The 115,343-nt window shown below is 44.3% G+C and carries 101 protein-coding genes, 19 tRNA genes, 9 rRNA genes, 13 pseudogenes and 2 other annotated features (2 of these 144 running past the window's edge); of the genes and pseudogenes, 7 read left to right on the forward strand and 135 right to left on the reverse strand.

What is annotated here, in order from left to right:
* The 11 genes and pseudogenes from M5V91_RS21255 to M5V91_RS21305 form a co-directional block, all read right to left on the reverse strand.
* A pseudogene (locus tag M5V91_RS21255) lies at positions 1-126 on the reverse strand (ABC transporter ATP-binding protein) (it extends 884 nt beyond the left edge of the window).
* A gap of 2 nt (positions 127-128) precedes the next feature.
* Entirely contained in the window at positions 129-1,058 is a 930-nt protein-coding gene (locus tag M5V91_RS21260) for a C40 family peptidase (protein WP_009336356.1), read from the reverse strand.
* A 26-nt stretch (positions 1,059-1,084) separates the two neighbouring features.
* A pseudogene (locus tag M5V91_RS21265) lies at positions 1,085-2,190 on the reverse strand (dipeptide epimerase).
* Between the two features lie 13 nt (positions 2,191-2,203).
* Positions 2,204-3,124 carry a S66 peptidase family protein gene (locus M5V91_RS21270; RefSeq protein ID WP_251175617.1) on the reverse strand — a complete coding sequence of 307 codons (921 nt, stop codon included), beginning with the start codon at positions 3,122-3,124 and terminating at the stop codon, positions 2,204-2,206.
* Positions 3,125-3,510: 386 nt separating this feature from the next.
* Positions 3,511-5,139: a peptide ABC transporter substrate-binding protein gene (locus M5V91_RS21275; RefSeq protein ID WP_251175616.1), complete on the reverse strand. Its 1,629-nt coding sequence runs from the start codon at positions 5,137-5,139 to the stop codon at positions 3,511-3,513.
* Positions 5,140-5,247: 108 nt separating this feature from the next.
* A complete protein-coding gene (locus M5V91_RS21280) occupies positions 5,248-6,246 on the reverse strand; it encodes an ABC transporter ATP-binding protein (RefSeq protein ID WP_009336361.1) in 999 nt (332 codons plus the stop codon).
* Positions 6,247-6,250: 4 nt separating this feature from the next.
* On the reverse strand, positions 6,251-7,207 hold the full coding sequence (locus M5V91_RS21285) for an ABC transporter permease (RefSeq protein WP_009336362.1): 957 nt from the start codon (positions 7,205-7,207) through the stop codon (positions 6,251-6,253).
* A complete protein-coding gene (locus M5V91_RS21290) occupies positions 7,207-8,139 on the reverse strand; it encodes an ABC transporter permease (RefSeq protein WP_009336363.1) in 933 nt (310 codons plus the stop codon). The genes M5V91_RS21285 and M5V91_RS21290 overlap by 1 nt, the downstream gene beginning before the upstream one ends.
* Positions 8,140-8,152: 13 nt before the next feature.
* Positions 8,153-8,976, reverse strand: a pseudogene (gene dppA, locus M5V91_RS21295) (D-aminopeptidase DppA).
* A gap of 181 nt (positions 8,977-9,157) precedes the next feature.
* Complete coding sequence (locus M5V91_RS21300) at positions 9,158-9,475, reverse strand: DUF3870 domain-containing protein (RefSeq protein WP_009336365.1); 318 nt, start codon at positions 9,473-9,475, stop codon at positions 9,158-9,160.
* Positions 9,476-9,655: 180 nt separating this feature from the next.
* Positions 9,656-10,857: pseudogene (locus M5V91_RS21305) on the reverse strand (alanyl-tRNA editing protein).
* Between the two features lie 180 nt (positions 10,858-11,037).
* Between M5V91_RS21305 and M5V91_RS21310 the strand changes: the two are divergent.
* Positions 11,038-11,811: a general stress protein gene (locus M5V91_RS21310; protein WP_009336367.1), complete on the forward strand. Its 774-nt coding sequence runs from the start codon at positions 11,038-11,040 to the stop codon at positions 11,809-11,811.
* Between the two features lie 398 nt (positions 11,812-12,209).
* A complete protein-coding gene (locus M5V91_RS21315; RefSeq protein ID WP_157380295.1) occupies positions 12,210-12,698 on the forward strand; it encodes a DUF4145 domain-containing protein in 489 nt (162 codons plus the stop codon).
* A gap of 48 nt (positions 12,699-12,746) precedes the next feature.
* Here the strand turns inward: M5V91_RS21315 and M5V91_RS21320 are convergent, their stop codons facing one another.
* Together M5V91_RS21320 and M5V91_RS21325 are read right to left on the reverse strand one after the other, a co-directional pair.
* The gene (locus tag M5V91_RS21320; RefSeq protein ID WP_217027339.1) at positions 12,747-12,881 is read right to left on the reverse strand and encodes a BA3454 family stress response protein; all 135 of its coding nucleotides are present in this window, start codon (positions 12,879-12,881) and stop codon (positions 12,747-12,749) included.
* Between the two features lie 302 nt (positions 12,882-13,183).
* Positions 13,184-13,750: a hypothetical protein gene (locus tag M5V91_RS21325; protein WP_217027336.1), complete on the reverse strand. Its 567-nt coding sequence runs from the start codon at positions 13,748-13,750 to the stop codon at positions 13,184-13,186.
* Between the two features lie 151 nt (positions 13,751-13,901).
* On the opposite strand from M5V91_RS21325, the gene M5V91_RS21330 reads away from it, so the two are divergent.
* Positions 13,902-15,125, forward strand: a complete 1,224-nt coding sequence (locus M5V91_RS21330; protein ID WP_217027332.1) for an MFS transporter — start codon at positions 13,902-13,904, stop codon at positions 15,123-15,125.
* Between the two features lie 252 nt (positions 15,126-15,377).
* Here the strand turns inward: M5V91_RS21330 and M5V91_RS21335 are convergent, their stop codons facing one another.
* The gene (locus M5V91_RS21335) at positions 15,378-18,461 is read right to left on the reverse strand and encodes an efflux RND transporter permease subunit (RefSeq protein ID WP_217027329.1); all 3,084 of its coding nucleotides are present in this window, start codon (positions 18,459-18,461) and stop codon (positions 15,378-15,380) included.
* Positions 18,462-18,555: 94 nt separating this feature from the next.
* Here M5V91_RS21335 and M5V91_RS21340 point away from each other — a divergent pair, with 94 nt between their 5' ends.
* Positions 18,556-19,392 carry a TetR/AcrR family transcriptional regulator gene (locus tag M5V91_RS21340; protein ID WP_009336376.1) on the forward strand — a complete coding sequence of 279 codons (837 nt, stop codon included), beginning with the start codon at positions 18,556-18,558 and terminating at the stop codon, positions 19,390-19,392.
* Between the two features lie 85 nt (positions 19,393-19,477).
* Here M5V91_RS21340 and M5V91_RS21345 read toward each other — a convergent pair.
* The 14 genes and pseudogenes from M5V91_RS21345 to sigW form a co-directional block, all read right to left on the reverse strand.
* A pseudogene (locus tag M5V91_RS21345) lies at positions 19,478-20,115 on the reverse strand (O-methyltransferase).
* Positions 20,116-20,130: 15 nt separating this feature from the next.
* Complete coding sequence (locus M5V91_RS21350; protein ID WP_009336380.1) at positions 20,131-20,457, reverse strand: hypothetical protein; 327 nt, start codon at positions 20,455-20,457, stop codon at positions 20,131-20,133.
* A gap of 138 nt (positions 20,458-20,595) precedes the next feature.
* Positions 20,596-21,621 carry a siderophore ABC transporter substrate-binding protein gene (locus tag M5V91_RS21355; RefSeq protein WP_026041659.1) on the reverse strand — a complete coding sequence of 342 codons (1,026 nt, stop codon included), beginning with the start codon at positions 21,619-21,621 and terminating at the stop codon, positions 20,596-20,598.
* A 208-nt stretch (positions 21,622-21,829) separates the two neighbouring features.
* Entirely contained in the window at positions 21,830-22,597 is a 768-nt protein-coding gene (locus tag M5V91_RS21360) for an iron ABC transporter ATP-binding protein (protein WP_009336384.1), read from the reverse strand.
* The gene (locus M5V91_RS21365; RefSeq protein WP_009336386.1) at positions 22,594-23,547 is read right to left on the reverse strand and encodes an iron chelate uptake ABC transporter family permease subunit; all 954 of its coding nucleotides are present in this window, start codon (positions 23,545-23,547) and stop codon (positions 22,594-22,596) included. Before M5V91_RS21365 ends, M5V91_RS21360 begins: the two co-directional genes overlap by 4 nt.
* A pseudogene (locus tag M5V91_RS21370) lies at positions 23,537-24,489 on the reverse strand (ABC transporter permease). The gene M5V91_RS21365 and the pseudogene M5V91_RS21370 overlap by 11 nt, the downstream one beginning before the upstream one ends.
* A 340-nt stretch (positions 24,490-24,829) precedes the next feature.
* Positions 24,830-25,219 carry a ribbon-helix-helix protein, CopG family gene (locus M5V91_RS21375; RefSeq protein WP_009336391.1) on the reverse strand — a complete coding sequence of 130 codons (390 nt, stop codon included), beginning with the start codon at positions 25,217-25,219 and terminating at the stop codon, positions 24,830-24,832.
* A 299-nt stretch (positions 25,220-25,518) separates the two neighbouring features.
* Entirely contained in the window at positions 25,519-27,321 is a 1,803-nt protein-coding gene (glmS, locus tag M5V91_RS21380; RefSeq protein WP_009336393.1) for a glutamine--fructose-6-phosphate transaminase (isomerizing), read from the reverse strand.
* A gap of 95 nt (positions 27,322-27,416) precedes the next feature.
* Positions 27,417-27,542: a hypothetical protein gene (locus M5V91_RS21385; protein ID WP_019381148.1), complete on the reverse strand. Its 126-nt coding sequence runs from the start codon at positions 27,540-27,542 to the stop codon at positions 27,417-27,419.
* Between the two features lie 279 nt (positions 27,543-27,821).
* Entirely contained in the window at positions 27,822-29,171 is a 1,350-nt protein-coding gene (gene glmM, locus M5V91_RS21390; protein ID WP_009336396.1) for a phosphoglucosamine mutase, read from the reverse strand.
* 34 nt (positions 29,172-29,205) lie between these two features.
* Positions 29,206-30,537: a CdaR family protein gene (locus M5V91_RS21395; RefSeq protein ID WP_009336398.1), complete on the reverse strand. Its 1,332-nt coding sequence runs from the start codon at positions 30,535-30,537 to the stop codon at positions 29,206-29,208.
* The gene (cdaA, locus tag M5V91_RS21400; protein ID WP_009336400.1) at positions 30,530-31,357 is read right to left on the reverse strand and encodes a diadenylate cyclase CdaA; all 828 of its coding nucleotides are present in this window, start codon (positions 31,355-31,357) and stop codon (positions 30,530-30,532) included. Before cdaA ends, M5V91_RS21395 begins: the two co-directional genes overlap by 8 nt.
* A 177-nt stretch (positions 31,358-31,534) precedes the next feature.
* Positions 31,535-32,170, reverse strand: a complete 636-nt coding sequence (locus M5V91_RS21405) for an anti-sigma factor family protein (RefSeq protein ID WP_019381151.1) — start codon at positions 32,168-32,170, stop codon at positions 31,535-31,537.
* A 17-nt stretch (positions 32,171-32,187) separates the two neighbouring features.
* Positions 32,188-32,750, reverse strand: a pseudogene (gene sigW / locus M5V91_RS21410) (RNA polymerase sigma factor SigW).
* A gap of 174 nt (positions 32,751-32,924) precedes the next feature.
* Between sigW and M5V91_RS21415 the strand changes: the two are divergent.
* Positions 32,925-33,083, forward strand: a complete 159-nt coding sequence (locus tag M5V91_RS21415) for an aspartyl-phosphate phosphatase Spo0E family protein (RefSeq protein ID WP_019381152.1) — start codon at positions 32,925-32,927, stop codon at positions 33,081-33,083.
* A 41-nt stretch (positions 33,084-33,124) separates the two neighbouring features.
* Here the strand turns inward: M5V91_RS21415 and rocF are convergent, their stop codons facing one another.
* The 15 genes from rocF to M5V91_RS21490 form a co-directional block, all read right to left on the reverse strand.
* Positions 33,125-34,030: an arginase gene (gene rocF, locus M5V91_RS21420; RefSeq protein ID WP_009336405.1), complete on the reverse strand. Its 906-nt coding sequence runs from the start codon at positions 34,028-34,030 to the stop codon at positions 33,125-33,127.
* Positions 34,031-34,245: 215 nt separating this feature from the next.
* Positions 34,246-34,321, reverse strand: a tRNA-Ala gene (locus M5V91_RS21425).
* Between the two features lie 7 nt (positions 34,322-34,328).
* Positions 34,329-34,403 (reverse strand) — tRNA-Gly (locus M5V91_RS21430).
* Between the two features lie 68 nt (positions 34,404-34,471).
* Positions 34,472-34,544 (reverse strand) — tRNA-Lys (locus M5V91_RS21435).
* A 154-nt stretch (positions 34,545-34,698) separates the two neighbouring features.
* Positions 34,699-34,773 (reverse strand) — tRNA-Gln (locus M5V91_RS21440).
* A gap of 65 nt (positions 34,774-34,838) precedes the next feature.
* A tRNA-Tyr gene (locus tag M5V91_RS21445) sits at positions 34,839-34,922 on the reverse strand.
* A gap of 14 nt (positions 34,923-34,936) precedes the next feature.
* A tRNA-Thr gene (locus tag M5V91_RS21450) sits at positions 34,937-35,012 on the reverse strand.
* A 5-nt stretch (positions 35,013-35,017) separates the two neighbouring features.
* Positions 35,018-35,093 (reverse strand) — tRNA-Val (locus M5V91_RS21455).
* Positions 35,094-35,097: 4 nt separating this feature from the next.
* A tRNA-Glu gene (locus tag M5V91_RS21460) sits at positions 35,098-35,172 on the reverse strand.
* A 27-nt stretch (positions 35,173-35,199) separates the two neighbouring features.
* Positions 35,200-35,272, reverse strand: a tRNA-Thr gene (locus M5V91_RS21465).
* A 35-nt stretch (positions 35,273-35,307) separates the two neighbouring features.
* A tRNA-Asn gene (locus M5V91_RS21470) sits at positions 35,308-35,382 on the reverse strand.
* 19 nt (positions 35,383-35,401) lie between these two features.
* A 5S ribosomal RNA gene (rrf, locus tag M5V91_RS21475) occupies positions 35,402-35,518 on the reverse strand.
* A 252-nt stretch (positions 35,519-35,770) separates the two neighbouring features.
* A 23S ribosomal RNA gene (locus tag M5V91_RS21480) occupies positions 35,771-38,704 on the reverse strand.
* Between the two features lie 306 nt (positions 38,705-39,010).
* Positions 39,011-40,560 (reverse strand): 16S ribosomal RNA (locus tag M5V91_RS21485).
* Together the 16S, 23S and 5S rRNA genes with 10 tRNA genes alongside form the textbook arrangement of a ribosomal RNA operon.
* Positions 40,561-40,824: 264 nt before the next feature.
* Entirely contained in the window at positions 40,825-41,055 is a 231-nt protein-coding gene (locus tag M5V91_RS21490) for a hypothetical protein (RefSeq protein WP_019382796.1), read from the reverse strand.
* Positions 41,056-41,215: 160 nt separating this feature from the next.
* Between M5V91_RS21490 and pdaB the strand changes: the two genes are divergently transcribed.
* Complete coding sequence (gene pdaB, locus M5V91_RS21495; RefSeq protein WP_284521494.1) at positions 41,216-41,950, forward strand: polysaccharide deacetylase family sporulation protein PdaB; 735 nt, start codon at positions 41,216-41,218, stop codon at positions 41,948-41,950.
* A gap of 111 nt (positions 41,951-42,061) precedes the next feature.
* Here the strand turns inward: pdaB and M5V91_RS21500 are convergent.
* Positions 42,062-42,693 (reverse strand): annotated as a pseudogene (locus M5V91_RS21500) (KinB-signaling pathway activation protein).
* 147 nt (positions 42,694-42,840) lie between these two features.
* On the opposite strand from M5V91_RS21500, the gene gerD reads away from it, so the two are divergent.
* Entirely contained in the window at positions 42,841-43,482 is a 642-nt protein-coding gene (gerD, locus tag M5V91_RS21505; RefSeq protein WP_217027636.1) for a spore germination lipoprotein GerD, read from the forward strand.
* A 50-nt stretch (positions 43,483-43,532) separates the two neighbouring features.
* On the opposite strand, the gene salA is transcribed toward gerD, so the two are convergent.
* The 91 genes and pseudogenes from salA to M5V91_RS21960 all read right to left on the reverse strand — a co-directional run.
* Positions 43,533-44,591: an iron-sulfur carrier protein/transcriptional regulator SalA gene (gene salA, locus M5V91_RS21510; protein WP_071157941.1), complete on the reverse strand. Its 1,059-nt coding sequence runs from the start codon at positions 44,589-44,591 to the stop codon at positions 43,533-43,535.
* Between the two features lie 138 nt (positions 44,592-44,729).
* The gene (gene cwlD / locus M5V91_RS21515; protein ID WP_071157975.1) at positions 44,730-45,452 is read right to left on the reverse strand and encodes an N-acetylmuramoyl-L-alanine amidase CwlD; all 723 of its coding nucleotides are present in this window, start codon (positions 45,450-45,452) and stop codon (positions 44,730-44,732) included.
* A 99-nt stretch (positions 45,453-45,551) separates the two neighbouring features.
* Positions 45,552-45,994: pseudogene (locus M5V91_RS21520) on the reverse strand (YbaK family protein).
* A gap of 227 nt (positions 45,995-46,221) precedes the next feature.
* Positions 46,222-47,490: a glutamate-5-semialdehyde dehydrogenase gene (locus tag M5V91_RS21525; protein WP_019382789.1), complete on the reverse strand. Its 1,269-nt coding sequence runs from the start codon at positions 47,488-47,490 to the stop codon at positions 46,222-46,224.
* Between the two features lie 18 nt (positions 47,491-47,508).
* Complete coding sequence (gene proB, locus M5V91_RS21530; protein WP_009336616.1) at positions 47,509-48,627, reverse strand: glutamate 5-kinase; 1,119 nt, start codon at positions 48,625-48,627, stop codon at positions 47,509-47,511.
* A 36-nt stretch (positions 48,628-48,663) separates the two neighbouring features.
* Complete coding sequence (gene proC / locus M5V91_RS21535) at positions 48,664-49,506, reverse strand: pyrroline-5-carboxylate reductase (RefSeq protein ID WP_019382788.1); 843 nt, start codon at positions 49,504-49,506, stop codon at positions 48,664-48,666.
* A 361-nt stretch (positions 49,507-49,867) separates the two neighbouring features.
* A complete protein-coding gene (rpsI, locus tag M5V91_RS21540) occupies positions 49,868-50,260 on the reverse strand; it encodes a 30S ribosomal protein S9 (RefSeq protein WP_009336614.1) in 393 nt (130 codons plus the stop codon).
* Positions 50,261-50,280: 20 nt separating this feature from the next.
* Positions 50,281-50,718, reverse strand: a complete 438-nt coding sequence (gene rplM, locus M5V91_RS21545) for a 50S ribosomal protein L13 (protein WP_009336613.1) — start codon at positions 50,716-50,718, stop codon at positions 50,281-50,283.
* A 234-nt stretch (positions 50,719-50,952) separates the two neighbouring features.
* On the reverse strand, positions 50,953-51,690 hold the full coding sequence (gene truA, locus M5V91_RS21550; protein ID WP_019382786.1) for a tRNA pseudouridine(38-40) synthase TruA: 738 nt from the start codon (positions 51,688-51,690) through the stop codon (positions 50,953-50,955).
* Between the two features lie 12 nt (positions 51,691-51,702).
* Positions 51,703-52,500 carry an energy-coupling factor transporter transmembrane component T family protein gene (locus tag M5V91_RS21555; RefSeq protein WP_009336611.1) on the reverse strand — a complete coding sequence of 266 codons (798 nt, stop codon included), beginning with the start codon at positions 52,498-52,500 and terminating at the stop codon, positions 51,703-51,705.
* A pseudogene (locus tag M5V91_RS21560) lies at positions 52,497-53,365 on the reverse strand (energy-coupling factor ABC transporter ATP-binding protein). The gene M5V91_RS21555 and the pseudogene M5V91_RS21560 overlap by 4 nt, the downstream one beginning before the upstream one ends.
* Positions 53,341-54,180 (reverse strand): energy-coupling factor ABC transporter ATP-binding protein, encoded by an 840-nt coding sequence (locus tag M5V91_RS21565; protein WP_071157961.1) that lies wholly within the window; start codon positions 54,178-54,180, stop codon positions 53,341-53,343. The pseudogene M5V91_RS21560 and the gene M5V91_RS21565 overlap by 25 nt, the downstream one beginning before the upstream one ends.
* A gap of 593 nt (positions 54,181-54,773) precedes the next feature.
* Positions 54,774-55,136 (reverse strand): 50S ribosomal protein L17, encoded by a 363-nt coding sequence (gene rplQ / locus M5V91_RS21570; RefSeq protein ID WP_009336608.1) that lies wholly within the window; start codon positions 55,134-55,136, stop codon positions 54,774-54,776.
* 78 nt (positions 55,137-55,214) lie between these two features.
* Complete coding sequence (locus M5V91_RS21575; protein ID WP_009336607.1) at positions 55,215-56,159, reverse strand: DNA-directed RNA polymerase subunit alpha; 945 nt, start codon at positions 56,157-56,159, stop codon at positions 55,215-55,217.
* Between the two features lie 173 nt (positions 56,160-56,332).
* Complete coding sequence (gene rpsK / locus M5V91_RS21580; RefSeq protein ID WP_009336606.1) at positions 56,333-56,722, reverse strand: 30S ribosomal protein S11; 390 nt, start codon at positions 56,720-56,722, stop codon at positions 56,333-56,335.
* A gap of 21 nt (positions 56,723-56,743) precedes the next feature.
* Positions 56,744-57,109, reverse strand: coding sequence for a 30S ribosomal protein S13 (gene rpsM, locus M5V91_RS21585; RefSeq protein WP_009336605.1), 366 nt, complete (start codon positions 57,107-57,109; stop codon positions 56,744-56,746).
* A 23-nt stretch (positions 57,110-57,132) separates the two neighbouring features.
* Positions 57,133-57,246 carry a 50S ribosomal protein L36 gene (gene rpmJ / locus M5V91_RS21590; protein ID WP_000868344.1) on the reverse strand — a complete coding sequence of 38 codons (114 nt, stop codon included), beginning with the start codon at positions 57,244-57,246 and terminating at the stop codon, positions 57,133-57,135.
* A 35-nt stretch (positions 57,247-57,281) separates the two neighbouring features.
* Positions 57,282-57,500 (reverse strand): translation initiation factor IF-1, encoded by a 219-nt coding sequence (gene infA, locus M5V91_RS21595; protein WP_009336604.1) that lies wholly within the window; start codon positions 57,498-57,500, stop codon positions 57,282-57,284.
* A complete protein-coding gene (locus M5V91_RS21600; protein WP_009336603.1) occupies positions 57,478-57,813 on the reverse strand; it encodes a KOW domain-containing RNA-binding protein in 336 nt (111 codons plus the stop codon). The genes infA and M5V91_RS21600 overlap by 23 nt, the downstream gene beginning before the upstream one ends.
* 16 nt (positions 57,814-57,829) lie before the next feature.
* Positions 57,830-58,576, reverse strand: coding sequence for a type I methionyl aminopeptidase (map, locus tag M5V91_RS21605; protein WP_009336602.1), 747 nt, complete (start codon positions 58,574-58,576; stop codon positions 57,830-57,832).
* Complete coding sequence (locus M5V91_RS21610; RefSeq protein WP_009336601.1) at positions 58,573-59,223, reverse strand: adenylate kinase; 651 nt, start codon at positions 59,221-59,223, stop codon at positions 58,573-58,575. Before M5V91_RS21610 ends, map begins: the two co-directional genes overlap by 4 nt.
* 59 nt (positions 59,224-59,282) lie before the next feature.
* Entirely contained in the window at positions 59,283-60,578 is a 1,296-nt protein-coding gene (gene secY, locus M5V91_RS21615; RefSeq protein ID WP_009336600.1) for a preprotein translocase subunit SecY, read from the reverse strand.
* Positions 60,578-61,018, reverse strand: coding sequence for a 50S ribosomal protein L15 (rplO, locus tag M5V91_RS21620; RefSeq protein ID WP_284521495.1), 441 nt, complete (start codon positions 61,016-61,018; stop codon positions 60,578-60,580). Before rplO ends, secY begins: the two co-directional genes overlap by 1 nt.
* A 32-nt stretch (positions 61,019-61,050) precedes the next feature.
* Positions 61,051-61,233, reverse strand: coding sequence for a 50S ribosomal protein L30 (gene rpmD / locus M5V91_RS21625; protein ID WP_009336598.1), 183 nt, complete (start codon positions 61,231-61,233; stop codon positions 61,051-61,053).
* A gap of 13 nt (positions 61,234-61,246) precedes the next feature.
* On the reverse strand, positions 61,247-61,747 hold the full coding sequence (gene rpsE, locus M5V91_RS21630) for a 30S ribosomal protein S5 (protein WP_009336597.1): 501 nt from the start codon (positions 61,745-61,747) through the stop codon (positions 61,247-61,249).
* A gap of 24 nt (positions 61,748-61,771) precedes the next feature.
* The gene (gene rplR / locus M5V91_RS21635) at positions 61,772-62,134 is read right to left on the reverse strand and encodes a 50S ribosomal protein L18 (RefSeq protein WP_009336596.1); all 363 of its coding nucleotides are present in this window, start codon (positions 62,132-62,134) and stop codon (positions 61,772-61,774) included.
* A 32-nt stretch (positions 62,135-62,166) separates the two neighbouring features.
* Entirely contained in the window at positions 62,167-62,703 is a 537-nt protein-coding gene (gene rplF / locus M5V91_RS21640) for a 50S ribosomal protein L6 (protein ID WP_009336595.1), read from the reverse strand.
* Positions 62,704-62,734: 31 nt separating this feature from the next.
* The gene (gene rpsH / locus M5V91_RS21645) at positions 62,735-63,133 is read right to left on the reverse strand and encodes a 30S ribosomal protein S8 (RefSeq protein WP_009336594.1); all 399 of its coding nucleotides are present in this window, start codon (positions 63,131-63,133) and stop codon (positions 62,735-62,737) included.
* 29 nt (positions 63,134-63,162) lie between these two features.
* The gene (gene rpsN, locus M5V91_RS21650) at positions 63,163-63,348 is read right to left on the reverse strand and encodes a 30S ribosomal protein S14 (protein ID WP_009336593.1); all 186 of its coding nucleotides are present in this window, start codon (positions 63,346-63,348) and stop codon (positions 63,163-63,165) included.
* 25 nt (positions 63,349-63,373) lie between these two features.
* Positions 63,374-63,913 carry a 50S ribosomal protein L5 gene (gene rplE / locus M5V91_RS21655; RefSeq protein ID WP_009336592.1) on the reverse strand — a complete coding sequence of 180 codons (540 nt, stop codon included), beginning with the start codon at positions 63,911-63,913 and terminating at the stop codon, positions 63,374-63,376.
* A 26-nt stretch (positions 63,914-63,939) separates the two neighbouring features.
* On the reverse strand, positions 63,940-64,251 hold the full coding sequence (gene rplX, locus M5V91_RS21660) for a 50S ribosomal protein L24 (protein WP_009336591.1): 312 nt from the start codon (positions 64,249-64,251) through the stop codon (positions 63,940-63,942).
* A 37-nt stretch (positions 64,252-64,288) separates the two neighbouring features.
* Positions 64,289-64,657 (reverse strand): 50S ribosomal protein L14, encoded by a 369-nt coding sequence (gene rplN / locus M5V91_RS21665; protein ID WP_009336590.1) that lies wholly within the window; start codon positions 64,655-64,657, stop codon positions 64,289-64,291.
* 40 nt (positions 64,658-64,697) lie between these two features.
* A complete protein-coding gene (gene rpsQ, locus M5V91_RS21670; protein ID WP_009336589.1) occupies positions 64,698-64,961 on the reverse strand; it encodes a 30S ribosomal protein S17 in 264 nt (87 codons plus the stop codon).
* Between the two features lie 21 nt (positions 64,962-64,982).
* The gene (gene rpmC / locus M5V91_RS21675; RefSeq protein ID WP_009336588.1) at positions 64,983-65,183 is read right to left on the reverse strand and encodes a 50S ribosomal protein L29; all 201 of its coding nucleotides are present in this window, start codon (positions 65,181-65,183) and stop codon (positions 64,983-64,985) included.
* The gene (rplP, locus tag M5V91_RS21680; protein ID WP_009336587.1) at positions 65,173-65,607 is read right to left on the reverse strand and encodes a 50S ribosomal protein L16; all 435 of its coding nucleotides are present in this window, start codon (positions 65,605-65,607) and stop codon (positions 65,173-65,175) included. The genes rpmC and rplP overlap by 11 nt, the downstream gene beginning before the upstream one ends.
* Before the next feature lies 1 nt (position 65,608).
* The gene (gene rpsC, locus M5V91_RS21685) at positions 65,609-66,265 is read right to left on the reverse strand and encodes a 30S ribosomal protein S3 (protein ID WP_009336585.1); all 657 of its coding nucleotides are present in this window, start codon (positions 66,263-66,265) and stop codon (positions 65,609-65,611) included.
* Between the two features lie 3 nt (positions 66,266-66,268).
* Positions 66,269-66,610, reverse strand: a complete 342-nt coding sequence (rplV, locus tag M5V91_RS21690; protein WP_009336582.1) for a 50S ribosomal protein L22 — start codon at positions 66,608-66,610, stop codon at positions 66,269-66,271.
* 18 nt (positions 66,611-66,628) lie between these two features.
* On the reverse strand, positions 66,629-66,907 hold the full coding sequence (rpsS, locus tag M5V91_RS21695) for a 30S ribosomal protein S19 (protein ID WP_009336580.1): 279 nt from the start codon (positions 66,905-66,907) through the stop codon (positions 66,629-66,631).
* Positions 66,908-66,966: 59 nt separating this feature from the next.
* Positions 66,967-67,797, reverse strand: a complete 831-nt coding sequence (gene rplB, locus M5V91_RS21700) for a 50S ribosomal protein L2 (RefSeq protein ID WP_009336578.1) — start codon at positions 67,795-67,797, stop codon at positions 66,967-66,969.
* 32 nt (positions 67,798-67,829) lie between these two features.
* Positions 67,830-68,114, reverse strand: a complete 285-nt coding sequence (gene rplW / locus M5V91_RS21705; protein ID WP_009336576.1) for a 50S ribosomal protein L23 — start codon at positions 68,112-68,114, stop codon at positions 67,830-67,832.
* Entirely contained in the window at positions 68,114-68,737 is a 624-nt protein-coding gene (gene rplD / locus M5V91_RS21710) for a 50S ribosomal protein L4 (RefSeq protein WP_009336574.1), read from the reverse strand. The genes rplW and rplD overlap by 1 nt, the downstream gene beginning before the upstream one ends.
* A 28-nt stretch (positions 68,738-68,765) precedes the next feature.
* Positions 68,766-69,392, reverse strand: a complete 627-nt coding sequence (gene rplC / locus M5V91_RS21715) for a 50S ribosomal protein L3 (protein ID WP_009336573.1) — start codon at positions 69,390-69,392, stop codon at positions 68,766-68,768.
* Between the two features lie 40 nt (positions 69,393-69,432).
* Entirely contained in the window at positions 69,433-69,741 is a 309-nt protein-coding gene (gene rpsJ, locus M5V91_RS21720; protein ID WP_009336571.1) for a 30S ribosomal protein S10, read from the reverse strand.
* 532 nt (positions 69,742-70,273) lie between these two features.
* Positions 70,274-71,461: an elongation factor Tu gene (gene tuf, locus M5V91_RS21725; protein WP_009336569.1), complete on the reverse strand. Its 1,188-nt coding sequence runs from the start codon at positions 71,459-71,461 to the stop codon at positions 70,274-70,276.
* Positions 71,462-71,576: 115 nt separating this feature from the next.
* Positions 71,577-73,658: an elongation factor G gene (gene fusA / locus M5V91_RS21730; protein WP_284521496.1), complete on the reverse strand. Its 2,082-nt coding sequence runs from the start codon at positions 73,656-73,658 to the stop codon at positions 71,577-71,579.
* Between the two features lie 51 nt (positions 73,659-73,709).
* Positions 73,710-74,180, reverse strand: a complete 471-nt coding sequence (rpsG, locus tag M5V91_RS21735) for a 30S ribosomal protein S7 (RefSeq protein ID WP_009336565.1) — start codon at positions 74,178-74,180, stop codon at positions 73,710-73,712.
* Positions 74,181-74,222: 42 nt separating this feature from the next.
* Entirely contained in the window at positions 74,223-74,645 is a 423-nt protein-coding gene (gene rpsL, locus M5V91_RS21740; protein WP_009336562.1) for a 30S ribosomal protein S12, read from the reverse strand.
* Positions 74,646-74,748: 103 nt separating this feature from the next.
* Positions 74,749-74,997, reverse strand: coding sequence for a 50S ribosomal protein L7ae-like protein (locus tag M5V91_RS21745; RefSeq protein ID WP_009336559.1), 249 nt, complete (start codon positions 74,995-74,997; stop codon positions 74,749-74,751).
* Positions 74,998-75,153: 156 nt separating this feature from the next.
* Positions 75,154-78,753, reverse strand: a complete 3,600-nt coding sequence (rpoC, locus tag M5V91_RS21750; protein ID WP_019382782.1) for a DNA-directed RNA polymerase subunit beta' — start codon at positions 78,751-78,753, stop codon at positions 75,154-75,156.
* Between the two features lie 130 nt (positions 78,754-78,883).
* On the reverse strand, positions 78,884-82,438 hold the full coding sequence (gene rpoB / locus M5V91_RS21755) for a DNA-directed RNA polymerase subunit beta (RefSeq protein ID WP_026041789.1): 3,555 nt from the start codon (positions 82,436-82,438) through the stop codon (positions 78,884-78,886).
* A 372-nt stretch (positions 82,439-82,810) separates the two neighbouring features.
* Positions 82,811-83,413 carry a class I SAM-dependent methyltransferase gene (locus M5V91_RS21760; protein WP_009336553.1) on the reverse strand — a complete coding sequence of 201 codons (603 nt, stop codon included), beginning with the start codon at positions 83,411-83,413 and terminating at the stop codon, positions 82,811-82,813.
* 301 nt (positions 83,414-83,714) lie between these two features.
* Complete coding sequence (gene rplL, locus M5V91_RS21765) at positions 83,715-84,080, reverse strand: 50S ribosomal protein L7/L12 (protein WP_009336551.1); 366 nt, start codon at positions 84,078-84,080, stop codon at positions 83,715-83,717.
* A gap of 57 nt (positions 84,081-84,137) precedes the next feature.
* On the reverse strand, positions 84,138-84,638 hold the full coding sequence (gene rplJ / locus M5V91_RS21770; protein ID WP_009336549.1) for a 50S ribosomal protein L10: 501 nt from the start codon (positions 84,636-84,638) through the stop codon (positions 84,138-84,140).
* Positions 84,639-84,671: 33 nt separating this feature from the next.
* Positions 84,672-84,811 (reverse strand) — a sequence feature (ribosomal protein L10 leader region).
* Positions 84,812-84,861: 50 nt separating this feature from the next.
* Positions 84,862-85,605 carry a 50S ribosomal protein L1 gene (gene rplA, locus M5V91_RS21775; protein WP_026041788.1) on the reverse strand — a complete coding sequence of 248 codons (744 nt, stop codon included), beginning with the start codon at positions 85,603-85,605 and terminating at the stop codon, positions 84,862-84,864.
* Positions 85,606-85,841: 236 nt separating this feature from the next.
* A complete protein-coding gene (gene rplK / locus M5V91_RS21780) occupies positions 85,842-86,267 on the reverse strand; it encodes a 50S ribosomal protein L11 (protein WP_009336545.1) in 426 nt (141 codons plus the stop codon).
* Positions 86,268-86,476: 209 nt separating this feature from the next.
* Complete coding sequence (gene nusG, locus M5V91_RS21785; RefSeq protein WP_009336543.1) at positions 86,477-87,010, reverse strand: transcription termination/antitermination protein NusG; 534 nt, start codon at positions 87,008-87,010, stop codon at positions 86,477-86,479.
* 132 nt (positions 87,011-87,142) lie between these two features.
* Positions 87,143-87,325: a preprotein translocase subunit SecE gene (gene secE / locus M5V91_RS21790; protein WP_009336541.1), complete on the reverse strand. Its 183-nt coding sequence runs from the start codon at positions 87,323-87,325 to the stop codon at positions 87,143-87,145.
* Positions 87,326-87,460: 135 nt separating this feature from the next.
* On the reverse strand, positions 87,461-87,604 hold the full coding sequence (rpmG, locus tag M5V91_RS21795; protein WP_009336538.1) for a 50S ribosomal protein L33: 144 nt from the start codon (positions 87,602-87,604) through the stop codon (positions 87,461-87,463).
* A gap of 99 nt (positions 87,605-87,703) precedes the next feature.
* A complete protein-coding gene (gene sigH / locus M5V91_RS21800; protein WP_009336536.1) occupies positions 87,704-88,360 on the reverse strand; it encodes an RNA polymerase sporulation sigma factor SigH in 657 nt (218 codons plus the stop codon).
* Between the two features lie 69 nt (positions 88,361-88,429).
* Positions 88,430-88,935 (reverse strand): annotated as a pseudogene (locus tag M5V91_RS21805) (NYN domain-containing protein).
* Positions 88,936-88,937: 2 nt separating this feature from the next.
* A pseudogene (rlmB, locus tag M5V91_RS21810) lies at positions 88,938-89,680 on the reverse strand (23S rRNA (guanosine(2251)-2'-O)-methyltransferase RlmB).
* Positions 89,677-90,102, reverse strand: coding sequence for a Mini-ribonuclease 3 (locus M5V91_RS21815; RefSeq protein ID WP_019382778.1), 426 nt, complete (start codon positions 90,100-90,102; stop codon positions 89,677-89,679). Before M5V91_RS21815 ends, rlmB begins: the two are co-directional and overlap by 4 nt.
* Positions 90,103-90,105: 3 nt before the next feature.
* The gene (cysS, locus tag M5V91_RS21820) at positions 90,106-91,509 is read right to left on the reverse strand and encodes a cysteine--tRNA ligase (protein ID WP_009336528.1); all 1,404 of its coding nucleotides are present in this window, start codon (positions 91,507-91,509) and stop codon (positions 90,106-90,108) included.
* Complete coding sequence (gene cysE / locus M5V91_RS21825) at positions 91,490-92,158, reverse strand: serine O-acetyltransferase (protein ID WP_009336526.1); 669 nt, start codon at positions 92,156-92,158, stop codon at positions 91,490-91,492. Before cysE ends, cysS begins: the two co-directional genes overlap by 20 nt.
* Positions 92,159-92,285: 127 nt before the next feature.
* Positions 92,286-92,514, reverse strand: a binding site (T-box leader).
* A 43-nt stretch (positions 92,515-92,557) separates the two neighbouring features.
* Complete coding sequence (gene gltX / locus M5V91_RS21830) at positions 92,558-94,015, reverse strand: glutamate--tRNA ligase (protein ID WP_251175673.1); 1,458 nt, start codon at positions 94,013-94,015, stop codon at positions 92,558-92,560.
* 278 nt (positions 94,016-94,293) lie between these two features.
* Positions 94,294-94,778, reverse strand: a pseudogene (ispF, locus tag M5V91_RS21835) (2-C-methyl-D-erythritol 2,4-cyclodiphosphate synthase).
* 13 nt (positions 94,779-94,791) lie between these two features.
* Complete coding sequence (gene ispD / locus M5V91_RS21840; RefSeq protein WP_192908015.1) at positions 94,792-95,478, reverse strand: 2-C-methyl-D-erythritol 4-phosphate cytidylyltransferase; 687 nt, start codon at positions 95,476-95,478, stop codon at positions 94,792-94,794.
* An 85-nt stretch (positions 95,479-95,563) separates the two neighbouring features.
* Positions 95,564-96,652, reverse strand: a complete 1,089-nt coding sequence (locus M5V91_RS21845) for a PIN/TRAM domain-containing protein (protein ID WP_019382775.1) — start codon at positions 96,650-96,652, stop codon at positions 95,564-95,566.
* 225 nt (positions 96,653-96,877) lie between these two features.
* Positions 96,878-97,951 carry a DNA integrity scanning diadenylate cyclase DisA gene (disA, locus tag M5V91_RS21850; RefSeq protein ID WP_009336517.1) on the reverse strand — a complete coding sequence of 358 codons (1,074 nt, stop codon included), beginning with the start codon at positions 97,949-97,951 and terminating at the stop codon, positions 96,878-96,880.
* A gap of 2 nt (positions 97,952-97,953) precedes the next feature.
* A complete protein-coding gene (gene radA, locus M5V91_RS21855) occupies positions 97,954-99,333 on the reverse strand; it encodes a DNA repair protein RadA (protein WP_192908014.1) in 1,380 nt (459 codons plus the stop codon).
* 313 nt (positions 99,334-99,646) lie between these two features.
* Positions 99,647-102,097, reverse strand: a complete 2,451-nt coding sequence (gene clpC / locus M5V91_RS21860) for an ATP-dependent protease ATP-binding subunit ClpC (RefSeq protein ID WP_009336514.1) — start codon at positions 102,095-102,097, stop codon at positions 99,647-99,649.
* A 4-nt stretch (positions 102,098-102,101) separates the two neighbouring features.
* Positions 102,102-103,181 (reverse strand): protein-arginine kinase McsB, encoded by a 1,080-nt coding sequence (mcsB, locus tag M5V91_RS21865; protein WP_009336512.1) that lies wholly within the window; start codon positions 103,179-103,181, stop codon positions 102,102-102,104.
* 2 nt (positions 103,182-103,183) lie between these two features.
* Positions 103,184-103,732, reverse strand: a complete 549-nt coding sequence (mcsA, locus tag M5V91_RS21870; RefSeq protein ID WP_009336510.1) for a protein-arginine kinase activator protein McsA — start codon at positions 103,730-103,732, stop codon at positions 103,184-103,186.
* A 23-nt stretch (positions 103,733-103,755) separates the two neighbouring features.
* Positions 103,756-104,217 (reverse strand): CtsR family transcriptional regulator, encoded by a 462-nt coding sequence (locus M5V91_RS21875; RefSeq protein ID WP_009336509.1) that lies wholly within the window; start codon positions 104,215-104,217, stop codon positions 103,756-103,758.
* Between the two features lie 509 nt (positions 104,218-104,726).
* Positions 104,727-104,843: ribosomal RNA gene (gene rrf, locus M5V91_RS21880) — 5S ribosomal RNA — on the reverse strand.
* Between the two features lie 203 nt (positions 104,844-105,046).
* A 23S ribosomal RNA gene (locus M5V91_RS21885) occupies positions 105,047-107,980 on the reverse strand.
* Positions 107,975-108,106, reverse strand: a complete 132-nt coding sequence (locus tag M5V91_RS21890; RefSeq protein WP_258760818.1) for a hypothetical protein — start codon at positions 108,104-108,106, stop codon at positions 107,975-107,977. Before M5V91_RS21890 ends, M5V91_RS21885 begins: the two co-directional genes overlap by 6 nt.
* 180 nt (positions 108,107-108,286) lie before the next feature.
* Positions 108,287-109,836 (reverse strand): 16S ribosomal RNA (locus tag M5V91_RS21895).
* A 162-nt stretch (positions 109,837-109,998) separates the two neighbouring features.
* Positions 109,999-110,074 (reverse strand) — tRNA-Ala (locus tag M5V91_RS21900).
* An 8-nt stretch (positions 110,075-110,082) separates the two neighbouring features.
* Positions 110,083-110,159 (reverse strand) — tRNA-Pro (locus M5V91_RS21905).
* Positions 110,160-110,164: 5 nt separating this feature from the next.
* A tRNA-Arg gene (locus tag M5V91_RS21910) sits at positions 110,165-110,241 on the reverse strand.
* 15 nt (positions 110,242-110,256) lie between these two features.
* Positions 110,257-110,345 (reverse strand) — tRNA-Leu (locus M5V91_RS21915).
* Between the two features lie 7 nt (positions 110,346-110,352).
* Positions 110,353-110,427 (reverse strand) — tRNA-Gly (locus tag M5V91_RS21920).
* An 8-nt stretch (positions 110,428-110,435) separates the two neighbouring features.
* A tRNA-Leu gene (locus tag M5V91_RS21925) sits at positions 110,436-110,520 on the reverse strand.
* A gap of 15 nt (positions 110,521-110,535) precedes the next feature.
* Positions 110,536-110,611: transfer RNA gene (locus M5V91_RS21930), tRNA-Lys, on the reverse strand.
* A 143-nt stretch (positions 110,612-110,754) separates the two neighbouring features.
* Positions 110,755-110,830 (reverse strand) — tRNA-Thr (locus M5V91_RS21935).
* Positions 110,831-110,838: 8 nt separating this feature from the next.
* Positions 110,839-110,914: transfer RNA gene (locus tag M5V91_RS21940), tRNA-Val, on the reverse strand.
* 9 nt (positions 110,915-110,923) lie between these two features.
* Positions 110,924-111,040: ribosomal RNA gene (gene rrf / locus M5V91_RS21945) — 5S ribosomal RNA — on the reverse strand.
* 203 nt (positions 111,041-111,243) lie between these two features.
* Positions 111,244-114,178: ribosomal RNA gene (locus M5V91_RS21950) — 23S ribosomal RNA — on the reverse strand.
* On the reverse strand, positions 114,173-114,304 hold the full coding sequence (locus tag M5V91_RS21955) for a hypothetical protein (protein ID WP_258760818.1): 132 nt from the start codon (positions 114,302-114,304) through the stop codon (positions 114,173-114,175). The genes M5V91_RS21950 and M5V91_RS21955 overlap by 6 nt, the downstream gene beginning before the upstream one ends.
* Before the next feature lie 180 nt (positions 114,305-114,484).
* Positions 114,485-115,343 (reverse strand): 16S ribosomal RNA (locus M5V91_RS21960); it runs 691 nt beyond the window's last position.

Raw genomic sequence — 115,343 nt, forward strand, 5'->3', positions numbered from 1 at the left:
AATCCCGAAGGTTTCTCCTTGTTTGATATGAAAGGAGACATCATCAACGGCCTTCAGAGTCTGTCCTTTCCCCATTGAAAAATGCTTCTTCAAATTATTGACCTTTAACAGTGCTTCTTTTGACATATTTATTCCCCCGTCTCTTGCCAGTAACGTCTAGCTGCACATAATTCCTTTTCATAGATGGTGTCTTTCAAGTCGATAATTTCGATGGTTTTACCGGTATTAGGAGAATGAAGCAGCTTCCCATCACCATAATAGATGCCAACATGATGGAGTTTGCCTTTTCCTTCTTCATAAGCAAAAAATAATAAGTCCCCGGGTTCAATGGCGTCAAGTTCAACCGGATCCCCTGCTTCCGCCTGATCATGGGCATCACGGGGGATGATAAATCCATTTGCTTTGCACATAGAATAGCTGAATCCTGAGCAGTCATACCCAAAGCTGCTCATGCCGCCCCATAGATATGGCAGGCCTATAAATTGTTCCCCCGCATCGATGATGTCTTTTCCGCTGCCTTTCCGTATAGCCCCGATTGTTTCATACACCTGCACATCTTCAGGTTTTAGATATCCTGCTCCCTCAGGTGTCTGCACCTGAATCCACTCAGCTTCTTCTCTTAACACCGGGAGTATGGTTTGATAGCTTAGTATAAGTTCCGGCTCTCTGTCATTAGAATAGAGGGTTGCCTTTTTCTTCTGAATGACCGCAGCCTTTCTGCTACCAAGCTTCCAATCTTCATTTTTAGTCAGCTGGGCTTTCGGCACCCATCCGGGATATCCTCTCTCGTCCTTAGAAGAAGGCTGGCCCGGGACAACAACATGAACCCACCCATCCTTCTCCTCCAATACAATCACTTCTTCTCCGTACAGAACTTGTGATTGAACAAGATTCCCTTCGCAAAGTTCAAGCCGGGGCTCATATGTGAGCTTTCCAAGCCAGGAATCCAGATTAACTGGATTGGTGATCGCTTCAAAGTCAATTTCTCTTGATGAATCGCTTGATGTCCACAAGGTTGCTACAGGAACCGATACCAGCCATTTTTGCTGAATTGCCAAAACAAATTCCTCCTTTTCATGATTTATCAGGAAGTCAGTTCCTGCTTGTTCACTATTAACGATACATTCCTGATGCCCAGACCATGTTCCGACGGCAGGGTGATTTTACGGCCGGAATAATGGATTCCGCCTTCCACAATTTCTTTTGCCATCATCAATGGAGCGTCAAAATCAAAACGGGTTATATTCTTTTTGCTTGCGGCAAAATGGGCTGCTGCCGTAATGCCGATCTTGGTCTCAATCATGCTGCCCACCATGCACTCCATCCCGCAGACTTCAGCGAGCTGATTGATGATCTGCGCCTGATAAATGCCGCCTGATTTCATCAGCTTAATATTGATTAAATCAGCACTTCGCGTTTTAATGACTTCAAAAGCCTGCTTCGGGGAAAAGACACTTTCGTCTGCCATAATCGGTGTATCAACCGCATCGGTAACCTGCTTAAGGCCCTCTATATCCCAGGCCTTCACAGGCTGTTCGACAAGCTCAATATTCAAGTCCAAAGCTTCCATTTTTCGGATGGCATAGATAGCATCCTTTGATTTCCAGCCCTGATTGGCATCCAGCCGGATTTTAATCTTTGATCCGACTCGTGTGCGGATTTCTCTAATTCTCTCAATATCTGTTAAAATATCATCCTTGCCAACCTTCACCTTAAGGACATTAAAGCCCTGCTGAACATAGGAAACAGCATCTTCTCCCATTTCCTCCGGGCCATTGACGCTTACCGTATAATCCGTTTCCACCTCATTTTTATGTCCGCCTAAAAACTGATATAGGGGCAGTTTGCACTGCTGTGCAAGACAATCATACAATGCCATATCCACTGCAGCCTTTGCACTTGAATTTCCTATTAAAGCAGACTGAATTCCCTGGAAGATATCCTCATAGTTTAGGAGACTCTTATTGACCAGCATCGGCTTTAATACCTGATGAATGGCGGATTCGATGCTTGATAGGCTGTCTCCTGTGATCACCACAGTTGGAGGGGCCTCCCCCAGCCGGCAATACCGTTATCGCAAGTTACTTTTACAACAATCGTTTCTGCTGTCTCAACCGTTCTCAAAGCTGTTTTAAATGGTTTTTTCAGTGGTACCGCAGCTCTAAATGTTTCGATCGTGTTTATTTTCATCTATACCACCCTTTTACTTAACGCCGCTTTCGATTATCAGATTTTTACCGGCAGCATCCAATTCTGCCATTACACCTAAAGGCACAGAAATATGCGGAGAGCAATGGCCGATATTAAAGCCTTTTACAGCCGGCTTATTCACCCTTTTTATATAAGTATCCAGTACTTCATCCAGTTCTAAGGAAAGTTCTCTTTCAGGGACGCAATTATTAAAGTCCCCGATGATAAAGCCGGCGGCATCCTCAAGCTTCCCGGCCATATGCAGCTGGTTTAGCATGCGGTCGACCGCACGGGGCTCTTCATTGATGTCTTCAATAAGAACAAGCTTATCTTTTGTATCTATTTCATAGGGTGTCCCTATCGTACTGGCCAGGAGAGACAAATTGCCGCCCGTTAAGACTCCCGAAGCCCTGCCGCTTACCATTGTCTCCAGATTTGAAATCCCTTCTGGATAGTCAAGCGTTACAGGCTCAAATAACTGGTTAAAATATTGCTTTGATAGCGGATCCGCATCCTCCTTGCCAATATCGGATGCCAGCATCGGGCCATGGAAGGTGACTAATCCCGTCTGCTGGCGGATTGCGGTGTGCAGGAATGTAATATCACTGTAGCCCCAGAAAATTTTCGGGTTTTCTTTAATCAGGCTGTATTCAATTTGGGACGCAATTCTCCCTGTGCCATAGCCGCCGCCTGCGCAAATGATGGCTTTGACTTCCTTATCCAAAAACATTTTATGTAAATCTGCCAGCCGGTCCTCGTCATTTCCGGCAAGGTATCCATATTGATCAGTCACATGATCGCCCATTTTTACTTTTACGCCAAGCTCATCCAAAAAGGCCAGGGATCGCTTCAGGTTTTCCTGATTGGGCGGACTTGCCGGTGCTATAATTCCAATCGCATCGCCTTTTTCCAGGCGCTGAGGTTTCATTGCCATGCTGCCACATCCTTTTAGTTGTTTATTAGCATTATATGCTCCTTCAGCAAAAGCATTGTTTGGGAAATGAATTAATTGTCGAGGATATAAGCTAAAATTCGAGAAAATGTATTATTTTTCGGGAAATAATTTGAAAAGCGCAGAGCGGCGACAAGCTTAAGACAAGCGCTAGGCAGAAAGCGTTTTTTGCCTTCAGAAGTGATTGCCCGAAAAATGAAGGCGACTGCTTAGGGAGCCGCATTTAGCCAAGCTTCAGACCTTGAGCCGATGGCGCTCGGAGCTAGACAGTTATCAAAGTTCAAAGATCCAAATTCTCAAAAGTTTATATTTCGAAAAAAGGGATGTTCGCACGAACACCCCTTTTTTCAAATCAAGCAGAAGAAGCATTACTTCTTATCTGCCCATTTAAGCTCCATGTATCCAACCGGATGGCGGACGATTCCTGAAACAGCATCATTATAGAGATAAACCTGGTTGTAGAAATGGATAGGGATAATCGGCATTTCTCCAAATAAGATTTTTTCTGCTTCATACATTAGTTCAAAGCGTTTGGCTTCATCAGCTTCATTCTTTGCATCTTTAATCAGCTGATCGTATTTCTCATTGCTCCAGCCGGTGCGGTTCATGGAATGTCCTGTCTGGAAGTTTTCAAGGAAGTTGATAGGATCTGCGTAGTCAGCAAGGAACGAGCTTCGTGATAATTGGAATTTAAGCGCTTTTTGTTCTTCAGCGAATACATTCCATTCCATGTTGGCAAGCTTTACTTCCACGCCAAGGTTTTCTTTGAACATTTGCTGAAGTGCTTCAGCTATTTTCTTGTGTGTATCATCCGTGCTGTATGTTAAGGTAACTTCTGGAAGCTTATCATATCCTTCTTCTTCCATGCCTTTTTCAAGCAATGCCTTCGCTTCTTCTGCATTTGTTTTTACAAGATCTCCCGACACTTCACGGAAATCTTTTCCTGAAGGATCAGTAAAACCATATGAAACAAATCCATATGCTGGCTTTTCACCATTCTTTGTGACGAAATCAACAATTTGCTGCTGGTCCACTGCCATCGCAAATGCTTTACGGATGTTTAGATTTTGGAATGGCTCCATGTTTACATTAAATCGATAGAAATAATCTCCAGCCTGGTCTTCAACTTTTGCTTCTCCCAGCAGCTGCTCGCTTAGCTCAGAAGGTACATCCGATACATCCAGTTCTCCCGATTGATACATTTGATATTCAGTATTTGTATCATCAATGATTGCCCAGTGAATTTTATCAAGCTTTACAGTCTCAGCATCCCAATATTGATCGTTTTTCTCCATCACAAAATGGCTGTCATGCTCCCATTCCGTTAAGTTGAAAGGACCATTTCCGACAAAAGATTCAGCTTCAGCAAACCACTTCGGGTTTTCTGTTGCAACTTTTTCGTTAATTGGGAAAAATGCAGGGTTAGTGATTACACTTAAGAAGTAAGCTTGCGGACTAACTAAAGTAACTTCAAATGTTTTGTCATCAACTGCTTTTACTTTTACATCATCAGCTGATCCTTCCCCATTGTTATAAGCTTCTCCGCCTTCAATGAAGTAACCAAGGAAAGCGGCTGAAGAACCTGTATCAGGATTTAAAAGGCGCTTCCATGCAAATTCGAAGTCACCTGCAGTTACAGGATCACCATTTGACCATTTTGCATCCTCACGGATATGAAAGGTATAAACCTTTCCATCTTCTGAGATATCCCATTTTTCAGCAATTGCTGCTTCTGGTTCATGATCTTGCCCCAGACGGGTCAAACCTTCCATCAAGTTATTCAGTGCGCTCCAGGAAACAGAGTCAAAGCCGATAGGAGGATCAAACGAAGTCGGCTCCTGGCCATTGTTCAAATAAAGCACTTTTTCAGCACTTTCTTCTTCTTTCTTGCCATCATCCTTGCTGTCTGTTTCTTTGCCGGCATTTTCATTTGCCGTACAGGCTGCCATGACAAACAGCAATACACCTGCCAGCAGCAGTGATAAAAACTTTTTCATTCTTTTTCCCCCTCTTAAAATATATTTCTTTATCTATCAGCTGCCTGTTTGACAGCTGATAGAATCATAACTTTCACTGTGCTGATCCAGCACTGTGAAAGGAAAAACCTATTTTACGGATGCAAGCATTTTCTGTGCCCGTTCATCCTGGAGCCAGCAATCTACATGATGATCACGGCTTATATGAGTTTTATATGGATAAACCCGGTCACATACTTCCATTGCGAAGCCGCATCGGGCAGCAAACGGGCAGCCGGCCGGCGGAGCGAATAAATCCGGCGGGGATCCGCCAATGGGAACTAGATCGGCTCCGTCAAGATCAAGACGCGGAACTGAATTCAGCAGGCCTTTCGTATAGGGATGCTGTGGATTGTAGAAGATTTCCCTTCGTTCTCCGGCTTCCACTATTTTTCCTGCGTACATGACGGCAATGCGGTCCGCTACTTGAGCGACAACGCCAAGGTCATGGGTAATGATGATAATGGATACTCCAGTTTTCTTCTGGATATCTTTAAACAAATCCAATATTTGTGCTTGTATGGTCACATCAAGTGCGGTTGTAGGTTCATCGGCAATTAGTACTTCGGGCGCACAGACAAGGGCCATGGCAATCACAATCCGCTGCCTCATCCCTCCGCTGAACTGGTGGGGATAATGCTTCAATCTTTCGGACGGATTTGGAATCCCAACTAAATTAAGCATTTCCAGGGCCTTTTTACGGGCATCCTGCCGGGAAATGGGTTCATGCTGCATAATTCCTTCTATAATTTGCTCCCCAATGGTAATAGTAGGGTTCAAAGCCGTCATTGGATCCTGAAAGATCATCGAAATGTCTGCACCGCGAATATTCCGCATTTCAGACTCTTTTAATTTGGTCAGATCCTTCCCTTTAAAAAGGACAGCGCCATCAGCTATTCTCCCGGGCGGGGAGGGAATCAGCCGCATGATGCTCTGGGAAGTCACGCTTTTCCCGCAGCCGGATTCACCGACAATTGCAAGGGTTTCCCCCTTATACAGATCAAATGTTACTCCCCTTACAGCCTGGACTTCACCGCCATAAGTGGTAAATGTGACATGCAGGTCTTTTACTTCCAGTACTTTCTCCATGCTGCTACCTCCTTAACTTTGGATCAAGGGCATCCTGCAATCCGTCTCCCAGCACATTAAACGAAAACATGGTCAGGGAGATGAAAAAGGCAGGGAAGAACAGGCGCCACCAGTGACCTGATAGAATTGTAGACAGCCCATCATTGGCCATGGATCCCCAGCTGGCAAAAGGAGGCTGAATGCCTAATCCCAGAAAGCTCAGGAAAGCCTCTGCAAAGATGGCTGAAGGAACGGTAAGTGTCATCTGTACAATAATAGGGCCCATCGTATTCGGAAGCAGGTTTTTCTTAATAATCCTCGAAGTTTTTGTCCCAAAAGTCTTTGATGCCAGTACAAATTCATAGTTCTTAATCTGCAGAACCTGCCCGCGGACAATCCGGGCCATCCCAACCCAGCCCGTCACAGAAAGGGCAAATATAATAGTGAACAAACCAGGTCCCATTACGACGCTGATTAAAATAACAACAAGCAAATAAGGAAGTCCATAAAGAATTTCCACAACCCTCATCATGGCATTATCTGTTCTGCCGCCTTTATAGCCGGCAATCCCGCCATAGATGACTCCGATTGCAAAATCAATCATGGCAGCAACGATTCCCACGAATAAGGAAATTCTTGCACCATACCATGTTCTGGCGAATACATCTCTGCCCAGCTCGTCAGTGCCGAACCAATACTTCGATGATGGCGGAAGGTTCTGATTAGTCAGAGACTGCTCAGATACACTATGCGGGGAAAGCATGGGTCCAAAAATAGACATAAAGGCTAAAGCAATAAGAAAGAATAGCCCTGCCATTGCCAGCTTATTTTTCAAAAGCCGGCGCCATGCATCCTGCCAATAGGAAAGGCTCGGCCTTACAACTGCTTCCGCTGCATCCTGGTCCTTGGCCTTAGGCACAAACCAGTCATCCGGAATATCGGGTGCAAGGTTGCGGTTATCATGCTGTTTGCGCAGTTCCATTAGCTCGCCTCCTTTTTGTGAAGCTTAATTCTCGGGTCTAAAATTCCATATGCAATGTCCACAAGGAACAGCATAATAATCAATATTGAACTGTAAAAAACGGTGGTCCCCATTATGACGGGATAATCACGTGTATTGATGCTTTCTACAAAATACTTTCCCATTCCAGGAATGGCAAAGATTTTTTCAATGACAAACGTACCTGTCAAAATGCTTGCTGCCAAGGATCCCAATACAGTTACGACAGGCAGGAGGGCATTCCTCAGTGCATGCTTAAACACAATTTTCACTGGTGATAAGCCTTTTGCTTTGGCCGTTTTTATGTAATCCTGCGTCAGCACCTCCAGCATGCTTGAACGTGTCAGACGGGCGATAATCGCCATGGGCCCTGTCGCAAGCGCCAGAGTCGGCAGTATCATATGCTTCGGACTTGACCAGGTAGCCACCGGCAGGATTGCCAGGTTGACAGCAAGCTGCTGAATTAACAGTGTGGCAAGCACAAAGTTTGGCACCGATATTCCCAGAACAGCAATGGTCATCGCTAAATAATCAATAAAGCCATTGTGCCGGAGGGCAGCTATGATTCCGAGGGCAATTCCCGAAAAAACCGCCACGATCAATGTGACGATTCCCAGTTCGAAAGACACCGGAAAGCCCCGTCCGAGCATTTCATTAACCGTCTGGGAAGATTTTTTAATAGATGGCCCAAAGTCGAATGTCACAACGGACTTCAAGTACATCCCATATTGGACATAGAGCGGTTCATCCAAATGGTAGAATTTTTCCAGATTTCGCTGAACCGCTTCACTTGTATTTCTTTCTTCATTAAAAGGCGACCCCGGTATGGAATGCATTAAGAAAAAAGTCAGAGTGATAATGAACCAAAGTGTGACGACCATTGCGATAAGGCGTTTTATTATGTATCCAGTCATTCATTAACACTTCCTAACAGAATGTAGTTCTCATGGCCAGCTCAGTCATCACCAGCATTGCCTGGTATGCTTCAAGAATATCCTTAGCCTGATAGCGGACAATGGTTGTATTCTCTTCTATCTCTGCACCAGGCATTAAAGCAGCCCACTCAGCCTGGCCATAGTTGGCAAATTCAATTTTCAATACAGGGTTTTCTGGCGGAACAAGCGGTTCTACAAGTTCCTTCCTGCTAAGAGCCTCTGCTGCTTTTTCTCTTAAAAGCTGTCCGGCTTTTGCAGGTGTCAGCGATTTCACGCTTGAGCGAGAAATCGTTTCCTTTAAACCGCAGTGGTGACATTCGGGATTAATTTTTCTGCTTCCAGAGCCGCCTGGTCATCTCCGGCCACCATGAGAACAGGTACGCCATGATAACCTGCCACATAAGCATTAAAGCCCATTTCCCCAATGGCATGGTCATTGATGTACATATGCCTTACACCGAATATCATGGAGTGGGACATAACTCCTTTCATGGAAGCACGTGCATGATAACCAACAAACATGGCACCGCTAAAGGTTGAATCAAGCCCCTGAACCATTGAGTATGGCTTCACATCGCCAGTAATCAGCTGTGTTTCTGGATGCATCCTTTCAATGAGCAGGTTATTCATTTTCGAGTGGCTGTCATTTACGATAACCTCGCTGCAGCCCTCGTCAAAGGCAGCTGTTACCACATGATTTGCTTCATCAGTCATGATTATCCTGCTGCGTTCATAATTGTGCTTCGAAGAGTCAACATGTGTGTGATCAGCCAGACCCGTTATTCCTTCCATATCAACCGATAGATAAAGCTTCATTAAAAATCCCCCAAATATTATATTGTTATAGTTTTATATTATAGATTATTTGATATTTTCTGTAAAATTAGCCTGTAATCTACCTTTTATACAGGCAGAATGCAAAAAATCCAGCTATCGGAGAAAATAATGCTTTTCTCTGATAGCTGGATTTCATCTGCGGAAAACAGAAAAAGCAGCTCTACTTATTCATAATTTGTGTATATTTTATATGGGCATTTTTAAAGGCAACCATTAGTGCCTTTTGAGAGGAGCCGAAGTAGCGGCTTTCGATTTCTTCCGTTACCTTGTCAGCTTCCAGTATGGATTTGCCGACAAATATTGATTTAATAAATAATGAGGTTAAGTTAATGGTAGATGAACATTCTGCATCTACAATTTCATCTGTTTCCCTGTCAATTACAAGACCTATAAAGAAGCCATTGTATTTTTGCATAATCGGATTGTTCAATGATGTTTTGCTGTCCCCGATGATATAGACGGTATTTTGTCTGTACATGAACTTGCCTCCTGCAGAACCGGATATTATATGAGGCGTTTATGAGGTTATCATAAACATTCATTATAATGCATGGCCCGTACCAAAATTGTAATACAACAGAAGCTGTATTACAATCACTTTTCAATACTTTTCTAAATATTTTATCAATTAAGGCTGTTCCTTCTCATTATTACATTATCAGTTTTCAGAGCTGATTTGCCCTGCAAGTCTCAGTGCATACTGAAGCAGGTTCTCCCCGCTCATAAGTTTGTCTCCCCCACCCTGTGCAAATTGAGGATTCCCCCGCCTTTTCCGTTAATCTTCTGCAAAAGTTCTGCAGCCAGGCCCTTCATATCAGACCCGGAATCTGCTCCACTGGCGCAAACAAATTGAAGTTTATCGGCGGTTTCATTGATTAGGATAACAACAGCATTTTCAGATTGGGATGCGATTAGGCGGGCCAGTTTCTGCAGCTCCTGGATGGATCGTCCCTCAAAGACCTTGCTGGTACACTCCCCGTTTCCTGCTATGAACAATTCTTTTGCTTCATAAGCTAACAGCGCTTCCTTTGCTGCTTCCAGCTGTTTCTCCAGGTTCTTCCCATTTTCAATCAAACGGCTGGCTGCTGAAGGCAAGTCCTCTTCTGATGCATTAAGAAGCTGACTAAGATTTTTTGTAATTTCATGTTTGCTCTGAAGCTGCGCAAGGATCCGATTCCCGCAGATAAACTGCACACGGATTTTCTTCTTTTGGCGTTCCCAGTCTAATACTTTAATGCCGGCAACCTGGCCGGTTGAAGATGGGTGGGTTCCGCCGCATCCGTTATAATCAAATTCCGGGATCATCACAAGCCGAATGTCTTCCCTGACAGACAGCTGCTTGCGGAGCGGAAATTGGGAAGCTTCTTCCGCACTCACCCACCTGGCTTCTATTGGCCGGTTCTCAAGAATGATGCGATTCGCCAGCCTCTCCGCTTCTTCTGCATGCCGGACCGGTAATTCACTGATATCCAGATCAATGGTTAATGTTTCTTTACCTAAATGAAAGCTGACCGTTTTATAGCCGTAAAGCTCTTCAAAGGCAGCCGATAAAATATGCTGTCCTGCATGCTGCTGCATATGGTCAAACCGTCTGTTCCAATCTATTTCTCCTGAGATACTGGAAATGGAGGGGTCCAATTCCCTTTCTAAATAATGACGGATTTCCCCTTCCGCTTCTTCAACATCCAACACTTTTACGCCATTAAGTGTTCCCTCATCATGAGGCTGTCCTCCGCCAGTTGGGTAAAAGGCCGTTTCTTTCAGGACGGCATATATCTTTTCCTTGTCATCTTCTCCCTGATAGACAAGTTCCGTTTCAAATGTTTGGATATATGGATCTTCATAATAAAGTTTATTCAAAGCGAACCAACCTTCCTTGTAACTATTCTATTTTTAAACTACCGATTATGCAGTTACAGGTCAAGCCACTTATTAGTCAAGGGGAAATTATTAGTAATTTTATCCACGCGGTTTATGGATGTGATGAAAAAGGTATGTACACCAATAGATAAGCAATAAATTATAAGGAGGATGATGAACATGGCAACAAACAAGCATATTGTAGGTGCATATGATACAGAGCAAGAAGCCATTCAAGCGGTTGAAAAGTTAAGAGCGGAGGGATACCGCCCTGAAGACATTTCCGTAATCAGCAAAAATAAAGATGATGTAGATGCCGTTACAGAAGAAACAGGCACAAAAACGGAAGAAGGATTAGCTGCCGGAGCGGCAACAGGCGGAATTCTTGGAGGACTAACAGGTCTTCTGGCCGGTGTAGGCGCATTGGCGATTCCCGGTATCGGGCCGATTGTGGCAGCCGGACCAATCGCTGCTACATTAACAGGAGCTGCTGTTGGCGCAGGTGCCGGCGGTATTGCAGGAGCACTTATCGGCATGGGTATTCCTGAAGAGGAAGCACATCGTTATGAAGCTGATGTCAAATCAGGGAAAATTCTTGTGTTAGTCGACCCTGAAACTAAATCCACCGATTTTACTGACGGCTATACAGATACAAATCGTTCTGTTCTGGAAGGAGACCGGACAACCTATACAAACGCTGATCCTTTAAACCCCGGGGAGCTTGACCGCGGAACGAATGCTTTTAAGGATAACGCCAGAAACAGCAGCAGTGTTTGGACAGATGAGAATCTGGACTCAAACCGTCCGCTAAGCGAAAAGCTTGACGACACGACAACAGATGACTATACAGACCGTACTGTTTCGGCCTACAACGATGATGTGGATACCCGCTACAGAGATGCTTATGATTTTAATAATGTAAGGGAGAACCGCAATAACCCTTATAAAGGATAAAGAAAAAGGAGCTTTTCCCAAGAATGGGATGAGCTCCTTTTTTGCGTTTATATAGATAGTGGCAGCAGCTTTCACATTTCAATACTGGATCTGAATTGAATAAATTCCAGATTTTTCAGGTTTGTCTGAATTATTTTTCAAAGTTATACTTAAATGTAATGGAATGGAAAAACAGAAACCTAGCGGGGGAAATGATAATGAGAAGAGTGTTGCCAGCACAAATTATTTCTCATAGTCAATTTGGTTATAGGAAGATACCATCAAGTGTCCAATGCGAGTGCCCTAAATGCAGTAAACCGAGCCTTTTTACGATAAAGGCAAATTATAATCATACAAGCAAGTCCAGTATACTTTCACATGGAGGTTGTTCTGCCTGCAAAAAGGAATCGGTTTTTATCATGATTCTTAATCAAGCTGAACAATCGAGCGACGAGACTATTCTCTATATCTATGATCCCAATTCAGCGAAAGAGCTCCTGACTCAGCTTGAGAAAATAAAGGAAGTGCCGGGAGACCTGACAAGAGCCTACCGGTCGGCTTTAAATGTCAGCTATTCCAAAGATACGGTTGCTACTGCCGTGATGTCCAAACGGGTACTTGAAAGCATACTAAAGAACTTCCTCGGCGAAGAGGTCAAGGGGCAAAACCTTTCAAAGCAGTTTGAACAGCTGCCAGAGCATGTTGATTTAGCAAGGCCTCTGCAATCTTTAAGCCAGCTGGCACAGCCAGGCAGCGCCTTTTACCAGATGCTTGATCTCGAAAAAGATATTGATCAGGAAATGGCCTCTTTGCTGATGGAGCTCTTAGAGAGTTTAATAGAGTACTTATTTGTCCTGCCGAATAAAATTGAATTGCTGCAGCAAAAACTAAATCAAAAATTGCATTGACCCACAATTAACCCCCTTATCTTCTGATTAAGGGGGTAATTTTTATTCTTAATTACTCAACTGTCTTTTGATCTGGTCTTCTGCCTGCTTTAAAATTTCCTCGTCGCCGGCTTCTTTATTTGTAATGATATTCGTTTGATATTTTAAACCTTCATAGTCAACAGTTACGGTAATTTCTTTCATCTCTCTTGATCCTTTCCTGATGTTTTATTATATAAATACCAACAAAAGGACGTTTTAAAACTTTTTACGTTTCTTCCCCCAAATATTGCCCGTTGATTTCAGCACGAGGCACTCGCTTTCCGTGGGGCGGGCACTAAGCCTCGGTCGAGCTCCGCGTCTGTGGGGTCTCACCTGTCCCACTTCTCCCACAGGACGTTGAATATGCTTCCTCGAGAAAACACCGCACGAAGAAAATGCGATAGCATTTTCGCTGGATTAGCACCTTCCGCTCCAATCAACTCAGTGAATAACTGTAGAACTCCTTATCCCTCTTTCACCTGCTCTTCGAAAATACACGCAAGCCTTTCTTTCATTTCCTTTTCCGTTACAACAAGGCTATGGCTGCCCATTTTTGTTTTAAGTATAAGTTCATAGCCTTCATTTACTTCTTGAGAATAACCATAGTATTTATGATTCAGATCGATTTTTTTGAAATGGAAGGATTGCAGCTTTTTCCATGGAACAAACTTGCTTCCGCTTATAAAGCCGTCATCATAGACAGCAAATACATTCAGCAGATCCTTGGCATTAATTAAAGGGATAAACAGAAGATAGAGATACGTCCAGCTGAATTTCATATTATATTTTCCGAATATAAACATAGCGATTAGAAAAGCCAGCATGACAGCATACATCGTTAGTCCCAGCTTGTTTTTTGAGATAACAGGGGCATCCGCAGATTTCTGGGGGAATTTCCTTACTGTTTTCAGGTCAGTCCTGTCAAAAGGAATAAGGGCAGGTTTCTTCATTTGTGCTATTAAAATAATGTAATGATAGCTGTAATAGATAACGATTAATAGAAATAGAACCTCGAAAATTAATTTCATCATACCCGCCTCCTTAATAATCTTTACGATTATCCAAAAGATAAAGTTTCATCGCTACAAAAAAACGTAAAATTATTGATTGTGCAAACAAACTAATTCGAATATAATCTAATTAGATATATATCGAATCAACATTCGCAGAGGTGCGGAAAAAATGACAAATTGGACTGTATGGAAACAGGAAGCAAATTATCAAAAGCTCTTTTGGGCTGGTGTCATTAATGGAATTGGAAATCGATTTACACAGGTTGCGCTGCTTGCACTTCTATACCACGTAACAGGTTCCGGAGTAGCAATTGGGCTGTTATTCGCCATTCGCATGGCACCTTTTTTCTTCATTGCTCCAATAGGCGGAATGCTGGCAGACCGTTTTTCCAAAAAGGCCATTCTCGTGGCAGTAGACTTGTTGAGAGTGCCTGCTGTCCTGGCGCTGCTTTTCGTAAGGGAGGCAGGGGATTTATGGATTGTTTACGCAAGTGCACTCCTAATCGCAACGGGAGAAGCCATCTACTCACCAGCCAGGATGTCTGCGATACCTGCCCTTGTAAAGTCAGATAGGCTCATATTTGTAAACGCGATTGAACAAGTCATGATCGGGGCCGTCCTCATTATTGGATCAAGCACAGGCGGAATTCTCGCCTACTTTCTAGGTAACAATGCCGCTTTCATGATTAACAGCCTTACCTTCCTGTTATCAGCATATCTAATCTCCAGGATGGTTTTCCCGGCTGTCTCTGAGGAAAATAGAGAAAGAACGAAAACATCCGCTGCCATTTCGCCAGCGAGACTTATACTTGGCTCTTCTGCACTGATTGCCTTTTTTATCATGATGCTGACCATGCCGCTCGCCAATGGTATTGACAATATTCTTGTAAGCATTTATGGTCTGGAGGTTTTTGATATGGGAGAATTGGGCGTTGGATTTATGTATGGAGCACTGGGGATTGGGCTTATTCTAAGTTCATTCTTTTCTCATATGATCAAGAAAGGCCTTCTTGTACTCGCAATCATCTTTATCGCTTTAGAAGGCACTGGCCATATTTTATTAAGCCTCGCACCAAGCTTTTATACAGCACTTTTCACTGTTGTGCTGATCACCTTTGCAGGCGGCCTTGGCAACATCTGCCTGGACACGGTCATGATGAAATTCATACCCCGATCAAGACAGGGAACCTTTTTTGGTTTAATGCAGATGGTTTCAAACCTTTCCCTGGCTATCTCCATGGGTGCAGCAGGATTCCTGCTGGAGATTTTTGACCCGAGGACTCTTAGCCTGATTATTGGCTTATCGTATCTTATTTTTACTTTTATGTATGCACTTCTGTTTGCAAGGGTGGATCTTGTAAAAGAAAAGAGGGATTTTATTAGGGGAATGTAAGATTTTGGTCAGAGTTTGAGTATTGTTTTCACTATGATCTGGCTGGAAAGCTGATTTGACGCGAAGTGACCGATATCTATGGTGGTGAGGTGACCGATAAAAGGGTATTTTGACTGATATCCTTGCACAGGCTCTAAAATATTTGATATTGGCAATGAAAGACACCGCAAATTCATAGAAAATTTAATTCCAGCTAAAATCGCAGAAGAAACGCAAAAGCCCTGCAGGCTTTTAAACCTGCAGGGCTTCTTTTTAGTTTTCTTCAATTTCTCTGCGATTTTTCTTAAACATTTTAGATAATACTTCGTACACGATTGGCACAATAATAAGGGTCAATAGCGTCGAACTTGTCAGACCGCCGATAACGGTAATCGCAAGGCCTTTGGAGATAAGCCCTCCGCCGCCAGATCCGATGGCCAATGGAATTAATGCACCAATTGTCGCAATGGCTGTCATCAGGATTGGGCGAAGTCGGGTTGCTCCTGCTTCCAGCACCGCTTCCCTCATGACCAGACCGTCACGTTCCATATGGATGATCCGGTCCACCAGAACGATGGCATTGGTTACGACAATACCAATTAGCATTAATAGTCCCATCATGACCGACACAGAAATGGTTTCGCCAGCAATCAATAAGCCAACGAAAGAACCAATCACGGCAAATGGAAGGGAGAAGAGAATCGCAAATGGCGCCACTCCTTCACGGAATGTAACAACCAGAATGAAGTACACAATCGCAATGGCTGCAAGCATCGCAGCGCCAAGCTGTGTGAACGTCTCAGTCATATCTGCCTGAACGCCCGCAACTCCGACTGTTACACCCTTAGGCAGATCCAATTCATCAATCGCTTCATCTGTTTTAGAAGTAGCCTTTGAAATATCATCGCCCTTCACCGTACCTGACACGGTTGCGTAGTACTCGCCTTTACTGCGGGCAAGCGTATTATGCGTTGTACCTTCTTTCACTGTAACCAGCTCGGAAAGAGGCATAGTTGTACCCATCGCTGTCGGCACCTGTGTTGCCAGGATATCATCAATGGATTTCGGCTGTTCCGCTTGCTCCTGCTGGACAATGACTTCAAGCGTCTCACCGTCTTTTTCAATCGTTGTCAGAACATCCTTGGTGTTTGACGGATTCAGCATCATGACAATTTGTCCGGCTGTCAGACCATACTGCAGCAGTTCATCCTGCTCAACATTGAAGGTATATTCAACATATGCGTCTTCTGCACTTGAAGAAACATCCTCTAATTCCTCATTTTCCTGCATTACGTCTTCTACCATTTTGACAGAATCATTCAGTTTATCTAAATCTTCACTGTAGAATGTGTAGCTGACTTCATTGGTTGAACCGGACATAGAAGAGAAGTTCTGGCTCTTCCATTCACCTGATTGTCCGATATTAAACACATAATCTTCTATTTCTTCACGGACTTCAGGGAAATTATCCATTTCAGGGTCAAAGATCAGGTACATTAGGGCTCCGCCTGCTCCTCCGCCCATCATGGCAGACATTTGATCCGCTTCTTCGGTTACAGATATTTGAACGATGTCAATATCATCACGCTTTAGCATCTCTTCTTCTACTGCTTCAACGTTCTTTAATGTTTCATCTTTAAGTTCTCCAGCTTCAGGTGTGTATGTTAGATACATCACTTTCTCTTCTTCACTGCCCATAAAGCTGAATCCGATCATTGGTGTCAGAGCTACGCTGCCCGCCAGCAATACTACCGCAATGATGGATGTAATAATCTTATGATTAAGAGATTTCTCAAGAATGCCTTTATACCATTTTGATAGTTTTCCAGCTTCTTTATGGCTGCCTTCCGTTTTTTCACTGTACAGTTTCTTCCTAAACAAGAAGTGAGACAGCGCTGGAACGATTGTAATAGCTACAAGGAGTGAAGCACCAAGCGCAAACGTCATCGTCAATGCGAATGGCATAAACAGCTCGCCGACCATACCTCCTACAAAAATGAGCGGTGCGAATACAGCAACCGTTACTAATGTCGAGGAAAGGATTGGCTTGAACATCTCGATCGTAGCTTCACGAATAAGTGCCCGCCCTGTTAGTTTTTCTTCTTTTAAATGCAGGCGGCGGTAAATATTTTCAACCACAACGATAGAGTCATCAATTACTCGGCCGATCGCAACCGTAATGGCTCCAAGCGTCATAATGTTCAAGGTAATATTCATCCAGTTCAACAGCAGCAAAGCCATGAAAATCGAAACTGGAATAGATACGATTGAAATAATCGTGGATTTAAAATCACGCAGGAACAGTAAAATAATCAAGACTGCGATCAGCCCGCCAAACACGGCTTTTTCAATCATGGTTGAAACAGATTCTTCAATTGGCTTACCCTGGTCAAGTGAAAGATCTATAACGAGACCCTCGACCTTTTCTTTTTCTTCCTTGATTAAATCTTTGACACTGTTGACCACTTCAACGGTGTTTGCCTGCTGTTCTTTTACAATTTGGATCGCAATGGCATCATTGCCATTTGTGCGGGAAACAGATTGCACTCTGCCGACGGTATCAATCTCGGCAATGTCACTCAGCTTCACAAAAGGTGACTGGTTTTGTGCGGTTGGTGTTACCGGGATGAGCATGTTCTTTAATTCATCCTCGGTCATGAACTTGCCGTCTACTGCGACAGCCTGTTCTCCTTCCTCAAACTCGTAAAGTCCTAATGATACAGCCATGTTGCTTGCCTGAATCATTTCCTTTACTTTATCTTCAGTCAGTTCCAGCTCAGCCAGTTTTTCTTCGTTGTATGTGAGCTGCACCTCTTCCACATGCTGACCAGTGATGGTCGCTGAGGCTACACCATCAATTTTTTCAATTTTTGGAAGTATAATATCTTCTACAGTTGAGGTTAACTCAACAATATCCTCTGATTTACTGCTTACACTCAGTGCAGCAACCGGCATCATATTCATGCTGATAGCCGTGATGGAAGGTTCCTGTGCTCCTTCCGGCAGCTCCACTGTATCAAGAGCTGATTGGAGAGCCCGCTTGGCCTCGTCCATATCAATACCATAGTCATATTCCACTTGGATATTTGACATGTTAGAATATGAATTTGAGTAAACTGATTTAACATCTTCAAGGCCTTCTACGGCCTTTTCAATTGGGATGGACACATCTTCCATCACTTTTTCAGGAGTCGCCCCCGGATATACGTCCATTACCATTAAGTAAGGGATTGAGACATCCGGAATGGTCTCCATATTCATCCGCGTACCTGAATAGATGCCAGATACCGTGATAATAATTGTTAACAGCCAGACTGCAAGTTTATTCTGCAGGACGAAATTCACTAAACCTTTCACTTGTGCACCTACCCTTAATTGACTTGTTAGACTCAATTACATATAATAATGACTGGTTGGTCATTTGTCAATCAAAAAGGAGTGACACCATTACATGAGCAAAAAGCAATTAATTATGGAAAGCGCTTTAGAACTCTTTGCGAAGCAAGGGTTTGAAGCTACATCTGTACAGCAGATCACAGAGCACTCCGGTATTTCCAAAGGAGCTTTCTACTTATCATTCAAATCAAAAGATGAACTGATCATGGCCTTGATTGATCATTTTATGGAGCAATTTGTTTCAGATATTGACCATATAGTCAAAGACTCGAATAACACGGGAAAAGAGCTTTTAAGAAAGTTTTTTTATACCACATTCCACTCCTTTCAAAAGCATTCAGACTTTGCCAAGATTTTTATTAAAGAACAGGCACATACATTTAACGAAGAGCTTATATCAAAAGGGCGGCACTTTGACCAATTAATCGATGATATCACCCTATCCATGCTTGATCAGTTATATGGAGAAAGTGTCCAGCATACCAAATACGATTTAATCTATTGCATCAAAGGCTTTATGCATGTGTACTCTCACTTATTTTTATTTTTCAATGTGCCTTTGGATTTGGACCTTCTGTGCAGATCACTTGCAGAGAAAACAGAACTTCTTGCAAACAATTCGACTATCCCGTTTATAACCGACGAGCTTTACGAGATGTTCAGGAAGACGGGACATGAAGAGATGACTCACGGGCAACTAATTGAAATTATGGAGCAAAAAATAGAGGAATTAGAAGACTCGATTGAAAAGGAATCCCTCATCCTGCTAAAGGAGGATATACAGGAGCGCAGCTTGAATCCTGCTATCGTAAAAGGGCTGATTACAAATATCAGAAACAACCCTCATTGCAGATGGATTGCTTATCTGCTTCTCCATTACTATGAGGTTTAAACAATAAAAGGCAGAATGCTTTAGCAAGCATCCTGCTTTTTGTGTATGGTGCATATTTACCTTATATAGATTGCGAATAATGTTTTTATTTTTTTACTTTTGAGATAGTCAGCCCATCACCAATAGGAATAAGCACAGATTCCAATTGAGGATGGTTAGCCACTGTTTCATTAAATTTTTTCATGAATTCAGTATGACGTTCAGGTTCAGCACTCTCGTCTGCTACAGTGCCTCTGGCCAATACATTATCACAAACAATTAATGCTCCATTTTCCGCTAGTCTGATGCAATAATTTAGATAGTTTTCGTAGTTTTCTTTATCTGCATCGATAAAGAAAAAATCAAATTGTCTATTATCGCTAACAAGCTGTTCGAGACTTTGCAGAGCTGGTCCGGTTAAATATGATACTTGACTGCCAAAACCGGCTTTAGACAGATTAGTATTCGCTAATTCTGCGTAGCTCTCCATAAGTTCAAGGGAAGTTAATGTTCCTGACCGATCGAGCCCTCTGGCTAAGCAAATCCCGCTATACCCCCAAGGGCCCCGATCTCCAGGACATTTTTTGCCCCTGACATGGATACTAGCAGCGTAAGAAGCTTACCAGTAGAAGGAGATACTGAGATGGATCGCATACCGTTCTCTTTTATGGAATTAAGAACCTCCTCTAAAATATCATCTTGGCTGTAAAAAACTGAATCGATATATCTGTTAATTTGTTTCATTTTCCCCGCCCCTTTTTATTTTTTCTCTTCATTGGAATCTTCCTTGTCTTCCGTTTTGCTATTTACTGCTTCCCCTTCTTCAAATTCGTAAAGCTCAAATAACTGTACGAATTCGCTGATCACCATATCAATTGCTTTTAGTTCCCCGACTAGGATCGGATTAATTGATTGCAGCTCTGGTGTTTCTAATTGTTTCTTTAGTGCAGAGCGTTTAAGGCTCATTCTCTCTAAAAAGGTAAGGGCTCTTCCTCTGCGAAATGTTTTTGCACCGCGATCCCTTCGTTCATGACCATCTTTTTGATGTCTGTTTTCACCACGAACTCTATGTTTTTCGTTATTCATAGTAAGCCGCCTTTCTTCGTATACACATGTATACGATGCATCATTTTAAATTGTATACACATGTATACAACCAGTCAATAAAAAGGGACTGCCAGAGGGTCAGTTTTCACTGACATTCTGGACAGTCCCTTACATAGTTTATTTCAACTCAGCTAAAACTTCTTCAATTTTAGCAAGCTCGGATTGTAAACCGCCTCCGCTTAGGTACCATAGAGGTCCATCTAAGTAAACGATTCTTTTATTTTTAAAGGCATCAGTTTTCTTAATGATGTCGTTTTCCATATCAGCTTCAATATTAGAGTCGCCACCAGTAGCTGCTGTTCGGTCAATTACAAATAGCACTTGTGGGTTAAATTCCAGGACGGCTTCAAAACCGAAGTTAGAACCGTGAGAAGAAGACTCGATATCTTCTGTTACCGGCTTGAATCCATAAATGTCATAAATGTAGCCGAAACGGGAGTTTGTTGCAAAACCTGATAATTTACCTTCATTGTACATTGTAACTAGAGAGGTTTCGTAGTTTCCAGCTAAAGCTTTGATTTCTTCTAAAGCTGAATCATATTTTGCCATGTATTCTTCAGCTTCTGCTTCTTTATCAAACATTTTCGCCGCTAGATCTACAGAAGATTGGAATGTGTTCCAGTAATCAGTCTCAGAAGTACCAACAAACACGACAGGAGCGATTTCCTTTAATTCTTCATAGAATGCTGACTGACGCCCAGAGATAAAGATTACATCCGGATCCATTTCAGCGATATCTTCAAGTAAAGGTTCCTTTAATCCACCAACGCTTTTATACTCATCAGATGCGTATTTTTCAAGGTGAGCTGGCAGGGTAGAATCTTTTGCAACCCCAACAATTCCTTCAACACCTAGAGCATCTAATGTATCTAAGAAACCATAATCGAATACAGCAATTTTTTCTGGCATCTTTTCAAATTTCACATCTTCAAAATTAGTTGTACCACCCTCATTGCCTTCAGTTGAGGCAACTGTTGGAGATACCGTCATTGGATAAGCAGAGCTTCCTTCTGTTCCAGCTCCATTTGTTTCTTCCTCTGCACCTTTATCAGTTGATTCTTCTTTTGAAGCTTCTTCGTTAGAACCACATGCGGCAAGCAATAATACCATAGCTGCTAACAATGCATAAAATAGTTTTTTCATCTTTCTTAACTCTCCCTTTTCATTTATTATTTGATATTGATTATCATTATCAATCATGATGATAATTATTATTGAATAATCTTTATTAGTCAATAACTTTTTGATATTTTTTTAAATTATCTTCCAATTTTTCAATAATCTTACACAAAAAAGCTAATCCCTGAAGAAATCCAATAGATTTCTCCAGGTATATTTAATACTTCATTGTTTACGTATGTGAATTAAAATAGACACAAATTCTGCAGCCATTCTGTTCTTGAATTGGAATATCCATATCATAAATTTCACGAAGCACATCAGAATTTATGATTTCACTGGTCGGCCCATTTTTCATCAGCCGGCCATTTTTCAACGCTACGATACGATCAGAATAAACAGATGCAAAATTTATGTCATGCAAAACAATGACAACTGTCTTTCCAAGTTCATCAACCAGCTTGCGCAAAATTTTCATAATTTGAACTGAATGCTTCATATCCAGGTTATTTAAAGGCTCATCCAGCAGGATATAATCCGTATCCTGAGCAATGACCATTGCAATGAACGCCCGTTGCTTTTGACCACCTGATAATTCATCTAAATATTTGCCTTCCATATCAGCTAAATTCATATATTCAATGGCTTGATCAACAAACTTTTCGTCTTCAGCCGCTAAGCGACCTCTTGAATAGGGATAGCGCCCAAATGACACAAGCTCACGCACTGTCAATCTCACATTAAGGTAATTGGCTTGTTTCAAAATGGATACTCTCTTTGCAAAATCCGAAGACTTCCACTTTTTCACATTATTCTGATCGAGTAATACCTCACCTGTATCTGCTTCTAATAAACGGCTTACCATAGAAAGAAGTGTTGATTTACCAGCACCATTCGGTCCAATAAAAGAGGTGATGGTCCCCGGCTCGATTGTGACTGTAACATCCTCTACAACAGGCTTTTTACCAAATTGTTTTGTTAATCCTTTGATTTCAATCATCCTGCTGCCCTACTTTCCTTAAGTAATAGATAAATAAAGTAAATACCGCCGATAAAGTTAATAATGACACTTAATGTTGTACGCAACTCAAAAATATGTTCCACAAGGAAATTACCGCCGACCAATGCAATAATACTGATCAAGCTCGCCCCTAATATGTGGATGGAGTGTTTATATGTCACCAGATATTGATAGGAGAGATTGGCAACAATTAATCCAAAAAATGTAATTGGTCCGACAAGCGCTGTAGATGTGGCAATTAAAACAGACGATAAAATTAAAATTCTCATTACCATGCCGTCATAATTAATGCCAAGATTTATCGCATTTTCGCGGCCCAGTGACATAACATCCAGTTTATCCATAATAAGGTAGCCATAGAGAAATGCAAGAAATAGGATGCCAATTGAAATAAATAATAACTCAGCCTTTACGTTTGTAAAGGTCGCAAACAACCGGCTTTGAAGACTCAAATATTCGACTGGATCTATCAATACTTGCAGGAATGTGACAAAGCTTCCCAGAAGTGTCCCTATAATCATCCCTATTAATAGAAGAAAATAGATGGGATGCTTATCAGCCCTGAACAAAAATCGATATAAAATCAGGGCAAAAACGACCATGGCAAAAATGGCTGCGCCAAAGTTTAAGTATTTATTTAACACCCACACTGACATCGACCCTGCAAAGAAGTAGATTAATGTTTGTACTACTTGATACATAGAATCAAGGCCCATAACAGAAGGTGTCAAAATACGGTTATGTGTAATTGTCTGGAACACAACTGTAGAATAAGCAATTGCGATTCCTGTTATAACCATCGCTGTAACTCTGAGCATACGCTTAGGAAAGGCATAATCAAAGCCGCCTTTAATATCATAAAAGCCATATAACAAAATAAACACAAGAGCAATAGCTGCTAAAATCATCAGTTTTGTACTATTTCGCATATGCTCTCCCCTAAGCAGCATCGTTAAGAAGATTGCACTGCCTATCACTGCCACTGTTACATTAACTGGAATTTCATAAGGATGAATGATGATGCGCCCTAGAATGTCACATATTAATAAGAAGACAATCCCTAACACCGCTGTATGCGGAATTGTTTTGCGCAGGTTGTCACCTAAATATAAGGAGACAATATTGGGAACTATGAGTCCTAGAAATGGAATTACCCCGACAGTAAGGACAACCGTTGTCGATATAACCGCAACAAGGACCAGACCAATATTTAGTACTAGCTTATAGCTTAAACCAAGATTTCTCGCAAAATCTTCACCCATTCCGGCAACTGTAAATTTATTCGCATAAAGATACGCTAGAATAATAGCTGGAATACTAACATATAAAAGCTCATAACGGCCAGCAATAATCAAAGTGAAACTTCCCATAAGCCAGGAAGATATATTTTGCAGCAGATCCGCTTCATATCCAAAGAACGTTGTAATAGAAGATAGTATATTTCCATACATAATTCCAATTAACGGAACAAAGATAACATCTTTAAATTTTATACGATCTAAAATCTGCATGAAGAGAAATGTACCTGCTAAAGCAAAGGCAAAACTAAAAATAACTTGCTGTGTATAGGTTACATTCGTAAAAAACAGCATGGAAATTAAAATACCCAGTTTTGCTGCATCCAAAGTTCCAGCAGTTGTTGGTGATACAAACTTATTTCGGCTTAAAGACTGCATAATTAAACCGGCAATACTCATCCCTGCCCCCGCTAATATTATCGCTAATAACCGTGGGATGCGGCTGATAAGGAAAATATGTGTTTCATCTGATTCCCAATTGAGCAGATCCTTTGGCGTTATATCTATTGCTCCGATAAATAGCGAGATAAAAGACAGAACGATGGCTGCAATTCCTAACATCCATAATCTCATTAATAACCCTCATAACATGTTTATTATCAATCAACAATTGAAAAAATCATTATTCCAAGTTAAGGAATAGGAGTAACTCTATAAAACTATTTTTAAAAGAATGATAATCATTATCATCTAATAGCAAAAAAAGAACCTTGATATGTATAACTTTTTGGTTTATTGAAAATGATTATCAACTTGCCACCACAATTAATGTATCACAAAAAATAATAAAAGAAAAGAGGCAGATTGTAAATTCCGGCAATTGTCTAAATTTATTCTCACTTTAAGATATAGTAGGAAGCTCACATTAAAAGGAGATTCAAACAGAAAAGTTGAAACTCCCATTTGCTTGCCACTATAGTGTTTTAATTAGAACCCGAATAGCTTCCGATACGTCGATCTGATTCTCCTGGCAGTGATTCGTGAGCTGCCGATACGTTTCCTCATCCAGCCTTACATGAACAGTGTGTAAATATTTTTCAGAATCAAGTTTTTTTGGCCTTCCTCTCGTAACTTTTCTTTTGCCGCTGCCGTCTTTCCATACATTTATGATGACATATCCGTGTTTTTGAATCCAAAGATCACAATCATACTCTTTCCACATTGTTTTGGCTCTTTGCAGGAACTCAAGTTTGAATTTTACTAGCTCATCACCTTGAAGTCCTTTCATGATCGCTTTTTCCATCGCCTTATGCTCGTTAAATTGGAGAAATTGGTCGTAAGATTTGAATGTTAATTCTTTCATTATTCCGCTCCCATTATCTATTATCTATTATCTATCTATAAAAATCATACCCTTTAAGAAAACGGTTGTAAATCCTGACTAAATCCTTAACTTCCTTCATTTTATTTACATTAGACGGCAAAATTTTTACTGTTTATATGAATGCTGAATGATATGCAATTTCTTATTAAAAAAAGACCCAATCCTGTAGTTGGATTGGGTCTTATTTGATCAGACAGTATGAATGTTGTGGAGCAGCAGTTTTCAATTCGGCATCCCCGACTTTACTGATCCAGCATTATTTTCAGTACAGACTTTCCTTACTCCACAGTAACCGACTTAGCCAGGTTACGCGGCTTATCTACGTCACACTCACGGTGCAGCGCAGCAAAGTAAGAGATTAATTGTAAAGGTATTACAGAGATAAGAGGTGTCAATAGCTCGTTCACTTCCGGAATGATAAAGCTGTCTTCTTCTGTTTCCAGCCCTTTCATGGAAATGATGCAAGGGTTTGCTCCTCGGGCAACAACCTCTTTGACGTTGCCGCGAATGCTTAAGTTAACACTTTCTTGAGTTGCCAGGGCAATGATTGGCGTACCATTCTCGATTAAAGCAATGGTTCCATGCTTTAATTCTCCGCCTGCAAAGCCTTCAGCTTGAATATATGAAATTTCCTTCAGCTTAAGTGCACCTTCAAGGCCAACATAGTAGTCGATCCCACGGCCAATAAAGAACGCATTGCGTGTAGTAGAAAGGAATTTGCGTGCTATATCCTCGAACTCTTCCTTTGCATCGCAAAGGACTTCCATTGCGTTAGCAACAATGCCTAGCTCCTGAACAAGGTTGAAGTCCAATTCCAATCCGCGGCTCTTCGCTGTAACTTCTGCAAGAATGGATAATACAGCAATCTGGGCTGTATATGCCTTTGTAGAAGCAACCGCAATTTCAGGACCGGCATGAAGCAATAATGTGTAATCTGCTTCACGTGATAGAGTTGAACCTGGAACGTTTGTAATGGTTAACGCCTTATGGCCCATTTTCTTCACATTTACAAGTACGGCACGGCTATCTGCTGTCTCGCCGCTTTGAGAAATAAAGATAAATAGCGGCTTCTCTGAAAGCAACGGAATATTATAGCCAAACTCACTTGAAATATGAACTTCTACTGGGATTTTTGCGATTTTTTCAATGAACTGCTTTCCAACAAGACCTGCATGATAAGAAGTCCCGGCAGCAATGATATAAATGCGGTCTGCATCGTTCATCGCTTCAACGATTTCCTGGTCGATTGTCAGCTCGCCATTTTCATTTTGATACTTCTGGATGATTTTGCGCATCACTAAAGGCTGCTCATCGATTTCTTTCAGCATGTAGTGAGGATATGTTCCTTTTTCGATATCGCTTGCATCCAATTCAGCCGTATACGGATCACGGCTAATTTCCTCGCCATTCAGCGTCTGAATTTTAACAGCATCTTTTGTGACAATAACGATTTCTTTGTCCATTAGTTCAACATATTGATCTGTAACTTGCAGCATCGCCATTGCATCAGAAGCGACTACATTGAATGTTTCACCTAATCCAACCAGAAGAGGACTCTTGTTTTTCGCAACAAAAATCGTTTCAGCGTTTTCTGCATCCAAAAGGGCGATTGCATAAGAGCCTTTTAAAAGTGTCAGCGTTTTGCGGAACGCTTCTTCAGTATTAGAACCTTCGTTCACGAATAATTCAATCAGCTGAACGATGATTTCTGTATCTGTATCACTTTTAAGGGCAACTCCCTGCAAATATTCGCGTTTTAAGATGTCATAGTTCTCAATTACGCCATTGTGAACAAGCGTAAAACGGCCGGAATTGCTTTGATGAGGGTGAGCATTTACTGTGCTTGGAACACCGTGTGTCGCCCAGCGGGTGTGTCCGATCCCTGTGTTTGCCATCACATCTTCATCAACAATATTGCGAAGGTCCGCAATACGGCCTTTTTCCTTGAAAACCTGAACGCCGTTATCATTCATAACCGCGATGCCAGCTGAATCATAGCCTCTATATTCAAGCTTTTCCAAGCCCTTTAATAAAATTTCCTTTGAATCTAAGTTTCCAATATATCCAACGATACCACACATACTTCTTTTCCTCCTAATAATGAAGGGGCAAGAAGCCTTTTCGGGGCAGTCCTGCCCCTTATCTCTGTTTTTTTATATACGCAGCTCCAGGGGCATTACAGCCTCTTGAATGAGCGTTTCTTAGTTTTAGCATTCCCTTCTCTTTGTGCATTCAGTTGCCAGAATGTTTTAAAGAAGAAATCATCGGTTGTGCTTTCAACCGGGAGGCATCCGCCGAACATTCGATAAACCTCCTCCTCGTCAACTGATCCTTACGTCCAGGATCAGTTCAGGCGCTTTATATTTAATTAATTTCTCACGATCCACCTTTCTCTTCTTGAATAAAGATGTCCTGTATTCCTAAATACAAAAACAGGATTATCATACATCAAAGTCAGACTTCCGTCAACAGATAAGTTAAGGCAGCTGCCAGCCTTCCATTTGGTTGGGGCTGTAAACTCCATATATAAAAATATGCATAAGGGAGTTCAGGAGTTCCCTTATGCATATGATTTGTGCTTTTATTCTTTTAATCCCATTTCACTTTCAACAACAGCAGCGATGCGCTCTACATAGGATGCGCAAAGTTCACCCGTTGGGGCTTCCGCCATTACGCGGACAAGCGGCTCTGTACCGGAAGGACGTACCAGAATCCGGCCGTTTCCGTTCATTTCTTCTTCAACCTGCGCAATGACTTCTTTCACTTTTTCATTGTCTGTCACATGATGCTTATCCGTTACACGAATGTTTACAAGCTTCTGCGGGAATTTCTGCATTTCATTCGCAAGCTCAGATAGCGGCTTCTTGGTTACTTTCATGATGTTAACAAGCTGAAGGCCTGTCAAAAGACCATCTCCAGTTGTGATGTAGTCCAGGAAAATGATATGACCTGACTGTTCTCCGCCAAGGTTGTAGCCGTTCTTCTTCATTTCCTCCACAACATAGCGGTCACCTACAGCTGTCTGAACACTTTCTACACCGTTGGCTTCAAGCCCTTTATAAAATCCAAGGTTGCTCATCACAGTGGAAACAACTGTGTTTTGCTTAAGTCTTCCCTGCTCCTTCATGTATTTTCCACAGATATACATGATTTGGTCGCCATCAACAATATCGCCATTTTCATCAATGGCAATTAAACGGTCGCCATCTCCATCAAAAGCCAAACCTACATCGGCTTCTTTTTCCTTAACAAAGGCAGACAATGCCTCAGGATGAGTAGAACCGACTCCTGCATTGATATTTAATCCGTTAGGAGATGCTCCCATCATGGAAAGATCAGCATCAAGATCAGCAAATAGATGTGTTGCCAGCGGAGAAGTGGCCCCATGTGCACAATCGAGCGCAATGTGGATGCCTGAGAAATCTTCATCAACCGTCTGCTTTAAGTATTGAAGATACTTCTGTCCGCCTTCAAAATAATCATTTACCTGTCCCAGGCTGCCTCCGACCGGTCTTGGAAGCTGGTCTTCTGCCATATCCATTAATCCCTCAATTTCAGCTTCCTGGTCATCGGACAATTTAAACCCATCCGGGCCAAAGAATTTGATTCCGTTATCTTCAACAGGATTATGGGATGCAGAAATCATTACGCCAGCTTCTGCACCCAGAGCTTTTGTTAAATAAGCGACGCCAGGCGTTGAAATGACACCGAGGCGCATAACTTCTGCTCCAATTGATAAAAGCCCCGCTACCAGTGCGCCTTCGAGCATATGGCCCGAAATACGGGTATCACGGCCGATTAATACTTTCGGACGATCATGGTCCTTCGTTAATACATAACCCCCAAAACGGCCCAGTTTAAAAGCCAGCTCTGGTGTCAATTCACTATTTGCAACTCCTCGTACTCCATCTGTACCGAAATATTTACCCATTTTATAATCGCTCCTTCTAACTTTAAAAACTATATTAAGCTTCTTCTTTTCGCGTAATTGTTATAGTCGCATTACCTGATGCAGGTTTTACATCCACCCCTGAAGGGCCATCGACATTGATTGGCACCTCATGATCACCTTCACCAAGGTCTGACAGGCTCAAATATAGATTAAAATCCTCCGCTTTGAGATCCTGAACCGTGCTGCTTTTTCCGGTAACCGTAATACTTGTCCGTCCGGAAGCTGGATTTCTTAGTACTGCTTCATATTCTTCAGCTAAGCCGGCTAAATTGATGGAAAGGCTTGAAAAGGTTTTGGTTTCCTCTTGTTCCTGTGCCTGTGTTTCTTCAGCAGGCTCTTCGGTGTTTTCCTCTTCTCTATCAGCATTCTCTGCATTCTCTGCATTCTCCTCAGTACTAACGTCAATAGACGCCTTCACTGTCTTAGGGTCCACTGCAGAAATGCCATCCGGGATAATAACCGGCAAGGTGAGCACGGTATCTTTTTCAATCTTGCTGACATCCACCTCTACCCTGACACTTTCAGTCTCATTTAATATTTCTTCCCGGCCCGTTATGGAAGCCTCGTTAACATCGAGTTCAATCGAATTAATGGTAACACCATCTTGAGGGTCCCCCTTCCGGACGATCGTAACGGGAACCGTCTTGCTTAACTGCTTAACCGGCACTGTTACTTGAATTACTTGGGGTTCCACAATAACATCAAGCTTATTCATCTCACGGTCCAATACCCTGACAGTTGCTTCATCAGTGATTGTCTCGGTTATTGGTCCCTTTACATCCAAGGTTGCTTTAACAAAGCTGATCCGCTCAATCACTTCTTTTGCTCCTGTGATTTTTACCGTCTTTGGTTCCGCAGATGCCGCATCGGCTGAATACCCCTCACCAAGCAGGCCATTATTAAATTCTGCATCCACTTTAAACTCCTGGGTCACTTTTTCGTGGACTGTCACATCAGCATATTGCGGATTGATCGTCACATCAAGTTTATCTGAGATATCGCGGATCTTAATTTCCACTCTTTGAGAGCCGATTTCTGCATTTGTCAAATCTACATATACTTCAAAGTTCTGCAGTTTTTTAGCTTGCTCCAGATGGCTTTTTGGCCCTTCTATACTTAAGTCCACTGTTTCCGGAATACCGGTAACGACCAGATTTTCCGTATCATAATAGCTTTTCACCGGGACATCTTCAACAATGCCTGAATCCTGCTGGCCAGGAACGTTTATATCCTTTAATTCCTTATCTGCATCATAAACAGAGTCAAATAGAAAAAGTGCCAGAATCAACGCAACAATTTTCATGAACCAGCGGGTATCTACCAATTTATCAATTAACTTATCCATTCTTTTTCCCCCTCCAGTTCCAAAGACCTGAAGAAGTCTGCTTTATTTTCTGTTGAACAAGCAATTCACTTGAAAGCATATCTTTAAAAGCTTCAGCTTTTAAATCACGGTGCAGCTCACCGTTTTTGGTTAGGGAAACACTTCCTGTTTCCTCCGAAACGATAATGGTAATACTGTCGGTTACTTCACTTATACCTAAAGCAGCCCTATGTCTGGTGCCGAGCTCTTTTGAGATGAATGGGCTTTCTGACAGAGGCAGATAACACGCTGCTGCTGCCACACAATTCTTTTGAATGATAACGGCTCCGTCATGCAGCGGTGTATTCGGTATAAATATATTAATCAGGAGCTCAGATGAAATTTTAGAATCCAGCTGAATACCGGTTTCAATATAATCGTTCAGCCCTGTTTCCCTCTCAACTGAAATAAGCGCCCCAATGCGGCGTTTAGCCATATAATCCACAGCCTTAGCAATGGATTCGACCAGTTTCTCCTGATTTTCCTCCTCCTGATTAGCTGTCCTTGAGAAGAATCTCCCTCTCCCCAATTGCTCCAATGCTCTTCGCAGCTCCGGCTGGAAAATGATAATGATGGCCAGAAATCCCCAAAGAAGCACTTGTTCCATCATCCAACCTAATGTTTGCAGGTGGAACTTGTCGCTTGCTACTTTGACCAGGATAATGACAAAAATCCCTTTTAGCAATTGGACAGCCTTTGTTCCTTTTACAATCATTATCAGTTTATAGATGACATACCAGACAAGGAGAATGTCTATTGTATTAGCCAACAATTTCAAAATAGAGAAATCTGCAAACGACATTATCCTTCCTCCAAATATATATTTCAAAAGCAATACATGCTTAAAGTTCCTTTATGTAACTTTCATATTATATCATATTTGACGCTAATTCCAATTTTGAGACAACAGACACTACCTGGAAAAATAAGTACACTAAGAATCCCTGCATTAAAGCAGGGATTCTTACTATGGTTATGTCTATTTCTCTTTATCTGTTTCTCCGCTTTCAAATACATTTACAGCATCCTTGGCTGCCTTTTTGATGTGGTACCACAGCCATTCGAAAATGGCATCAACCTCTTCGATTTCTCCGGTAACATTACCGGCTGAAGCCATATATTGCTGGCCATTGATGACCGTAACATTTCCGTCTATTTCGCCCTGGATTTCCAAGTCTCCGTTCTTAACTACTACATCGCCTTTTACCACTTCGCCTTCTGGTACAATCACCTTATCGTTCTCCACCACAAGGTTTGGCTGTTTGGAAACTGATAGTTGGTGATCCTGGTCCCAGGATGATACGACGCTTCCCATCATCAGAACAAGAAAGAGGGATGCAGCAGTTAAAAGCGGATGATGCCTGAACCAGCGCTGGACCCCGACTTTCCGCTTTTCTTTGGGCAATTTCGCCATAACGTTTGCCGTGAAATTTTCAGGTGCCTGTATATGTGAAGTGCTTTGGACTAAAGCGATCGTCTTCTTTAATTCATGGAAATGAATTTGGCATTCCTCACAGTTCTGCAGATGGGCCCTTAATTCCTTCTCATGTTCGGCTGAGATCTCTTCATCTAGGTACTCATGCATATAAACAACCATTTCTGCTGGACATTTCAAAGTTCTCACCCTCTTTTTTAAACGTATCTTAATTGATTCCTAAGTGCTTCCCTGCCCCGGTGAATCCTGGTTTTAACCGTTCCCAGAGGAAGATCGAGCGTTTCACTGATCTCGTTCAGCGATAATTCTTCAATATATTTTAGAACAATAACCGAACGGTATTTTTCCGGAAGCTTCGATATTTCCCTTTGGATTGTTTCCTGCAGTTCCAGACTTTCTACATCTTCCTCCGGCAGCCTCGCATCTGAAGCAATTTGAGAATACATGTTCAGTCCATCCGTTCCTGCGACCTCTGCATCCAGATAATAATCAGGCTTCTTTTTCTGATTCTGTCTATACAAAGGTTAGTGGCAATCCGATAGAGCCACGTGGAAAATTTCAAGTCAATATTAAAGCTGGCAATGTTTATATAGGCTCTTAAGAAAGCCTCCTGAGCGATATCCTCTGCCTCATGCCTGTTTCCCAGCATTCTGTAGCAAATCTGAAAAACTTTATCTTTGTATATTTCAACAACTTCAGCATAAGCATCCTGGTCGCCTTTTAATACTTGCTTTATCCTCTTCTTTACGATTGTCTCCATTTTTTTACCTCCGCTCCAGTGCGGCTAATCGATAATACGAATCGATAGCGGAAAAGGTTTCATTTTAATTAAAAAACATTCAATTTCTATATTAGCAAATTTTTACTTATTCTGGTTTATTTTTTTCCTTTTAGGGTATAAAAGTACTAAATTAATCGAAAAGGGTTGATTACGGTGTGTGTTAAGGAATTATTGAGAGATATTGAGGAATGCCGGTCAAGAATGATCCAGTTAACAGCTTCCGCTTCTTTTACAGACCACTCGGTAGTTGATACGAGCACAAAACTCGATCAGCTTCTAAATAAATATTATACACTCACAGCAAAAAAATGAGCAGAACTTGTTTACGTTCTGCTCATTTTTAATTCAATTATTTATAGAAGCTTCTCGCCAAATAGTGAACCCATAAGCGCGACCGCCACAGTAGCTGTTTTGTTTTTGTCATCCAGGATTGGGTTAACCTCTACAAACTCAGCCGATGTAATGATCTGCGATTCTGCAAGCATCTCCATGGCCAAGTGGCTTTCACGGTAGCTGATGCCTCCAATAACCGGAGTTCCAACACCAGGGGCATCATGCGGATCCAGCCCATCTAAATCCAGAGACAGATGAACACCATCTGTATTTCTTTCTTTTAAATATGTAATAGACTCCTCCATAACCTTTGTCATCCCAAGCCGGTCAATTTCGTGCATGGTGTATACTTTAATGCCTTTTTCCTTAATAAGCTCCCGCTCTCCTTCATCCAAAGATCTTGCCCCAATAATGACAATATTCTCTGGCTTAACCTTTGGAGCATATCCCCCTACATTGGTTAAAAGCGGGTGGCCAATTCCCAGGCTTACCGCAAGAGGCATGCCATGTATGTTCCCTGAAGGTGATGTTTCAGCTGTATTTAAATCCCCGTGGGCATCATACCAGATTACCCCAAGATTTTTGTAGTGCTTCGAAACACCGGCCAATGTTCCAATTGCGATGCTGTGATCCCCGCCCAGTACTAATGGAAAAGAACCACTTTCTATTGCTTTATCAACTTCTTCGCCCAGTTTTTCTGTTTTTTCAGCAATAAGGTCCAAGTTTCTAAGATTTGATTTTGGATCGATTTGAACTTCCGGACGGCCGATGGCAATATCGCCCTGGTCATGGATTTCTTCGAATAAACACTTTAATCGCTCATTCACACCGGCATATCGGATCGCACTTGGCCCCATGTCCACACCGCGTCTCATCTGGCCAAGATCCATTGGCATTCCAATTATCGATAATTTCTGTCTTTTCATAGTAAAGTCCTCCCTTTCCCTTCATACTCATATTTTAACCGCTTTCAAACACATGACTCAACTCGACAAAATCGTGTATATATATGCGGCTGCCGGAAAAAGAAGCTTCTAAAAATACCATAGTAACTTTCTAAGTTTTGCCACTTATTGTTTTGTGAAATAAAATAAAAAATCCCTAAACCATGCTGGTTTAAGGAATGTCGTATTATGTATGATGGTGGAGCCTAGCGGGATCGAACCGCTGACCTCCTGCGTGCAAAGCAGGCGCTCTCCCAGCTGAGCTAAGGCCCCATTTATTTGGAGCGGAAGACGGGATTCGAACCCGCGACCCCCACCTTGGCAAGGTGATGTTCTACCACTGAACTACTTCCGCAAACATATTTATATTCACAAGTAAGACCTTCAGGACTCGATTCCCAAGGTCTGTGTTTTTCTATAAAGTGAGCCATGAAGGACTCGAACCTTCGACCCTCTGATTAAAAGTCAGATGCTCTACCGACTGAGCTAATGGCTCGAAATATAATTCTGATGCCTAAACTTCATTTGCAGATGTGCTTCAAAGCCCTGCGGTCTTTGTCGCAGATTTTAAAAGCTTGCCATTCAGGATGTAACGCTTCGATGCTGCAATCTTTTAAAATCCTCTACCGACTGAGCTAATGGCTCAAAAATGGCTGGGCTAGCAGGATTCGAACCTGCGAGTGACGGAGTCAAAGTCCGGTGCCTTACCGCTTGGCTATAGCCCAATAATTACAAAATAAAAAGGACATTCATAGCTTGTCCAGTTTTTTGTGTTTTTATTAAAAATAAATGGTGGAGGGGGGCAGATTCGAACTGCCGAACCCGAAGGAGCGGATTTACAGTCCGCCGCGTTTAGCCACTTCGCTACCCCTCCATCTATAAAAAAGATGGTGCCGGCGAGAGGACTTGAACCCCCAACCTACTGATTACAAGTCAGTTGCTCTACCAATTGAGCTACACCGGCAAATATGGTGGAGGATGACGGGATCGAACCGCCGACCCTCTGCTTGTAAGGCAGATGCTCTCCCAGCTGAGCTAATCCTCCATTATGGTGACCCCTACGGGATTCGAACCCGTGTTACCGCCGTGAAAGGGCGGTGTCTTAACCGCTTGACCAAGGGGCCTAGTACTCTAGTTGTCTACATTAAAAGAGCTTCCAACCGGGCTCGAACCGGTGACCTCTTCCTTACCATGGAAGTGCTCTACCTGCTGAGCTATGGAAGCAACAGCTCATAATTCCCAAAAGGGCTTTATGGAAATGGCTCCGCAGGCAGGATTCGAACCTGCGACCGTTCGGTTAACAGCCGAATGCTCTACCACTGAGCTACTGCGGAAAAGTGGTATTTGTAAACAGCCCGGCAGCGTCCTACTCTCACAAGGGGACAGCCCCTAACTACCATCGGCGCTGAGAAGCTTAACTTCCGTGTTCGGTATGGGAACGGGTGTGACCTTCTCGCCATCGCCACCAGACTATTTTCAAAAGACAAGTATGATTATACTTTCTTTTAATGTTTTTTTCAAGAGGAAATTTCATTTTTTCGTTCCCTCAAAACTAGATAATGTATGAAGAAGCATTTGCCGAGTATTCACCAATGACTTGTCTAGCTTCGGCTCCTAACCTCTCGGCCGTTTCGATCCGTCCCTCCAAATCCCAAAACCAGGATTTGAATGGCCGGCTCTCCAACGTCTCTCAAAGTTGAACAGTCGCCTCCGCTTTTCGTTTTGGTTAAGTCCTCGATCGATTAGTATCAGTCAGCTCCACATGTCGCCACGCTTCCACCTCTGACCTATCAACCTGATCATCTTTCAGGGATCTTACTAGCTTGACGCTATGGGAAATCTCATCTCGAGGGGGCTTCATGCTTAGATGCTTTCAGCACTTATCCCTTCCGCACATAGCTACCCAGCGATGCCTTTGGCAAGACAACTGGTACACCAGCGGTGCGTCCATCCCGGTCCTCTCGTACTAAGGACAGCTCCTCTCAAATTTCCTGCGCCCACGACGGATAGGGACCGAACTGTCTCACGACGTTCTGAACCCAGCTCGCGTACCGCTTTAATGGGCGAACAGCCCAACCCTTGGGACCGACTACAGCCCCAGGATGCGATGAGCCGACATCGAGGTGCCAAACCTCCCCGTCGATGTGGACTCTTGGGGGAGATAAGCCTGTTATCCCCGGGGTAGCTTTTATCCGTTGAGCGATGGCCCTTCCATGCGGAACCACCGGATCACTAAGCCCGACTTTCGTCCCTGCTCGACTTGTAGGTCTCGCAGTCAAGCTCCCTTGTGCCTTTACACTCTGCGAATGATTTCCAACCATTCTGAGGGAACCTTTGGGCGCCTCCGTTACTTTTTAGGAGGCGACCGCCCCAGTCAAACTGCCCACCTGACACTGTCTCCCGCCCCGATAAGGGGCGCGGGTTAGAATTTCAATACAGCCAGGGTAGTATCCCACCGACGCCTCCACCGAAGCTGGCGCTCCGGCTTCTCAGGCTCCTACCTATCCTGTACAAGCTGTACCAAAATTCAATATCAGGCTACAGTAAAGCTCCACGGGGTCTTTCCGTCCTGTCGCGGGTAACCTGCATCTTCACAGGTACTATAATTTCACCGAGTCTCTCGTTGAGACAGTGCCCAGATCGTTACGCCTTTCGTGCGGGTCGGAACTTACCCGACAAGGAATTTCGCTACCTTAGGACCGTTATAGTTACGGCCGCCGTTTACTGGGGCTTCGATTCAAAGCTTCGCTTGCGCTAACCTCTCCTCTTAACCTTCCAGCACCGGGCAGGCGTCAGCCCCTATACTTCGCCTTGCGGCTTCGCAGAGACCTGTGTTTTTGCTAAACAGTCGCCTGGGCCTATTCACTGCGGCTCATCAGGGCTATTCACCCTAATGAGCACCCCTTCTCCCGAAGTTACGGGGTCATTTTGCCGAGTTCCTTAACGAGAGTTCTCTCGCTCACCTTAGGATTCTCTCCTCGCCTACCTGTGTCGGTTTGCGGTACGGGCACCTTTTCCCTCGCTAGAGGCTTTTCTTGGCAGTGTGGAATCAGGAACTTCGGTACTAAATTTCCCTCGCCGTCACAGCTCAGCCTGTGTGGTAACGGGATTTGCCTCGTTACCGGCCTAACTGCTTGGACACGCTAATCCAGCAGCGTGCTTACCCTATCCTCCTGCGTCCCCCCATTGCTCAAACGGTAAAGAGGTGGTACAGGAATATCAACCTGTTGTCCATCGCCTACGCTTTTCAGCCTCGGCTTAGGTCCCGACTAACCCTGAGCGGACGAGCCTTCCTCAGGAAACCTTAGGCATTCGGTGGATGGGATTCTCACCCATCTTTCGCTACTCATACCGGCATTCTCACTTCTAAGCGCTCCACCAGTCCTTGCGGTCTGGCTTCAACGCCCTTAGAACGCTCTCCTACCACTGACATCGTAAGATGTCAATCCACAGCTTCGGTGATACGTTTAGCCCCGGTACATTTTCGGCGCGGAGTCACTCGACCAGTGAGCTATTACGCACTCTTTAAATGGTGGCTGCTTCTAAGCCAACATCCTGGTTGTCTAAGCAACTCCACATCCTTTTCCACTTAACGTATACTTTGGGACCTTAGCTGGTGGTCTGGGCTGTTTCCCTCTTGACTACGGATCTTATCACTCGCAGTCTGACTCCCATGGATAAGTCTTTGGCATTCGGAGTTTGTCTGAATTCGGTAACCCGATGGGGGCCCCTAGTCCAAACAGTGCTCTACCTCCAAGACTCTTACTACATGAGGCTAGCCCTAAAGCTATTTCGGAGAGAACCAGCTATCTCCAAGTTCGATTGGAATTTCTCCGCTACCCACACCTCATCCCCGCACTTTTCAACGTGCGTGGGTTCGGGCCTCCATCCAGTGTTACCTGGACTTCACCCTGGACATGGGTAGATCACCTGGTTTCGGGTCTACGACCACATACTCATTCGCCCTATTCAGACTCGCTTTCGCTGCGGCTCCGTCTCATCAACTTAACCTCGCATGTAATCGTAACTCGCCGGTTCATTCTACAAAAGGCACGCTATCACCCATTAACGGGCTCTAACTACTTGTAGGCACACGGTTTCAGGATCTCTTTCACTCCCCTTCCGGGGTGCTTTTCACCTTTCCCTCACGGTACTGGTTCACTATCGGTCACTAGGGAGTATTTAGCCTTGGGAGATGGTCCTCCCTGCTTCCGACGGGATTTCTCGTGTCCCGCCGTACTCAGGATCCACTCTGGAGGGAACGAAGTTTCAACTACAGGGCTTTTACCTTCTCTGGCCGGCCTTTCCAGACCTGTTCATTTACCTCGTTCCTTTGTAACTCCGTGTAGAGTGTCCTACAACCCCAAGAGGCAAGCCTCTTGGTTTGGGCTAATCCCGTTTCGCTCGCCGCTACTCAGGGAATCGCGTTTGCTTTCTCTTCCTCCGGGTACTTAGATGTTTCAGTTCCCCGGGTCTGCCTTCTATACCCTATGTATTCAGGTAAAGATCCTATCCCATTACGGATAGGGGTTTCCCCATTCGGAAATCTCCGGATCAAAGCTTACTTACAGCTCCCCGAAGCATATCGGTGTTAGTACCGTCCTTCATCGGCTCCTAGTGCCAAGGCATTCACCGTGCGCCCTTTCTAACTTAACCTACTTCGGCCGCTGATCGACTGCGGATCTCTGCGTCAGCTCTCTCGCTCCGCTCCTCACGTACTGAAGTACGCTCCGGTGCTCACTCGGTCGCTTCCTTGATCTCCTTGCCGCTCATCGTCCTCATGGTTTGTGCTCTTACTTCGTTTTAAAACAAAAATAAGAGAAAAAACTAAGATGGCGATTACTCGGTTATTGCTTCTTCATTAACATTATCTAGTTTTCAAAGAACGAATCTTTCATTGAGAGATTGAACTCTCAAAACTGAACGAACAAAACACGTCACGTTTCATGTAAATATCCTTAGAAAGGAGGTGATCCAGCCGCACCTTCCGATACGGCTACCTTGTTACGACTTCACCCCAATCATCTGTCCCACCTTAGGCGGCTGGCTCCAAAAGGTTACCCCACCGACTTCGGGTGTTACAAACTCTCGTGGTGTGACGGGCGGTGTGTACAAGGCCCGGGAACGTATTCACCGCGGCATGCTGATCCGCGATTACTAGCGATTCCGGCTTCATGCAGGCGAGTTGCAGCCTGCAATCCGAACTGAGAATGGTTTTATGGGATTCGCTTAACCTCGCGGTCTCGCAGCCCTTTGTACCATCCATTGTAGCACGTGTGTAGCCCAGGTCATAAGGGGCATGATGATTTGACGTCATCCCCACCTTCCTCCGGTTTGTCACCGGCAGTCACCTTAGAGTGCCCAACTGAATGCTGGCAACTAAGATCAAGGGTTGCGCTCGTTGCGGGACTTAACCCAACATCTCACGACACGAGCTGACGACAACCATGCACCACCTGTCATCCTGTCCCCCGAAGGGGAACGCCCTATCTCTAGGGTTGTCAGGAGATGTCAAGACCTGGTAAGGTTCTTCGCGTTGCTTCGAATTAAACCACATGCTCCACCGCTTGTGCGGGCCCCCGTCAATTCCTTTGAGTTTCAGCCTTGCGGCCGTACTCCCCAGGCGGAGTGCTTAATGCGTTTGCTGCAGCACTAAAGGGCGGAAACCCTCTAACACTTAGCACTCATCGTTTACGGCGTGGACTACCAGGGTATCTAATCCTGTTTGCTCCCCACGCTTTCGCGCCTCAGCGTCAGTTACAGACCAAAGAGTCGCCTTCGCCACTGGTGTTCCTCCACATCTCTACGCATTTCACCGCTACACGTGGAATTCCACTCTTCTCTTCTGCACTCAAGTTCCCCAGTTTCCAATGACCCTCCCCGGTTGAGCCGGGGGCTTTCACATCAGACTTAAGGAACCGCCTGCGCGCGCTTTACGCCCAATAATTCCGGACAACGCTTGCCACCTACGTATTACCGCGGCTGCTGGCACGTAGTTAGCCGTGGCTTTCTGGTTAGGTACCGTCAAGGTACCGGCAGTTACTCCGGTACTTGTTCTTCCCTAACAACAGAGTTTTACGATCCGAAAACCTTCATCACTCACGCGGCGTTGCTCCGTCAGACTTTCGTCCATTGCGGAAGATTCCCTACTGCTGCCTCCCGTAGGAGTCTGGGCCGTGTCTCAGTCCCAGTGTGGCCGATCACCCTCTCAGGTCGGCTACGCATCGTTGCCTTGGTGAGCCGTTACCTCACCAACTAGCTAATGCGCCGCGGGCCCATCTGTAAGTGATAGCCGAAACCATCTTTCAGCTTTCCTTCATGTGAGGGAAAGAATTATCCGGTATTAGCCCCGGTTTCCCGGAGTTATCCCAGTCTTACAGGCAGGTTGCCCACGTGTTACTCACCCGTCCGCCGCTGACTTCAGGGAGCAAGCTCCCATCTGTCCGCTCGACTTGCATGTATTAGGCACGCCGCCAGCGTTCGTCCTGAGCCAGGATCAAACTCTCCATATAAGAGTTGATTAAGCTCATAAATTGTCTTTTCAAAAAAGACTAAAGAATTAACGTTGACGTTTTTGTTCGTTCAGTTTTCAAAGATCAATCCGCCGCTCAGAAGCGACTTTCTTAATATATCACGTGTCAGCATCGACGTCAACAACTTTTTTAAGTTGTTTTTTATTGGTGCTTTCCGTCATCAGCGACGTTTATTAATATACCAAGATACCAATAACAAGTCAACAGCTTTTTATATTTTTTTAATAAGAAAAGAAATATCTATTATCCCTTATTTTCCCGATGCTGTCTTGAACGCATGTATTTAAGGCAGTCTGCTGGCGTTGCCATACGCTGAAATAAAGAAAATAAGATTTTATATCGTTCTTCCATAGCTCTTTTGACAATATGGTCGATCCTGTCATCTTTTAAATCGAATAATATTTCGTCCATTTCCCGCTTAATGAGGTACTCGATTTCTTTCAGCTCTTTTTGGTTTAATAGCATTCCAATCATTTTGATTGCCTCCATTGTATTATTCAATTTGTTTTCTGTAGTATTTTTCCATTTAGGATTTATTATGAGTGAATTTTTTATACATGGAAGAGACAAGTTCAGCATAGGTATGGATTAGGAAGGTATCGGACGAGGTGAATTGTTATGAACTTTTTTTGTATTGAATGGTAAGTCTTTAAAACAAGTTTCGCTGGTTGTCATTGCAGCATTTTTCACAGCTTGGTTCCTCTATATGCAGAGCATTGTCCATTTGCCTGCTTTTTCAGCCAAAGACGGGCCTAAAGCGATATACAAAGGGGAAAAGGATTTAGCCCTCACCTTTAATATTGGATGGGGGGATGTAAAAGCAGAACCCATACTGGATATTCTCAAAGAAGAGAATGTTAAAGCGGCGACCTTTTTTCTGGCTGGTTCCTGGGCCGAACGACATCCGGATTTAGTTTCAAGAATCGTCAAAGAAGGTTACGAAATTGGGATTCTGGGCTATGGCTATGAAGATTATACAGAGCTAGAAGAAGACAAGATCAGAAGAGACCTCGCAAAAGCACAGGAAGCATTTAGAAAGCTGAATATTAAAGACATTAAGCTTGTGCGCGCCCCAACTGGACATTTTGACCAGAAAACGTTAAAGGTCGCTGAAAGAATGGGCTACACTGTTGTCCATTGGAGTGTTGATTCAAAGGATTGGACCAATCCGGGTGCAGAGAGGATTGCAGAAAATGTATCAAAAGCTAAAAAAGGAGACATTGTACTTCTGCATGCGTCCGATTCTGCAAAACAAACAGCCAAAGCCCTTCCGCTCATTTTAAATGATGTAAAAGCCAAGGGACTCAAATTCGTTTCCGTTTCTGAAATGATTGCTAATGCTGAGACGAAGACAAGTGAAATAAAATAGATAAGCGAAGCGCCTTGCCCACCCCCGATAAGCACAAGACGAGAGGGCAGGATGCTTGCGCCAGACAGTTATCGACATTCAAAATTCTATACTTAAAACAAAAGCCATCCATTATTTGGATGGCTTTTGAGCTAGATTGCTTCTTTGTTTTTGAGAATCCTCATTTAATTTATGAAGGATAAGCAGCTGGTAGGTGTTGCAGACTAGTAATGGGAACAGCATTAAATATAGCCAGCTTTCCTCATTTACCCTTAAGACCGGCACCCACTCAATGGCGGTTACAACCACCATAAAAAATACTGCAGGAATAAATGCATGCTGATTGGTCTGCTTTGCTTTAATTGCAGCAACCACAAGTGCGACTATAAGAAGAAAAGCCGCTACGCCAATATACGGAAGCATGCTGTCTCCCCTCCCGCAAAAGCCTTATAGCGGAAGTAAACCAAGTCAAACAAAGCAAATAAAATCAGGACAATCTGAATAGGATTCCACAATCCTTTAAAAATCCCCAACCCGAAGCGGTGTACCGTCAAATATGCAAAGAAGCCCATTTGGCTAATGATGCTGAAGATTAATCCTACACCTATAAGCCAGAAGAATACCGACAGAATCTCAAGGAAATCGAAGTCAGTAAAAATAGGCGCAAATTCATCCCAGCGCACAATAAATCCGACAACTCCAGTAGTTAATCCTCCAACTAAAAGAGTTGATATAAAAAGCTTTACCCAATTACGGCTAGTCAATTTATTTTTCCCCCATAATAAATAAATTCATTCTTTATGATTGTACCAACCAAAGTTTGAAAAATCTAGGCATTGTATTTCCAGCGCATAATATTTGCTGAATTTCTTCATTCTAAAGGTAAGGACACCTCTGAAAGGAGCTTCATCATGATAAAAAAATTCCGTTTGCTCCTTCCATTAGCGCTAGTGTTTTTCATATCAGGCTGCGGCCAAGGTGAAACGGGCAACGGCCAAATGGATTATGAGCAGACTAAAAAAATGGTTGTAGATATATTAAAGACCGATGAAGGAAAAAAGGCGCTCGAAGAATTGATGGCTGATGAAAAAATGCAGCAAAAGATGGTCATGGACCAAAAGGTAGTAGCCGATACCATTGAAAAAACCTTAACCTCTGATAAAGGTACAGAGTTTTGGAAGAAGTCCTTTGATGATCCAAAGTTTGCCGAAAGCATGGCAAAAAGTATGCAGAAAGAAAATGAACAGCTATTAAAAGATCTAATGAAAGACCCTGAATATCGGGGAATGATGATAGAAGTACTTAAAGATCCCGAACTCGAAAAAGAAGTTACGGATGTCCTTAAAAGCAAGGAATATCGGGAGCATATACAGAAAGTAATGACCGAGACATTTGAAAGCCCGCTTTTTAAAGCAAAAATTCAGGACATCCTTCTGAAAGCAGCAGAGGAAACGAAAAGCGGTCAGCAAGGCGGTGAAGAAAGCGGCGGTGAAGGCGGCGGCCAGGGTGCAGACCAAGGCGGCGGCGGTGGCGGCCAGGGAGGCGGAGCATAACTCCACCTTTAAAAAGAAAACCTCTTCCAATTCGGAAGAGGTTTCTTTCATTACTTGCTTTCAATTGATTGGATAACTTTGCGGGCGATATCTGTATAAATCTGTCCGAGCTTATGTTCTTCATCATAAATGGACGGTGCGAAGTCTTCTTCATTCCAATCAGGCTGCTGAAGAGGCAGCTGGCCCAGCACTTCTGTCCGCAGTTCCTCAGCAAGCTTTTCACCGCCGCCTTGACCAAATACGTGCTCTCTTTCACCAGTCAATTGGCTCTCGAAATAGGCCATGTTCTCAATAACACCCAGGATTTCATGCTCAGTACGAAGTGCCATAGCACCCGCCCTCGCAGCGACAAACGCAGCTGTAGGATGCGGAGTTGTCACAACGATTTCCTTGCAGGAAGGGAGCATTGTGTGCACATCCAGGGCCACATCTCCTGTTCCCGGCGGCAAATCAAGAAGAAGGTAATCCAATTCGCCCCATTCTACTTCATTGAAGAAGCTGTTCAGCATTTTGCCAAGCATTGGGCCTCTCCAGATAATTGGTGCATTATCTTCTACAAAGAATCCCATTGAAATCACCTTTACTCCAAAGCGCTCAACCGGCAGAATCCTTTCTCCTCTGACTACGGGGCGCTTTGTAATGCCCATCATATCCGGTACGCTGAATCCATAAATATCGGCATCGATCAGACCGACCTTTTTTCCTAAACGGGCCAGGGATACTGCCAGGTTTACAGATACGGTGGATTTGCCGACTCCGCCTTTTCCGCTGGCAATCGCAATAAACTCAGTTTTATTTCCAGAAGAAAGCAGGCCTTTGTCTTCTTCAGCCGCTGCCTCTCTATATTGTGAAAGCACTTCATCCGGAAGCTCGCTGAAGCGTATGCCAACGGTTTCCGCTCCTGCCTCTTTTAGAAGATTGACGATTTGAGTCTGAAGCTGAAGCTGTTCAGCTGTACCTGTCTTGGCAATTTGAATCTTGACGCTGACATGGTTCTTTTCTTCCTTGATTTTAATTTCTTCAATGGCGTTAAGTTCGCCCAATGTTCTATGTATAAATGGTTCCTTTAAGCCGTTTAAAGCTTCTTTGACTTTCTGTTCAGTTAACATACATTGCACCCGCCTTCTGAATTCGTTTCCAATTTAGTATAACATATTGAATATTCTATACTGTTAATTCTATCACACCAGGGATACATTCACTATTTCCCTGCATCTAAAAAGAAAAGGCACTTTTTAAGCGCCTTTTCATTCCCATGTTTCGGTCAGTTCTTTTTCATTGGTATAGTAGCGCATGATTCCATTGTAAATGGAGGCAGCAATTTTATCCTGATATTCATCAGTTTTCAGATTGGCCCGTTCCCCCGGATTTGATAAGAACCCAACTTCTACTAGGACACCTGGCTTTTTGGCGTATTTTAAAATAAAAACATTGTTTAAAGGCTTCGAATTCCGCTTGGTATTCTCCAGGTTGCGGCGGAGTTCGTCCTGTATGAACTTTGCCGCTTTGGCATTTTCCTTAATCGCCGGTGCATAGAATGTCTGCGCTCCGCTCCATCTGGGGGAAGGAATTGAATTTAAATGAATGCTGACATAAAAATCAGAATTAGAAGTATTGATCATTTCAAGCCGTTTCTTCAGGTCTTCTACTTTCCTCCGGCTGTAACCCCTGGTTCCCTCTGGTGCAAGGTCTCTGTCTTCCTCCCTCGTCATCAGCACAAGCGCTCCCTGCTCCTGAAGGTAATCCCTTACTTTTAATGATACATCCAATGCGATATCCTTCTCGAGTGCACCTTCATCGCCTGCCCCGCCATCCGGACCGCCATGGCCGGGATCAAGCAAGATAATCTTTCCTGTTAAAGGAAGATTCCACGATTCCCAGGAATCATCATCCGTAAAGTCATATTGCAAAATTAGAAAAAGGACGATAAGCCCGATCGCAAACCCGCCTATTTTTAATTTTTTCTTCATATGTCCCAATCAGTCCCCCTGCTTATCCTCATTTCAATATATGGGACAAGATGGAGATCTAGAACTTTGATCAGGACACCCCTTTTTACATTGTACTTTTCAGTGGAGACGCAATTTATGCCTTCTCTCCCCTTTATTGAATCCTTCCGACCACCAGCTGCTTACATATTGCTCACACATATAATAAAGGGATTCGCTCATTACCGCTTCCGAACCATGACCCCAATAAAGGAAAAAGTTATATAGTGTGTCCACTAAATGCTTATACTCTTTTTCACATCTATGGCGGACCTGATCCAGCGATTCGCCATAGAGCCCAAAACGGCTGTAGTTGGCCCCCAGCAAATAGGCTTCAATCGCAACATCAAAGCATGCCTCCTCAATTCCGGCATTCATCATCAGACCGGAGACAAATCTGGAAGAACCAAAAAATTGCTGTACCTTCTCTTTTAAAGCTTTTATCGAAATTTCCCGAAGGACGGATTTTTCATATTTGATCTGCTTTTCTCTTTTTTCTCTTTAAACGTTGTTATGACAGTCACTGCTTTCTCACCCCTTGAGGATAGTCTTTATCTGCAGAGGGAGAGAAATGCAAAAAGCAACCGCGAATCGGCTGCCAATTTTTTATCAGAAAAGCGAAAGGAGCCCGCTTAAAGGAACCCCTATTAAAATCGCCTCTTCCTATAGTCAGACAAGTATCTAATACAGGAATAAATTCTTATTTTTTACGCAAAGCACCAGCCGGAGCTGATGCTTTTAAATACGCTTTTTATCGGATCTGTCCATTTCCGGACATGAGATATTTTCGGGTTGTTAATGCCGGCAGTCCCATTGGGCCTCTCGCATGGAGCTTCTGTGTGGATATGCCGATTTCAGCACCGAAGCCAAGAGCCCCTCCATCCGTGAATCTGGTCGAGGCATTATGGTACAATGCTGCAGCATCTGTCAGCTGCATGAATCTTTTGGCTGTTTCACCATTTTCCGTAATGATCGCCTCAGAATGCTTTGTTCCATATCGGTCAATATGATCAATGGCCTGTTCAAGGCTATCAACGGTTTTTACCGCCAAATCCAGGCTTAAATATTCATTTGCCCAATCGCTCTCGCCCGCTGGCACAACATTAGGCAAAGCTTTTGCCGCAGCCTTATCTCCATGTACTGTTATACCGTGCTTTTTCAGAGCTTCTGCAAGCAAATCTTTATGCTGGTTAAGCCATGCTTCATGTACAATCAGCGTTTCTGCTGCGTTGCAGACAGCCGGACGGTCTGTTTTGGCATTAACCAGGATATTGATTGCTTTTTCAGGATTCGCTTCCTTATCTACATAGATATGGCAGTTTCCCACCCCTGTTTCAAGAACAGGCACTGTTGCATTCTCAACCACTGCCTTAATAAGGGATGCGCCGCCTCTTGGAATTAAGACATCAATATGCTCTTTCATTGTAAACAGCTGCATTGCCGCTTCTCTGTCTGCTGTGGCAATAAATTGAACAGCCTCTTTAGGTATTTTCGTTTTTTCAAGAGCACCATGAATGATCTCCACTATAGCCTGATTCGAATTAAGGGCTGATGATCCGCCTTTTAGGACAATGGCATTTCCTGACTTTAAAGCCAGACCTGCTGCATCTGCTGTTACATTGGGTCTTGCTTCATAAATCATGCCGATGACACCCAGCGGAACCCGGACCTCTTCAACCTTCAGCCCATTATCCAAAGTCCATCCAGACATGACGTCTCCAACCGGATCGGGAAGTTCAGCTACCTGGCGAAGGCCAGCTGCAAATTCAAAAACCCGCTCTTTAGTCAATGACAGCCGGTCCATATATGCCTCTTCAAATCCATTTTCCTTGCCGTTTTTTAAATCGGCCATATTGGCTGCAAGAATTGATTCATATCCAGTCTCCAAATCATCTGCAACTGTATGGAGTGCTTCGTTCTTTTCTTCCGTTGTTAAAATACTTAATGTTTTGGCAGCCTTCCTGGCTTTTTTCGCCTGTTCTTCTACATTATTTGTCTTTACTGCTGATGCAGTAGTCATTGAATCCCTCCTATTAGTTTAAACAAGTGCCGGCAGCTTAAAGTCGCGGGAACATACAAACGTTTCTTGAGCAATGGCCGGTTCCAGCTCTTCATCTGCTGTATGGTCATTTAACTGTTCGTTTGAATAATTAATGCGGCCGAGGCCGATTTCTTTTCCCTCTTCATCCAGAATGCGGACAACTGCGCCATTTTTAAATCGCCCTTTTACTTCCTGAATATCAGAGAGATAAAGGTTTTCCTGATGATCCACAATCGCCTCTATCCCATGAGAGCTGATGGTCACCTTGCCTTCAGGGCCTGAGTGAAATGCAATCCACTGTTTCTGGTTATCCAGATTGAATGCATCCGGTTCCGGCTTGAAGTAGGTTCCTTTCGCCCTGCCTTCCACAGCTTCCATTAAGATATTTTCCGTACCTGCTTTTCCTAAAAAAGAATCAATTCCCGCAGCCATGGCAATTTTCACTGCCTGGATTTTTGACTTCATGCCGCCTGTTCCTACAGCACTTCCAGATCCTCCTGCAGCAGCTTCAATTTCAGGTGTAATGCTGTGAACCCTCTCCAGAAGACTTGCACCAGGATTGTCATTGGGGTTGCAGTCATAGAGGCCGTCAACGTCTGATAAAATAATCAATAAATCAGCATCGATCAGACCTGCCACTTTTGCCGCCAGGGTATCATTGTCCCCGAATCGCAAACGGTCGACTGTAACCGTGTCATTTTCATTTATAATCGGGATGATTCCGCGCTCCAGCAGCACATTCATGGTGTTATGCATGTTGCCATAACGCTTTTCATCGGAGAAATCGCTTCTGGTAATTAAGATTTGTGAAGCGACATACCCGTGAGATAAAAAGAGTTCTGAGTAAGATTCCATTAATAAGCCCTGGCCAATTGAAGCAGCAGCCTGTTTTTCCGGAAGGGAAGAAGGACGGTTAAGGCAGCCGAGCTTCCGGTAGCCTGCAGCTACAGCACCTGATGACACGACAGCTGTTTCATAGCCAGCATCCTTCAGCTCGACAATTTGCTCTGCAAATTTTTCAAGCTTTCTGCGGCTGATCTCCCCATGCATGCTTGTTAGTGAGCTGCTTCCGATCTTAATAACAACTCTTTTTATCTGCTTTTCTTTACTCAACATCCAATACCTCCTGTGAACTTATAAATCCCATTTCCCTTAGGAAGTGACAAGGGCGCCTTCCAATTCTTCGCTGATCTCCTTTGAACGTTTGGCGGCATGCTCCACTGCCTGTGTGATAGCTTCTCCTCCATTGTATCTCCTTAAAGCTTCGAGCCCTGAAGCAGTTGTGCCATTTGGCGAGGTCACTTTCTCTCTAAGAGAAGTTGGAGCTTCATCCTTTTCAAGCACCATCTTAGCTGCTCCAAAAATCGTCTGGGCGACAATTTTTCGTACAGTCTCTTCATCCATGCCTTTTTGCACCCCTACCCGCTCCATATTTTCCATCAGATAATAGAAGTAAGCAGGACCGCTTCCGGCTAATCCCGTAAAAACATCCATCTGGTCTTCATCAATGATATACACTTCCCCCATGCATTCCAGCAATTCCTTAACCAATTCTACATTGGCCATGCTGGTATTCTTGCCTGCCACGACAGCCGTCGCAGATTCCTGAATCATGCTCGAAGTATTTGGCATCACACGCACAACCTGCTGTCCCGGATTTAAATGGTCTTCCATGAACTCAGTTGTAATGCCTGCCAAAACAGAAAGAATTACCTGGCCGGGATTTAATTTATCTTTAATCGAACGCAGAGCTTCCTCTGCACCTTTTGGTTTCATGGCTAAAATGAATAAATCAATCTCCTCAAATGGAAGCTCGCTTTGGGGCATCGCACTCACACCGTACTTATCATGAATCTCTTCCAGTCTGTCTGCATTGCTCCTATTCGTTACAAATACTCGATCGGGTGATATTTCCCCAGCTGTCATCACTCCCGAGATCATTGATTCAGCCATTGACCCTGCTCCTAAAAAAGCAATTGTTTTATTGGCTAACATGGACATCCTCCTTTAAATGAACAAACTGTTCGTATAACCGTTCGTATTTTATCAACGTTATCTATCGTAACATGCTTAAATACATATTCAAGGGTATTAGGGAAAGACGGGAGGATATGGGCGAGATAGTGAATGAAAACGCTAACATATGCTGCCTAAGATTCGCTGAGGCTCCCTCAGCGTGAATAATCCCCTCTCAGGCCCATATTTGCAAAAATATATTTTCCCATGTCTTAAAAGTGCACAAACACAAAGCCTGGCCAACTGGCTGAGCTGTGCCGAATAAAAAAGCTGCAAATAAATAAAATAAGAAATAAAAAAACTCCCAGCCAAAATGGCTGAGAGCTTTGATAAGCAAATATTAACGCTTTGAGAACTGAGGAGCACGACGAGCACCTTTAAGACCGTATTTCTTACGCTCTTTCATACGTGCGTCACGAGTTAATAGTCCTGCGCGCTTTAATGTTGGACGGAATTCTGGATCTGCTTGAAGCAATGCACGAGCGATGCCGTGGCGGATTGCGCCAGCTTGACCAGTGTATCCACCGCCGTTTACATTTACAAGAATGTCGTAGCTGTTAACAGTTTCAGTAGCTACAAGCGGCTGTTTTACAACTTCACGTAAAGCTGCAAAAGGAATGTAATCTGTGATTTCACGACCATTGATGATGATTTTACCGTCGCCTGGAACTAAACGAACACGTGCAACGGAGCTCTTACGACGACCAGTACCAATATATTGAACCTGTGCCAAGTTAATAACCTCCCTAAAAATTATCCACGAAGTTCGTAAACTTCAGGTTGTTGTGCTTGGTGCTTATGTTCGCTACCAGCATATACGTGTAATTTCTTGAACATTTGACGACCAAGAGAGTTCTTTGGAAGCATGCCTTTGATTGCAAGCTCAAGCATTCTCTCAGGGTAGTTTGTACGCATTTCAAGAGCAGTTCTTGTTTTTAGACCGCCTGGGTGCATGCTGTGACGATAGTAGATCTTGTCAGTAAGCTTTTTCCCAGTAAGTTCGATTTTTGAAGCATTGATAAGAATTACATGATCACCAGTATCAACATGTGGTGTATAAGTTGGTTTATGTTTACCACGTAGAATTGATGCAACTTCACTAGCAAGACGACCAAGAGTTTTGCCTTCAGCATCAATCACGTACCATTTACGTTCGATATTGTTTGAATTCGCCATAAACGTTGTACGCATCAGTTTCCCTCCTAATAATTCCATTCATAATCATTTTTTTGGTTTATCTATTCGACACAATAAGTTCCGGGGCTTATCGTGGTTTTAATAATAATACCATATGCTATAATATAACTTTGACAGTCCAATGTCAAGCGAATGTTACACCTGGTTTAGTTGTTTTAAACTCTTTTTTTATATGAGTTTGGCTTTACAACGCGCCCTCGCGGTTCTTCAATTGTTTTTTCCAAAATTTTAATAAAAAACTTTCCACAAATATAAACCTTGAGGAGGCGCTGTTTTCCCTGCAGCTGATCTGTTTTTTTCTTTAAGAACAGAAGGCATGGAATCGGGGTCTCTTTCCCCTGAGCCAACTTCAAGTAGTGTGCCGGCCAGGATGCGGACCATATTATATAAGAATCCGGTGCCTCTAAAGCGGAAGATGAGCATATCCTCTTTTTCCTGCACCTCTATCTCCTGTAGTTCCCTGACCTTATCCTCCACTTCCGTCTTAGCGGAGCAGAAGCTTGTAAAATCATGTGTCCCTATTAAATCCGCAGCCGCTTGTTTGATTGCATCCGTATTTAAGGGATAGGGGTAATGATAGGCATAATGTCGTTTAAAAGGGTCTCTCCTGGATGAGCGATGCACGAAGTACCGATATTCCTTCCCTTTCGCATCAAAACGGACATGAAAGTCATCAGGCACTGTCTCAGCCCCCACTATGGCCACCTCATCCGGCAGCAGGGAATTAAGGGCGATTTCCCATTTTCCAATAGGAATATTCAAAGGGGAATCGAAATGGATCACCTGGCCCCTTGCATGGACACCCGCATCGGTTCTGCCTGAGGCTGTGACCTTGATGTCTTCTCCTTTATGAAGCTTCTTTAAGGCCCTCTCCAGCTCTCCTTGAACAGTCCGCTTGCCAGGCTGCACCTGATAGCCTGCAAAATGGGTGCCGTCATACGTTATATTACATTTAAATCTTTGCATAGGGTCACCTCATTACGTCCTCAGCAGGATTAACACCAGAGTCAGGGCTGCAAGCATTGCCAGCATTGCCGTATCCTTCAGACCCCAGTTAAGCTGCCTGTATTTCGTTCTGCCTTCCCCGCCTCTATAGCCGCGTGACTCCATCGCTACAGCAAGCTCCTCAGCCCGTTTGAACGAACTGACAAACAAAGGGATTAAGAGAGGAATAATGGCTTTGATACGTTCTTTAATCGGGCCGCTTGAAAAATCGACTCCCCTGGCTGTCTGAGCTTTCATGATTTTATCCGTTTCCTGCATAAGTGTCGGGATAAAGCGAAGAGAAATCGACATCATTAATGCCAGTTCATGCACCGGAAACTTGATTTTATTCAATGGAGCCAGCAGGCTTTCCAGACCATCCGTTATTTCAATCGGAGTCGTTGTCAAAGTCAGAATGGAAGTCATCAGAATGAGCAGGAAGAAGCGCAATGATATGAAAATCCCCTGTCTCAAACCTTCTTCATAGATTGTAATCCATCCAAAACGGAAGAGGACTTCACCCTCTTTTGTCAAAAACAAGTGGAGGAATAATGTAAAAATAACAAGCAGAAGGACCGGCTTTAACCCTGTATAGATAAACCGAATCGGAACCTTCGATAAAGCAATCATCAAAAAGGTGTAAACCGTAAGTAAGCCGTATGTCAGCATATTATTTGCCAGGAAGACAATGCACACGAATAAGAAAATAAGGACTAGCTTAGAACGGGGATCCATCCTGTGCAGGACAGACTCTGCCGGAACATAGCGCCCAAAGATCATTTTATCCATCATTTTGGCGTCCCCCTTTTCATCGCAGCAGCAATCTCATCCGTCAGCTCATCCATGGTCAGACATGTCTTAGATAAACGGATGTTAAGTGATTCTTCCATTTTCAGCTGAAAACGGACAACCTCCGGAACATCGAGGCCAAGCTTAAGCAAGCCTTCCGGAGAAGAAAAGATTTCTTTAGGCGTTCCCTTTCTGTACACTTCACCGTTGTGCATGATGACAATCTGATCAGCATAGCGGGAGGCGTCCTCCATGCTATGTGTCACGAGCACTGTCGATAGCCCTCTTGTACCATGCAGGCTGTAGAACATATCCATGATTTCTTTTCTTCCCCGCGGGTCAAGCCCTGCAGTAGGCTCATCCAGGACAATGACATCAGGCTCCATTGCCAGTACTCCCGCTATCGCCACCCGTCTCATTTGGCCGCCTGACAGGTCAAATGGGGACTTGTGTAAAATTTCCTCCGGCAGGCCAACCTGGCTTATGGCTGCTCTTGCTCTTTTTTGGCTTCCTCTTCTGACACTCCGAAGTTCATCGGACCAAAGCATATATCTTTCTCGACCGTTTCCTCAAACAGCTGATGCTCAGGAAATTGAAACACGATGCCGACCCTTTGGCGGATTTCCTTCAGGTTTTTTTGTTTCTTATGCGAGGTGATCAGACGCTCTCCAATCACTACCTGGCCTTCTGTCGGTTTAAGCAGGGCATTTAAATGCTGGAGGACAGTCGATTTGCCTGATCCCGTATGACCGATAATTGCCAGAAACGTGCCTGATGGAATATCAATGGAAACATCCTTTATCGCGAGGCGTTCAAATGGCGTATTGACCTGATACCGGTATTCTACATTTTGGAGTGAGATGTCCATAATTCTTCCACCAACTCTTCTTCAGATAAATAATGCCTTGATAACGGCAAGCCTTTTTCTCTTAATATCTTGCTTAGCTTCACAGGAAAAGGAATATCCAGGCCCAGCTTTACAAGCTCTTCATCCATTTGAAAGATTTCCTCAGGTGTGCCTTCCCGATATAACTGTCCTCTGTTCATAACCACGATGCGATCAGCCTTTGCAGCTTCCTCCAAATCATGTGTGATGGAGATGACTGTCATATGATAGTCCTGCTTCAGCTCTCTGACGGTTTCAAGCACCTCTTCACGCCCTCGTGGATCAAGCATGGAGGTTGACTCGTCCAGAATTATAATGTCCGGCCTTAGGGCGATGACGCCGGCAATGGCCACCCTTTGTTTCTGGCCGCCAGAAAGATGGTGCGGCTCTTGATTAAGAAATTGTTCCATTTTGACTTTCTCCAGTGATTGCGCAACACGCTGAACCATGTCATTTCTTTCAATTCCATGGTTTTCTAAACCAAAAGCCACATCATCCTGTACGGTCGTTCCGACAAACTGGTTATCCGGATTCTGAAAAACCATGCCGATCTTCTTTCTGGTTTCCCAGACTGTCTCTTCGGTCAATGGAATTCCTCCTACTGTAATACTGCCTTCCAGAGGAAAGTGCAGGCCATTCAGAAGTTTGGCTAGTGTTGATTTCCCGGAACCATTATGGCCAACAATAGCAAGCCATTCCCCTTTCCATATATTGAAAGAGACATTGTGCAGCGCATATCCAGCCTCTGCATCGTATTTAAACGAAACATTTTTCAATTCTACCAGCGGCTCGTTCATGTGAAGTCCTCCTCTCAGCTCTGCTTCTCTATTTCAGCTCTGCTCTAATATTTTTATCCTAATGAAAAAACCCGCCATTTTTGGCGAGCTTTAAATAGTTCGATAATAGGTTATGTTACCGGATAGCAAGCGTTGAATGATACCATTCTCCCACACTTGTAATACACAAGAAAATCTGGATTTCTGCTATCTAAGCTTATTGGATGCCTATTATGCCTCCCTATTAAAAGCTCATACTGACGCAGTATGGTGGTTGGTTCTTGCTATAGTATGACTGTTCAGAGACCTCGATTTCCTTATGGTTTATGAACATACTAAATTTAAAAAAGCCTGCACCTCTTTCCGTCAGGCAGTAAACTGCCGGGCGCAAATCTTCTTTCCGGAAGAGGTGCATGAGCTAGACAAGACAGTGTACCAGGTAATGGGGAATCTATTGGTCATCCATCCCTGTATAATAGCTGTACATGCTCATCGTAACGCTCGTTTTTGGCCTGAAATAGGCGTTCCTAACATATTAAGGAAACAGCCGCTTTTATAGAAAAAGGGCAAAGAACAAGTTCAATGAAACCGTCCCGCGCCCTTTCCTTAAAAAATTATACTAACTCGATGATTACCATTGGCGCACCGTCTCCACGACGAGGTCCAAGTTTCATAATACGAGTGTATCCGCCTTGGCGCTCTTCATAACGAGTTGCGATGTCGCTGAATAATTTTTGAACTGCATCCTGGTCAGTTTCAGCGTTAGCTACCTCATTGCGAACAAAAGCAGCTGCTTGACGGCGTGCATGCAAGTCGCCGCGCTTTCCAAGAGTGATCATTTTCTCAACAACTGAACGAAGTTCTTTTGCACGAGCTTCAGTTGTTTCGATGCGCTCATTGATGATTAGATCTGTTGCTAAGTCACGCAGCATAGCTTTACGTTGTGAGCTAGTGCGTCCTAACTTTCTGTATCCCATGAAAGTTTCCCTCCTTTGTTGAAGTCATTCAATCTGCTGAAAGCAAACATATAAAGATGATGAATCAATTTACATCAATCAATCGTCTTTGCGTAAGCCCAGTCCAAGATCTTCTAATTTATGTTTTACTTCCTCAAGTGACTTTCTGCCCAGATTACGGACCTTCATCATATCCTCTTCAGTCTTATTGGCTAATTCCTGAACAGTATTGATGCCAGCACGCTTTAAGCAGTTGTAAGAACGTACAGATAAATCAAGTTCTTCAATTGTCATCTCAAGTACTTTCTCTTTTTGGTCTTCTTCTTTTTCAACCATGATTTCGGCATTTTGAGCTTCATCAGTTAAACCGACAAAGATATTCAAATGCTCAGTTAAGATCTTCGCTCCAAGTGCAACCGCATCTTGAGGACCTGTACTTCCGTCAGTCCAAACATCGAATGTTAACTTATCATAGTTAGTCATTTGACCCACACGTGTATTCTCTACCTGATAAGAAATGCGAGATACTGGAGTGTAGATGGAATCGATCGGAATCACACCGATTGGCTGATCTTCTCTCTTGTTTTGGTCAGCTGGTGTATACCCTCGTCCGCGTCTTGCAGTTAAACGCATGCGCAGGTGGGCATTTGAACCTAGAGTAGCAATATGAAGATCCGGATTAAGGATTTCAACATCGCTGTCATGAGTTACGTCAGCTGCCTTCACTACACCTTCACCCTGAACATCGATTTCCAATGTTTTTTCTTCATCAGAGTAGATTTTAAGTGCTAGTTTTTTAATGTTTAAAATGATAGATGTTACATCTTCTACGACGCCTTCAATTGTTGAGAACTCATGAAGTACCCCATCAATTTGGATCGATGTGACAGCGGCACCTGGGAGTGAGGATAAAAGGATACGACGTAAGGAGTTACCCAAAGTTGTACCATATCCACGCTCAAGTGGCTCGACGACGAACTTGCCGTACTTGGCATCATCGCTGATCTCAACCGTTTCGATTTTTGGTTTTTCTATTTCGATCATCAAAATATACCCTCCTTCAAAACGTCGAAACCCCGGCTAGCAATCTCTAACCGAAATTCCCCCATGTATACGTTCCCGTTTTGTGCACAACAACTGGAATAATTGTTCTGTATAACTAAAAAATTAGTATCATATCCCATTATAGACAAGGATACAAAATCTATACAGAAAAATTATACACGGCGGCGTTTTGGTGGACGACATCCGTTATGAGGAACTGGAGTTACGTCTCTGATAGCAGTAACTTCTAGACCAGCAGCTTGAAGAGCACGGATAGCAGCTTCACGTCCTGCACCAGGTCCTTTAACAGTTACTTCAAGAGATTTCATACCGTGTTCCTGAGAAGTTTTAGCTGCAGTTTCAGCTGCCATTTGCGCTGCGAATGGAGTAGATTTACGAGAACCTTTGAATCCAAGAGCTCCAGCACTTGACCAGGAAACAGCATTTCCATGAACATCAGTGATAGTTACGATTGTGTTATTGAAAGTAGAACGGATATGTGCAATACCTTGTTCAATATTCTTTTTCACACGACGCTTACGTGTATTAGTTTTACGAGCCATTTAAAGTACCTCCTTTACCGATTATTTCTTCTTGTTCGCAACAGTCTTACGAGGACCTTTGCGAGTACGAGCGTTGTTTTTTGTGTTTTGTCCGCGAACCGGTAAACCACGGCGATGACGTAGACCGCGATAGCTTCCGATCTCCATTAGACGTTTGATGTTAAGTGATACTTCACGGCGAAGGTCACCTTCAACTTTCAATTTGTCAATGATGTCACGGATTTTGTTAAGTTCATCTTCTGTAAGATCACGAACACGAGTGTCTTCAGAAACACCAGCTTCAGCCAAAACTTTTTGAGCTGTAGATTTACCAATACCAAAGATATAAGTTAATGAGATTACTACACGTTTTTCACGTGGAACATCTACACCAGCAATACGTGCCATTGTATAAGCGCACCTCCTTCAATTTAACCTTGTTTTTGTTTATGTTTAGGGTTTTCACAGATAACCATTACTTTTCCACGTCTGCGGATAACTTTACACTTTTCGCAGATTGGTTTAACTGATGGTCTTACTTTCATTATCCTAACCTCCTTAATAGTACGGAGTGCAATGATTATTTAAAACGATATGTGATTCTACCGCGTGTTAAATCATATGGAGATAGCTCAACTGTTACTTTATCTCCAGGTAAAATGCGGATGAAGTGCATACGGATCTTACCGGATACATGAGCTAGCACTGTATGACCATTTTCTAATTCTACCTTAAACATTGCATTTGGCAAAGTATCAACAACTGTGCCTTCTATTTCAATTACATCGTCTTTCGCCATTGAACGATACTCCCTTCTTCATATCATATACGAATTCATTTACATACTTTGCAAGCGCAAAGCGCAACTTTCCGTTTGTTACACGGCCGGTCTCCTCGAGACTGGTCTGAACTTCTGGAGAGATATAATTAAGCAATTGCAGATGCTGAATGTTCTTTTTCTTCGGGCAATCGAATTTCTTCCTGCCGCCGTCAGCAAGCATAACAAACCTTTCATCCATCAACCTTATAATTATAGCATATTGACCAGCATCGCGCCCGCTTTTGATCAAAACAATTTGACCAGGCTGCGGATTCGTATCAGAACCAACCAATGGAATCACCTGCACCTTAGGCTTTTGTTAATATTTCATAACCGGTTTCAGTGATCGCTATTGTGTGCTCAAAATGTGCACACCTTTTACCGTCAACCGTTACAACTGTCCAGTTATCGGTTAAGGTTTTAACATAACGACTTCCTGCATTCACCATAGGTTCAATAGCAAGTACCATACCCGGCTTTAAGCGCGGCCCTCTGTTAGGCGGTCCATAATGAGGAATTTGGGGATCCTCATGTAAGTCTTGCCCTACACCATGGCCGACATACTCGCGTACAATGGAAAAGCCATTAGATTCCGCATACGTTTGGATAGCATGGGAGATGTTCGACAAGCGCTCACCCGGTTTTGCTTCTTCAAGGCCCTTATATAACGATTCCTCTGTCACATCCATCAGACGCTCGGATTCCTCATCAATTTGGCCAATAGCATAAGTCCAGGCTGAGTCACCATGATAACCGTTATATTTAGCACCGATATCAATGCTGATTATATCACCGTTATTTAAAACTCGATCACCAGGGATCCCATGAACAAGTTCATCGTTAACTGAAGCACAAATGCTGCCGCGGAAACCATTATACCCTTTAAAAGACGGGATTGCATCGTGTTTACGGATAAACTGGTCAGCAATATCATCTAATTCGCGGGTTGTGATTCCGGGTACAATATGTTTCTTCAGTTCCTGGTGTGTAAGTGCTACGATCCTGCCGGCCTCACGCATTATATCAAGTTCACGCGGGGTTTTGCAAATGATCATTGTAAGCCCCCGAGCAAAGCATCAAGATCAGAAAATACTTTATTAATATCTTGCTGACCATCAATATTGCGCAGATAACCTTTCGTTTCGTAGAAATCAAGCAACGGTTTTGTTTGTTTAATATTAACGTCAAGTCTATTCTGAACAGTAGCTTCATTATCATCAGCACGCTGATACAGCTCACCGCCGCAGCGATCGCACACTCCGTCCTTCGCTGGCGGATTGAATACTAAGTGATAAGTAGCTCCGCAGTCTTTACAGATGCGGCGTCCGGTAAGACGTTCCATTAGAATGCTCTGATCAACATCAATATTTATGACATAATCAATTTTCTTATTTAAATCAGAAAGGATGTTTTCAAGGGCATCTGCTTGGGCAACCGTTCTTGGGAAGCCATCCAGCAAAAAGCCTTTTTCGCAATCATCCTTGCTTAAACGTTCACGGACAATGCCGATTGTTACTTCATCAGGAACAAGCTCGCCTTTATCCATGAATGATTTTGCTTTAAGGCCTAGGTCCGTTTCGTCTTTAATAGCCGCACGGAACATATCTCCAGTAGAGATATGAGGGATGCCGTATTTTTGGACGATCTTCTCGGCTTGTGTACCTTTTCCGGCACCAGGGAGCCCCATTAAAACTAAATTCACGTCAATTTCCCCCTAGTCTCTAAATGGTATAAGGGAACGAGACGCTCCCTACACCCAAATTATTTAATGAAACCTTTATAATGACGCTTAACCAGCTGTGCTTCAAGCTGCTTCATCGTTTCAAGTGCAACACCGACAACGATTAGCAGACTTGTGCCTCCAATTTGCGCAGATTCAGGTAATCCAGCGATATTAATGAAGAATACCGGCAGGATAGAAATGACCGTCAGGAAGAGCGCACCGACCAATGTTAAACGATATAAGACGCGAGTCAAATATTCCTGCGTGTTATTTCCTGGACGGATGCCCGGGATATAACCGCCCTGCTTCTTCAGGTTTTCCGCAACTTGCTCCGGATTCACCTGAATGAAAGCATAGAAATAAGTAAAAGCAATGATTAATGCACTATAAATGACCATTCCGATTGGAGACGTGTAGTCAAATATTCTTTGAATCCAAAGCGTCACATCATTCTGCTCAAAGAAACCTGCAATGGTTCTTGGCGTTATGATGAAAGAAATCGCAAAGATTACTGGAATTACACCAGCTGCATTAACTTTTAACGGAAGATGAGTTGATTGTCCGCCAGCAGAATTTTTCCCTGCTGTTACGCGCTTAGCATATTGAATAGGAATTTTTCTTAATGCCTGTTGGATAAAGATCGTTCCCACAACAATAGCGATGACTGCAACCAGGATAAGCACGACTGTCACAATGCGAAGGAATAGCTGCTCTCCAGCATTTTCAAACTGCTGAGCATAAATCTGGTTAACCGTTGAAGGAATACCAGCTGCGATACCAGCAAAGATAATGATGGAAATACCATTGCCTACGCCTTTTGATGTAATCTGCTCGCCAAGCCACATTAGAAATGCAGTTCCGGCAGTCAATACTACAGCAATCAATAGATAAGAAGTAATTCCCGGATTTTCAATCAGCATTCCGCCTGCTAGGTTATTAAACCCATAAGACATACCGAGAGCCTGGATAAAACCAAGCACGATAGTAAAGTAACGGGTAAACTGAGCTAACTTACGGCGTCCAACCTCACCCTGCTTAGACCATTCCGTAAACTTAGGAACAACATCCATCTGCAGAAGCTGCACAATGATGGATGCCGTAATGTACGGCATGATGCCCATCGCAAGGATTGAGAAGTTCAGGAGCGCCCCGCCGCCGAATGTATTCAGAACACCGAATACATTAAGTTCATCCTGGGCTTTTAATAGATCTGCATTTACGCCCGGTACAGGGATAAATGTACCGATGCGAAATACGATCAGCATTAAAAGGGTGAAAATAATCTTTCGTCTTATATCACCCACACGCATAAAATTGGAGATTGTCTGAAACATTAAATCACCTCAATTTGACCGCCGGCAGCTTCGATAGCTTCCTTTGCAGCAGAGGAGAATTTATGAGCTTTAACTGTAAGCTTTTTCTCAACTTTGCCTTTTGCAAGAATCTTGATTCCTGCTTTTTCGTTGCTTACTACACCAGTTTCGATAAGAAGCTCAGGAGTTACTTCTGCTCCATCTTCGAAACGGTTTAAAGCATCAAGGTTCACAACCGCGTATTCTTTACGGTTGATGTTAGTGAAACCGCGCTTAGGCAAGCGTTGGAATAAAGGTGTTTGACCACCCTCGAATCCAGGACGGACACCGCCGCCAGAACGAGCGTTTTGACCTTTATGACCCTTACCAGCAGTTTTACCATTACCGGAACCGATACCACGGCCTTTGCGTTTGCGTTCTTGACGAGAACCTTCTGCAGGCTTTAATTCATGAAGTTTCATGTTGGCACCTCCTTATTTGTAGAAGAATAGAATTATTTTTCTTTTACCACAACAAGGTGAGCAACTTTGTTGATCATTCCGCGGATAGCAGGATTATCTTGATGCTCAACTGTTTGGTGCATTTTGCGTAAGCCAAGAGCCTTAACTGTTTCGCGCTGGTCTTGCGGGCGACCAATCACGCTGCGAGTGAGGGTTACTTCTAGTTTATTCGCCATTTGATATCCCTCCTTATCCTAACAGTTCTTCTACTGATTTACCACGTAATTTCGCTACGTCCTCAGCACGTTTTAATTGAGTTAAACCGTTCAAAGTGGCGCGAACCATGTTGATTGGTGTGTTAGTACCTAAAGATTTAGATAAGATATCACCAACACCAGCTAATTCTAGAACCGCACGAACTGGACCTCCGGCGATTACTCCCGTACCTTCAGAAGCAGGCTTAAGAAGGATTTCTCCAGCACCGAAGTGACCGATTACCTGGTGAGGAATTGTAGTTCCAACCATAGGTACTTCGACTAAGTTTTTCTTAGCATCTTCAATAGCTTTGCGGATTGCTTCAGGAACTTCCTGTGCTTTACCTGTACCAAAGCCAACGTGACCGTTTTTGTCACCTACTACTACAAGAGCAGAGAAACGAAAACGACGTCCACCTTTAACAACCTTTGCTACACGATTAACCGTAACTACGCGCTCTTCAAGTTCAAGTTTGTTTGGATCAATACGACGCATCTTTTTGTGTCCCTCCTTTGTCTATTAAAATTCTAAACCATTTTCACGTGCTGCATCAGCTAATGCTTTAACACGTCCATGATATAGATAGCCACCACGATCGAAAACGACAGCTTTAACGCCTTTTTCGACTGCGCGCTTTGCAACTAATTCTCCGACCTTAACTGCTGCATCAACGTTGCCAGTTGCATCAAGGTTTACTTCTTTATCTTGTGTAGAAGCACTTGCTACAGTAACTCCGTTTACATCATCAATAAGTTGAGCATAAATGTGCTTGTTTGAACGATACACATTTAAACGAGGACGAGCCGCAGTTCCAGAAAGTTTCGCACGCACACGAGCATGTCTTTTCTTACGAACTGCATTTTTATCAGCCTTCGTAATCATTTCGGTCACTCCTTTCGTTTACCTAAGCGGCATTACTTACCAGTTTTACCTTCTTTACGACGAACATATTCGCCTTCATAGCGGATACCTTTACCTTTGTAAGGCTCTGGAGGACGAACATCACGGATGTTGGCAGCCAATGCACCAACACGCTCTTTGCTAGTACCTTTAACAATGATCTTTGTGTTAGATGGCACTTCAACTTCAATACCTTCTTCAGGCTCGATTTCAACAGGATGAGAGTAACCAACGTTTAAAACAAGCTTTTTGCCTTGTTTTTGAGCACGGTAACCGACACCGATAAGCTCTAGTCCTCTTTCGAATCCTTTTGACACACCTTCAACCATGTTAGCTAGAAGTGCGCGAGTTGTTCCGTGCAATGCGCGGTGTTCTTTCGCTTCAGATGGACGGGAAACGTTGATTACGTTCTCCTCCACCTTGATTTCGATATCCTGGTTGAATGAACGGGAAAGTTCACCTTTAGGACCCTTCACAGTAACAGTGTTATTGTCGATAGTAACAGTAACACCAGATGGAATTTCGATTGGTTTTTTACCTATACGAGACATTTAATTGCACCTCCATTCATGAAAAACTCTATTACCAAACGTATGCTAATACTTCTCCGCCGACTTGTTTAGCGCGAGCTTCTTTGTCTGTAAGAACTCCTTGAGAAGTAGAAACTAGTGCGATTCCAAGACCGTTAAGTACGCGAGGTACTTCATCAGCCTTTGCGTATACACGAAGACCAGGCTTACTGATACGCTTAAGACCAGTGATAACGCGTTCGTTGTTTGAACCGTATTTTAAGAAAATGCGGATGATGCCTTGCTTGTTATCCTCTATAAGCTCAACATCACGTACAAAACCTTCACGCTTTAAGATCTCAGCAATTTCCTTCTTGATGTTAGAAGCAGGAACTTCTAATTTTTCGTGACGAACCATGTTCGCATTACGGATGCGAGTTAGCAAGTCTGCAATTGGATCTGTCATGACCATTGTTTTTACCTCCTTCCCATACTTGGGGTTTACCAGCTAGCTTTTTTCACGCCAGGAATTTGTCCTTTATATGCTAATTCACGGAAACAAATACGACAAAGCTTAAATTTACGGTATACAGAATGTGGACGTCCGCAGCGTTCGCAGCGAGTGTACTCCTGTACCTTGTGTTTAGGCGTGCGTTTTTGCTTCGCAATCATTGACTTTTTAGCCACGTTTTCGCCTCCCTCTATTTAGCGATTACTTTTGGAATGGCATTCCAAATTGAGTTAAAAGTTCACGAGCTTCTTCATCAGTGTTAGCTGTAGTTACGATAACGATATCCATACCACGAACTTTGCTTACTTTATCGTAATCAATCTCAGGGAAGATCAACTGTTCTTTGACACCTAGAGTATAGTTACCACGGCCGTCAAATGACTTCTTAGAGATACCGCGGAAGTCACGTACACGTGGAAGAGATACAGATACTAACTTATCAAAGAACTCATACATGCGCTCTCCACGAAGAGTAACTTTCGCACCGATTGGCATACCTTCACGAAGACGGAAGCCAGCGATAGATTTCTTAGCGCGAGTGATAACCGGCTTTTGACCAGTAATCAATGTTAATTCCTCAACAGCTTTATCTAGTGCTTTAGCGTTTTGAACAGCGTCACCAACACCCATGTTGATAACGATTTTTTCAAGCTTAGGTGCTTGCATAACTGATTTATAGTTAAACTTGCTCATTAGAGCAGGAGTAATTTCTTTTGAATGCTTTTCTTTTAGGCGGTTCATCCATTGTACCTCCCTTCTTCTTTAAACTATTTATCTAGAACTTCACCGGATTTTTTTGCAACACGTACTTTTTTGCCATCAACCGTTTTATAGCCTACACGAGTTGGTTCACCAGATTTAGGATCGACAGGCATAACGTTTGATACATGAACAGGTGCCTCTTGGCTGATGATTCCGCCCTGCGGGTTCATCTGAGAAGGCTTAGAGTGTTTCTTTACAATGTTAACTCCTTCAACAAGCACTCGGCTTTGTTTAGGGAACGCTGCAAGAATAACGCCCGTTTTGCCTTTATCCTTACCAGAGATGACCATAACTTTGTCACCTTTTTTCACATGCATCTGTGCGCACCTCCTTAAAGGCAATTTAATTTGTTATTTATAATACTTCTGGAGCTAAAGATACAATTTTCATGAAGTTGTTTTCACGTAGTTCACGGGCAACTGGTCCGAAGATACGAGTTCCGCGTGGTCCTTTGTCATCACGAATAATTACACATGCGTTTTCATCGAAACGAATGTAAGTACCGTCATTACGGCGTACACCGCTCTTAGTACGAACAACTACCGCTTTAACAACATCACCTTTTTTAACAACGCCACCTGGTGTTGCTTGTTTCACTGTACAAACGATAACATCACCGATGTTAGCAGTCTTGCGGCCAGAGCCACCAAGAACTTTAATTGTAAGTACTTCACGAGCACCAGAGTTGTCAGCAACTTTTAAACGTGATTCTTGTTGAATCATGTGTGTAACCTCCCTTCGGGATAAACCTTATTCCGAACAATTAGATAATAACTGCTTTTTCAACTACTTCTACAAGACGGAAGCGTTTAGTCGCAGATAGTGGACGAGTTTCCATAATACGAACGATATCGCCAGTTTTTGCTTGGTTTTGCTCATCATGAGCTTTGAACTTTTTAGAGTACTTAACGCGTTTACCGTAAAGTGGATGCTTTTTGTAAGTTTCGACAAGAACCGTTACTGTCTTATCCATTTTGTCAGAAACGACGCGTCCAGTGTAAACTTTGCGTTGGTTGCGTTCACTCATTGTGCGAACCTCCTCTCAATATCACTTGCTAAAGCCGATTTCTCTTTCACGAATAACAGTTTTCATGCGGGCAATCGCTTTGCGTACTTCACGAATGCGAGCTGTGTTTTCAAGTTGTCCAGTCGCCAATTGAAAGCGAAGGTTGAAAAGCTCTTCTTTTAATGATTTTACTTTTTGTTCAATTTCGGCAGTGGTAAGGTCACGAATTTCATTAGCTTTCATTTGATTCACCACCAATTTCTTCTCGTTTTACAAACTTGCACTTAACTGGAAGTTTGTGTGATGCAAGACGTAATGCTTCACGAGCGATCTCTTCAGATACACCAGCGATTTCGAACATTACTTTACCAGGCTTAACAACTGCAACCCATCCTTCTGGAGCACCTTTACCGGAACCCATGCGGACTTCTAGAGGCTTTGCAGTGTAAGGCTTATGCGGGAAAATTTGAATCCAAACCTTACCGCCACGTTTCATGTAACGAGTCATTGCGATACGTGCAGATTCAATTTGACGGTTAGTGATCCAAGAAGCTTCAAGAGCTTGAAGACCATATTCACCGAAGTTTACTTCAGTTCCGCCTTTTGATTGACCACGCATTTTTCCGCGGTGTACACGACGATATTTAACGCGCTTTGGCAATAACATATTATTTGCCTCCTTCCCCAGTTTTCTTCTTAGTAGGAAGGACCTCTCCACGATAGATCCATACTTTTACGCCCAATTTACCGTAAGTTGTATCAGCTTCAGCTGTAGCATAATCGATATCAGCACGAAGAGTATGAAGTGGAACTGTTCCTTCGCTGTATGATTCTGAACGAGCGATATCAGCACCGCCTAAACGACCAGATACCATTGTTTTGATACCCTTAGCGCCAGCGCGCATTGCACGTTGAATAGTTTGTTTTTGAGCACGACGGAAAGATACGCGGTTTTCTAATTGACGAGCAATGTTTTCCGCAACCAATTTCGCATCAATGTCTGCTCTTTTAATTTCTAGAATGTTGATATGAACACGCTTGCCAGTTAATGAGTTAAGTGACTTGCGAAGTGCTTCAACCTCAGTACCACCTTTACCGATAACCATTCCTGGTTTCGCAGTGTGGATAGTGATGTTCAGGCGATTAGCAGCACGTTCGATTTCTACTTTAGAAACAGAAGCATCGCTTAAACGCTTTGTGATGTACTCACGAACCTTAAGGTCTTCGTGTAAAAGATCAGCATAGTCTTTGCCTGCGTACCATTTTGACTCCCAATCACGGATGACACCGACACGCAAACCGACTGGATTTACTTTTTGACCCACTGATTATCCCTCCTTCTTTTCTGATAAAACGATAGTAATATGACTAGTGCGCTTGTTGATTTGGCTTGCACGGCCCATAGCGCGAGGACGGAAACGTTTTAAAGTTGGTCCTTCGTCTACGAATGCTTGAGCAACTACCAGATTGTTAACGTCCATTTCGTAGTTGTGCTCAGCGTTAGCTAGTGCAGATTTTAAAACTTTCTCTACGATTGGAGAAGCAGCTTTAGGTGTAAGGTTCAAAATCGCTACTGCTTCGCCTACTTGCTTTCCTCGAATTAAATCTACGACTAAACGAGCTTTACGAGGAGCAATACGAACTGTTCTTGCAACAGCTTTAGCTTGCATTAGAATGCCCTCCTCTCATTAACGTCTTGTTTTCTTATCATCATTGCCATGGCCTTTGTACGCACGAGTTGGAGCGAATTCTCCAAGCTTGTGGCCTACCATGTCTTCAGTGATGTATACAGGCACATGTTTACGACCATCATAAACTGCGATTGTGTGTCCGATGAATTGTGGGAAGATCGTAGAACGGCGAGACCAAGTTTTAGTAACTTGCTTGCTTTCTGTTTCGTTAAGCTTTTCGATCTTTGTCATTAAATGTTCATCAACAAAAGGTCCTTTTTTTAAGCTGCGACCCATGATTGAACCTCCTTCGTGATTGCTCTACGGTTCTTATTTGGAACCGTAGTACAATCCCGTTATTTTTTACGACGACGTACGATAAATTTGTCTGATTTGTTGTTTTTCTTGCGTGTCTTGTAACCAAGTGTTGGTTTGCCCCAAGGAGTCATTGGAGACTTACGTCCGATTGGCGCACGTCCTTCACCACCACCGTGCGGGTGATCGTTAGGGTTCATTACAGATCCACGTACAGTTGGGCGCTTGCCTAACCAGCGTGAACGACCTGCTTTACCAATGTTAATAAGCTCGTGCTGCTCGTTGCCAACCTGACCTACAGTTGCGCGGCACTCAGCAAGAATCATGCGAACTTCACCAGAGTTCAAACGAACTAATACATACTTTCCTTCTTTACCAAGAACTTGTGCAGAAGTACCAGCAGAACGTACTAATTGTCCGCCTTTACCAGGTTTTAATTCGATGTTGTGGATTACAGTACCCACTGGAATATTAGCTAGTGGAAGTGCATTACCCACTTTGATATCCGCTTCAGGACCTGACATTACTTCCATGCCCACTTGTAAATTCTTAGGAGCAAGGATGTAACGCTTTTCTCCATCCACATAGTTAATTAGTGCAATATTTGCAGAGCGGTTTGGATCATACTCGATTGTGGCAACGCGTCCTGGAATGCCATCTTTGTTACGTTTGAAATCGATGATACGATATTGACGTTTATGACCGCCGCCTTGATGACGAACTGTCAACTTACCTTGGTTGTTACGGCCGCCTTTTCTCTTAACAGGAGCAAGTAAAGACTTTTCTGGTTTGTTAGTCGTGATTTCTGCGAAATCAGATACCGTCATGCCGCGACGACCATTAGAGGTAGGTTTATACTTTTTAATCGCCATTTCGTTTCCCTCCTCTTCTAGTTATAGTAGTTTTAAGCTTCAAATAGCTCGATTTCTTGACTTTCAGCTGTTAATTTAACGATCGCTTTACGGCGTTTGTTAGTGTAACCGCCAAATTTGCCCATACGCTTGAACTTACCTTTGTAGTTCATGATGTTAACTTTCTCAACTTTAACGCCAAAGATTTGCTCTACAGCGTCCTTAACTTGAGTTTTGTTAGCTCGTACGTCAACTTCGAACGTATATTTTTTATCAGCCATAATATCAGTAGAACGTTCAGTGATTACGGGGCGCTTAATGATTTCGCGTGCATCCATTATGCAAGCACCTCCTCTACTTTTTCAACCGCTGCTTTCGTCATGATAAGCTTATCATGGTTTAAAACATCTAAAACAGTGATTCCAGAAGCAGACACAACTGTTACACCAGGGATGTTGCGAGCAGATAATGCTACGTTCTCATCTAGGTCAGCAGTTACGATAAGTGCTTTTGAATCAACAGAAAGACCAGTTAATACACCTTTGAAGTCTTTTGTTTTAGGAGTTTCGAAAGCAAGGCCTTCTAATACTAGGATGTTTTCTTCTAACACTTTAGAAGATAACGCAGATTTGATTGCCAGACGGCGAACCTTTTTAGGTAGTTTGTAGCTGTAGCTGCGTGGTACAGGACCAAATACAGTACCGCCTCCGCGCCATTGTGGTGAACGGATAGAACCTTGACGTGCACGGCCTGTGCCTTTTTGGCGCCATGGCTTGCGTCCTCCGCCCGCTACTTCAGAACGAATTTTAGTTTTATGAGTCCCTTGACGTAAAGAAGCTCTTTGCATAACAATAGCTTCGAATAATACGTGCTGGTTAGGCTCGATACCAAAGATCGCATCATTAAGTTCGATATCACCAACTTTAGATCCGCTTTGGTTAAACAATGCTACTTTCGGCATTCTGTTTTCCTCCTTTCCGGTTTAATTATTATGCTTTTACCGCACTTTTGATTTTTACTAATGCTTTTCTAGCACCAGGTACGTTACCTTTGATCAATAGCAAGTTGCGCTCAGCATCAACTTTAACGATTTCAAGGTTTTGTACAGTGATTTGCTCTCCGCCCATACGTCCAGGTAATAGTTTACCTTTAAATACACGGTTTGGAGCTACAGGACCCATTGAACCAGGGCGACGGTGGTAACGAGAACCGTGAGCCATAGGCCCGCGAGATTGTCCGTGGCGCTTGATGGCACCCTGGAAACCTTTACCCTTTGAGATTCCTGTTACATCAACAGTTTCGCCTTCTGCGAATATATCAACTTTGACTTCTTGACCAACTTCATATTGTCCTAAATCAGCTCCGCGGAATTCGCGTACGAAGCGCTTAGGAGCAGTGTTTGCTTTAGCAACATGGCCTTTTTCAGGTTTGTTGGATAGCTTTTCGCGCTTATCTTCAAATCCAAGCTGGATCGCTTCATATCCATCAGTTTCAACTGACTTCATTTGAAGAACAACGTTTGGAGCTGCCTCAACAACTGTTACCGGGATAAGATCACCGTTTTCAGCAAATACTTGAGTCATACCAATCTTTCTTCCTAAGATTCCTTTGGTCATTTCAGTCACACCTCCTAATTTTCTTATGATTATTTATTGATTAAAGTTTGATTTCGATATCTACACCAGACGGTAAGTCTAAACGCATTAGAGAATCAACCGTTTGTGGTGTTGGGTTAACGATGTCGATTAGACGTTTATGCGTACGCATTTCGAACTGCTCACGAGAATCTTTGTACTTGTGAACCGCACGAAGGATTGTGTAAATAGACTTTTCAGTTGGTAATGGAATCGGACCTGAAACAGCCGCACCAGAACGTTTTGCAGTCTCAACAATCTTTTCTGCTGATTGATCAAGAATTCTGTGATCATACGCTTTTAAACGAATACGAATTTTTTGTTTTGCCATTATTTTCCCTCCTTTTCGCCTATTTTAATATAGACATTCTCCGTGAAAATTTCCCACACACTCGCCATGGCAAAGCGGCCGGGTGTGTCAGCAACCTTTCACATCATCGCAGTCAAAGACCAACATTGTCTATTATACAGAAACAATAAATGAAATGCAACATGTATATGTTATTTCTTTATGTTTCGCACACTTTTACTATTATAACTGCAGATTACAAAGTTTTCAATAGGATAGGAAGAAGTCTAAATATTTGCTTTAGGTCCATGGGAACTGTCAAATGATGTAGTTAGAATAGGTGATTATATATAGAAGAAAGTAGTGTATATAATAGGATACTTTTGATGAGCTTTGGTTGTTTAAGCTGCAGAATCTTGATGGTTAGCATTGAAGCGATTTAGTAAATTCGATCTCTATCTCAGCAGGAGTACAAAGTTTCATACTGTCAAAGAAACTATGCTGATATTTTGCCCGACGCAAAAACACAAAAAAAACAGATGGGTTGTCACCCATCTGTTTTTATCTATTGCAATTACTCTTGGATTGTAGCAACTACGCCAGCGCCTACAGTACGTCCACCCTCACGGATAGAGAACTTAGTACCTTCTTCGATAGCGATTGGAGCAATTAGTTCTACAGTCATTTCGATGTTATCTCCAGGCATAACCATTTCTACGCCTTCAGGAAGATTACAGATACCAGTTACATCAGTTGTACGGAAGTAGAACTGAGGACGGTAGTTTGTGAAGAATGGAGTGTGACGACCACCTTCTTCTTTTGAAAGAACGTATACTTCAGCTTTGAACTTAGTGTGTGGAGTGATAGAACCTGGCTTAGCAAGTACTTGTCCACGTTGGATATCTTCACGTGCTACACCACGAAGAAGGGCACCAATGTTGTCTCCAGCTTCAGCATAGTCAAGAAGCTTACGGAACATTTCTACACCAGTTACAGTAGTTGATTTTGGCTCTTCAGCAAGACCGATGATTTCAATAACGTCACCGACTTTAACTTGTCCACGCTCAACACGTCCTGTAGCAACAGTACCACGGCCAGTGATTGAGAATACATCCTCAACAGGCATCATGAATGGCTTGTCAGTGTCACGAGTTGGAGTTGGGATGTACTCATCAACAGCAGCCATAAGCTCTTCGATTTTAGCTTCCCACTCAGCTTCACCTTCAAGAGCTTTAAGAGCAGAACCTTTGATTACTGGGATATCATCACCAGGGAATTCGTACTCAGAAAGAAGGTCACGAACTTCCATTTCTACTAATTCAAGTAGTTCTTCATCGTCAACCATGTCACACTTGTTCATGAATACAACAAGGAAAGGTACACCAACCTGACGAGAAAGAAGGATGTGCTCACGAGTTTGTGGCATTGGGCCGTCAGCAGCAGATACTACTAGGATACCGCCGTCCATTTGAGCAGCACCAGTGATCATGTTTTTAACATAGTCAGCGTGACCTGGGCAGTCAACGTGTGCATAGTGACGGTTTTCAGTTTCGTACTCAACGTGTGCAGTTGAGATTGTGATTCCACGCTCGCGCTCTTCTGGAGCTGCGTCGATTTGATCGTATCCGCGTGCTTCACCGCCGCCTTTTTTAGAAAGAACAGTTGTGATAGCTGCAGTTAAAGTAGTTTTACCATGGTCAACGTGTCCGATTGTACCGATGTTAACATGGGGTTTTGAACGGTCGAATTTAGCTTTTGCCATTTGAAAAATCCTCCTTCAGATTATAAAAGTTAAGTAATTTTTGCTGTGGAGAGGTTTCCCTTCCCACAGCGCTTTTTGCCTACAATAGTAGTTATACTTTATTAAAAAGGTAAAATCAATTATTCACCTTTATTTTTTTGATGATTTCTTCAGAAATTGATTTAGGTACTTCTTCGTAGTGATCGAAGTGCATTGAGAATGTACCGCGGCCCTGCGTATTAGAACGCAATGCAGTTGCGTAACCAAACATTTCTGATAGTGGAACCATCGCACGAACTACTTGTGCATTACCGCGAGCTTCCATACCTTCAACGCGTCCACGGCGTGATGTAACATCACCCATGATATCACCCATGTATTCTTCAGGGATTACTACTTCAACTTTCATAACCGGCTCAAGAATTACAGGATTACATTTTGACGCTGCATTTTTAAGTGCCATAGAGGCAGCAATTTTAAATGCCATTTCAGAAGAGTCGACATCATGGTAAGAACCATCAAATAGTCTAGCTTTGATATCTACTAATGGGAATCCAGCAAGTACTCCTCTTTCAAGAGCATCTTCAAGACCAGCTTGAACTGCAGGGATGTATTCACGTGGAACAACACCACCGACAATGCCATTTTCGAATTCGAAGCCTTTACCTTCTTCATTTGGAGCAAATTCGATCCATACATGACCGAATTGTCCGCGTCCACCGGATTGACGGGCGAATTTACCTTCAACCTGAGCTGAAGAACGGAAAGTTTCGCGGTATGCAACCTGAGGTGCACCTACGTTTGCTTCCACTTTAAATTCACGCTTCATACGGTCAACTAGAATATCAAGGTGAAGCTCACCCATACCAGCGATAATAACCTGTCCAGTTTCCTGGTCAGTATGCGCGCGGAATGTAGGATCTTCTTCTTGAAGTTTTTGCAGAGCAGTAGTCATCTTATCTTGGTCAGCCTTGGATTTCGGCTCGATAGATAATGAGATAACTGGTTCTGGGAACTCCATAGACTCAAGAATAACAAGATTCTTTTCATCACATAGTGTATCTCCAGTGCTAGTATCTTTAAGACCAACAGCTGCTGCGATATCTCCAGCGTGAACTACCGAGATCTCTTCACGAGAGTTAGCGTGCATTTGCAGGATACGACCTACACGCTCGCGCTTCCCTTTAGTAGAGTTCTGTACATATGAACCTGAGTTCAATGTTCCAGAGTAAACACGGAAGAATGTAAGTTTACCGACATAAGGGTCAGTCATAACTTTAAATGCAAGAGCTGAGAAAGGTGCATCATCGCTAGAAGGACGAGTAACCTCTTCTTCCGAATCTGGAAGTGTACCTTTGATAGCTGGTACATCTAATGGAGAAGGAAGATAATCGATTACTGCATCTAGCATTTTTTGTACACCTTTATTTTTGAAAGCAGAACCACAGATTACAGGATAGAACTCAACGTTTACTGTACCTTGACGAATAGCTGCTTTTAGCTCTTCGTTAGTGATTTCCTCACCGCCAAGGTATTTCTCCATTAATTCTTCATCAAGTTCAGCTACCGCTTCAATTAGCTTTTCACGGTATTCTTCAGCTTGATCCATGTATTCTTCTGGGATATCACGCTCTTCGATATCAGTACCAAGGTCATTACCGTAGAACGTAGCTTTCATTGTGATAAGATCGATGATTCCTTCGAATTGGTCTTCAGCACCAATCGGTAATTGGATAGCTGCCGCATTAGCTTGCAGACGATCATGAAGTGTCTTCAATGAATATAAGAAGTCAGCACCGATTTTATCCATTTTGTTTACGAATACCACACGTGGTACTCCGTAAGTAGTTGCCTGGCGCCAAACTGTTTCAGTTTGAGGCTCAACTCCTGACTGTGCATCAAGTACCGCAACCGCACCATCAAGAACACGAAGTGAACGCTCAACTTCAACTGTGAAGTCTACGTGTCCAGGAGTGTCAATGATGTTTACGCGGTGGCCTTTCCACTGTGCAGTTGTTGCAGCAGAAGTGATTGTGATTCCACGCTCTTGCTCCTGCTCCATCCAGTCCATCTGTGAAGCACCTTCGTGTGTTTCACCGATTTTGTGGATACGGCCAGTGTAGTAAAGTACACGCTCAGTTGTTGTTGTTTTACCGGCATCAATGTGAGCCATGATACCGATATTGCGAGTATTTTCTAAGGAGAACTCTCTAGCCATTGGGTCTTTCTCCTTCCTAGTATGAGTGTTATTTTAGTTAAGCTGTATATCTTACCAGCGGTAGTGAGCAAACGCTTTGTTCGCTTCTGCCATTTTGTGTGTATCTTCACGCTTCTTAACAGATGCACCAGTGTTGTTAGCTGCATCTAGGATTTCGTTAGCTAAACGCTCTTCCATAGTCTTTTCACCGCGAAGACGCGCATAGTTTACTAACCAGCGAAGACCAAGAGTAGTACGGCGGTCAGGACGCACCTCAACTGGTACTTGGTAGTTAGCTCCACCTACACGGCGTGCTCTTACTTCAAGTACAGGCATGATGTTTTTAAGTGCCTGATCGAAAACTTCCATTGGCTCTTTGCCAGTGCGCTCGCTGATGATATCGAACGCAGAGTAAAGAATAGCTTGAGATTTACCTCTCTTACCATCGATCATCATTTTGTTGATCAGACGGCTAACTAGCTTTGAGTTGTAAATCGGATCCGGCAATACGTCTCTTTTTGCTACAGGACCTTTACGTGGCATGGATTGTTCCTCCTTTCAAAGATGGTTGTCTATTATTCAGAATTATTTTTTAGCTGCTTTTGGACGCTTAGCACCGTATTTAGAACGGCCTTGCATACGGTTGTTAACACCAGCAGTATCTAAAGCGCCGCGCACGATGTGGTAACGTACACCCGGTAAGTCTTTTACACGTCCTCCACGGATAAGAACAACACTGTGCTCTTGAAGGTTGTGTCCGATACCAGGAATGTAAGCATTAACCTCGATACCGTTTGTTAAACGAACACGAGCATATTTACGTAATGCAGAGTTCGGTTTCTTTGGAGTCATTGTACCAACACGAGTACAAACACCACGCTTTTGAGGTGAAGCTACGTTTGTTTGAGCTTTCTTGAAGCTGTTGTAGCCTTTGTTAAGAGCTGGTGAATTTGACTTCTCTGACTTAGTTTGACGAGGCTTGCGCACTAATTGGTTAATAGTAGGCATTTGATTTTTCCTCCCTTCGAATTTGTTTAAGCCCACACATCCAGGTGGTTCATTTTGATGCAAAAACAAAGTTCTTGCAGATAGCAATCTACAAAAACAGTTTTTAAAAAGATATGGCAACAGCTGCTGCCCCAACTTCGATTCCGCATGCTTTACCGAGCTTTTTCATCGAATCAACATACACAATCGGAACGTTCATCTCATTCGCTGTACTAACCACTTTAGCTGTAACCCTAGGATCAGCATCACTGGCGACTACGACTTCATCAATTGTTCCCAGTTTGAGAGCTTTGACTGTTTGCTTTGTTCCTACAATAAAACTTTTAGCCTGCAATACTTTATCATAAGACATTTACGACATCCTCCAAAGTATCCGGTGAATAGGAGCACCTTTGCTATAGTACCATCTTCATTTTTCGATGTCAACAAGCAAAATGAATTTTATTTTATTTATTCATTTTAAAATGCGGTACTTGCTGGTAAATAAGCAAGCACCGCAATAATAAAGTTATTCTACAGTAACAGTATTTTCAGCAGTTTCCTCATTTGTATAAGGCTCTGCTCTTCTATAGCGCTGCATTCCTGTTCCGGCAGGGACAAGCTTACCAATAATTACATTCTCTTTCAGGCCAAGAAGCTCATCGCGCTTGCCTTTAATCGCTGCATCGGTAAGAACTCTTGTCGTCTCCTGGAAGGATGCTGCTGATAAGAATGAATCTGTTTCAAGAGATGCTTTTGTGATACCAAGGAGAACCGGACGTCCTGTGGCAGGCATTTTGCCAGCAAGAAGGGCTTTTTCGTTGGCATCTGTAAATTGATGGATATCAAGCAGAGTACCTGGCAGTACATCTGTTTCTGCTGCATCAATTACACGCACTTTGCGAAGCATCTGGCGTACCATTACCTCGATGTGCTTATCGCCAATTTCAACACCCTGCATGCGGTATACCTTCTGAACTTCACGCAGCAAGTATTCTTGAACAGCTGTTACATCTTTTACTTTAATTAACTCTTTAGGGTCAATAGAACCTTCAGTCAATTCCTGTCCACGTACTACTTCATCGTTTACAGCTACTTTTAAGCGGGCTGTATAAGGTGCTGTATACGTCTTGGACTCCACTTCACCCTGAACAACAATCTCATGCTGGCGGTCACGGCCTTCATTGATGCCAACTACCACACCATCAATTTCAGAAATGACTGCCTGACCTTTAGGGTTACGCGCTTCGAAGATTTCCTGGATACGCGGTAAACCTTGAGTGATATCGTCTCCTGCTACCCCACCGGTATGGAACGTACGCATTGTTAACTGTGTACCTGGTTCACCGATGGATTGGGCAGCGATGATACCTACTGCTTCACCAACTTCAACCTCTTGTCCGGTTGCCAGGTTGCGGCCGTAGCACTTTTTACAAACCCCATGACGTGTGTTGCATGTGAACGCGGAACGGATCCATACTTTTTCGATGCCGGCTGAAACAATTTCAACTGCAATATCTTCAGTGATCAATCCGTTTTCAGCTACAATCACTTCATTTGTCTCAGGATGTTTGATATTTCTTCTTGCATAACGGCCAATCAGACGCTCTTCAAGCGCTTCAATGACTTCAGTACCATCTTTAAGAGATGCGATCAGCAATCCGCGGTCAGTTCCACAATCATCATCACGAACGATGACATCCTGTGCTACGTCTACCAGACGGCGAGTCAGGTAACCTGAGTCAGCTGTTTTAAGGGCTGTATCGGCAAGTCCTTTACGGGCACCGTGTGTAGAAATAAAGTACTCGAGTACTGTTAAACCTTCACGGAAACTTGATTTAATCGGTAATTCAATGATACGTCCAGCCGGGTTGGCCATGAGTCCGCGCATACCAGCTAACTGAGTGAAGTTGGATGCGTTACCACGGGCACCGGAGTCACTCATCATGAAGATTGGGTTGGATTTATCCAATGACTTCATCAATTTTGCCTGGATATTATCCTTCGCTGCACTCCAGATTGAAATAACACGATCATAACGCTCATCTTCGGTAATAAGACCGCGTCTGAACTGTTTCATGACATTATCAACCTTGCTTTGTGCTTCGTGGATAATTTCCTGCTTCTCGCCCAATACCACGATGTCAGCTACACCAACCGTGATGCCGGCTTTTGTGGAGTATCTGAATCCAAGATTTTTCATGCGGTCAAGCATTTTAGACGTTTCAGTGATTTTAAAGCGTTTGAAGACTTCCGCAATGATGTTTCCAAGGATCTTTTTCTTAAACGGATCTACTAGAGGCATTTCCTTGATAACAGCAGCTACATCAGTAGCAGGCTCTACAAAGTATTTCTCAGGAGTTTCAATCTCAAGGTTTTCTTTTGTAGGCTCGTTGATGTATGGGAATGTCTCAGGCAGAATCTCGTTGAAAACAAGCTTACCAACCGTAGTTAATAAAAGCTTTTTATTTTGTTCTTCGGTGAATGTCTGGTTATTCAAGGATCCAGCATGGACAGCTACTCTTGTATGCAAATGAACATAGCCGTTCTGATAGGCAAGCAGTGCTTCACTTGTATCATTGAAGATCATGCCTTCTCCGACAGCGCCGGCTCTTTCAAGTGTCAAGTAATAGTTACCTAATACCATATCCTGTGAAGGAGTAACAACTGGCTTACCGTCTTTCGGGTTCAGGATGTTCTGTGCTGCAAGCATCAGCAGGCGGGCTTCTGCCTGTGCTTCTGCTGAAAGCGGCACGTGAACAGCCATTTGGTCACCGTCAAAGTCTGCGTTGTATGCAGTACACACAAGCGGATGAAGACGAATAGCGCGTCCTTCCACCAATGTCGGTTCAAATGCCTGAATGCCCAGTCTGTGAAGAGTTGGGGCACGGTTAAGCAATACAGGGTGCTCTTTAATGACACTTTCAAGAACATCCCAAACTTCCGGCTGCACTCTTTCGATCTTGCGTTTTGCAGACTTGATGTTGTGGGCTAAGCCTTTTTCCACCAATTCCTTCATAACGAATGGCTTGAATAATTCCAATGCCATTTCTTTCGGAAGTCCGCACTGGTACATTTTTAAGTTTGGTCCTACGACGATAACCGATCGTCCAGAATAGTCAACACGCTTACCAAGCAAGTTTTGGCGGAAACGTCCCTGCTTCCCTTTAAGCATATGCGACAGGGATTTTAACGGACGGTTTCCTGGTCCTGTTACCGGTCTTCCGCGGCGGCCGTTATCGATTAGCGCATCTACTGCTTCCTGAAGCATGCGCTTTTCGTTTTGAACAATAATGCTTGGAGCACCAAGGTCCAATAGACGCTTTAGGCGGTTGTTGCGGTTGATTACACGGCGGTACAGATCATTTAAGTCGGAAGTGGCAAAACGTCCGCCATCCAGCTGTACCATCGGACGAAGTTCCGGAGGAATAACCGGAAGAACGTCAAGAATCATCCAGGATGGTTCATTTCCGGAGCCACGGAAAGCTTCAAGAACTTCCAGGCGCTTGATAGCACGAGTGCGTCGCTGGCCCTGGGCAGTTTTCAGTTCCTCTTTAAGGGTATCTACTTCTTTGTTGAGGTCTATGTCAGAAAGAAGTTTCTTAATGGATTCAGCACCCATGGATGCCTGGAACTTGTTTCCATACTTTTCACGGTATGCACGGTATTCTTTTTCGGAAAGCAGCTGCTTCTTTTCAAGAGCCGTATCGCCAGGATCCGTTACAACATAAGAAGCGAAGTAAATAACTTCCTCAAGTGCACGCGGAGACATGTCCAGCACAAGACCCATACGGCTTGGGATGCCTTTGAAGTACCAAATGTGGGATACAGGGGCTGCAAGTTCAATGTGGCCCATTCTTTCACGGCGCACTTTTGCACGTGTTACTTCAACGCCGCATCGATCACAGACAACGCCTTTGTATCGAACACGCTTATACTTTCCGCAGTGACATTCCCAGTCTTTTGTCGGTCCGAAAATGCGTTCGCAGAATAAACCGTCTTTTTCTGGTTTTAATGTACGATAGTTGATCGTTTCAGGCTTCTTAACCTCACCATGTGACCAAGAACGTATCTTATCCGGTGAAGCAAGACCTATTTTCATATACTCGAAATTATTTACATCTAGCAAGGGGCCTACCTCCCTTTTGATCTCCGGGTTTTACCCTTATTGCTCAAACAGCAGCAAAAGTGCCAATAATATCCCCAGCAGCCTCCGCCATTTAGGGCGGAGCGCCCAGGGATTAAGGATTTATATTAAATTATTCTTTCGTAACTACCTGTTCTTCATTTTGCGTTTCCGGAGCGATTGTCAATGATTCAGCCTGCTGAACATCATCTTCATCTTCCAGGTCGCGCATTTCAATTTCTTCTTCATCGCCAGAAAGGATCTTAACATCCATACCTAAACTTTGAAGTTCTTTGATTAGTACCTTGAATGATTCCGGTACGCCCGGTTCAGGAACATTCTCGCCTTTGACGATTGATTCGTAAGTCTTAACACGTCCAACGACGTCATCGGACTTAACCGTTAAGATTTCCTGAAGTGTATAGGCAGCACCATATGCTTCAAGTGCCCAAACCTCCATCTCACCGAAACGCTGTCCGCCAAACTGAGCTTTACCGCCCAATGGCTGCTGCGTAACAAGAGAGTAAGGTCCTGTTGAACGGGCATGGAGCTTATCGTCAACCATGTGCGCCAGTTTGATCATATACATGACACCTACTGATACGCGATTGTCAAACGGCTCGCCTGAACGTCCATCATAAAGGACAGTCTTAGCATCACGCGCCATGCCTGCTTCTTCGATCGTTGCCCATACATCTTCCTCGCGGGCACCATCAAATACAGGAGATGCTACGTGAATGCCCAATGCTCTGGCAGCCATACCAAGGTGAAGCTCAAGCACCTGTCCGATGTTCATACGCGATGGAACCCCGAGAGGGTTTAACATGATGTCTACTGGGGTGCCATCCGGCAGGTAAGGCATGTCTTCTTCCGGTAAAATACGGGAGATAACACCTTTGTTACCGTGGCGTCCGGCCATCTTGTCACCTTCAGAGATTTTACGCTTCTGAACGATATATACACGCACAAGCTGGTTAACACCTGGAGGAAGCTCATCTCCATCTTCTCTGTTAAATACTTTAACATCGAGTACGATACCGCCGCCGCCGTGTGGCACACGAAGGGAAGTATCGCGGACTTCACGAGCTTTTTCACCAAAGATTGCGTGCAATAGCCGTTCTTCAGCTGTTAGTTCCGTTACCCCTTTAGGAGTTACTTTACCAACAAGAAGGTCGCCATCTTTTACTTCCGCACCTGTGCGGATAATTCCGCGTTCGTCCAGATTGCGCAGTGCATCTTCCCCAACGTTAGGGATATCTCTTGTGATCTCTTCAGGTCCAAGCTTTGTATCGCGTGATTCTGATTCATATTCTTCAATATGGATAGATGTATAAACATCATCTTTTACGAGGCGCTCACTCATAATGATCGCATCCTCGTAGTTATATCCATCCCATGTCATAAACGCGACGAGAACGTTGCGTCCAAGCGCTAATTCACCAAGTTCCATGGAAGGTCCGTCAGCAAGGATTTCTCCTTTAGTTACACGGTTGCCTACAGCAACGATTGGGCGCTGGTTGTAGCAAGTTCCCTGGTTGGAACGGATGAATTTAAGCATTCTGTATTTATCAAGATCGCCTTTAACTTCCTGGCCATCCACGTTTTGAATGCGGCGAACCCAAACTTCGCGAGCTTCTACGTGCTCAACGATCCCCTCATGCTTACAGATGACTGCAGCACCTGAGTCTTTACCTGATACATATTCCATACCAGTACCAACTCTTGGCGCTTCCGGCTGCATCAAAGGCACAGCCTGACGCTGCATGTTCGCTCCCATCAGGGCACGGTTGGAGTCATCGTTTTCCAGGAATGGGATACATGCCGTCGCAGCAGAAACTACCTGTTTAGGCGATACATCCATGTAGTCAACACGGTCTCGCTTCACAACTGTGTTTTCACCTTTGAAACGGGCAACTACTTCTTCGTCAAGGAATGAGCCATCGTCACCAAGAAGTGCATTCGCCTGGGCCACTACATAGTTATCCTCTTCATCAGCTGTCAGATAGTCGATGCGGGATGTAACTTTTCCGGTCTCAGGGTCAATTCGGCGATACGGTGTTTCGATAAATCCGAAACGGTTTACCTTCGCAAATGAAGATAAGGAGTTAATCAAACCGATGTTTGGTCCCTCCGGCGTTTCAATCGGACACATACGGCCATAGTGAGAGTAGTGAACGTCACGTACTTCGAAGCCGGCACGTTCACGTGTCAGACCACCAGGTCCTAACGCAGAAAGACGGCGTTTATGTGTCAGTTCAGCGAGCGGATTTGTCTGGTCCATGAACTGGGACAACTGCGAGCTTCCAAAGAACTCTTTAATTGACGCAATAACAGGACGGATATTAATCAGCTGCTGAGGCGTAATGGTATTTGTATCCTGGATGGACATTCTCTCGCGGACCACACGCTCCATACGGGAAAGACCGATGCGGAACTGGTTCTGCAATAGTTCTCCGACTGAACGAAGACGTCTGTTTCCAAGATGGTCGATATCATCTGTATCTCCTACAGAGTGCAGAAGGTTAAAGAAATAACTGATTGAAGCAATGATGTCAGAAGGTGAAATGTTTTTCACTGCTTCTTCAACATAAGCATTGCCAATTACATTGATGACTTTTTCGCCATCTTCATTAGGCGCGTAAATCTTAATAGACTGAAGCAGCACTTCATCATCTACAACTCCGCCTAAAAGGCTTACGGTTTTAAAGCCGATATCCTTCTCCAGGTTAGGAAGGATCCGGTCTAAAGTGCGGCGGTCAAGCGTAACGCCTTTTTCCGCAATGATTTCGCCAGTTTCTGGATCCACAAGCGTTTCAGCCAGTTTTTGACCGAACAGGCGATTTTTGATATGAAGCTTCTTATTGATCTTATAGCGTCCAACATTCGCCAGGTCATAGCGCTTTGGATCGAAAAATCTTGAGACAAGCAAGCTTTTCGCATTTTCAACCGTTGGCGGTTCGCCCGGACGAAGGCGCTCATAAATTTCAAGCAGCGCTTTCTCTGTACTTTCAGTATTATCTTTTTCAAGAGTGTTGCGAATGTACTCGTTGTCTCCAATCAAATCGATGATCTCTTGATCAGAGCCGAACCCAAGTGCACGCAAAAGAACCGTAACGGGCAGTTTCCGAGTACGATCTATTCTGACGTATACGACGTCTTTGGCATCTGTTTCATACTCAAGCCAAGCGCCGCGGTTCGGGATTACGGTTGCTGTAAAGCCTTTTTTCCCGTTTTTATCAAGCTTTCCACTGAAATATACGCTCGGTGAACGTACTAACTGGGATACAATGACACGTTCCGCTCCGTTAATAACGAACGTACCTGTCTCTGTCATAAGCGGGAAGTCACCCATAAAGACATCCTGGTCTTTAACTTCGCCTGTTTCTTTGTTTACAAGACGCACTTTCACACGTAAAGGTGCAGAATATGTAACATCTCGTTCTTTCGATTCCTCAACGGAATATTTTGGTTCGCCAAGGCTGTAATCAATAAATTCAAGCGACAAATTACCAGTAAAGTCTTCAATCGGAGAAATATCATGGAACATTTCTCGTAAACCCTCATCAAGAAACCATTGATAAGAAGAGGTTTGGATTTCGATTAGATTTGGTAATTCTAAAACTTCACTGATTCGTGCGTAACTTCTACGTTGGCGGTGTCGTCCATACTGAACTAGTTGACCTGTCAACTGATTCACCCTCAAATCAAGCGTTATTGTTGCTAATAGCAATTTATATCATCTTATAAGAAAAGCTATAGAGCGCCTGCCTATCGGCAACAAGCAAAAGAGCCGGAACCGATGGCGCAAAGTGCCGCCAGCGAACTGGCTTAGAAGCTGGACTTTTCCCGAAAAAGTACAGGGACATAAGCCAAACCTCCATTCTTATAAGACAAAAAGAAAAAGGGTTTTCACTTCAAAAACCACATTTTCACAATACGACTATTATTTTGTTAGCTTTCCCATTAAAACCAAATTTATACAACTATTAGATAAATTTAGTTATAAATAGAAATATAATATGTTGGCATTTTACAATACTATCATAGCAAAAAAGTCAAGTCAATCTTTTTTTGCTCTTAAAATAAAATAGCCTTTTTTCTTTTCTGCTGTCTCTACTTCACCGAATAACTCTGTCAGTTTATCTATGGCAGATGGTGCACCCTGCTTTTTCTGGATGACAACCCATAGCTCACCTCCAGAAATCAGCGAATGAAAACTTTGTTCAAATATATCATGAACAACCTTTTTCCCGGCGCGGATCGGCGGGTTTGTCAGAATGGCCGCAAACTTATTTCCTTTTGTATTTTCAAGGCGGTCACTTTCATAGATTTGCACATTTTTAATGCCGTTCAATTCAGCATTTTCTTTCGCAAGTCCAAGCGCCCTCTCATTTACATCAACCATATGAACTGTCCGTTCAGGCATCAGCTTTGCTGCAGTCAGCCCAATGGGCCCGTATCCGCAGCCTACATCAAGAATGTTACCTTCAGCTTCCGGCTCTTCAAAAGTCTCAATTAATAACCTTGAACCAAAATCCACTTCACCCTTTGAAAAAACACCATTATCTGTTTTAAATCGGAATGGATACTCCTTTAGAGTATAACTCCAGGTTTTAGGGCTGCTTTCAACTTTTTGCGTTTGGGAATAGTAGTGTTCAGACATGAAATCACCTCCAGGGAGAATATATAAGAAGAAAATAGGAGAATCACAATTAAGTGGTTTCGAAGGAATTATATAGGATTGCCCATCAAAAAGCAAAAAGTAAACAGAAAAGCAGAAGCGCCCTTCCCTTCCCCGACACCTCGAGGGAACAGGCTCCTCCGTAACACGATGCTTTTAGTCGTACGATGATAAAGCTGACGAAGCGTTCCTTGTTTAGCTGGACAGTACCTTCAGATTAAAGTTATAGATTTTACAGCAAAACAAAAAGCCCGCTTAAGCAGCGGACTTTTCATAAATGTTATTACTTAACTTCAACGCCAGCTCCAACTTCTTCAAGCTTAGCTTTAACTTCTTCAGCTTCTTCTTTAGAAACGCCTTCTTTAAGAGCTTTTGGAGTGTTGTCAACAAGTTCTTTTGCTTCTTTAAGTCCAAGACCTGTGATTTCACGTACCACTTTGATAACTTTGATTTTTTGGTCGCCTGCAGAAGCAAGAACAACGTCAAATTCAGTTTTCTCAGCAGCAGCGTCTCCACCAGCAGCTCCGCCCATTACAGCTACAGGAGCAGCAGCAGTTACACCAAATTCTTCTTCGATAGCTTTTACTAAGTCGTTAAGTTCTAAAACAGTCATATTTTTAACTGCTTCAATGATTTGTTCTTTAGTCATGATTATGTTTCCTCCTTATTTTTGGTTTGAATCTATTAGTTTAACGCTAAAATCAACTTACGCGCCTTGTTCTTCTTTTTGATCTGCAACAGCTTTTGCAGCAAGAGCAAGATTGCGGATAGGTGCTTGAAGTACGCTGAGTAGCATAGAAAGCAAGCCTTCGCGTGATGGTAGTTCAGCAAGAGCTTTGATATCTTCTACTGAAGCGACATTTCCTTCGATTACACCTGCTTTAATTTCAAGTGCTTCATGCTTTTTCGCGAAATCATTAAGGATTTTCGCTGGAGCAACTACATCTTCTGTGCTGAACGCGATTGCGTTAGGTCCAGTTAAAGCTTCGTTTAAACCCGAAAGTTCAGCAGCTTCAGCAGCACGGCGAGTCATTGAATTCTTGTATACTTTGAATTCCACGCCAGCTTCACGAAGCTGTTTACGAAGTTCAGTAACTTCAGCAACAGTAAGACCACGGTAGTCAACAACAACTGTTGATAAACTTGATTTAAGCTTATCAGCAATTTCTTCTACGATTTGTTTCTTTTGTTCGATAACGCTGCTCATCCTTACACCTCCTGTAGAATTTCTACATTCATACCGTCCAATAAAAAACCTCCACGACTTTGCAGACATGGAGGAAGTATACAATAGCAAGAAAAAGCAATTCTATCGTAATACCTCGGCAGGAAATTAAGCAATTAAGCACCTGCTGTCTACGGCACAAATGTTATTATATTTTAACAACAAAATACATATTACAGCATGTATTTTAGAATGTCAATTGTTATTATTTTACTGCAACAGATGAAGGATCTACTTTTACGCCAGGTCCCATAGTAGAAGTAACAGAAACGTTCTTCATGTAAGTTCCTTTAGCAGCAGCAGGCTTCACTTTCATCATTGTATCGAAAATAGTGTTGAAGTTTTCAACAAGCTTTTCGTCTTCGAAAGATACTTTACCGATTGGCACGTGGATGTTACCAGCTTTGTCAACACGGTATTCAACTTTACCTGCTTTGATTTCGTTAACTGCTTTTTGAACGTCAAAAGTAACTGTGCCAGTCTTAGGGTTTGGCATTAAGCCTTTAGGTCCTAATACGCGGCCAAGTTTACCAACTTCACCCATCATGTCAGGTGTAGCAACGATTACATCAAAGTCGAACCAGCCTTGGCTGATTTTGTTGATGTATTCAGAATCACCTACGAAATCTGCTCCAGCAGCTTCTGCTTCTTTCGCTTTTTCACCCTTAGCGAAAACAAGAACGCGCTGAGTTTTACCAGTTCCGTTTGGAAGAACAACTGCTCCACGGATTTGCTGGTCAGCTTTCTTAGGGTCAACTCCTAGACGGAATGCTACCTCAACAGTTGCATCAAATTTTGCAAAATTAGTTTTCTTCGCAAGTTCAATCGCCTCAGCAATTGGGTAAGCTTTTGAAGAATCAACAAGCTTCACAGCTTCTGCGTATTTCTTACCTTTTTTAGCCATTTTTATTTCCTCCTTGATTGTGGTTTTAGCGGAATAACCTCCCACGAGTAAAAGCGGAGGCGCCTCGGTCAGCCCCGACAAGCATAAGACGAGCCTCACTGAAAGGTGATCTTTACCTTTCCGGGAGGATTAGCTTATGACTCGAGGGGCTAGGCGCCGCAGCTAGACACTAAAAGCGGAGGCGCCTCGGTCAAAGGCGCCTGCTCTAGACAGAACAAAGGTTGCGAGTGAAACAAAATTCAGCGTCGCAACCTCATCCCTAAATCTGCTTCGTGCATGGATTAGTCCTCGATAACTATACCCATGCTGCGTGCAGTACCTTCAACCATACGCATTGCAGCTTCTACACTAGCAGCGTTTAGATCAGGCATCTTTGTTTCAGCAATCTCGCGTACCTTGTCACGCTTGACTGTTGCTACTTTATTACGGTTTGGTTCACCAGAACCAGACTCGATTCCAGCCGCTTTCTTAAGAAGAACTGCAGCAGGAGGAGTTTTCGTAATAAATGTAAATGAACGGTCTTCAAAAACCGTGATTTCAACAGGAATGATTAAGCCAGCTTGTTCAGCTGTGCGAGCGTTAAATTCCTTACAGAATCCCATGATGTTAACACCTGCTTGACCTAGTGCCGGTCCTACTGGTGGTGCAGGGTTTGCTTTACCTGCAGGGATTTGCAGCTTTACAAGTTTGATTACTTTTTTAGCCACGAGACACACCTCCTTAAAGTCCGTGATGTGGTAATAGGGAAAATTCCCTCCCACTCAACTTATAGTCTTTATATTAAGATAAAGAACTTTTAACAATTGTCCAGTCTCTTTGTCCGAGACATACTGACCTTTGAAATATTATCACTTTTCAAAGGCAATTTCAAGTTTTTTTACAAAGATATATAAAAGTACTTTCAGCAGACTGCTTCTTACAGTTTTTCAATCTGTGAAAAATCTAGTTCAACCGGAGTGTCACGGCCAAACATGTTGACAAGCACTTTAATCTTCGCCTTATCTTTATCAATATCTTCAATGGTGCCTGTGAAGTTCGCAAACGGACCTTCTTTCACCTGAACTGTTTCACCGATCTCAAAGTTGATATCAAAGCGTGCTTCTTCAACACCCATATGCTTAAGGATGTTCGTAACTTCTTCCGGCAATAGTGGAGTCGGCTTTGATCCAGAACCTGCTGAACCTACGAATCCAGTTACACCCGGAGTATTTCTTACTACATACCAGGAATCATCCGTCATCACGATTTCTACTAGTACATAACCAGGGAAGACTTTGCGCTTCACTACTTTTTTCTTGCCGTTTTTCAATTCTGTTTCTTCTTCTTCCGGAACTACCACGCGGAAGATCTTATCTTGCATACCCATTGATTCAACACGTTTCTCCAGATTGGCTTTGACTTTATTTTCATAGCCGGAGTACGTATGAACAACATACCAATTCTTTTCCATTTACGAGGACTTGTTCGTCCTTCCCTCCCTGTATTCAACAATTTATTATTTTTGACCAAATTAAAAAACCCGTTTCCGGGCTTTGCAAATGTTTCCTGTGTTATTCTCCATTATACCATGGAAACTCAGGGGTTATTCAAGAATTAAACGAATCAATTCAGAAATTCCCAGGTCAATCACCGCAAAAAACAGAGCGAAGAACGTAACCGTAGCAAGAACGGTAACAGTATAGTTTGTCAGCTCTTTGCGTTTAGGCCAGCTGACCTTTTTCATTTCCCGGCCAACTTCACGGAAAAAATTCACGATGCGCTGCATTTCGTAACCCCCAACTTTCAAGAGATGTACCCTTTAACAAGAAGCGAAAGCGGCTTCAAAATCAGACCAATCTTCCAGTCTGCATAAAACGCTCAGGCTTCTGCTATTAAAAGAGCAAACTTCTTATCTATATAATCACTTTGTTTCTTTATGGATCGTATGAGCGCTGCATGTGCTGCAGAACTTCTTCAGTTCCAGCCTTGCAGAATCATTTTTGCCCGCAGTGGAATAATTTCTGGAACCACATACAGAGCAAGCCAAAATTACCTTTTTAGTCATATTTCCACCTACTAAGTCACATTACGCCCTTAAAACTTTAACACGCACCCCAAAACATGTCAATAACTGCAAAAAAAGCAAGGTGTTGGGAAATTCTGTCTATAGGGAAAATTCACGCACTTCCAAATATCTTTCCAGCTTTCTTTTCACCCGCTGCAGGGCGTTGTCAATCGATTTAACATGGCGGTTCAGTTCTTCGGAAATTTCCTGATAGGACTGCCCATCCAAATAAAGGGCAAGCACCTTTCGTTCAAGGTCACTCAGAAGCTCTGACATTTTCACTTCAATGTGATCAAATTCTTCCTGGTTGATAATAAGCTCTTCAGGGTCCATAACCTTCGCCCCAGAGATTACATCCATAAGCGTCCTGTCCGATTCCTCATCATAAATGGGCTTGTCCAAAGACACATAAGAGTTCAGCGGAATATGCTTTTGGCGGGTCGCTGTCTTGATGGCGGTTATGATTTGCCTGGTGATGCACAGTTCGGCAAACGCTTTAAATGAAGACAGCTTATCCTCTTTAAAATCGCGGATCGCCTTGTATAAGCCGATCATTCCCTCTTGTACAATATCTTCTTTATCTGCGCCAATCAAAAAATAGGATCTTGCTTTTGCCCGGACAAAATTGCGGTACTTATGAATCAGATAATCAAGGGCCTCACTCTCGCCCTTATGCACGAGCTCAACTATTTCTTCGTCCTCAAGCTGGATAAAGTCTATAAGATTTTCGTCGATTGTCTTGAAGTCAGCACTCACTAGGATCCCCCGACCGTACAAGCATGGTTAGAAATATTATACAGCACGGATTTTTCAAGCGTCAACCGCTCATTGTCCTCCTCTGCGCCATTTTTCAAAAATTTCTGCCACTTCATCACTGAGAGGTATCTTGGATACAGGCTTTTTCTGCTGAATTTTTTTACTTTTTTCGATGCTGCTTTCAATCAAATTCATTTCATTGAGCAGCTCCCTTGCTGATTTTCTTAGAGCTCCCTGGCCAAATATGACCCATTGCTCTGTGAAATCGGAGGTTGCCACATGAATTTGGGTTTTAATATTACTGAGATCAATAGCCAATTTTTCAATGCGTTCATCGGCCGTCTCATTATTTCTTGTAAAAATAACTTCGACCTTTGAATCCTTAAACTTTTTTCCGTGCCCTTTACATAATGGGCATCAAACACGATAATCACTCTGTACCCGGAATATCCCTGGTACTCGGCCATTTTTTCAATCAGGCGGTCTCTTGCTGACGATAAATCCTTGTTTTTGAGCTCCCTGAGTTCTGGCCAAGCACCAATTATGTTGTATCCATCAACAAGAAGGATGTCCATTTCTATCCCTCAAGCGGGTGCCGTTTCCGATAAACCTCATACATGAGCAGCGCAGCAGCAACTGATGCGTTAAGGGAAGTAACGTGTCCAGCCATCGGCAGGTTAATAAGAAAATCACATTTATCGCGAATCAGGCGGCCCATCCCTTTACCTTCGCTTCCAATTACAAGACCTAAAGGCATCGTTCCATCCATCTGACGGAAGTCTTGTTTCCCTTTTGCATCGGTACCGGCAATCCAGACGCCTCTTTCTTTTAATTCATCAATTGTTCTGGCCATATTCGTAACCCGGACAACCGGGATATACTCGATCGCTCCTGTTGAGGCTTTGGCTACTGTTGCCGTGAGCCCGACCGCTCTTCTCTTCGGAATAATGATCCCGTGCGCCCCGACTGCATCTGCGGTTCTCATGATGGAGCCAAGATTATGGGGATCTTCTATCTCATCCAGCAGCAAGAAGAAAGCTGCTTCATTTTTCTTTTCTGCAGCAGCAAACAAATCATCGATTTCTGCATATTGATAAGCAGCAACCTGTGCGATAACACCCTGATGATTCCCCTCTGCCATCCCATCTATTTTTTCTTGGGAACGAACTGGACCAGTACCCCGGCGGACTTCGCCAAACCGATTACCTGCTGCATCTGCCCGCTTTGCGAACCTTCTGCAATGAATATCTTATTAATATCCCTCTCTGACTTTAATGCTTCAATAACGGGATTTTTCCCGATGATAAAATCCTGGCTCACTTTGCCGCTCCTCCTTTCCTTTTCTCAACTAAATGTATGGATTCCAGAATCAGCTCTTCCATCCGCTCCTGTCTTTTCGACAAAAACAGATAGCCGATAAGAGATTCAAAAGCTGTGCTGTATCTGTATGTTTGGACATCTGTATTTTTCGGCACCGATCCGGACTTTGCATTTCGCCCCCTCCGGACTACTGCCAGTTCTTCCTCCGTCAGCCGTTCAGAGTCAATTAATTCATGAATGATTATGGACTGGGCTTTTGCAGAAACATATCGGGTTGCCTCCTTATGGAGAAAATGGGGCCGAACCCGTCCATTCTGAAGGAGATGGTGGCGTATATAGGTTTCAAATACCGCATCCCCCATATACGCCAAGGCAAGACTATTCAATTGTTTTTCATCTATTTTGTTTTCATAGTGAAGCATTGCTTAGCCTCTTTTCCATCTGATTCCCTGCGGTGTATCTTCAAGGATAATATTCATCTCTTTCAGCTGATCGCGGATTTTGTCTGCCAGTTCGAAATTACGCTCTTTTCTGGCCTGCTGCCTCTGCTCAATCAGCTGTTCGATTTCCTCATCCAGAAGGTCAGCATTTGTTTCTTCAAGAGAAAGGCCCAATACGTCAAACAGCGTTTCGAATTCTTTCGTGAAAGCATCAATCACTTCAACAGCTGTGTTTTTCTCCATCAGATAATAATTCGCAAGCTTAGACAGTTCGAACAAAATAGATACGGCATTGGCTGTATTGAAATCATCATCCATATCTTGAATGAACTGTTCATGTAGAGAGGTTATTTTATCCAGCCACTCCTGATTATTATCAGTCAGGTTCACACTTGCTTCTTTGCGATGCTGCAAATTGTGATAAGACGTTTTAATGCGCTCGAGCCCTGTACGGGTATTTTCAAGAAGCTCATCACTGTAGTTAATCGGATGTCTGTAATGTACGGACAGCATGAAAAATCTTAGAACCTGCGGGTCATGCTTTTGGATAATGTCATGAACCAGGACGAAATTCCCCAGTGATTTAGACATTTTTTCGTTGTCGATATTAATATAGCCATTGTGCATCCAATAGCGGGCAAACGTTTTGCCTGTCAATGCTTCCGATTGGGCGATCTCATTTTCATGATGCGGGAAAGACAGATCCTGTCCGCCGGCATGAATATCAATTGTGTCCCCGAGGTATTTCCTTGCCATAGCCGAGCACTCAATATGCCACCCCGGCCTTCCCTGTCCCCAAGGGCTCTCCCACGCGATTTCCCCTTCCTTCGCTGCTTTCCAAAGAACAAAGTCGAGAGAATCCTGTTTCTTTTCGCCGACTGCAATGCGGGCACCGACCCGCAACTCATCAATGGACTGATGGGACAGTTTTCCGTACTCATCGAACTTACGGGTATGGTAATAAACATCCCCTTCTGATTCATACGCGAAGCCTTTATCAATCAATGTCTGGATAAACTCAATAATGATATCGATGCTTTCTGTCACTCTCGGGTGGACATCAGCCTTTCTGCAGCCCAGTGCAGAAACGTCTTCGAAGTAGGCATTAATGAATCGTTCCGCGATGCTTGGAACATCCGTTCCCAGTTCATTGGCTACGCGGATCAGCTTATCATCCACATCAGTAAAATTGGATACATACTGAACATCGAAGCCGCGGAATTCAAGATATCTGCGCACAGTATCAAATACAATTGGCGGGCGCGCATTCCCTATATGGATATAGTTATAAACGGTAGGACCGCACACATACATTTTCACTTTTCCCTCTTCTATGGGAATAAAATCTTCTTTTTGACGAGTAAGTGTATTATAGATTTGAATGGCCATGAATCTGGCTCCTTTCTTTCCTCAACGTTTCGACTTCGCCTTTTAATTCCTGCAGCTCCTTCTCCAATTCCTTAAACCGGTCTGCAATTGGATCGGGAAGATCACAATGATTTAAATCCTTGCTAATTTTTACTCCATCCCGGACTTTCACTCTTCCAGGAATGCCGACTACGGTTGAATTGGGCGGAACCTCATGAAGGACAACAGAGCCTGCCCCTATCTTAGAATTCTCTCCAATAGTAATGGAACCCAAAACCTTCGCACCAGTCGCGATCAGCGCGTTGTCCTTAATTGTAGGATGCCGCTTGCCTTTTTCCTTTCCGGTTCCCCCAAGTGTCACACCCTGGAAAACAGTTACATTATCACCGATTTCACAAGTTTCCCCGATGACAACCCCCATGCCATGGTCGATAAAAAAGCGTCTGCCGATCTTAGCTCCAGGGTGAATTTCAATTCCTGTGAAAAAGCGGCTGACCTGGGAAACAACTCTTGCAAGAAAATAAAACTTCCTTTTAAAAAGTGCGTGGGCTATGCGATGCGACCAGACAGCATGCAATCCTGAGTATGTTAATACTACTTCCAAATAACTTCTTGCTGCCGGATCCTGTTCAAATACCACTTCGATATCTTCCTTCATTCTTGCAAACATTGTTCATTTCCCCTCCCGACATAGATCTCGATCTCTTTTTTTATTTTTCTAAAGCTTTTCCCCTATAATATTTCTCCGCCCATAAAAGTAGGTTTTAAAATATAAAAAAGCGCCTCTGCCACAATCGGACAGAGACGCTTTATGCGCGGTTCCACTCTGTTTAGGCTTCAGAAGCCTCAACTTTAACTTGTTAACGGATAAGTTCCGCTCAAATCTACTAGGAAACATGGGCATCCGTTCAAATTGAGGCTCTGAGGCGCACTTCGGAAAAAGGAGAGGCTTAAACCACTTTCAGCCGGTGATGGTTCTCTCTAAAAAGCATCTTTTTTCTTACTTTTCCTCTTCAACACTTTTCGATATAGAATTTACTTAATACTATATTACATTTTCTCCAAGATGTTAACCAATAATGCTCATTAATCGAGTTTTTACTTTTTCTTTTCCTAAAAGCTCGATGGCCTGCGGCAGATCAGGCCCATGGGTTTGGCCAGTAGTAGCTGAACGGATTGGCATGAACAGTTTCTTGCCCTTGTGGCCTGTTGATTTTTGCACAGCCTTCATGGCCGCTTTAATTTCATCCGCTTTGAACTCTGACATATTATCAATTTCCTGCAGGAAAGCAGACAGCACTTCAGGAACCTGCTCTTCAGCCAGAACTTCCTTCGCTTCTTCATCAACTGTCATTTCTTCTGTAAAGAACAGTTCTGAAAGCTCAGCAATTTGAGCGCCATAGCTCATTTTTTCCTGATAAAGAGTGATCAGGCTTCTAACCCAATCTTCATTTTCCTGCTTCCAGTTTTCACTGATCTTACCTGCCTTTACCAGGTGAGGGGCTGAAATGGCCACCAGACGGTCTTGATCAAGCTTCTTCATGTACTGGTTATTCATCCACTCAAGCTTCTGCTTATCGAAAAGGGCAGGAGATTTTGATAATCTGCTTTCATCAAAAATATCAATGAATTCTTCTTTGGAGAAGATTTCTTCCTCGCCTGCAGGAGACCAGCCAAGCAGAGCAATAAAGTTAAAGAGCGCTTCCGGCAGATAGCCGAGCTCTTCATACTGCTCAATGAACTGGATAATTGTCTCGTCCCGCTTGCTCAGTTTTTTGCGGCTTTCATTGACAATCAGCGTCATATGGCCAAACGTCGGAATGTCCCAGCCTAATGCTTCGTATATCATCTGCTGCTTAGGCGTATTGGAGATATGGTCATCTCCGCGCAGGACATGAGAAATTTTCATAAGGTGGTCATCCACTGCTACGGCAAAGTTATAAGTAGGAGTGCCATCCTTTTTGACAATGACAAAATCGCCAAAGCCTTCAGATTCGAATGACACTTCGCCTTTTACCATGTCATTGAATGTCAATTCCCTGCCTTTTGGCACTAAGAAGCGGATGCTTGGCTTTCTGCCTTCTGCTTCCAGTGCAGCTCTTTCATCCTCTGTCAGATGACGGCATTTTCCTGAGTAAGCAGGAGTATCGCCTTTTGCAGATTGAGCTTCTCGCTCTGCTTCCAGTTCCTCTTCCGTACAATAGCATTTATAGGCATGCCCTTTGTCGAGCAATTCCATGTAGTATGTTTCATAGATATGATTTCTTTCAGATTGGCGGTATGGGCCAAATTCGCCTTCCTGGTCGATGCTCTCGTCCCAATCCATGCCAAGCCATTTTAAATAGTGAAGCTGGCTTTCTTCGCCGCCTTCAATATTCCTTTTCTTATCTGTATCCTCAATGCGGATGATGAATTTCCCGCCTTTGCTTCTTGCAAACAAATAGTTGAAAAGCGCCGTTCTTGCATTTCCGATATGCAAATGTCCAGTCGGACTCGGAGCATAGCGGACGCGGATTTCATTTGACATACTAATTGCCTCCTTAAAATCTTAACGATAAAGTGAAACTCAATCAGTGGTACAACTATGGGGATTTGTTGCTGATACAAACGATAGAACACTTATTTGCTCATTTAGCCAACTTTCCCGCTACTGATTGCTGGTTGAACCAATCGGGCCTATACGGGCAGTTTGACTCCCGCGTATCTCCCTTGGAATCCTTTGAGTCCAAAATCGGGAGTCTTACTGCCCATTAGACTGCAATAAGCTATATTTTAACACTCAGGTTTTTCTTCTGAAAGGTAATTTTACTGGCTCTCTTTCTTTTTCAGCAAAACAGCGGCCTGGGAGGCGATTCCCTCCCCCGTCCTGTAAATCCAAGCTTTTCTGTAGTTGTTGCTTTCACATTAATATTTTCTTTCCCAGTTTCCAGAAGCTCTGCAATCCGCTCCTGCATTTTCCCGATATGAGGTGCCATTTTCGGCTTCTGGGCAATGATGGTGCAGTCTGCATTAACCAGCTCATACCCTTTTTCTTTTACGATTCCCCACACATGCGCGAGCAGCTTCGCAGAATCGGCATCCTTGAATTCAGGATCAGTATCAGGAAAATGCCGACCAATGTCTCCTTCTCCAATTGCTCCAAGGCAGGCATCGGCCACTGTATGCAGCAGGACATCTGCATCTGAATGCCCCAGCAGCCCTTTCTCATATGGTATTTCAATACCCCCGATAATCAGCGGGCGTCCTTCTGCAAACTGATGAACATCAAAACCTTGTCCAATCCGAAACATTATACAATCTCCTTTATATATGACTTCTTTTCTTTATAATTGCTTCCGCAAAATAAATATCTTCTGGTGTAGTCAGCTTAATATTATCGTAACTTCCTTGAACAATCACCACTTCATTGCCTAAACGCTCCACAAGGCTGGCATCATCTGTTCCCAGGAAGCCGTCTTCCTCGGCCTTGCGGTGTGCCTCAAGCAGGGAAGAAACACGAAAGGCCTGTGGAGTTTGAACAGCCCACAGGCAGGAACGTTCAAGTGTTTCTGTAATTAAATTTCCGTCAGCTTTTTTAACTGTATCCTTCAGCGGTACTGCAAGAACAGCAGCTCCTTTTTCCCATGCTGCTTTCACCAGCGGCTGCAGTAAATCCCGGGTAATAAAAGGGCGGGCAGCGTCATGAACCAGCACCACTTGCTCACCCGAAACCGCCTTGGCCGCATTATAGACGCTATGCTGCCTTTCCTGCCCGCCTTCTGCCATAGCGGCCACTTTCGTAATCTGATGCTCTTTTAACAGAATGCGTATTTCTTCCTCATCCTGAGGATTGATTGCCAGATAAATGCCCGTGCATTCCGCGTCACTTTCAAAAACTCTTAACGTATGTATAAACACAGGGACATTCCCGATTTCCAGGAGAAGCTTATTCTTTCCGGCTCCCATTCTTTTCCCCTGCCCGGCCGCCGGGAGAATCACTTGATAATTCATATTATGGCTCCTATCTTTTAAAAAAGCAGGAAAAAGGCAGGGAAAGCAATCTCCCTGCACATTCTGTCCTACTTTCTATCATACATTATAAAGCTTTTTCCAGAAGCTTAGGTTTTGCAAAGATCATTCGTCCGGCTGATGTCTGCAGAACACTTGTGACAAGAACATCGATATGTTTGCCAATATAATTTCTGCCTTCTTCCACTACAATCATCGTGCCGTCGTCCAGATAAGCAATTCCCTGATTCTGTTCCTTGCCGTCCTTAATAACCTGTACCTTCATTTCTTCGCCTGGAAGCACAACCGGTTTGACGGCATTTGCCAGGTCATTAATATTGAGGACTGCCACTTTTTGCAGTTCACATACTTTGTTTAAGTTAAAGTCATTGGTCACAACGACGCCATTCGTCAGCTTAGCCAGCTTCACGAGCTTGCTGTCCACCTCTTGGATTTCTTCAAAATCGCCTTCATAGATTTCCACATTAATCGAAAGCTCTTTTTGGATCCGATTCAGTATATCCAGACCCCGTCTGCCACGGTTGCGCTTTAATACATCTGAAGAATCAGCAATGTGCTGAAGCTCTTCGAGTACAAACTGAGGAATGACAATCGTACCTTCCAGAAAGCCCGTCTGACAGATATCAGCAATGCGTCCATCGATAATAACGCTGGTATCAAGAATCTTGAGTGAGTTTTTGGGTGCAGCTTCAGGTTCGGGTTCTTCTTCACTGCTCTTCTTTTTCTTGCTTGAAATTAAACTTAAAAGCTCATCCCGCTTTTTAAAGCCCACCTGAAATCCTAGATAGCCGAACAGGAGCGTCAGAACAATCGGAGCAACGGTATTCAGAATCGGGACCTCAATCGCATTTAATGCATATCCGATTAAAAAGGCAATGACTAATCCAAAAACCAGGCCGACACTTCCAAAAATAATATCTGTTATAGGTACTTTTACCAGTGATTCTTCTGCCCATCTCACGAAATTGACGACATGATCAACCGCCCAAAAAGTTAAAAGATAAAAAATAATAGCACCTAAAATGGCGGACACATATGGATTATTTAAAAGAGGAATGTCATCTAAACTGATTAATTTTAATAAGTCAGGAATCAAAAATATACCCAGCGTTACCCCGATAATAAGGAAGCATGCCTGTACAATACGTTTTAACATTCCGTCACCTCCTTTTAATCATTATAAACAAATTCACAAAATTGAAACCCTGAATCCGGGGGATTTTCAATTTTTCCCTAATAATTATTTCACGATAGTAAAAAAGTCTTTATACTGCTTAAATTTTTACTTCTACACACTTTAAGGGTAGCACCATTGGCAATAAACTGTCAAATAATTAACTTATCATTTTAGCATAACTAATTACATAGTTCAATGGTCTCTTTATAGCTGACGGTCCGCAAAAACCTGCTCTTTTATGAGCTTAAGTCCTTCTTTAATTTTTCTGGCCCTTACCTCTCCGATTCCTTCTACCTCATCGAGCTCCTCTACTGTCGCCGTGATGATATTCGGAAATTCTTCAAACCGGTTAATCAGATTGTCGATAATAATCGGCGGAAGGCGGGGAACTTTATTCAGCATGCGGTAGCCGCGGGGGCATTTGAATTCTTCCGTATGAATATACCCATTGTAGCCAAGAAGCTTAAGAATGACAGAGTCTTCGAGCATTTCTCCTTTTGATAGCTCCTGAAGCTTAACAATTGCATCCCTTGAGTCGATGTCCCTGGATTGAGCATAGTCTTTTATAATCCATTCTGCTTCTCTTTCAAGCTCCATCAGCAGCTCATTCATCTGGAGCCGAATCAGCCTTCCTTCAGTACCCAGTTCACTTAAATAGGTGAGCAGTTCATTTTTAATGCGCAGAACCATTTCGATATTATGAAAAACATGCAGGATGTCACTGTATGTAACAAGCTCTTCAAATTCCAGGATGCTAAGGTTGCCGATGCTCTGTTCAAGAACGACCTTATACTTTTCAAGAGTCTGCACGGCTACATTCGCCTTAGTTAAAATGACGCCAATATCACGCAGGGCATAGCGTGAATGGCCTTTATAAAGGGTAATGACATTTCGTCTCTGGGAAATGGCAATCACTAATGCGCCTGTTTGCCTGGCAACCCGCTCAGCCGTCCGGTGCCGCATGCCCGTTTCGGTTGAAGGTACACCAGGATCGGGAGCCAGCTGAGCATTAGCAATGAGAATCTTGTTCCCTTCTTCATTTAAAATAATGGCTCCATCCATCTTGGCCAGTTCATACAAATAGCTTGGCGAAAATGGGCAATTGATTTGGAACCCGCCATCAACAAGGTTACTCAACTTTTCCTTTGAGCCCAATACAATCAGCCCGCCTGTATTAGCGCGAAGAACATTATCAATCCCTTCCCTGATAGGCGTACCCGGAGCCATGAACCGAAGGATTTCACTCATCGTTTTTTCGCCCATTTTTTTAGTCTCCATCTTTATCCCCCTAACGCAGCCTTAAGAGCTTCACCGACCGAACTTACTCCGATTAGTTCAATTCCTCCCGGTGCGCTCCAGCCGCCAAGATTGTTCGCCGGCAGGATAACCCGCTCAAAACCCAGCTTGGCTGCCTCCTGCACTCTTTGTTCTATTCTTGATACTCTCCTGACCTCTCCTGTGAGTCCTACTTCTCCGATGATGCAGTCTGTTGCCTTTGTTGGCTTATCCCGAAAGCTTGACGCAATACTCACAGCAATGGCCAGATCAATAGCCGGTTCATCAAGCTTCACTCCGCCAGCGACTTTTAAGTATGCATCCTGATTTTGCAGGAGCATCCCGACCCGTTTTTCCAAAACCGCCATCAGGAGCGGAACCCGGTTATGATCAATTCCTGTCGCCATTCGTCTTGGATTTCCAAAGCTTGTTGGAGAAATCAGCGCCTGAATTTCAACCAGGACTGGCCTCGTTCCTTCCATAGAAGCAACGACTGTTGAACCGGCAGCTCCCTGTGACCGCTCTTCCAGGAAAATTTCTGACGGGTTAGCCACTTCCTCAAGCCCAAATTCCTTCATTTCAAAAATGCCCATCTCGTTTGTTGAGCCAAATCTGTTTTTCACTGCCCGCAGGATCCGGTATGTATGATGGCGTTCACCCTCAAAGTACAAAACCGTATCAACCATATGCTCCAGAAGTCTTGGACCGGCAATGGACCCTTCCTTTGTAACATGCCCTACGATAAAAATGGCAATTCCCTTCGTTTTGCCGATGCGCATTAGCTCAGCGGTACATTCCCGGACCTGAGAAACGCTGCCAGGCGCTGATGTCACTTCAGGATGAAAGATCGTCTGAATGGAGTCTATAATGACAAAGTCAGGACTCACTGAATCAATTGTTCTGCTGATTTCATCAAGGCTGGTTTCCGAGTAAACAAGCAGACTGTCTGAAGAAACACCTAAGCGGTCAGCACGCAGCTTCGTCTGACGCATGGATTCTTCCCCTGATATATAAAGAACAGAATGCTTCCTGTTCGCCAGCTGTGATGACACTTGAAGAAGAAGCGTTGATTTCCCGATGCCCGGATCTCCCCCAATAAGAACAAGGGAACCTCTAACGATTCCTCCCCCAAGGACACGGTTTAATTCTATTAAATCGGTATGTATGCGTGGTTCGCTGACTGTTTCAATGGATGTAATCGGTGTAGCTTTCGCCGCTATGGCAGAGCCCTGTGAATGAGCAAAAGCGCCCCTTCTCGTTGAAGCAGGCTTCTCCACCTCTTCCACCATCGTATTCCACTGTCCGCATCCCGGACATTTCCCCATCCACTTCGGTGATTCATAGCCGCATTCCTGGCACATGAATTTCGTTTTTCTTTTAGCCATACTTCTTCCCCTCTCTGTACACATTCATCCAGCCGTATTAAAGGAAATCTTAATATTACCGGCCTTGCATGAAAGAACCAGTGATGACAGAAGTACGGTTTACTTCCTATTCCCTTTTCCAACGGGTCTTAAAATGTTTTTGTCCTGATATCTCTTTCTCTCTTAAAATTAACATAAAACGGCAGAATAAACCTCTTTTAAGGCTGTAATGAAAAAATGGGCTGATAGAGTACAAAAAGGTACACGTATAACAGGGACGTGTACCTTTTTGCTGTGTAAAATCTATTGATGCTTTATTAGGGGTTCGTTAACCTTATTTCTGAAGATTTGCTGTTCCGCTTGGTTCAGCCGTTTTCACAACAAATTCTCCATCCTTTACATCGATTACCACGGATTGCCCGGTTAGGACTGTGCCCTTTAACAGCTCTTCGGATAAGCGGTCTTCAATATGCTTTTGAATAGCCCGGCGAAGCGGACGTGCACCGTACTCAGGATCATAACCCTCAACCGAGATTTTTTCTTTGGCTGCATCCGTCAATTCCAGTGTAATATCCTGTTCCTTCAATCGTTTCGTTAAAGTGTCAGACATCAGCGAAACAATTTCCTGAAGATGCTTTTTCTCCAATGCATGGAAAACGATGATTTCATCGATACGATTCAGGAATTCCGGTCGGAAGGACTTTTTCATCTCCTCCATTACTTTTCCTTTCATATCTTTGTAATCCTGTTCCCCATCCTGGATGTTAAAACCAACGTATTTGTTCCGCTTAAGTGCTTCAGCACCTACATTGGATGTCATAATCAGAACGGTATTGCGGAAATCAACGGTTCTGCCCTTAGAGTCTGTTAATCTTCCGTCTTCCAATACCTGTAAAAGGATGTTGAATACATCAGGATGCGCCTTTTCAATTTCATCCAGCAGCACAACAGAATATGGCTTTCTGCGGACTTTTTCGGTTAACTGCCCGCCTTCTTCATATCCTACATAGCCCGGAGGTGAACCTACCAGACGGGATGTGGAGTGTTTCTCCATGTATTCTGACATATCGATGCGGATCATCGCATCCTCGTCACCGAACATCGCTTCTGCTAATGCACGGGCTAGCTCCGTTTTACCTACACCAGTCGGCCCAAGGAATACAAAAGAGCCAATCGGGCGCTTCGGATCTTTAAGGCCTGCACGGGCACGGCGGACAGCCTTCGAAATGGCCTTAACCGCTTCTTCCTGTCCGATTACACGGGAATGAAGAATTTCTTCCAGGTTCAGAAGCTTTTCTGTTTCTGTTTGGGCCAGCTTCGATACAGGGATTCCAGTCCAGCTGGCCACAACATTGGCGATGTCCTCAACCGTCACTTCACTGTTCTCTTTGCCCTGCTTTTCTTTCCATGTTTTCTTCGTTTCTTCAAGCTGTTCGCGCAGGCGCTGCTCTGTATCTCTTAAGGAAGCCGCCTTTTCAAATTCCTGGCTTTGAACGGCAGCATCTTTCTCTTTCCTTACATCCTCGAGTTTAACCTCCAGCTCTTTCAGGTTTGGAGGGGTAGTATAAGAGCGAAGTCTTACCTTCGAACCCGCTTCGTCAATTAAATCAATCGCTTTATCTGGAAGGAAGCGGTCTGAGATGTAGCGGTCTGATAGTTTTACAGCCGCTTGAATGGCTGCATCCGTAATCGTCACGCGATGGTGTGCCTCATAACGGTCACGAAGACCTTCAAGAATCTGTACTGATTCTTCCGCAGTAGGCTCATCAACCGTAATAGGCTGGAATCTTCTTTCAAGTGCCGCATCCTTTTCAATGTATTTTCTGTATTCATCAAGAGTTGTTGCACCTATGCACTGAAGTTCACCGCGTGCCAGAGAAGGCTTTAAGATGTTGGAAGCATCTATAGCCCCTTCTGCTCCGCCTGCACCTATTAATGTATGAAGCTCGTCAATGAATAAAATAATGTTTCCGGCCTGCCTGATTTCATCCATTACCTTCTTCAGGCGGTCTTCAAATTCACCGCGATACTTCGTTCCAGCTACAACTGTACCCATATCAAGCGTCATAACCCTTTTATCACGAAGAGTCTCCGGCACTTCGTTATTAATGATCTGCTGTGCCAGGCCTTCTGCAATGGCTGTTTTACCTACACCAGGCTCACCGATCAAAACCGGGTTGTTTTTCGTCCTGCGGCTTAATACTTCGATTACGCGCTGAATTTCTTTGCTTCGCCCAATAACCGGATCCAGGCTTCCTTCTCTGGCAATAGCAGTCAAGTCACGTGCCAATCCATCCAGTGTCGGTGTGTTCGCATTGGCTGCGGACCCTCCCTGATGGCTGCCGGACTCATTGCTGCCTAATAGCTGAAGCACTTGCTGACGCGCTTTATTGAGGCTGACTCCTAGGTTATTCAACACTCTCGCTGCCACGCCTTCGCCCTCGCGGATCAGGCCAAGCAGGATATGCTCTGTTCCTACATAAGAATGGCCAAGCTTTCTTGCTTCGTCCATGGAAAGTTCAATAACTTTCTTGGCACGCGGTGTATAGTGAATGGTCTGGGAAGCATCCTGCCCCCTGCCGATTAAATTCTCAACCTCTTTTTGGATCTTATCAGAGCCGAGGCCTAAAGCATACAAAGCTTTTGCAGCAATGCCTTCACCTTCGCGTACAAGCCCCAGCAGAATATGCTCTGTTCCGATGTTGTTATGTCCTAAACGGATTGCTTCCTCCTGTGCTAAAGCCAATACTTTTTGAGCTCTTTCCGTAAATCGTCCGAACATCATATTTTCATCCTCCCAACTCTTGATCTTCCATTTTTAATCTTTCCCTGATTAATGAAGCCCTGCGGATATCGCGTTCATGCGGTCTCAGCGGCCCGCCTGCATATTGCTGCAGGAATCCGGGCTGTGTCAGGATCATCAGCTCATTCAATATATTTTTTGATATGTTTTTAATGTACTTCATATCAATCCCCAGGCGAACATCAGACAAGCATTGTGCTGCTTCCTTTGATTCAATGATCCGGCTATTTGATAAAATGCCATAAGAGCGGAAGACTCTGTCTTCTAATTGTATGTTAGAAGTCTTTGCTAATGCTTCCCTTGCCGATCTTTCCTGAGAAATCAGCTGGCTGACAACGCTTTTCAGATCCTCTGCGATATCCTCTTCTGATTTTCCGAGAGTGATCTGATTTGAAACTTGAAAGATGTTACCTAAAGCTTCGCTGCCCTCCCCGTAAATTCCTCTAACAACTAAACCAAGCTGGTTAATTGCCGGAATAATCCGGTTCATTTGCTGTGTGAGAACGAGGCCCGGCAAATGCATCATAACCGATGCCCTGAGCCCTGTACCTACATTTGTGGGACAGCTTGTTAAAAAGCCAATATTTTCATCAAATGCATAATCGGCTTCTTCCTCCAGCCAATCATCAATTTCATTCGCCATACTTAAGGCTTCAGAAAGCTGAAACCCCGGAAACAGGCATTGAATCCTTATATGGTCTTCTTCATTAATCATGATGCTGACTTCTTCATTTTCAGAAAGAAGGCAGGCACCATAAGTTGAATTCTCAGCAAGATGGGGACTGATCAGATGCTTTTCCATCAGCACTCTTTTTTGAAGAGGCTGAAGGCGATCCATTAATAAAAGCTCCATTTCCCCAAGTTTCGAAAAAGAAGAATGCTCCACCCTCGCCTTTATTTTTTCAATGACTGCTTCTGCTTCTTCATTTGAAAATAAAGTGGGGAATTTATATTGCTTTATATTGCGGGCAAGCCTGATTCGTGAACTTAATACAATATCGGAATCAGGACCTTCCGCACTCATCCAGGAGCTAATAGCTTGATTCATGAAACGTTCCAGCGACAAGCTTACTCCCCTCCCTTTTGATCGGCATTGAGCTGCTTTTCCAATTTCCTTATTTCGTCCCTCAATTCTGCCGCTCTTTCAAACTCTTCTTTGGCAATCATTTCTTTTAAATTGTTTTTTAAATCATCAATATTCCTTCGCAAGTGAATGGTTCCCCCGATTCGCGCAGGAATTTTTCCGCTGTGTGAGAAATTCCCGCTGTGTAGCCTTCTAAGAATTGGGTTCAATTGATCTTTAAAGGTCTCATAGCAGTTGGCGCATCCAAAGCGGCCTACTTTAATAAACTGCTGAAAGGTGAGGGAACATTGCTCACACTGCAGGACTTTCTCCTGCTGAAAAGCATCCTGGCCCGATTCCTGAAAGGCAGGCTGAATATTCAGAAGACCAGCAAGCAAGTTGTTTATTGAAAAACCAGACCCGCTGCCCAGCATAAACATTTCACCTTTTTCCTGTGCGCATTTCTCGCAAAGATGAAACTCTGCTTTCTCGCCATTTACAACCTTTGTAAAGTGCAGCGTGGCCGGCCTTTGGTTACATTCCTGACAAATCATGACGTCACCTCTCCAGCTCACTACTATTTATATTTCAAAGTGGTTAACATTGCCTTAAGCATTCTTGCCCTCAGCTCATCCCTGAATGGAAGATCAATATACAGAACAGAGCGGTCTATAACACTAAGCATTATTTTAGCTTCCCTATGTGTTATAATCTCTTCTTCTACCAGACGGTAAATGACATTCTCTGCACTGCTCTGGGCAATCCTGCTTTGAACCAATGAAATTAACTGGTCAATTAAATCAGCATGGTCATAGGACTGGACTTTCATAATCCGGATGAAGCCCCCGCCTCCCCGCTTACTTTCTACTGCATAGCCTTTCTCAATCGTGAAACGGGTGTTGATCACATAATTGATCTGAGAAGGAACACACTGGAACTTATCAGCAATTTCACTTCTTTTAATTTCCACGATTTCCCTTTCGCTCTTCTCTAAAACCTGTTTTAGATAATTTTCAATTATGTCGGATATATTCCTCACCAGGCCTCCCCCTATCTGACTTTGACTATATTTGACATTAATTATACATGATTTATGTAATTTCTTGCAATTGGCGGGTATTAATAATTTTCCCCCATTTTTTGACTTCCCAAACCTGAAAATGGAAGTTAATGTCGATAACAATATATTTTTGATTGGGCGGGTTTGTGCTTGGATGGGAGAAGTTTTTTTGGAGGCTGGGAAGTGTTTTGCGCTTGATTGCCAGATGGACAGATGATATGGTTAGCTGTCCTGGCTTGATGTTCGGTCGGAATAGAGAGATGGAATCCTGCAGAATGGCTGAATGAACCTGCTGAATGCCCTGATTCTGGATTCTATGAAGCTGCGATGCAGTTAGCGATACTTTTATCTAGCATGAATTGAGCTTTATGAAGTAAACTCACATTTAGCCCAATTTCCCACTAAAAAGCAGAGTCCAAATAAGAAATTTGTATTCAATAAATCTCCAGACATACAAAAAAGAGCACCCATCAGGTGCTCTTTCATATGCCCGGCAGCGTCCTACTCTCACAGGGGGACAGCCCCCAACTACCATCGGCGCTGAGAAGCTTAACTTCCGTGTTCGGTATGGGAACGGGTGTGACCTTCTCGCTATCGCCACCGGACTATTTGGTTGAAGAAACTTCGTTCCCTCAAAACTAGATAATGTATGAAGAAGTATTTGCCGAGTATTCACCAATGACTTGTCTAGCTTCGGCTCCTAACTTCTCGGCCGTTTCGATCCGTCCCTCCAAATCCCAAAACCAGGATTTGAATGGCCGGCTCTCCAACGTCTCTCGAAGTTGAACAGTCGCCTCCGCTTTTCGTTTTGGTTAAGTCCTCGATCGATTAGTATCAGTCAGCTCCACATGTCGCCACGCTTCCACCTCTGACCTATCAACCTGATCATCTTTCAGGGATCTTACTAGCTTGACGCTATGGGAAATCTCATCTCGAGGGGGCTTCATGCTTAGATGCTTTCAGCACTTATCCCTTCCGCACATAGCTACCCAGCGATGCCTTTGGCAAGACAACTGGTACACCAGCGGTGCGTCCATCCCGGTCCTCTCGTACTAAGGACAGCTCCTCTCAAATTTCCTGCGCCCACGACGGATAGGGACCGAACTGTCTCACGACGTTCTGAACCCAGCTCGCGTACCGCTTTAATGGGCGAACAGCCCAACCCTTGGGACCGACTACAGCCCCAGGATGCGATGAGCCGACATCGAGGTGCCAAACCTCCCCGTCGATGTGGACTCTTGGGGGAGATAAGCCTGTTATCCCCGGGGTAGCTTTTATCCGTTGAGCGATGGCCCTTCCATGCGGAACCACCGGATCACTAAGCCCGACTTTCGTCCCTGCTCGACTTGTAGGTCTCGCAGTCAAGCTCCCTTGTGCCTTTACACTCTGCGAATGATTTCCAACCATTCTGAGGGAACCTTTGGGCGCCTCCGTTACTTTTTAGGAGGCGACCGCCCCAGTCAAACTGCCCACCTGACACTGTCTCCCGCCCCGATAAGGGGCGCGGGTTAGAATTTCAATACAGCCAGGGTAGTATCCCACCGACGCCTCCACCGAAGCTGGCGCTCCGGCTTCTCAGGCTCCTACCTATCCTGTACAAGCTGTACCAAAATTCAATATCAGGCTACAGTAAAGCTCCACGGGGTCTTTCCGTCCTGTCGCGGGTAACCTGCATCTTCACAGGTACTATAATTTCACCGAGTCTCTCGTTGAGACAGTGCCCAGATCGTTACGCCTTTCGTGCGGGTCGGAACTTACCCGACAAGGAATTTCGCTACCTTAGGACCGTTATAGTTACGGCCGCCGTTTACTGGGGCTTCGATTCAAAGCTTCGCTTGCGCTAACCTCTCCTCTTAACCTTCCAGCACCGGGCAGGCGTCAGCCCCTATACTTCGCCTTGCGGCTTCGCAGAGACCTGTGTTTTTGCTAAACAGTCGCCTGGGCCTATTCACTGCGGCTCATCAGGGCTATTCACCCTAATGAGCACCCCTTCTCCCGAAGTTACGGGGTCATTTTGCCGAGTTCCTTAACGAGAGTTCTCTCGCTCACCTTAGGATTCTCTCCTCGCCTACCTGTGTCGGTTTGCGGTACGGGCACCTTTTCCCTCGCTAGAGGCTTTTCTTGGCAGTGTGGAATCAGGAACTTCGGTACTAAATTTCCCTCGCCGTCACAGCTCAGCCTATGTGGTAACGGGATTTGCCTCGTTACCGGCCTAACTGCTTGGACACGCTAATCCAGCAGCGTGCTTACCCTATCCTCCTGCGTCCCCCCATTGCTCAAACGGTAAAGAGGTGGTACAGGAATATCAACCTGTTGTCCATCGCCTACGCTTTTCAGCCTCGGCTTAGGTCCCGACTAACCCTGAGCGGACGAGCCTTCCTCAGGAAACCTTAGGCATTCGGTGGATGGGATTCTCACCCATCTTTCGCTACTCATACCGGCATTCTCACTTCTAAGCGCTCCACCAGTCCTTGCGGTCTGGCTTCAACGCCCTTAGAACGCTCTCCTACCACTGACATCGGAAGATGTCAATCCACAGCTTCGGTGACACGTTTAGCCCCGGTACATTTTCGGCGCGGAGTCACTCGACCAGTGAGCTATTACGCACTCTTTAAATGGTGGCTGCTTCTAAGCCAACATCCTGGTTGTCTAAGCAACTCCACATCCTTTTCCACTTAACGTATACTTTGGGACCTTAGCTGGTGGTCTGGGCTGTTTCCCTCTTGACTACGGATCTTATCACTCGCAGTCTGACTCCCATGGATAAGTCTTTGGCATTCGGAGTTTGTCTGAATTCGGTAACCCGATGGGGGCCCCTAGTCCAAACAGTGCTCTACCTCCAAGACTCTTACTACATGAGGCTAGCCCTAAAGCTATTTCGGAGAGAACCAGCTATCTCCAAGTTCGATTGGAATTTCTCCGCTACCCACACCTCATCCCCGCACTTTTCAACGTGCGTGGGTTCGGGCCTCCATCCAGTGTTACCTGGACTTCACCCTGGACATGGGTAGATCACCTGGTTTCGGGTCTACGACCACATACTCATTCGCCCTATTCAGACTCGCTTTCGCTGCGGCTCCGTCTCATCAACTTAACCTCGCATGTAATCGTAACTCGCCGGTTCATTCTACAAAAGGCACGCTATCACCCATTAACGGGCTCTAACTACTTGTAGGCACACGGTTTCAGGATCTCTTTCACTCCCCTTCCGGGGTGCTTTTCACCTTTCCCTCACGGTACTGGTTCACTATCGGTCACTAGGGAGTATTTAGCCTTGGGAGATGGTCCTCCCTGCTTCCGACGGGATTTCTCGTGTCCCGCCGTACTCAGGATCCACTCTGGAGGGAACGAAGTTTCAACTACAGGGCTTTTACCTTCTCTGGCCGGCCTTTCCAGACCTGTTCATTTACCTCGTTCCTTTGTAACTCCGTGTAGAGTGTCCTACAACCCCAAGAGGCAAGCCTCTTGGTTTGGGCTAATCCCGTTTCGCTCGCCGCTACTCAGGGAATCGCGTTTGCTTTCTCTTCCTCCGGGTACTTAGATGTTTCAGTTCCCCGGGTCTGCCTTCTATACCCTATGTATTCAGGTAAAGATCCTATCCCATTACGGATAGGGGTTTCCCCATTCGGAAATCTCCGGATCAAAGCTTACTTACAGCTCCCCGAAGCATATCGGTGTTAGTACCGTCCTTCATCGGCTCCTAGTGCCAAGGCATTCACCGTGCGCCCTTTCTAACTTAACCTACTTCGGCCAATGATAAGCGGCGAATCTCTGCGTCAGCTCCGTCACTGTGCTCCTCACGTACTCTCGTACGCTCCGGTGCTCGTTCGGTCGCTTCCTTGATCTTCTTGCTTCTCATTGCCCTCATGGTTTGTGCTCTTACTTCGTTTTAAAACAAAAATAAGAGAAAAAACTAAGATGGCGATTACTCGGTTATTGCTTCTTCATTAACATTATCTAGTTTTCAAAGAACGAATCTTTCATTGAGAGATTGAACTCTCAAAACTGAACGAACAAAACACGTCACGTTTCATGTAAATATCCTTAGAAAGGAGGTGATCCAGCCGCACCTTCCGATACGGCTACCTTGTTACGACTTCACCCCAATCATCTGTCCCACCTTAGGCGGCTGGCTCCAAAAGGTTACCCCACCGACTTCGGGTGTTACAAACTCTCGTGGTGTGACGGGCGGTGTGTACAAGGCCCGGGAACGTATTCACCGCGGCATGCTGATCCGCGATTACTAGCGATTCCGGCTTCATGCAGGCGAGTTGCAGCCTGCAATCCGAACTGAGAATGGTTTTATGGGATTCGCTTAACCTCGCGGTCTCGCAGCCCTTTGTACCATCCATTGTAGCACGTGTGTAGCCCAGGTCATAAGGGGCATGATGATTTGACGTCATCCCCACCTTCCTCCGGTTTGTCACCGGCAGTCACCTTAGAGTGCCCAACTGAATGCTGGCAACTAAGATCAAGGGTTGCGCTCGTTGCGGGACTTAACCCAACATCTCACGACACGAGCTGACGACAACCATGCACCACCTGTCATCCTGTCCCCCGAAGGGGAACGCCCTATCTCTAGGGTTGTCAGGAGATGTCAAGACCTGGTAAGGTTCTTCGCGTTGCTTCGAATTAAACCACATGCTCCACCGCTTGTGCGGGCCCCCGTCAATTCCTTTGAGTTTCAGCCTTGCGGCCGTACTCCCCAGGCGGAGTGCTTAATGCGTTTGCTGCAGCACTAAAGGGCGGAAACCCTCTAACACTTAGCACTCATCGTTTACGGCGTGGACTACCAGGGTATCTAATCCTGTTTGCTCCCCACGCTTTCGCGCCTCAGCGTCAGTTACAGACCAAAGAGTCGCCTTCGCCACTGGTGTTCCTCCACATCTCTACGCATTTCACCGCTACACGTGGAATTCCACTCTTCTCTTCTGCACTCAAGTTCCCCAGTTTCCAATGACCCTCCCCGGTTGAGCCGGGGGCTTTCACATCAGACTTAAGGAACCGCCTGCGCGCGCTTTACGCCCAATAATTCCGGACAACGCTTGCCACCTACGTATTACCGCGGCTGCTGGCACGTAGTTAGCCGTGGCTTTCTGGTTAGGTACCGTCAAGGTACCGGCAGTTACTCCGGTACTTGTTCTTCCCTAACAACAGAGTTTTACGATCCGAAAACCTTCATCACTCACGCGGCGTTGCTCCGTCAGACTTTCGTCCATTGCGGAAGATTCCCTACTGCTGCCTCCCGTAGGAGTCTGGGCCGTGTCTCAGTCCCAGTGTGGCCGATCACCCTCTCAGGTCGGCTACGCATCGTTGCCTTGGTGAGCCGTTACCTCACCAACTAGCTAATGCGCCGCGGGCCCATCTGTAAGTGATAGCCGAAACCATCTTTCAGCTTTCCCTCATGTGAGGGAAAGAATTATCCGGTATTAGCCCCGGTTTCCCGGAGTTATCCCAGTCTTACAGGCAGGTTGCCCACGTGTTACTCACCCGTCCGCCGCTGACTTCAGGGAGCAAGCTCCCATCTGTCCGCTCGACTTGCATGTATTAGGCACGCCGCCAGCGTTCGTCCTGAGCCAGGATCAAACTCTCCATATAAGAGTTGATTAAGCTCATAAGTTGTCTTTTCAAAAAAGACTAAAGAATTAACGTTGACGTTTTTGTTCGTTCAGTTTTCAAAGATCAATCCGCCGCTTGAGGCGACTTTATTATCTTATCAGGTTTAAACACCTGAGTCAATAACTTTTTTGAAAGTTTTTTTGGTGGAGCCTAGCGGGATCGAACCGCTGACCTCCTGCGTGCAAAGCAGGCGCTCTCCCAGCTGAGCTAAGGCCCCAATATTAATGGTCGGGAAGACAGGATTCGAACCTGCGACCCCTTGGTCCCAAACCAAGTGCTCTACCAAGCTGAGCTACTCCCCGTAATATGGCGCGCCCGAGAGGAGTCGAACCCCTAACCTTTTGATCCGTAGTCAAACGCTCTATCCAATTGAGCTACGGGCGCAATATAAAATTAAAATGGTGCCGAGGACCGGAATCGAACCGGTACGGTAGTCACCTACCGCAGGATTTTAAGTCCTGTGCGTCTGCCAGTTCCGCCACCCCGGCATAAAAATGGAGCGGAAGACGGGATTCGAACCCGCGACCCCCACCTTGGCAAGGTGATGTTCTACCACTGAACTACTTCCGCTTAAAGAATGGTGCGGGTGAAGGGAGTCGAACCCCCACGCCTTGCGGCGCCAGATCCTAAGTCTGGTGCGTCTGCCAATTCCGCCACACCCGCAATATGAAATTAAAATGGTGAGCCATGAAGGACTCGAACCTTCGACCCTCTGATTAAAAGTCAGATGCTCTACCGACTGAGCTAATGGCTCATAATTTTATGAGAATTCCTAAAGCCTGTTATGTGCAGTCAGATGTTCCAAAGCTAAACGCTTTGTCACAGATTGCTATTCAGATGAAGAAATTCACTGATGCTGCAATCTGCTCTACCGACTGAGCTAATGGCTCGTTGAAATGGTGCCGGCGAGAGGACTTGAACCCCCAACCTACTGATTACAAGTCAGTTGCTCTACCAATTGAGCTACACCGGCAAGTTGTATGGTGGAGGATGACGGGATCGAACCGCCGACCCTCTGCTTGTAAGGCAGATGCTCTCCCAGCTGAGCTAATCCTCCATAATATACGCCCGGCAGCGTCCTACTCTCACAGGGGGACAGCCCCCAACTACCATCGGCGCTGAGAAGCTTAACTTCCGTGTTCGGTATGGGAACGGGTGTGACCTTCTCGCTATCGCCACCGGACTATTTGGTTGAAGAAACTTCGTTCCCTCAAAACTAGATAATGCATGAAGAAGCATTTGCCGAGTATTCACCAATGACTTGTCTAGCTTCGGCTCCTAACTTCTCGGCCGTTTCGATCCGTCCCTCCAAATCCCAAAACCAGGATTTGAATGGCCGGCTCTCCAACGTCTCTCGAAGTTGAACAGTCGCCTCCGCTTTTCGTTTTGGTTAAGTCCTCGATCGATTAGTATCAGTCAGCTCCACATGTCGCCACGCTTCCACCTCTGACCTATCAACCTGATCATCTTTCAGGGATCTTACTAGCTTGACGCTATGGGAAATCTCATCTCGAGGGGGCTTCATGCTTAGATGCTTTCAGCACTTATCCCTTCCGCACATAGCTACCCAGCGATGCCTTTGGCAAGACAACTGGTACACCAGCGGTGCGTCCATCCCGGTCCTCTCGTACTAAGGACAGCTCCTCTCAAATTTCCTGCGCCCACGACGGATAGGGACCGAACTGTCTCACGACGTTCTGAACCCAGCTCGCGTACCGCTTTAATGGGCGAACAGCCCAACCCTTGGGACCGACTACAGCCCCAGGATGCGATGAGCCGACATCGAGGTGCCAAACCTCCCCGTCGATGTGGACTCTTGGGGGAGATAAGCCTGTTATCCCCGGGGTAGCTTTTATCCGTTGAGCGATGGCCCTTCCATGCGGAACCACCGGATCACTAAGCCCGACTTTCGTCCCTGCTCGACTTGTAGGTCTCGCAGTCAAGCTCCCTTGTGCCTTTACACTCTGCGAATGATTTCCAACCATTCTGAGGGAACCTTTGGGCGCCTCCGTTACTTTTTAGGAGGCGACCGCCCCAGTCAAACTGCCCACCTGACACTGTCTCCCGCCCCGATAAGGGGCGCGGGTTAGAATTTCAATACAGCCAGGGTAGTATCCCACCGACGCCTCCACCGAAGCTGGCGCTCCGGCTTCTCAGGCTCCTACCTATCCTGTACAAGCTGTACCAAAATTCAATATCAGGCTACAGTAAAGCTCCACGGGGTCTTTCCGTCCTGTCGCGGGTAACCTGCATCTTCACAGGTACTATAATTTCACCGAGTCTCTCGTTGAGACAGTGCCCAGATCGTTACGCCTTTCGTGCGGGTCGGAACTTACCCGACAAGGAATTTCGCTACCTTAGGACCGTTATAGTTACGGCCGCCGTTTACTGGGGCTTCGATTCAAAGCTTCGCTTGCGCTAACCTCTCCTCTTAACCTTCCAGCACCGGGCAGGCGTCAGCCCCTATACTTCGCCTTGCGGCTTCGCAGAGACCTGTGTTTTTGCTAAACAGTCGCCTGGGCCTATTCACTGCGGCTCATCAGGGCTATTCACCCTAATGAGCACCCCTTCTCCCGAAGTTACGGGGTCATTTTGCCGAGTTCCTTAACGAGAGTTCTCTCGCTCACCTTAGGATTCTCTCCTCGCCTACCTGTGTCGGTTTGCGGTACGGGCACCTTTTCCCTCGCTAGAGGCTTTTCTTGGCAGTGTGGAATCAGGAACTTCGGTACTAAATTTCCCTCGCCGTCACAGCTCAGCCTATGTGGTAACGGGATTTGCCTCGTTACCGGCCTAACTGCTTGGACACGCTAATCCAGCAGCGTGCTTACCCTATCCTCCTGCGTCCCCCCATTGCTCAAACGGTAAAGAGGTGGTACAGGAATATCAACCTGTTGTCCATCGCCTACGCTTTTCAGCCTCGGCTTAGGTCCCGACTAACCCTGAGCGGACGAGCCTTCCTCAGGAAACCTTAGGCATTCGGTGGATGGGATTCTCACCCATCTTTCGCTACTCATACCGGCATTCTCACTTCTAAGCGCTCCACCAGTCCTTGCGGTCTGGCTTCAACGCCCTTAGAACGCTCTCCTACCACTGACATCGGAAGATGTCAATCCACAGCTTCGGTGACACGTTTAGCCCCGGTACATTTTCGGCGCGGAGTCACTCGACCAGTGAGCTATTACGCACTCTTTAAATGGTGGCTGCTTCTAAGCCAACATCCTGGTTGTCTAAGCAACTCCACATCCTTTTCCACTTAACGTATACTTTGGGACCTTAGCTGGTGGTCTGGGCTGTTTCCCTCTTGACTACGGATCTTATCACTCGCAGTCTGACTCCCATGGATAAGTCTTTGGCATTCGGAGTTTGTCTGAATTCGGTAACCCGATGGGGGCCCCTAGTCCAAACAGTGCTCTACCTCCAAGACTCTTACTACATGAGGCTAGCCCTAAAGCTATTTCGGAGAGAACCAGCTATCTCCAAGTTCGATTGGAATTTCTCCGCTACCCACACCTCATCCCCGCACTTTTCAACGTGCGTGGGTTCGGGCCTCCATCCAGTGTTACCTGGACTTCACCCTGGACATGGGTAGATCACCTGGTTTCGGGTCTACGACCACATACTCATTCGCCCTATTCAGACTCGCTTTCGCTGCGGCTCCGTCTCATCAACTTAACCTCGCATGTAATCGTAACTCGCCGGTTCATTCTACAAAAGGCACGCTATCACCCATTAACGGGCTCTAACTACTTGTAGGCACACGGTTTCAGGATCTCTTTCACTCCCCTTCCGGGGTGCTTTTCACCTTTCCCTCACGGTACTGGTTCACTATCGGTCACTAGGGAGTATTTAGCCTTGGGAGATGGTCCTCCCTGCTTCCGACGGGATTTCTCGTGTCCCGCCGTACTCAGGATCCACTCTGGAGGGAACGAAGTTTCAACTACAGGGCTTTTACCTTCTCTGGCCGGCCTTTCCAGACCTGTTCATTTACCTCGTTCCTTTGTAACTCCGTGTAGAGTGTCCTACAACCCCAAGAGGCAAGCCTCTTGGTTTGGGCTAATCCCGTTTCGCTCGCCGCTACTCAGGGAATCGCGTTTGCTTTCTCTTCCTCCGGGTACTTAGATGTTTCAGTTCCCCGGGTCTGCCTTCTATACCCTATGTATTCAGGTAAAGATCCTATCCCATTACGGATAGGGGGTTTCCCCATTCGGAAATCTCCGGATCAAAGCTTACTTACAGCTCCCCGAAGCATATCGGTGTTAGTACCGTCCTTCATCGGCTCCTAGTGCCAAGGCATTCACCGTGCGCCCTTTCTAACTTAACCTACTTCGGCCAATGATAAGCGGCGAATCTCTGCGTCAGCTCCGTCACTGTGCTCCTCACGTACTCTCGTACGCTCCGGTGCTCGTTCGGTCGCTTCCTTGATCTTCTTGCTTCTCATTGCCCTCATGGTTTGTGCTCTTACTTCGTTTTAAAACAAAAATAAGAGAAAAAACTAAGATGGCGATTACTCGGTTATTGCTTCTTCATTAACATTATCTAGTTTTCAAAGAACGAATCTTTCATTGAGAGATTGAACTCTCAAAACCGAACGAACAAAACACGTCACGTTTCATGTAAATATCCTTAGAAAGGAGGTGATCCAGCCGCACCTTCCGATACGGCTACCTTGTTACGACTTCACCCCAATCATCTGTCCCACCTTAGGCGGCTGGCTCCAAAAGGTTACCCCACCGACTTCGGGTGTTACAAACTCTCGTGGTGTGACGGGCGGTGTGTACAAGGCCCGGGAACGTATTCACCGCGGCATGCTGATCCGCGATTACTAGCGATTCCGGCTTCATGCAGGCGAGTTGCAGCCTGCAATCCGAACTGAGAATGGTTTTATGGGATTCGCTTAACCTCGCGGTCTCGCAGCCCTTTGTACCATCCATTGTAGCACGTGTGTAGCCCAGGTCATAAGGGGCATGATGATTTGACGTCATCCCCACCTTCCTCCGGTTTGTCACCGGCAGTCACCTTAGAGTGCCCAACTGAATGCTGGCAACTAAGATCAAGGGTTGCGCTCGTTGCGGGACTTAACCCAACATCTCACGACACGAGCTGACGACAACCATGCACCACCTGTCATCCTGTCCCCCGAAGGGGAACGCCCTATCTCTAGGGTTGTCAGGAGATGTCAAGACCTGGTAAGGTTCTTCGCGTTGCTTCGAATTAAACCACATGCTCCACCGCTTGTGCGGGCCCCCGTCAATTCCTTTGAGTTTCAGCCTTGCGGCCGTACTCCCCAGGCGGAGTGCTTAATGCGTTTGCTGCAGCACTAAAGGGCGGAAACCCTCTAACACTTAGCACTCATCGTTTACGGCGTGGACTACCAGGGTATCTAATCCTGTTTGCTCCCCACGCTTTCGCGCCTCAGCGTCAGTTACAGACCAAAGAGTCGCCTTCGCCACTGGTGTTCCTCCACATCTCTACGCATTTCACCGCTA

The sequence above is a fragment of the Cytobacillus pseudoceanisediminis genome (genome assembly GCF_023516215.1).
In the GTDB taxonomy this organism is placed as follows: domain Bacteria; phylum Bacillota; class Bacilli; order Bacillales; family Cytobacillaceae; genus Cytobacillus; species Cytobacillus pseudoceanisediminis.

Bases quoted from the DNA above. Each gene is read 5' to 3' on its own strand.
- M5V91_RS21270 (WP_251175617.1), bottom strand. From the start codon at position 3,124: ATGGCAATGAAACCTCAGCGCCTGGAAAAAGGCGATGCGATTGGAATT.
- M5V91_RS21275 (WP_251175616.1), bottom strand. From the start codon at position 5,139: ATGAAAAAGTTTTTATCACTGCTGCTGGCAGGTGTATTGCTGTTTGTC.
- M5V91_RS21280 (WP_009336361.1), bottom strand. From the start codon at position 6,246: ATGGAGAAAGTACTGGAAGTAAAAGACCTGCATGTCACATTTACCACT.
- M5V91_RS21285 (WP_009336362.1), bottom strand. From the start codon at position 7,207: ATGGAACTGCGCAAACAGCATGATAACCGCAACCTTGCACCCGATATT.
- M5V91_RS21290 (WP_009336363.1), bottom strand. From the start codon at position 8,139: ATGACTGGATACATAATAAAACGCCTTATCGCAATGGTCGTCACACTT.
- M5V91_RS21300 (WP_009336365.1), bottom strand. From the start codon at position 9,475: ATGTACAGACAAAATACCGTCTATATCATCGGGGACAGCAAAACATCA.
- M5V91_RS21310 (WP_009336367.1), top strand. From the start codon at position 11,038: ATGGCAACAAACAAGCATATTGTAGGTGCATATGATACAGAGCAAGAA.
- M5V91_RS21315 (WP_157380295.1), top strand. From the start codon at position 12,210: ATGATTCTTAATCAAGCTGAACAATCGAGCGACGAGACTATTCTCTAT.
- M5V91_RS21320 (WP_217027339.1), bottom strand. From the start codon at position 12,881: ATGAAAGAAATTACCGTAACTGTTGACTATGAAGGTTTAAAATATCAA.
- M5V91_RS21325 (WP_217027336.1), bottom strand. From the start codon at position 13,750: ATGATGAAATTAATTTTCGAGGTTCTATTTCTATTAATCGTTATCTAT.
- M5V91_RS21330 (WP_217027332.1), top strand. From the start codon at position 13,902: ATGACAAATTGGACTGTATGGAAACAGGAAGCAAATTATCAAAAGCTC.
- M5V91_RS21340 (WP_009336376.1), top strand. From the start codon at position 18,556: ATGAGCAAAAAGCAATTAATTATGGAAAGCGCTTTAGAACTCTTTGCG.
- M5V91_RS21350 (WP_009336380.1), bottom strand. From the start codon at position 20,457: ATGAATAACGAAAAACATAGAGTTCGTGGTGAAAACAGACATCAAAAA.
- M5V91_RS21355 (WP_026041659.1), bottom strand. From the start codon at position 21,621: ATGAAAAAACTATTTTATGCATTGTTAGCAGCTATGGTATTATTGCTT.
- M5V91_RS21360 (WP_009336384.1), bottom strand. From the start codon at position 22,597: ATGATTGAAATCAAAGGATTAACAAAACAATTTGGTAAAAAGCCTGTT.
- M5V91_RS21365 (WP_009336386.1), bottom strand. From the start codon at position 23,547: ATGCGAAATAGTACAAAACTGATGATTTTAGCAGCTATTGCTCTTGTG.
- M5V91_RS21375 (WP_009336391.1), bottom strand. From the start codon at position 25,219: ATGAAAGAATTAACATTCAAATCTTACGACCAATTTCTCCAATTTAAC.
- glmS (WP_009336393.1), bottom strand. From the start codon at position 27,321: ATGTGTGGTATCGTTGGATATATTGGAAACTTAGATTCAAAGGAAATT.
- M5V91_RS21385 (WP_019381148.1), bottom strand. From the start codon at position 27,542: ATGTTCGGCGGATGCCTCCCGGTTGAAAGCACAACCGATGATTTCTTC.
- glmM (WP_009336396.1), bottom strand. From the start codon at position 29,171: ATGGGTAAATATTTCGGTACAGATGGAGTACGAGGAGTTGCAAATAGT.
- M5V91_RS21395 (WP_009336398.1), bottom strand. From the start codon at position 30,537: ATGGATAAGTTAATTGATAAATTGGTAGATACCCGCTGGTTCATGAAA.
- cdaA (WP_009336400.1), bottom strand. From the start codon at position 31,357: ATGTCGTTTGCAGATTTCTCTATTTTGAAATTGTTGGCTAATACAATA.
- rocF (WP_009336405.1), bottom strand. From the start codon at position 34,030: ATGAAAAGACAGAAATTATCGATAATTGGAATGCCAATGGATCTTGGC.
- M5V91_RS21490 (WP_019382796.1), bottom strand. From the start codon at position 41,055: ATGATTGGAATGCTATTAAACCAAAAAGAGCTGAAAGAAATCGAGTAC.
- gerD (WP_217027636.1), top strand. From the start codon at position 42,841: ATGATAAAAAAATTCCGTTTGCTCCTTCCATTAGCGCTAGTGTTTTTC.
- salA (WP_071157941.1), bottom strand. From the start codon at position 44,591: ATGTTAACTGAACAGAAAGTCAAAGAAGCTTTAAACGGCTTAAAGGAA.
- cwlD (WP_071157975.1), bottom strand. From the start codon at position 45,452: ATGAAGAAAAAATTAAAAATAGGCGGGTTTGCGATCGGGCTTATCGTC.
- M5V91_RS21525 (WP_019382789.1), bottom strand. From the start codon at position 47,490: ATGACTACTGCATCAGCAGTAAAGACAAATAATGTAGAAGAACAGGCG.
- proB (WP_009336616.1), bottom strand. From the start codon at position 48,627: ATGTTGAGTAAAGAAAAGCAGATAAAAAGAGTTGTTATTAAGATCGGA.
- proC (WP_019382788.1), bottom strand. From the start codon at position 49,506: ATGTTAGCCAATAAAACAATTGCTTTTTTAGGAGCAGGGTCAATGGCT.
- rplM (WP_009336613.1), bottom strand. From the start codon at position 50,718: ATGCGTACAACGTTTATGGCGAATTCAAACAATATCGAACGTAAATGG.
- truA (WP_019382786.1), bottom strand. From the start codon at position 51,690: ATGCAAAGATTTAAATGTAATATAACGTATGACGGCACCCATTTTGCA.
- M5V91_RS21555 (WP_009336611.1), bottom strand. From the start codon at position 52,500: ATGATGGATAAAATGATCTTTGGGCGCTATGTTCCGGCAGAGTCTGTC.
- M5V91_RS21565 (WP_071157961.1), bottom strand. From the start codon at position 54,180: ATGAACGAGCCGCTGGTAGAATTGAAAAATGTTTCGTTTAAATACGAT.
- rplQ (WP_009336608.1), bottom strand. From the start codon at position 55,136: ATGGGATACAGAAAGTTAGGACGCACTAGCTCACAACGTAAAGCTATG.
- M5V91_RS21575 (WP_009336607.1), bottom strand. From the start codon at position 56,159: ATGATCGAAATAGAAAAACCAAAAATCGAAACGGTTGAGATCAGCGAT.
- rpsK (WP_009336606.1), bottom strand. From the start codon at position 56,722: ATGGCTCGTAAAACTAATACACGTAAGCGTCGTGTGAAAAAGAATATT.
- rpsM (WP_009336605.1), bottom strand. From the start codon at position 57,109: ATGGCACGTATTGCTGGTGTAGATGTTCCACGTGAAAAACGTGTAGTA.
- rpmJ (WP_000868344.1), bottom strand. From the start codon at position 57,246: ATGAAAGTAAGACCATCAGTTAAACCAATCTGCGAAAAGTGTAAAGTT.
- infA (WP_009336604.1), bottom strand. From the start codon at position 57,500: ATGGCGAAAGACGATGTAATTGAAATAGAAGGCACAGTTGTTGATACT.
- map (WP_009336602.1), bottom strand. From the start codon at position 58,576: ATGATCATTTGCAAAACCCCGCGTGAACTTGATATAATGCGTGAGGCC.
- secY (WP_009336600.1), bottom strand. From the start codon at position 60,578: ATGTTTCAGACAATCTCCAATTTTATGCGTGTGGGTGATATAAGACGA.
- rplO (WP_284521495.1), bottom strand. From the start codon at position 61,018: ATGAAACTTCATGAATTAAAGCCTGCAGAAGGTTCTCGTCAAGAACGC.
- rpmD (WP_009336598.1), bottom strand. From the start codon at position 61,233: ATGGCGAATAAACTAGAAGTAACCCTCACTCGCAGCGTGATTGGTCGC.
- rpsE (WP_009336597.1), bottom strand. From the start codon at position 61,747: ATGCGTCGTATTGATCCAAACAAACTTGAACTTGAAGAGCGCGTAGTT.
- rplR (WP_009336596.1), bottom strand. From the start codon at position 62,134: ATGATTACGAAGGCTGATAAAAATGCAGTTCGTAAGAAAAGACATGCT.
- rplF (WP_009336595.1), bottom strand. From the start codon at position 62,703: ATGTCTCGTATAGGTAAAAAACCAATCGAAATTCCATCTGGTGTTACT.
- rpsH (WP_009336594.1), bottom strand. From the start codon at position 63,133: ATGGTCATGACAGATCCAATTGCAGACTTGCTAACTCGCATCCGTAAT.
- rplE (WP_009336592.1), bottom strand. From the start codon at position 63,913: ATGAACCGCCTAAAAGAAAAGCATTCAAAAGAAATTACTCCTGCTCTA.
- rplX (WP_009336591.1), bottom strand. From the start codon at position 64,251: ATGCATGTGAAAAAAGGTGACAAAGTTATGGTCATCTCTGGTAAGGAT.
- rplN (WP_009336590.1), bottom strand. From the start codon at position 64,657: ATGATTCAACAAGAATCACGTTTAAAAGTTGCTGACAACTCTGGTGCT.
- rpsQ (WP_009336589.1), bottom strand. From the start codon at position 64,961: ATGAGTGAACGCAACCAACGCAAAGTTTACACTGGACGCGTCGTTTCT.
- rpmC (WP_009336588.1), bottom strand. From the start codon at position 65,183: ATGAAAGCTAATGAAATTCGTGACCTTACCACTGCCGAAATTGAACAA.
- rplP (WP_009336587.1), bottom strand. From the start codon at position 65,607: ATGTTATTGCCAAAGCGCGTTAAATATCGTCGTGTACACCGCGGAAAA.
- rplV (WP_009336582.1), bottom strand. From the start codon at position 66,610: ATGCAAGCTAAAGCTGTTGCAAGAACAGTTCGTATTGCTCCTCGTAAA.
- rpsS (WP_009336580.1), bottom strand. From the start codon at position 66,907: ATGGGTCGCAGCTTAAAAAAAGGACCTTTTGTTGATGAACATTTAATG.
- rplB (WP_009336578.1), bottom strand. From the start codon at position 67,797: ATGGCGATTAAAAAGTATAAACCTACCTCTAATGGTCGTCGCGGCATG.
- rplW (WP_009336576.1), bottom strand. From the start codon at position 68,114: ATGGATGCACGCGAAATCATTAAGCGCCCCGTAATCACTGAACGTTCT.
- rplD (WP_009336574.1), bottom strand. From the start codon at position 68,737: ATGCCGAAAGTAGCATTGTTTAACCAAAGCGGATCTAAAGTTGGTGAT.
- rplC (WP_009336573.1), bottom strand. From the start codon at position 69,392: ATGACCAAAGGAATCTTAGGAAGAAAGATTGGTATGACTCAAGTATTT.
- rpsJ (WP_009336571.1), bottom strand. From the start codon at position 69,741: ATGGCAAAACAAAAAATTCGTATTCGTTTAAAAGCGTATGATCACAGA.
- tuf (WP_009336569.1), bottom strand. From the start codon at position 71,461: ATGGCAAAAGCTAAATTCGACCGTTCAAAACCCCATGTTAACATCGGT.
- fusA (WP_284521496.1), bottom strand. From the start codon at position 73,658: ATGGCTAGAGAGTTCTCCTTAGAAAATACTCGCAATATCGGTATCATG.
- rpsG (WP_009336565.1), bottom strand. From the start codon at position 74,180: ATGCCACGTAAAGGTCCTGTAGCAAAAAGAGACGTATTGCCGGATCCG.
- rpsL (WP_009336562.1), bottom strand. From the start codon at position 74,645: ATGCCTACTATTAACCAATTAGTGCGCAAGCCTCGTCAAACTAAGTCA.
- M5V91_RS21745 (WP_009336559.1), bottom strand. From the start codon at position 74,997: ATGTCTTATGATAAAGTATTGCAGGCTAAAAGTTTTATTGTAGGAACA.
- M5V91_RS21760 (WP_009336553.1), bottom strand. From the start codon at position 83,413: ATGTCTGAACACTACTATTCCCAAACGCAAAAAGTTGAAAGCAGCCCT.
- rplL (WP_009336551.1), bottom strand. From the start codon at position 84,080: ATGACTAAAGAACAAATCATTGAAGCAGTTAAAAATATGACTGTTTTA.
- rplJ (WP_009336549.1), bottom strand. From the start codon at position 84,638: ATGAGCAGCGTTATCGAACAAAAGAAACAAATCGTAGAAGAAATTGCT.
- nusG (WP_009336543.1), bottom strand. From the start codon at position 87,010: ATGGAAAAGAATTGGTATGTTGTTCATACGTACTCCGGCTATGAAAAT.
- secE (WP_009336541.1), bottom strand. From the start codon at position 87,325: ATGCAGCGCATCGTGAATTTTTTCCGTGAAGTTGGCCGGGAAATGAAA.
- rpmG (WP_009336538.1), bottom strand. From the start codon at position 87,604: ATGACTAAAAAGGTAATTTTGGCTTGCTCTGTATGTGGTTCCAGAAAT.
- M5V91_RS21815 (WP_019382778.1), bottom strand. From the start codon at position 90,102: ATGCTTCACTATGAAAACAAAATAGATGAAAAACAATTGAATAGTCTT.
- cysS (WP_009336528.1), bottom strand. From the start codon at position 91,509: ATGGCCATTCAAATCTATAATACACTTACTCGTCAAAAAGAAGATTTT.
- cysE (WP_009336526.1), bottom strand. From the start codon at position 92,158: ATGTTTGCAAGAATGAAGGAAGATATCGAAGTGGTATTTGAACAGGAT.
- gltX (WP_251175673.1), bottom strand. From the start codon at position 94,015: ATGTCAAATGAAATCCGCGTCCGCTATGCTCCGAGTCCGACTGGACAT.
- ispD (WP_192908015.1), bottom strand. From the start codon at position 95,478: ATGAATTATCAAGTGATTCTCCCGGCGGCCGGGCAGGGGAAAAGAATG.
- M5V91_RS21845 (WP_019382775.1), bottom strand. From the start codon at position 96,652: ATGTTAAAACGTATTGTACAGGCATGCTTCCTTATTATCGGGGTAACG.
- disA (WP_009336517.1), bottom strand. From the start codon at position 97,951: ATGGAGACTAAAAAAATGGGCGAAAAAACGATGAGTGAAATCCTTCGG.
- radA (WP_192908014.1), bottom strand. From the start codon at position 99,333: ATGGCTAAAAGAAAAACGAAATTCATGTGCCAGGAATGCGGCTATGAA.
- clpC (WP_009336514.1), bottom strand. From the start codon at position 102,097: ATGATGTTCGGACGATTTACGGAAAGAGCTCAAAAAGTATTGGCTTTA.
- mcsA (WP_009336510.1), bottom strand. From the start codon at position 103,732: ATGATTTGTCAGGAATGTAACCAAAGGCCGGCCACGCTGCACTTTACA.
- M5V91_RS21890 (WP_258760818.1), bottom strand. From the start codon at position 108,106: ATGAGGGCAATGAGAAGCAAGAAGATCAAGGAAGCGACCGAACGAGCA.
- M5V91_RS21955 (WP_258760818.1), bottom strand. From the start codon at position 114,304: ATGAGGGCAATGAGAAGCAAGAAGATCAAGGAAGCGACCGAACGAGCA.